94 protein-coding genes (1 of these 94 running past the window's edge) are annotated in these 115,343 nt (G+C 69.6%); 60 read left to right on the top strand and 34 right to left on the bottom strand.

The genetic code is table 11. From position 1 onward, the window contains the following. The 9 genes from PIQ37_RS16050 to PIQ37_RS16010 form a co-directional block, all read left to right on the top strand. Positions 1-1,273 carry the 3' portion of a GGDEF domain-containing protein gene (locus tag PIQ37_RS16050; RefSeq protein ID WP_342074214.1) on the top strand. 674 nt of this gene lie to the left of the window's left edge, so only the last 1,273 of its 1,947 coding nucleotides appear in the window; its start codon lies beyond the left edge, outside the window; it ends in the stop codon at positions 1,271-1,273. A 91-nt stretch (positions 1,274-1,364) separates the two neighbouring features. Further along, positions 1,365-2,075, top strand: coding sequence for a two-component system response regulator CreB (gene creB / locus PIQ37_RS16045; protein WP_342074213.1), 711 nt, complete (start codon positions 1,365-1,367; stop codon positions 2,073-2,075). Position 2,076: 1 nt separating this feature from the next. Further along, on the top strand, positions 2,077-3,525 hold the full coding sequence (gene creC, locus PIQ37_RS16040; protein WP_342074212.1) for a two-component system sensor histidine kinase CreC: 1,449 nt from the start codon (positions 2,077-2,079) through the stop codon (positions 3,523-3,525). 230 nt (positions 3,526-3,755) lie between these two features. After that, the gene (creD, locus tag PIQ37_RS16035; protein ID WP_152246690.1) at positions 3,756-5,075 is read left to right on the top strand and encodes a cell envelope integrity protein CreD; all 1,320 of its coding nucleotides are present in this window, start codon (positions 3,756-3,758) and stop codon (positions 5,073-5,075) included. 22 nt (positions 5,076-5,097) lie between these two features. Beyond that, the gene (locus PIQ37_RS16030; RefSeq protein WP_342074211.1) at positions 5,098-5,529 is read left to right on the top strand and encodes a hypothetical protein; all 432 of its coding nucleotides are present in this window, start codon (positions 5,098-5,100) and stop codon (positions 5,527-5,529) included. Between the two features lie 384 nt (positions 5,530-5,913). Next, positions 5,914-6,519 carry a GNAT family N-acetyltransferase gene (locus PIQ37_RS16025; protein ID WP_342074210.1) on the top strand — a complete coding sequence of 202 codons (606 nt, stop codon included), beginning with the start codon at positions 5,914-5,916 and terminating at the stop codon, positions 6,517-6,519. Beyond that, positions 6,516-7,400: a carbon-nitrogen hydrolase family protein gene (locus tag PIQ37_RS16020; RefSeq protein ID WP_342074209.1), complete on the top strand. Its 885-nt coding sequence runs from the start codon at positions 6,516-6,518 to the stop codon at positions 7,398-7,400. Before PIQ37_RS16025 ends, PIQ37_RS16020 begins: the two co-directional genes overlap by 4 nt. 165 nt (positions 7,401-7,565) lie before the next feature. Then, positions 7,566-8,972, top strand: a complete 1,407-nt coding sequence (gene gltX, locus PIQ37_RS16015) for a glutamate--tRNA ligase (RefSeq protein ID WP_342074208.1) — start codon at positions 7,566-7,568, stop codon at positions 8,970-8,972. A 16-nt stretch (positions 8,973-8,988) separates the two neighbouring features. Continuing rightward, a complete protein-coding gene (locus PIQ37_RS16010) occupies positions 8,989-9,477 on the top strand; it encodes a transcriptional repressor (RefSeq protein ID WP_017907264.1) in 489 nt (162 codons plus the stop codon). Positions 9,478-9,683: 206 nt separating this feature from the next. On the opposite strand, the gene rtcR is transcribed toward PIQ37_RS16010, so the two are convergent. Continuing rightward, the gene (rtcR, locus tag PIQ37_RS16005; protein WP_342074207.1) at positions 9,684-11,294 is read right to left on the bottom strand and encodes an RNA repair transcriptional activator RtcR; all 1,611 of its coding nucleotides are present in this window, start codon (positions 11,292-11,294) and stop codon (positions 9,684-9,686) included. Between the two features lie 184 nt (positions 11,295-11,478). On the opposite strand from rtcR, the gene PIQ37_RS16000 reads away from it, so the two are divergent. From PIQ37_RS16000 to PIQ37_RS15970, 7 genes are all read left to right on the top strand, one after another. Next, positions 11,479-13,026, top strand: a complete 1,548-nt coding sequence (locus PIQ37_RS16000) for a TROVE domain-containing protein (RefSeq protein ID WP_342074206.1) — start codon at positions 11,479-11,481, stop codon at positions 13,024-13,026. An 807-nt stretch (positions 13,027-13,833) separates the two neighbouring features. Then, positions 13,834-15,054, top strand: a complete 1,221-nt coding sequence (locus PIQ37_RS15995) for an RtcB family protein (protein ID WP_342074205.1) — start codon at positions 13,834-13,836, stop codon at positions 15,052-15,054. Between the two features lie 96 nt (positions 15,055-15,150). Next, positions 15,151-16,170 (top strand): RNA 3'-terminal phosphate cyclase, encoded by a 1,020-nt coding sequence (gene rtcA, locus PIQ37_RS15990; RefSeq protein ID WP_342074204.1) that lies wholly within the window; start codon positions 15,151-15,153, stop codon positions 16,168-16,170. Between the two features lie 236 nt (positions 16,171-16,406). After that, entirely contained in the window at positions 16,407-17,531 is a 1,125-nt protein-coding gene (locus PIQ37_RS15985; RefSeq protein WP_342074203.1) for a hypothetical protein, read from the top strand. A 166-nt stretch (positions 17,532-17,697) separates the two neighbouring features. Next, complete coding sequence (locus tag PIQ37_RS15980) at positions 17,698-18,846, top strand: winged helix-turn-helix domain-containing protein (protein WP_342074202.1); 1,149 nt, start codon at positions 17,698-17,700, stop codon at positions 18,844-18,846. 317 nt (positions 18,847-19,163) lie between these two features. Further along, complete coding sequence (locus PIQ37_RS15975; RefSeq protein ID WP_407137075.1) at positions 19,164-20,138, top strand: XdhC family protein; 975 nt, start codon at positions 19,164-19,166, stop codon at positions 20,136-20,138. Further along, positions 20,138-20,743, top strand: a complete 606-nt coding sequence (locus PIQ37_RS15970; protein ID WP_342074200.1) for a nucleotidyltransferase family protein — start codon at positions 20,138-20,140, stop codon at positions 20,741-20,743. Before PIQ37_RS15975 ends, PIQ37_RS15970 begins: the two co-directional genes overlap by 1 nt. Before the next feature lie 158 nt (positions 20,744-20,901). Here PIQ37_RS15970 and PIQ37_RS15965 read toward each other — a convergent pair whose 3' ends face one another. The 4 genes from PIQ37_RS15965 to PIQ37_RS15950 all read right to left on the bottom strand — a co-directional run bounded on the left by PIQ37_RS15965 (position 20,902) and on the right by PIQ37_RS15950 (position 27,665). Then, a complete protein-coding gene (locus PIQ37_RS15965; RefSeq protein WP_342074199.1) occupies positions 20,902-23,097 on the bottom strand; it encodes a xanthine dehydrogenase family protein molybdopterin-binding subunit in 2,196 nt (731 codons plus the stop codon). Positions 23,098-23,119: 22 nt separating this feature from the next. Next, complete coding sequence (locus tag PIQ37_RS15960) at positions 23,120-24,121, bottom strand: FAD binding domain-containing protein (protein WP_342074198.1); 1,002 nt, start codon at positions 24,119-24,121, stop codon at positions 23,120-23,122. After that, positions 24,108-24,941, bottom strand: a complete 834-nt coding sequence (locus PIQ37_RS15955) for a 2Fe-2S iron-sulfur cluster-binding protein (protein WP_342074234.1) — start codon at positions 24,939-24,941, stop codon at positions 24,108-24,110. Before PIQ37_RS15955 ends, PIQ37_RS15960 begins: the two co-directional genes overlap by 14 nt. Before the next feature lie 333 nt (positions 24,942-25,274). Beyond that, positions 25,275-27,665, bottom strand: coding sequence for a TonB-dependent receptor (locus PIQ37_RS15950; RefSeq protein WP_342074197.1), 2,391 nt, complete (start codon positions 27,663-27,665; stop codon positions 25,275-25,277). A 470-nt stretch (positions 27,666-28,135) separates the two neighbouring features. On the opposite strand from PIQ37_RS15950, the gene PIQ37_RS15945 reads away from it, so the two are divergent. Beyond that, a complete protein-coding gene (locus PIQ37_RS15945) occupies positions 28,136-28,468 on the top strand; it encodes a DMT family transporter (RefSeq protein WP_010343489.1) in 333 nt (110 codons plus the stop codon). A gap of 57 nt (positions 28,469-28,525) precedes the next feature. Here the strand turns inward: PIQ37_RS15945 and PIQ37_RS15940 are convergent, their stop codons facing one another. After that, positions 28,526-30,598 (bottom strand): TonB-dependent receptor, encoded by a 2,073-nt coding sequence (locus PIQ37_RS15940; RefSeq protein WP_342074196.1) that lies wholly within the window; start codon positions 30,596-30,598, stop codon positions 28,526-28,528. 155 nt (positions 30,599-30,753) lie between these two features. Between PIQ37_RS15940 and PIQ37_RS15935 the strand changes: the two genes are divergently transcribed. Together PIQ37_RS15935 and PIQ37_RS15930 are read left to right on the top strand one after the other, a co-directional pair. Continuing rightward, positions 30,754-31,167 carry a MerC domain-containing protein gene (locus tag PIQ37_RS15935; protein ID WP_019801916.1) on the top strand — a complete coding sequence of 138 codons (414 nt, stop codon included), beginning with the start codon at positions 30,754-30,756 and terminating at the stop codon, positions 31,165-31,167. 111 nt (positions 31,168-31,278) lie between these two features. Continuing rightward, positions 31,279-31,464 (top strand): 30S ribosomal protein THX, encoded by a 186-nt coding sequence (locus tag PIQ37_RS15930; protein ID WP_017911843.1) that lies wholly within the window; start codon positions 31,279-31,281, stop codon positions 31,462-31,464. 188 nt (positions 31,465-31,652) lie between these two features. Here the strand turns inward: PIQ37_RS15930 and PIQ37_RS15925 are convergent, their stop codons facing one another. The 4 genes from PIQ37_RS15925 to PIQ37_RS15910 all read right to left on the bottom strand — a co-directional run bounded on the left by PIQ37_RS15925 (position 31,653) and on the right by PIQ37_RS15910 (position 36,798). Next, on the bottom strand, positions 31,653-33,074 hold the full coding sequence (locus PIQ37_RS15925) for a chloride channel protein (protein ID WP_342074195.1): 1,422 nt from the start codon (positions 33,072-33,074) through the stop codon (positions 31,653-31,655). Between the two features lie 330 nt (positions 33,075-33,404). After that, positions 33,405-34,679 carry an alkaline phosphatase family protein gene (locus PIQ37_RS15920; RefSeq protein ID WP_342074194.1) on the bottom strand — a complete coding sequence of 425 codons (1,275 nt, stop codon included), beginning with the start codon at positions 34,677-34,679 and terminating at the stop codon, positions 33,405-33,407. A 122-nt stretch (positions 34,680-34,801) separates the two neighbouring features. Continuing rightward, positions 34,802-35,329, bottom strand: coding sequence for a methylated-DNA--[protein]-cysteine S-methyltransferase (locus tag PIQ37_RS15915; protein ID WP_342074193.1), 528 nt, complete (start codon positions 35,327-35,329; stop codon positions 34,802-34,804). Then, entirely contained in the window at positions 35,326-36,798 is a 1,473-nt protein-coding gene (locus PIQ37_RS15910; protein WP_342074192.1) for a DNA-3-methyladenine glycosylase 2 family protein, read from the bottom strand. The genes PIQ37_RS15915 and PIQ37_RS15910 overlap by 4 nt, the downstream gene beginning before the upstream one ends. A gap of 209 nt (positions 36,799-37,007) precedes the next feature. Here PIQ37_RS15910 and PIQ37_RS15905 point away from each other — a divergent pair, with 209 nt between their 5' ends. The 5 genes from PIQ37_RS15905 to ubiM all read left to right on the top strand — a co-directional run bounded on the left by PIQ37_RS15905 (position 37,008) and on the right by ubiM (position 40,799). Then, positions 37,008-38,051 (top strand): COG3904 family protein, encoded by a 1,044-nt coding sequence (locus tag PIQ37_RS15905; protein ID WP_342074233.1) that lies wholly within the window; start codon positions 37,008-37,010, stop codon positions 38,049-38,051. An 86-nt stretch (positions 38,052-38,137) separates the two neighbouring features. Next, entirely contained in the window at positions 38,138-38,425 is a 288-nt protein-coding gene (locus tag PIQ37_RS15900; protein ID WP_342074191.1) for a hypothetical protein, read from the top strand. Positions 38,426-38,494: 69 nt separating this feature from the next. Further along, positions 38,495-39,076: a DUF4019 domain-containing protein gene (locus PIQ37_RS15895; protein WP_342074190.1), complete on the top strand. Its 582-nt coding sequence runs from the start codon at positions 38,495-38,497 to the stop codon at positions 39,074-39,076. Between the two features lie 46 nt (positions 39,077-39,122). Further along, positions 39,123-39,512, top strand: a complete 390-nt coding sequence (locus tag PIQ37_RS15890; RefSeq protein WP_026143987.1) for an MAPEG family protein — start codon at positions 39,123-39,125, stop codon at positions 39,510-39,512. A gap of 99 nt (positions 39,513-39,611) precedes the next feature. Then, positions 39,612-40,799 (top strand): 5-demethoxyubiquinol-8 5-hydroxylase UbiM, encoded by a 1,188-nt coding sequence (ubiM, locus tag PIQ37_RS15885; protein WP_342074189.1) that lies wholly within the window; start codon positions 39,612-39,614, stop codon positions 40,797-40,799. A 407-nt stretch (positions 40,800-41,206) separates the two neighbouring features. On the opposite strand, the gene PIQ37_RS15880 is transcribed toward ubiM, so the two are convergent. Together PIQ37_RS15880 and PIQ37_RS15875 are read right to left on the bottom strand one after the other, a co-directional pair. Continuing rightward, positions 41,207-41,536, bottom strand: a complete 330-nt coding sequence (locus tag PIQ37_RS15880) for a hypothetical protein (RefSeq protein ID WP_342074188.1) — start codon at positions 41,534-41,536, stop codon at positions 41,207-41,209. Between the two features lie 67 nt (positions 41,537-41,603). Further along, on the bottom strand, positions 41,604-41,831 hold the full coding sequence (locus PIQ37_RS15875; RefSeq protein ID WP_342074187.1) for an RNA-binding S4 domain-containing protein: 228 nt from the start codon (positions 41,829-41,831) through the stop codon (positions 41,604-41,606). A gap of 265 nt (positions 41,832-42,096) precedes the next feature. Here PIQ37_RS15875 and PIQ37_RS15870 point away from each other — a divergent pair, with 265 nt between their 5' ends. The 3 genes from PIQ37_RS15870 (at position 42,097) to PIQ37_RS15860 (ending at position 46,203) form a co-directional block, all read left to right on the top strand. Further along, the gene (locus tag PIQ37_RS15870; protein WP_342074186.1) at positions 42,097-44,055 is read left to right on the top strand and encodes a DEAD/DEAH box helicase; all 1,959 of its coding nucleotides are present in this window, start codon (positions 42,097-42,099) and stop codon (positions 44,053-44,055) included. A gap of 227 nt (positions 44,056-44,282) precedes the next feature. After that, entirely contained in the window at positions 44,283-45,002 is a 720-nt protein-coding gene (locus tag PIQ37_RS15865; protein ID WP_010343505.1) for a pseudouridine synthase, read from the top strand. A gap of 133 nt (positions 45,003-45,135) precedes the next feature. Beyond that, entirely contained in the window at positions 45,136-46,203 is a 1,068-nt protein-coding gene (locus tag PIQ37_RS15860; RefSeq protein WP_017909939.1) for a GGDEF domain-containing protein, read from the top strand. A 277-nt stretch (positions 46,204-46,480) separates the two neighbouring features. Here PIQ37_RS15860 and PIQ37_RS15855 read toward each other — a convergent pair whose 3' ends face one another. From PIQ37_RS15855 to PIQ37_RS15845, 3 genes are all read right to left on the bottom strand, one after another. Beyond that, on the bottom strand, positions 46,481-47,428 hold the full coding sequence (locus tag PIQ37_RS15855; RefSeq protein ID WP_342074185.1) for a DMT family transporter: 948 nt from the start codon (positions 47,426-47,428) through the stop codon (positions 46,481-46,483). Between the two features lie 52 nt (positions 47,429-47,480). Next, on the bottom strand, positions 47,481-48,455 hold the full coding sequence (locus tag PIQ37_RS15850; protein ID WP_342074184.1) for a 2-keto-3-deoxygluconate permease: 975 nt from the start codon (positions 48,453-48,455) through the stop codon (positions 47,481-47,483). Positions 48,456-48,656: 201 nt separating this feature from the next. Then, positions 48,657-49,496, bottom strand: a complete 840-nt coding sequence (locus PIQ37_RS15845) for a DUF72 domain-containing protein (RefSeq protein ID WP_342074183.1) — start codon at positions 49,494-49,496, stop codon at positions 48,657-48,659. 372 nt (positions 49,497-49,868) lie between these two features. Here PIQ37_RS15845 and PIQ37_RS15840 point away from each other — a divergent pair, with 372 nt between their 5' ends. From PIQ37_RS15840 to secF, 6 genes are all read left to right on the top strand, one after another. Continuing rightward, a complete protein-coding gene (locus PIQ37_RS15840; protein ID WP_342074182.1) occupies positions 49,869-51,482 on the top strand; it encodes a serine hydrolase in 1,614 nt (537 codons plus the stop codon). 316 nt (positions 51,483-51,798) lie between these two features. Next, positions 51,799-53,628, top strand: a complete 1,830-nt coding sequence (locus PIQ37_RS15835; RefSeq protein ID WP_342074181.1) for an ABC transporter ATP-binding protein — start codon at positions 51,799-51,801, stop codon at positions 53,626-53,628. 237 nt (positions 53,629-53,865) lie between these two features. Beyond that, entirely contained in the window at positions 53,866-55,011 is a 1,146-nt protein-coding gene (gene tgt / locus PIQ37_RS15830) for a tRNA guanosine(34) transglycosylase Tgt (RefSeq protein ID WP_342074180.1), read from the top strand. A gap of 367 nt (positions 55,012-55,378) precedes the next feature. Next, the gene (gene yajC, locus PIQ37_RS15825; RefSeq protein WP_017910689.1) at positions 55,379-55,723 is read left to right on the top strand and encodes a preprotein translocase subunit YajC; all 345 of its coding nucleotides are present in this window, start codon (positions 55,379-55,381) and stop codon (positions 55,721-55,723) included. A 56-nt stretch (positions 55,724-55,779) separates the two neighbouring features. Further along, the gene (gene secD, locus PIQ37_RS15820) at positions 55,780-57,624 is read left to right on the top strand and encodes a protein translocase subunit SecD (protein WP_017910688.1); all 1,845 of its coding nucleotides are present in this window, start codon (positions 55,780-55,782) and stop codon (positions 57,622-57,624) included. A gap of 73 nt (positions 57,625-57,697) precedes the next feature. Beyond that, positions 57,698-58,663 (top strand): protein translocase subunit SecF, encoded by a 966-nt coding sequence (gene secF / locus PIQ37_RS15815; protein ID WP_017910687.1) that lies wholly within the window; start codon positions 57,698-57,700, stop codon positions 58,661-58,663. A gap of 313 nt (positions 58,664-58,976) precedes the next feature. Here the strand turns inward: secF and PIQ37_RS15810 are convergent, their stop codons facing one another. After that, positions 58,977-61,136: a methyl-accepting chemotaxis protein gene (locus PIQ37_RS15810; protein ID WP_342074179.1), complete on the bottom strand. Its 2,160-nt coding sequence runs from the start codon at positions 61,134-61,136 to the stop codon at positions 58,977-58,979. Positions 61,137-61,617: 481 nt separating this feature from the next. Beyond that, positions 61,618-62,445, bottom strand: coding sequence for an inositol monophosphatase family protein (locus PIQ37_RS15805; RefSeq protein ID WP_342074178.1), 828 nt, complete (start codon positions 62,443-62,445; stop codon positions 61,618-61,620). A gap of 118 nt (positions 62,446-62,563) precedes the next feature. Here PIQ37_RS15805 and PIQ37_RS15800 point away from each other — a divergent pair, with 118 nt between their 5' ends. The 3 genes from PIQ37_RS15800 to PIQ37_RS15790 all read left to right on the top strand — a co-directional run bounded on the left by PIQ37_RS15800 (position 62,564) and on the right by PIQ37_RS15790 (position 66,532). Beyond that, on the top strand, positions 62,564-63,322 hold the full coding sequence (locus tag PIQ37_RS15800) for an RNA methyltransferase (RefSeq protein ID WP_342074177.1): 759 nt from the start codon (positions 62,564-62,566) through the stop codon (positions 63,320-63,322). A 151-nt stretch (positions 63,323-63,473) separates the two neighbouring features. After that, positions 63,474-64,391, top strand: coding sequence for a phosphate/phosphite/phosphonate ABC transporter substrate-binding protein (locus PIQ37_RS15795; RefSeq protein ID WP_455570446.1), 918 nt, complete (start codon positions 63,474-63,476; stop codon positions 64,389-64,391). Then, entirely contained in the window at positions 64,388-66,532 is a 2,145-nt protein-coding gene (locus PIQ37_RS15790; RefSeq protein ID WP_342074176.1) for a putative bifunctional diguanylate cyclase/phosphodiesterase, read from the top strand. The genes PIQ37_RS15795 and PIQ37_RS15790 overlap by 4 nt, the downstream gene beginning before the upstream one ends. Positions 66,533-66,591: 59 nt before the next feature. Here the strand turns inward: PIQ37_RS15790 and epmB are convergent, their stop codons facing one another. Continuing rightward, complete coding sequence (epmB, locus tag PIQ37_RS15785; RefSeq protein ID WP_342074175.1) at positions 66,592-67,629, bottom strand: EF-P beta-lysylation protein EpmB; 1,038 nt, start codon at positions 67,627-67,629, stop codon at positions 66,592-66,594. Positions 67,630-67,728: 99 nt separating this feature from the next. On the opposite strand from epmB, the gene efp reads away from it, so the two are divergent. The 6 genes from efp to PIQ37_RS15755 all read left to right on the top strand — a co-directional run bounded on the left by efp (position 67,729) and on the right by PIQ37_RS15755 (position 72,864). Then, entirely contained in the window at positions 67,729-68,295 is a 567-nt protein-coding gene (gene efp / locus PIQ37_RS15780) for an elongation factor P (protein WP_010343528.1), read from the top strand. 126 nt (positions 68,296-68,421) lie between these two features. Further along, positions 68,422-69,093, top strand: a complete 672-nt coding sequence (locus PIQ37_RS15775; protein WP_342074174.1) for a TMEM175 family protein — start codon at positions 68,422-68,424, stop codon at positions 69,091-69,093. Positions 69,094-69,118: 25 nt separating this feature from the next. After that, positions 69,119-70,453, top strand: a complete 1,335-nt coding sequence (locus PIQ37_RS15770) for a TRZ/ATZ family hydrolase (RefSeq protein ID WP_342074173.1) — start codon at positions 69,119-69,121, stop codon at positions 70,451-70,453. Positions 70,454-70,506: 53 nt separating this feature from the next. Continuing rightward, the gene (ubiG, locus tag PIQ37_RS15765; protein WP_342074172.1) at positions 70,507-71,226 is read left to right on the top strand and encodes a bifunctional 2-polyprenyl-6-hydroxyphenol methylase/3-demethylubiquinol 3-O-methyltransferase UbiG; all 720 of its coding nucleotides are present in this window, start codon (positions 70,507-70,509) and stop codon (positions 71,224-71,226) included. A 46-nt stretch (positions 71,227-71,272) separates the two neighbouring features. After that, positions 71,273-71,977 (top strand): phosphoglycolate phosphatase, encoded by a 705-nt coding sequence (locus PIQ37_RS15760; protein ID WP_342074171.1) that lies wholly within the window; start codon positions 71,273-71,275, stop codon positions 71,975-71,977. 182 nt (positions 71,978-72,159) lie between these two features. Further along, positions 72,160-72,864, top strand: a complete 705-nt coding sequence (locus PIQ37_RS15755) for an isoprenoid biosynthesis enzyme family protein (protein ID WP_342074170.1) — start codon at positions 72,160-72,162, stop codon at positions 72,862-72,864. Positions 72,865-73,063: 199 nt separating this feature from the next. Here PIQ37_RS15755 and PIQ37_RS15750 read toward each other — a convergent pair whose 3' ends face one another. Next, on the bottom strand, positions 73,064-74,245 hold the full coding sequence (locus PIQ37_RS15750; RefSeq protein WP_342074169.1) for a putative acyl-CoA thioester hydrolase: 1,182 nt from the start codon (positions 74,243-74,245) through the stop codon (positions 73,064-73,066). A gap of 411 nt (positions 74,246-74,656) precedes the next feature. Between PIQ37_RS15750 and PIQ37_RS15745 the strand changes: the two genes are divergently transcribed. Both PIQ37_RS15745 and PIQ37_RS15740 read left to right on the top strand, forming a co-directional pair. Continuing rightward, positions 74,657-76,342: a sensor domain-containing diguanylate cyclase gene (locus PIQ37_RS15745; RefSeq protein ID WP_342074168.1), complete on the top strand. Its 1,686-nt coding sequence runs from the start codon at positions 74,657-74,659 to the stop codon at positions 76,340-76,342. Continuing rightward, a complete protein-coding gene (locus tag PIQ37_RS15740) occupies positions 76,339-77,295 on the top strand; it encodes a hypothetical protein (RefSeq protein ID WP_342074167.1) in 957 nt (318 codons plus the stop codon). The genes PIQ37_RS15745 and PIQ37_RS15740 overlap by 4 nt, the downstream gene beginning before the upstream one ends. A 365-nt stretch (positions 77,296-77,660) precedes the next feature. On the opposite strand, the gene PIQ37_RS15735 is transcribed toward PIQ37_RS15740, so the two are convergent. Genes PIQ37_RS15735 through yidD form a run of 3 tightly spaced genes read right to left on the bottom strand, consistent with a single transcriptional unit; the run spans position 77,661 to position 80,130 of the window. After that, complete coding sequence (locus PIQ37_RS15735; protein WP_342074166.1) at positions 77,661-78,524, bottom strand: M23 family metallopeptidase; 864 nt, start codon at positions 78,522-78,524, stop codon at positions 77,661-77,663. Next, entirely contained in the window at positions 78,524-79,858 is a 1,335-nt protein-coding gene (locus PIQ37_RS15730; protein ID WP_342074165.1) for a dihydroorotase, read from the bottom strand. Before PIQ37_RS15730 ends, PIQ37_RS15735 begins: the two co-directional genes overlap by 1 nt. Next, on the bottom strand, positions 79,858-80,130 hold the full coding sequence (yidD, locus tag PIQ37_RS15725) for a membrane protein insertion efficiency factor YidD (RefSeq protein ID WP_106407029.1): 273 nt from the start codon (positions 80,128-80,130) through the stop codon (positions 79,858-79,860). Before yidD ends, PIQ37_RS15730 begins: the two co-directional genes overlap by 1 nt. Before the next feature lie 114 nt (positions 80,131-80,244). Between yidD and dksA the strand changes: the two genes are divergently transcribed. Next, positions 80,245-81,366 carry an RNA polymerase-binding protein DksA gene (gene dksA, locus PIQ37_RS15720; protein WP_342074164.1) on the top strand — a complete coding sequence of 374 codons (1,122 nt, stop codon included), beginning with the start codon at positions 80,245-80,247 and terminating at the stop codon, positions 81,364-81,366. A gap of 251 nt (positions 81,367-81,617) precedes the next feature. On the opposite strand, the gene PIQ37_RS15715 is transcribed toward dksA, so the two are convergent. The 9 genes from PIQ37_RS15715 to PIQ37_RS15675 all read right to left on the bottom strand — a co-directional run bounded on the left by PIQ37_RS15715 (position 81,618) and on the right by PIQ37_RS15675 (position 91,559). Next, positions 81,618-82,292 (bottom strand): secreted signal peptide protein, encoded by a 675-nt coding sequence (locus PIQ37_RS15715; protein ID WP_153752628.1) that lies wholly within the window; start codon positions 82,290-82,292, stop codon positions 81,618-81,620. Positions 82,293-82,358: 66 nt separating this feature from the next. Beyond that, positions 82,359-83,201 (bottom strand): hypothetical protein, encoded by an 843-nt coding sequence (locus PIQ37_RS15710; RefSeq protein WP_342074163.1) that lies wholly within the window; start codon positions 83,199-83,201, stop codon positions 82,359-82,361. 328 nt (positions 83,202-83,529) lie between these two features. Beyond that, a complete protein-coding gene (locus tag PIQ37_RS15705) occupies positions 83,530-83,886 on the bottom strand; it encodes a hypothetical protein (RefSeq protein WP_342074162.1) in 357 nt (118 codons plus the stop codon). Positions 83,887-83,985: 99 nt separating this feature from the next. Further along, on the bottom strand, positions 83,986-84,834 hold the full coding sequence (locus PIQ37_RS15700) for a hypothetical protein (RefSeq protein ID WP_342074161.1): 849 nt from the start codon (positions 84,832-84,834) through the stop codon (positions 83,986-83,988). 111 nt (positions 84,835-84,945) lie between these two features. After that, positions 84,946-86,604 (bottom strand): outer membrane protein assembly factor BamB family protein, encoded by a 1,659-nt coding sequence (locus PIQ37_RS15695; protein ID WP_342074160.1) that lies wholly within the window; start codon positions 86,602-86,604, stop codon positions 84,946-84,948. A gap of 48 nt (positions 86,605-86,652) precedes the next feature. After that, positions 86,653-87,555 carry a dienelactone hydrolase family protein gene (locus PIQ37_RS15690; RefSeq protein WP_342074159.1) on the bottom strand — a complete coding sequence of 301 codons (903 nt, stop codon included), beginning with the start codon at positions 87,553-87,555 and terminating at the stop codon, positions 86,653-86,655. Between the two features lie 25 nt (positions 87,556-87,580). After that, the gene (locus PIQ37_RS15685; RefSeq protein ID WP_226977843.1) at positions 87,581-88,201 is read right to left on the bottom strand and encodes a 2OG-Fe(II) oxygenase family protein; all 621 of its coding nucleotides are present in this window, start codon (positions 88,199-88,201) and stop codon (positions 87,581-87,583) included. A gap of 29 nt (positions 88,202-88,230) precedes the next feature. Next, positions 88,231-90,423 carry a peptidase domain-containing ABC transporter gene (locus tag PIQ37_RS15680; RefSeq protein WP_342074158.1) on the bottom strand — a complete coding sequence of 731 codons (2,193 nt, stop codon included), beginning with the start codon at positions 90,421-90,423 and terminating at the stop codon, positions 88,231-88,233. Next, a complete protein-coding gene (locus PIQ37_RS15675) occupies positions 90,420-91,559 on the bottom strand; it encodes an HlyD family secretion protein (protein WP_342074157.1) in 1,140 nt (379 codons plus the stop codon). Before PIQ37_RS15675 ends, PIQ37_RS15680 begins: the two co-directional genes overlap by 4 nt. 523 nt (positions 91,560-92,082) lie before the next feature. On the opposite strand from PIQ37_RS15675, the gene PIQ37_RS15670 reads away from it, so the two are divergent. Beyond that, positions 92,083-93,195: an alpha/beta hydrolase gene (locus PIQ37_RS15670; RefSeq protein ID WP_342074156.1), complete on the top strand. Its 1,113-nt coding sequence runs from the start codon at positions 92,083-92,085 to the stop codon at positions 93,193-93,195. A gap of 134 nt (positions 93,196-93,329) precedes the next feature. Here PIQ37_RS15670 and PIQ37_RS15665 read toward each other — a convergent pair whose 3' ends face one another. From PIQ37_RS15665 to cysS, 3 genes are all read right to left on the bottom strand, one after another. Continuing rightward, positions 93,330-94,580, bottom strand: a complete 1,251-nt coding sequence (locus PIQ37_RS15665; RefSeq protein ID WP_342074155.1) for an MFS transporter — start codon at positions 94,578-94,580, stop codon at positions 93,330-93,332. After that, positions 94,577-95,017, bottom strand: coding sequence for a SufE family protein (locus PIQ37_RS15660; RefSeq protein ID WP_342074154.1), 441 nt, complete (start codon positions 95,015-95,017; stop codon positions 94,577-94,579). The genes PIQ37_RS15665 and PIQ37_RS15660 overlap by 4 nt, the downstream gene beginning before the upstream one ends. 187 nt (positions 95,018-95,204) lie before the next feature. Continuing rightward, positions 95,205-96,620 (bottom strand): cysteine--tRNA ligase, encoded by a 1,416-nt coding sequence (gene cysS / locus PIQ37_RS15655; RefSeq protein WP_342074153.1) that lies wholly within the window; start codon positions 96,618-96,620, stop codon positions 95,205-95,207. A 142-nt stretch (positions 96,621-96,762) separates the two neighbouring features. Here cysS and PIQ37_RS15650 point away from each other — a divergent pair, with 142 nt between their 5' ends. From PIQ37_RS15650 to PIQ37_RS15585, 14 genes are all read left to right on the top strand, one after another. Further along, positions 96,763-97,293 carry a hypothetical protein gene (locus PIQ37_RS15650; protein WP_342074152.1) on the top strand — a complete coding sequence of 177 codons (531 nt, stop codon included), beginning with the start codon at positions 96,763-96,765 and terminating at the stop codon, positions 97,291-97,293. 299 nt (positions 97,294-97,592) lie between these two features. Further along, on the top strand, positions 97,593-98,618 hold the full coding sequence (locus PIQ37_RS15645; RefSeq protein WP_342074151.1) for an N-acetylornithine carbamoyltransferase: 1,026 nt from the start codon (positions 97,593-97,595) through the stop codon (positions 98,616-98,618). 71 nt (positions 98,619-98,689) lie between these two features. Beyond that, a complete protein-coding gene (locus tag PIQ37_RS15640) occupies positions 98,690-99,931 on the top strand; it encodes an argininosuccinate synthase (RefSeq protein ID WP_342074150.1) in 1,242 nt (413 codons plus the stop codon). A gap of 271 nt (positions 99,932-100,202) precedes the next feature. Continuing rightward, positions 100,203-101,300: an acetylornithine deacetylase gene (locus PIQ37_RS15635; RefSeq protein WP_342074149.1), complete on the top strand. Its 1,098-nt coding sequence runs from the start codon at positions 100,203-100,205 to the stop codon at positions 101,298-101,300. A gap of 79 nt (positions 101,301-101,379) precedes the next feature. After that, the gene (locus tag PIQ37_RS15630; protein ID WP_150409055.1) at positions 101,380-102,696 is read left to right on the top strand and encodes an acetylglutamate kinase; all 1,317 of its coding nucleotides are present in this window, start codon (positions 101,380-101,382) and stop codon (positions 102,694-102,696) included. A 14-nt stretch (positions 102,697-102,710) separates the two neighbouring features. Next, positions 102,711-103,340, top strand: a complete 630-nt coding sequence (locus PIQ37_RS15625) for a GNAT family N-acetyltransferase (RefSeq protein WP_152239359.1) — start codon at positions 102,711-102,713, stop codon at positions 103,338-103,340. Then, on the top strand, positions 103,337-104,317 hold the full coding sequence (gene argC, locus PIQ37_RS15620; protein ID WP_342074148.1) for an N-acetyl-gamma-glutamyl-phosphate reductase: 981 nt from the start codon (positions 103,337-103,339) through the stop codon (positions 104,315-104,317). Before PIQ37_RS15625 ends, argC begins: the two co-directional genes overlap by 4 nt. Positions 104,318-104,403: 86 nt before the next feature. Beyond that, positions 104,404-105,699, top strand: coding sequence for an argininosuccinate lyase (argH, locus tag PIQ37_RS15615; protein WP_342074147.1), 1,296 nt, complete (start codon positions 104,404-104,406; stop codon positions 105,697-105,699). Next, the gene (locus PIQ37_RS15610; RefSeq protein ID WP_342074146.1) at positions 105,696-106,538 is read left to right on the top strand and encodes a hypothetical protein; all 843 of its coding nucleotides are present in this window, start codon (positions 105,696-105,698) and stop codon (positions 106,536-106,538) included. The genes argH and PIQ37_RS15610 overlap by 4 nt, the downstream gene beginning before the upstream one ends. A gap of 67 nt (positions 106,539-106,605) precedes the next feature. Then, entirely contained in the window at positions 106,606-106,863 is a 258-nt protein-coding gene (locus PIQ37_RS15605) for a YciI family protein (RefSeq protein WP_342074145.1), read from the top strand. A gap of 16 nt (positions 106,864-106,879) precedes the next feature. Next, positions 106,880-108,070, top strand: coding sequence for a glutamate 5-kinase (gene proB / locus PIQ37_RS15600; RefSeq protein ID WP_342074144.1), 1,191 nt, complete (start codon positions 106,880-106,882; stop codon positions 108,068-108,070). 158 nt (positions 108,071-108,228) lie between these two features. Further along, positions 108,229-109,476 carry a glutamate-5-semialdehyde dehydrogenase gene (locus PIQ37_RS15595; protein WP_342074143.1) on the top strand — a complete coding sequence of 416 codons (1,248 nt, stop codon included), beginning with the start codon at positions 108,229-108,231 and terminating at the stop codon, positions 109,474-109,476. A 233-nt stretch (positions 109,477-109,709) separates the two neighbouring features. Then, a complete protein-coding gene (locus tag PIQ37_RS15590) occupies positions 109,710-111,626 on the top strand; it encodes a CocE/NonD family hydrolase (RefSeq protein WP_342074142.1) in 1,917 nt (638 codons plus the stop codon). Positions 111,627-112,491: 865 nt separating this feature from the next. Then, the coding region (locus PIQ37_RS15585) for an Ig-like domain-containing protein (protein WP_342074141.1) at positions 112,492-115,343 on the top strand (2,852 nt) is incomplete at its 3' end.

Raw genomic sequence — 115,343 nt, 5'->3', positions numbered from 1 at the left:
GCAGCGGGCCAGGCAGGGCGATGGCGGCTACATGCAGGCGCTGGCGGTGGAACGCGAAGGCGCCATCGCCGAGCAACGCGGCGATCTGCCGGCGGCACTGGCCGCCTACCTGCGTGCGGCCGAGTTGCATGGCCGGCATCCGCTGGAGGGGTCGCAGGCGTCGCTGTTGCTGCGCGCGTCACGGGTCAACGCGTTGCTGGGCAACCTGCCGCAGGCACGGGCGCAGCGGCAGCAGGCCGAGGCGCAACTGGTCGCGATGGGCGCCACGCGGCTGATGCGCGCGCGCCGCGATTATGTGGATGCATTGATCGCCGAGCGCAGCGGCGATGCGCGGGCCGCGCTGGCGCTGGCCGAACAGGCCGAGCAGGGCTACCGCGCCAACGGCGACCTGCGCAGCCTCAGCGACGTGCTGGACCTCAAGGCCACGGCCTTGCGCGCGCTGGCCGCCTGGCGCCAGGCACTGGACGCGCGCGAGGCGCAGATGCGCGTGCAGCAGGAACTGGATACGCGCATGCAGCGCGAGCAATCGCAGTTCCTGATCGCCGAATCGGAAAGCCGCCAACGCGACCTGGCGGCGCTGCAACTGGCGCAGAAGGCGGAAACCCAGCGTAACCGGCTGCAGGCGATGGAGCGCGAGGCGACCCTGCGGCGCGCGCTGCTGGGCGCGGCGCTGCTGTTGCTGGCGGTGCTCGGTGGGGTGTTGTTCCTGACCCTCGGGCGCCTGCGCGGCGCCCGCCGCGAAGTGCGGATCGACAGCCTCACCGGCGTCGCCTCGCGGCGCCAGGTCCTGGGCGAACTGGACACCGCGCTGGCGGCGCTGCCGCGCGGCGGGCGCATGCCGCTGTCGGTGCTGGCGCTGGACGTGGACCACTTCAAGCGCATCAACGACGAACACGGCCATGCGGCGGGCGACCAGGTGCTGCGGCTGGTCGCCACCACCCTGCGGCAGAGCCTGCGCAGGAACGACAGCTTCGGCCGGACCGGCGGCGAGGAGTTCCTGGCGCTGCTGCCCGGCGCCACCTGTGCCGAGGCACGGGAGCTGGCCGGGCTGCTGCGCGAGGTGCTGGAGCGGCAGTCGTTCGACGCGGTCGTGCCGGGCCTGCGCCTGACCGTCAGCATCGGCATCGCCGAGGCCGGCGCCGGCGAGAGCAGCCAGGCGCTGCTGGCGCGCGCCGATGCCGCGCTGTACCGGGCCAAGCACGGCGGCCGCAACCGCGTGGAACTGGCAGCGCCGCCGGGCGCGGCCAACACGCGCGGCGGCGGCGACAGCTGACGCGCCGCGGGTGCGCACCGGGTTCCGTGCCGACCCACGACCGGTGCCGCGGAATGGCTGCACGGACTGCCGCGGCGCCCGCGCGACGGCTATGCTGCGCGCCATGTCCACGCCCGCCGCCGCCTGTGTCCTCGTGGTCGAGGACGAATCCGCCATCGCCGATACCGTGCTCTACGCGCTGCGCAGCGAGGGCTACCAGGTGCGCCACTGCCAGCTCGGGCGCGAGGCGCTGGCGCAGTTGCGCGCCGGCGGCATCGACGTGGTGGTGCTGGACGTCGGCCTGCCGGATCTGAGCGGGTTCGAGGTGTGCCGCACGCTGCGCGGTTTCAGCCAGGTGCCGGTGCTGTTCCTGACCGCGCGCAACGAGGAGATCGATCGCGTGCTCGGCCTGGAACTGGGCGCCGACGACTACGTGGCCAAGCCGTTCTCGCCGCGCGAACTGGTCGCGCGGGTGCGGGCGCGGCTGCGGCGCCCGGCGGTGGTCGTCGGCGACGCCGAGGCCGGCTGGCAACAGCACGGCGATTTCGCCATCGATCGCGATGGCCGCCGCATCCGCTGGCGCGGTGCGGTGCTGGACCTGACCCGCTACGAGTACGCGCTGCTGGCGGCGCTGCTGCAGCGGCCAGGCGCCATCCTCAGTCGCGCGCAGTTGATGGACCGCGGCTGGGACAGCAGCGCCGACAGCGCCGACCGCACTGTCGACACCCATATCAAGACCCTGCGCGCCAAGCTGCGCGCGGCCGGCGCCACCGACGATCCGATCCGCACCCACCGCGGCCTCGGCTACGCGCTGGAGGCCTGAGGTGCGGCTGGGGCTGAAGCTGTTCCTGGGCTTCTTCCTGATCGTCGGCGTGGCCGCGTTCTTCGTGATGCGGGTGTTCGTCAACGAGGTCAAGCCGGGCGTGCGCCAGGCGATGGAATCGACCCTGGTGGACGCGGCCAACGTGCTGGCGCAGATGGCTGCGCAGGATCTCAAGGACGGGCGCATCGCCAGCGGCCGTTTCGCCCGCGACCTAGCGGCGGCGCAACGGCGCGATCCACGGGCGATGGTCTGGCGCTTTCCCAAGCACAGCGTCGACTACCGCGTCACCCTCACCGATGCGGCGGGCATCGTGGTGTTCGATTCGCGCGGGCAGGACATCGGTCGCGACAACTCGCGCTGGAACGACGTGTACCGCACCCTGCGCGGCGAGTACGGCGCCCGCTCCAGCCCCGAGGCCGACGGCGACCCCAACCACACGGTGATGCACGTGGCCGCGCCGGTCTACGATCCGGCCGACCCGCGGCGGTTGATCGGCGTGCTGACCCTGTCCCAGCCCAACCGCAGCATCGAGCCGTTCATCGTCGCCAGCCAGCGCAGCATCCTGTTGCGCGGCGCCTGGCTGATCGGCATCTCGGCGCTGATCGGGATCCTGATGACGTGGGGTCTGCTGCGCGGCATCGGCCGGCTCAACCGCTACGCGCAGGCGGTCAGTGCCGGTGCGCCGGTGCCGCCGCCGCCGCCGCGCCGCGACGAGATCGGCGATCTCGGCCGCGCGCTGGAGACGATGCGCCGCAAGCTGGAGGGCAAGCAGTACGTCGAGCAGTACGTGCAGTCGCTGACCCACGAGATGAAGAGCCCGCTGGCCGCGATCCGTGGTGCGGCGGAACTGCTGCAGGAGCCGTTGCCGGAACCGGAGCGGCAACGCTTCGTGCGCAACATCGCCGAGCAGCAGCAGCGCCTCACCGAGACCATCGACAAGCTGCTGGCGCTGGCCGAGGTCGAGCAACACGGCTGGTTGCAGCGGCGCGAACCCGTGGCGCTGGCGCCGCTGTGCGCCGGGCTGGCCGAAGCGCTGGCGCCGCAACTGCAGGCGCGCGGCCTGCAACTGCAGGTCCAGGTGCTGGACCCGGCCCTGGCGGTGTCGGGCGATCCCTACCTGCTGCGCCAGGCGCTGCACAACCTGCTCGACAATGCCATCGCCTTCTCGCCGGAGGGCGCGGTCATCGTGCTGCGTGCCGAACGCGGCGCCGATGCGCGCGTGCTGCTGATGGTGGAGGATGCCGGTCCGGGCATTCCCGATTACGCGCTGGAGCGGGTGTTCGAGCGCTTCTATTCGCTGGCGCGCCCGGTCACCGGCCAGCGCAGCTCCGGCCTCGGCCTGCCGTTCGTGCGCGAGGTGGCGCGCCTGCACGGCGGCGACGCCAGCCTGCGCAACGGCGATGGCGACGGCGGTGGTGCGGTAGCCTGCCTGGCATTGCCGCTGGCCTGAGCCGGAGAGCGCTCGTGTAGGAACGGCTTCAGCCGCGACCGGGCGTTCCCGGTAGAACCCTTCGCGGCTGAAGCCGCTCCTGCAGTAGCGCATGCCGCGCCGACAGGATGCCGGCCACCAATCCCGATTACCCAATCCCCAATCCCGGCTTCACACTCACTTCAAATTCGCCTCAAACCCCGCCCACGCAGCGGCCGCATCCTGGCGCCCTCCCAAGACGCGAGGCCGCCATGAAGTCCCTGAAACTGCTGTTGCGATTCGCCACCATCGGCGGATTGATCCTGTTGTTGCTGATCCCGCTGCTGATGATTCGCGGCACCGTGCAGGACCGCCAGCATTACCGCGACGAAGCGGTGGAGCGGGTGTCGCAGAGCAAGGCCGGCGAACAGCGCCTGCTCGGCCCGCTGCGGGTGATCCCGTGGACCCAGGAGCGTGAGGTCGCCGTCCTCGACGCCGACGGCAAGCGGGTGACCAAGCGCGAGACCGAGACCGGCTACGTGCTGCAGGCGCCGCGGCGGCTGCAGGTCGAAGGCGAACTGAAGCCCGCGCAGCGCCACATCGGCCTGTTCAAGGTGCAGGTGTACAGCTGGCATGCGCGGCTCAAGGCCGAGTTCGACGATCTCGATTATGCCGCTGTCGATCGCCGCCAGTACGGCACGCCGTATCTGGCGATCGGCCTGCAGGACGTGCGCGGCCTGGTCGGCACGCCGAACCTGCGCGCCGACGGCCGCGCGCTGCCGCTGCAGCCTGGCTCGGAAGGGCTGGCCAACATCTCCAAGGGCGTGCACGCGGTGCTGCCGGCATTGCGCGATACGCAGCAGGGGCGGCTGACCGACCTGCACGACGTGCAGATGGAATTCGTGCTCGACGGCACCCAGGCGCTGTCGATCGTGCCGGTCGGCGACGACAACCAGATCGCGCTGAACTCGCCGTGGCCGCATCCGCTGTTCGGCGGCCGCTTCCTGCCCAACGAGCGCCGCATCACCGCGCAGGGGTTCCAGGCGAGCTGGGCGCTGTCGTCGCTGGCGACCGGCGCGCAGGCGCAGCTGGCCTCCGGCGGACAGGATCTCGACGCCTTGCGCGTGGACCTGGTCGACCCGGTGGACGTGTATACCCAGGCCGAGCGCGCCAGCAAGTACGGCCTGCTGTTCGTGGTGCTGACCTTCGTCGCCTTCGGCCTGTTCGAGCTGATCAAGCGCCTGCCGATCCATCCGCTGCAGTACCTGCTGGTGGGCCTGGCGCTGGCGATCTTCTTCCTGCTGCTGCTGAGCCTGTCCGAGCACATCCCGTTCTGGCAGGCGTATCTGGTCTCGGCGGTGGCCTGCATCGGATTGCAGTTCTTCTACCTGTCCGGGGTATTGCGCAGCCGCCTGCGCGCGGCCGGCTTCGCCAGCATGCTCACCGTGCTGTACGGCGCGCTGTACGGCCTGCTGGCCTCGGAGGACAACGCCTTGCTGATGGGCTCGCTGCTGCTGTTCGGCATCCTCGGCGCGATCATGTGGATCACCCGCCGGATCGACTGGTACGAACTCGGCGCGTCGCTGCGCTGAGCCACCGCGAGGAGAGCCGGACATGGTCGCGCATCGTCATCTGCATCGACGTCTGCAGGCGCTGCTGCCGCCCGCCCTGGAGACCCATGGTCTGCATCCCGGCAACCTGCCGGGGGCGCTGGCGCGCAGCGCGCAGGCCGCGCTGGTCACCGCCGCCGACCGCGGCGGGGCCCTGTGGCTGCGCTTGAGCGAACGCAGCCGCGCCGCCCTGGCCAGCGACGCGGTGGCGTTCCTGGCCAGCGCACTGCAGGCGCGTGCGGCCTTGCCCGGCGACGTCGCGCCCTGGCGCTATTGCCCCTGGCGCGCGGTGCGGCGCGATCCGGACTGGGCGATGGACGTGGAGCGGGAAAGGGATACACCTGCGCCGGGGTTCGTGACCTGGGAAGCGGAAGGTCGCGCGCGCTTGCTGGTGCTGCCGGCACAGGCCGCGCTGCTGTGCCGCTGGTGGCGCTGACGCAGGGCACCCACATCGATCGCCGCCACGGTGGCGGGATCGGTCGGATGGTCATCGGCCATTGACGACAGGAACATCGACGGTGGCACGGATGCCGCCATGGGGCACAGGACGTGCGGGACGCCACGCAGAGAGGCACCAAGGGTGCACGCAAGCGCATCGCCGAGGCAGCTAGCGCAAGGAGGCGTTTGTGTGACAGGACGGGCAGGACGCTCACGCAGGGAGGCGGCGAGGACGCACACGCCAAGGCGTCGCAGGCAGGGCAAGGAAGCGCCTGCATCACAGGACGGGCAGGACGCCCATGCAGGGACGCAGCAAGGACGCATGTGCAAGGGCATCGCCAGGCAGGCAGCGCCAGGGAAACGCTTGCGGTAGAGTGCACGGATGCACTCTCCGCTCTCCATTCAGCGCCTGCGCGGCGCCGGGATCGTGCCGTTCCTGGACGCGGTCGCGCAGCTGCGCATCGCGGTGTTCCGCGACTGGCCGTACCTCTACGACGGCGACCTGGGCTACGAACGCGGGTACCTGGCGGCCTATGCCGCCTCGCCCGACAGCGTGTTCGTGCTGGCGCGCGACGGCGAGCAGGTGGTCGGCGCCTCCACCGGGCTGCCGCTGCTCGATGATGCCGAGGCGTTCGCCGCGGCCTTCGCCGGCAGCGGCATCGACCCGGCCGAGGTGTTCTATTTCGGCGAATCGGTGCTGTTGCCGCAGTACCGCGGCCGTGGGATCGGCCATGCCTTCTTCGACGAGCGCGAGGCGCATGCGCGCGCGCTGAGTCGTTTCCGGCTGACCGCGTTCTGTTCGGTGGAGCGGGCGCCCGACGACCCGCGGCGGCCGCCGGAGTACCGCGGCAACGACGCGTTCTGGCGCAAGCGCGGCTATCAGCCGCAGCCGGGGTTGCGCATGCACCTGCCGTGGAACGAGGTCGACCCCGGCGAGACGCCGCATACCCTGGGTTTCTGGACCCGCGCGCTGGAGCCTGCCGCATGAAAGTCGCCGTCGCCAAATATCCGATCGGCGCGCCTGCCGATTTCGCCGCCTTCGCCGACAAGCAGGCCGCGCTGCTCGGCGAGGCCGCCCAGGCCGGCGCGCAGCTGGCGGTGCTGCCGGAGTACCTGTCGCTGGAACTGGCCGCGACCTTCGGTGCCGAGGTGTCGGCGCGGCTGCCGGCCTCGCTCGCTGCGATCCAGGCACTGCATGCGCCGTACCTGGCCTTGTTCGCCGACCTGGCGCGGCGCCATCGCCTGCACGTGGTCGCCGGCAGCTTCCTGCTCGACGTGGGCCAGGGGCGCTACCGCAATCGCGCGTACTGGTTCACCCCCGACGGTGGCCAGGGCTGGCAGGACAAACTGCAACTGACCGGCTTCGAAAAAGCCACCGGCCTGATCGACGGCGGCGAGGCACTGAAGGTATTCGAGGCCGAAGGCGTGCGCGCGGGCGTGGCGGTCTGCTACGACAGCGAGTTCCCGCTGCCGGTGCGCGCCCAGTACGAGGCCGGCGCGCGCCTGCTGCTGGTGCCCAGTTGCACCGACACCGAGGCCGGCGCCACCCGCGTGCGCGTGGGCTGCCTGGCGCGGGCGCTGGAGAACCGCATCTTCGTCGCCCAGTCGGTGACCGCCGGCGTCGCCGAATGGAGCCCGGCGCTGGACGTGAACACCGGCGAAGCCACGCTGTATGCGCCGATGGACGCTGGTTTCCCGGCCGACGGCATCGTCGCGCAGACCCATGGCGAGCAGGTCTGGGCAATCGCCGAGCTGGATTTCGCCGCGTTCGAGGCCAGCCGCGCCAATGCGCAAGTAGCCAACGACCGCGACTGGCGCGGCCAACTGGCACCGGCCTTGGTGCGCGCGGAACTGAGTGGGTTCGCGTAGAGCAGGATTTTGCGCCGCCAGCAGTCCGCCCTGGCGTGGCAGGTCCTGTCCCTGGGCAAAATGCTGCTCGTACCAATCCCGAATCCCCAATCCCGAATCCCGTGCGCCGGCAGGCGCCTGCTTGGCAGGGTAAAATCGCCCGATTCCCGTCGTTTCGAGCGTTCCATGGCCTGCCGCACCCGTTTCGCCCCCAGTCCCACCGGTTACCTGCACATCGGCGGCGCGCGCACCGCGCTGTACTGCTGGCTGGAGGCGCGCCACCGCGGCGGCGAATTCGTGCTGCGGATCGAGGATACCGACCGCGAGCGCAGCACCCAGGCGGCGATCGACGCGATCCTGGAGGCGATGGAGTGGCTGGGCCTGGACTACGACGAAGGCCCGATCTACCAGACCCGGCGCCTGGACCGGTATCGCGAGGTGGCCGAGCAGTTGCTGGCGCAGGGCAAGGCCTACTACGCCTACGAGACCCGCGAGGAACTGGACGCCATGCGCGAAGCGGCGATGGCGCGGCAGGAAAAGCCGCGCTACAACGGCGCCGCGCGCGAACTGAACCTGCCGCACCGCGACGATCCGAACCGGGTGATCCGCTTCAAGAACCCGACCGAGGGCGTGGTGGCGTTCGACGACCTGATCAAGGGCCGCATCGAGATCGCCAACAGCGAACTGGACGACATGGTGATCTTCCGCCCCGACGGCTATCCCACCTACAACTTCGCGGTGGTGGTGGACGACTGGGACATGGGCATCACCGAGGTGATCCGCGGCGACGACCACATCAACAACACCCCGCGGCAGATCAACATCTACCAGGCGCTGGGCGCGCCGGTGCCGAAGTTCGCGCACATGCCGATGATCCTGGACGAGCAGGGCGCCAAGCTGTCCAAGCGCACCGGCGCGGCCGACGTGATGCAGTACAAGGACGCCGGCTACCTGCCGCACGCGCTGATCAACTACCTGGCGCGGCTGGGCTGGTCGCACGGCGACCAGGAACTGTTCGGGCGCCAGGAACTGATCGACCTGTTCGACGTCAAGGACGTCAATTCCAAGGCCGCGCGCCTGGACATGGCCAAGCTCGGCTGGGTCAACCAGCACTATCTCAAGAGCGACGACCCGGCGACGATCGCGCCGCAGCTGGAGTTCCAGTTGCGCAAGCTCGGCATCGACCCGGCCGCCGGCCCGGCCGCGGCCGAGGTGGTGGTGGCGCTGCGCGAGCGCGTGCAGACCCTGAAGGAAATGGCCGAGAAGGCCGAGGTCTGGTACCGCCCGCTGACCAGCTACGACGACGCGGCGGTGGCCAAGCATTTCAAGCCGGGCGCCGAACTGGCGCTGGGCAAGGCCCGCGAGCTGCTGGCCGCACTGCCGCAGTGGAATCTGGATGGTGTCGCCGCCGCGCTGCACGACACCGCCGCCGCCCTGGAGATCGGCATGGGCAAGGTGGCGCAGCCGCTGCGCGTGGCCATCACCGGCACCCAGGTCAGCCCGGACATCTCGCAGACCGTCTACCTGGCCGGTCGCGAGGAGGCCTTGAAACGCATCGACGCCGCGCTCATCAAGATCCCAGCGGGAAGCTGATTCCCGGGAGACCGTCATGTCCAGCAAGAAGACCGCCTGCACCGAGCCGCACCACCACGTCCACGACGCTGCCGACTTCGTCAAGGTGGTGGAGCGGGTGAGCCGCGAGCGCGGTCTGCGCCTGACCCCGATCCGCGCCAACGTGCTGCGGCTGATCGCCGAGGCCGGGCGCCCGGTCAAGGCCTACGACCTGCTGGAATGGGTGCGCGAGGGCAAGGGCGTGGGCGCCGACGCCCCGCCCACCGTGTACCGCGCGCTGGACTTCCTGATGGCCAACGGCTTCGTGCACAAGCTCGAATCGGTCAACGCCTTCGTCGCCTGCCATCACCCGAGCAGCGCCCAGCACTCGGTACCGTTCCTGATCTGCGACCGCTGCCATAGCGCGGTGGAGCTGGAGGACCGCGACGTGGTCAGCCAGCTGGAGCAGCGCGCCAAGGCGCTGGGCTTCCAGCCGCAGGCGCAGACCCTGGAAGTGCACGGGCTGTGCGCGAAGTGCGCGGGCTGAGCCGGCGCGCTTTGCTGGGCGTTGCGTAGCGACCAGGCAGGGCGTTCGATCGATCTGAGCCTGGCTGCCGCACGCGCGGGGGGCCAAGTGTTGCGCCGCGCGGGTAGGGCGGTTCCGTTCCCGCTGTTCTCTTGGCCAGCCCGGTTGCGGCCTTTTCGTGTCTCGCAGCGCCGCACGCGGATCGCGTGAGGTGCTCGGGCGATCGCTCAGTCCTGCGGCGCGGCGCGCCCGCCCTCGCGCACCTGCTCCCAGTCCAGACTGAACCGCGCCAGGTACTTGCGCAGGCGGTCGGCGTCGTTGGTGCTGGCGCGTTGCGTGCGGGAAACGGCGAACAGTTCGCGTCCGGCCTGCGACAGCGACTTGGCGGTGGCGCAGACCCGCACCACGTCTTCCAGTTGCACGCGGTCGAAGCGATCCAGCTGCGCCGCCGCATCGCCGAGCAGGGCATCCAGCGGCGAGGGTGGGGTGCCGTCGCGCCATTGCCGGCGCAGGCGCGCGATTTCCTCCTCCACCAGCTCGAGTTGAATGCGTCCGGCATTGGCCAGCGTCGCCAGGCGCATCACCGAGGCGCTGAGGTCGCGGAAGTTGCCGTGCCAGCGCGCCTCCGCGCTGGTGGCGAAGGTGAGATAGCGGCTGCGCGCCTCGCGATTGAAGGTCACCCGCTGGTGCTGCTCGCGTGACCAGCGCTCCAGTTCGAAGTCCAGGTTCGGCTCGATGTCCTCGCGGCGTTCGGCCAGGCCGGGCAGGTGGTACGTCCACAGGTTCAGGCGTGCCAGCAGGTCCTCGCGAAAACGGCCCTGGGCGACGTGCTGGTGCAGGTCGCGGTTGGTGCCGGCGATCAGCTGGAATTCGCTGTCCACCTCGCGGTCGCTGCCGACTGGCAGGAAGCGTTTCTCCTCCAGTGCCCGCAGCAGCATGGCCTGCTCGTCCAGGCCCAGCTCGCCGATCTCGTCGAGGAACAGCAGGCCCTGGTGGGCCGAGCGCAGCAGTCCCGGGCGGTCGCTGACCGCGCCGGTGTAGGCGCCCTTGGTGTGGCCGAACAGCGCGCTCATCGCGCCATCGCCGCGCAGGGTGGCGCAATTGACCTCGACGAAGCGTCCCGGCAATTGGTGCTTGAGTTTCTTCAGTTCGAACACGCGCTTGGCCAGTTGGCTCTTGCCGGCGCCGGTCGGACCCATCAGCAGCATCGGCGCCTTAGAGCGCGTGGCCACGGTCTCGATCTGTTCGATCATGCGGTTGAACGCCGCATTGCGCGTGGCGATGCCGCTCTTCAGCAGCGCGCGGTCCTGCAGTTGCTGCTGCTGGAAGCGCTGCGCGATGCGGTCGTAGCGCGACAGGTCCAGGTCGATCACAGTGTAGGCGCCGGCCTCGCCGCTGCCCTGTTTGCGCGGCGGCGAGGTCTGCAGCAGGCGCCCCGGGAAGTGCCGGCTCTCGGTCAGCAGGAAGCCGCAGATCTGGCTGACGTGGCTGCCGGTGGTGATGTGCAGGTAGTAGTCCTCTTCGTCCGGGCGGAACGTATAGCCGGCGAAGAAGTCGTGCAGTGTGGCGTAGACCCCTTCGAAATCCCAGGGGTCGGCCAGGTAGGTGTCGTGCAGCCGCACCTGCGTGTCCGGCGAGACCTGGCCCAGGTCCTCGCTCACCAGCTGCGCCAGTTTCTGGTAGCGGCGCAGGTCGGTCAGCAGCTCCAGGCGGCTGAGCAGGAAGTCCTCGTGCATCCCCAGCGCCACCGTCGGGCGCCACTTCTCCCAGCGTCCGGGGCCGCTGCCGGAATCCAGTTGGGTGCCTAGCATGCCGAACACGACCTGTGGCCTGTCCATATCCATCCTTATAAGAACGGCGCTGAAGTTATAGAAATATTTGGTGTGGGGCAAGTGGTCAATTCTTCCTGTTTGGAAATTTTTTCTTTTAAATCAATGTACTAATTGAATCCTGGAAAAGTTGGCACGTCCATTGCGATACCTCTTCATCACCAACGCGGGCCGTTCCCGCCAGGAGCCTCACATGACCAATCTCTCTCTGTTCTCGTCCTCGCGTGGCGCGCTGCTGCCGCCGGCGACCGTGCGCAACGACGCCGGTGGCGCCGCCTATGCGCGTTCGCCGCAGGCGGCGCTGGCGCTGTACGCGGCCACCGGCTGCTTGAATGGCACGTTCTATGCCGGTGCCGAGGTGCAACTGCAGCAGGTGCTCGGGCTGTGCGCGCAGGTCGAGCCGGCCTTCGTCGCGCAGACCGCGATCTACGCCCGCCAAGTCGCGCACATGAAGGACATGCCGGCATTGCTGTTGGCCACGTTGACCACCCGCGATCCGGATCTGTTCGCCCGGGCCTTTCCGCGCGTGATCGACAACGGCCGCCTGCTGCGCAACTTCGTGCAGATCGTGCGCAGCGGGCAGCTCGGGCGCAAGTCGCTGGGGTCGCGGCCCAAGCGCCTGGTGCGGCAGTGGCTGCAGCAGGCCTCGGCGCAGACCATCGTGCAGGCGGCGATCGGCCAGCAGCCGTCGCTGGCCGACGTGATCCGCATGGTCCACCCGAAGCCGGCCGACGCCGAGCGCGAGGCGCTGTACGCGTGGGTGGTCGGCAAGCCGTACCGCGAGGAGGCGTTGCCGGCGATGCTGCAGGCGTACGAGGCGTTCAAGCGCGCGCCGTCGGCGGCGTTGCCGGAGCTGCCGTTCCAGTACTACACCGCCTTGCCGCTGACCGCGGCGCATTGGGCGGCGTTGGCTCGCAATGCCTCGTGGCAGACCCTGCGCATGAACCTCAACACCTTCGCGCGGCACGGCGTGTTCGAGGACGAGGCGATGGTGGCGCAGGTCGCGGCACGCTTGCGCGATCCGGCGCAGATCCAGCGCGCCCGGGTGTTTCCGTACCAGTTGCTGGTGGCCAGCACCGCGGCCAGCCAGTTGCCACCGCAGATCGGCGAGGCGTTGCGCGACGCGATGGAGATCGCGACGCGGCAGGTGCCGCGGTTGGACGGCAAGGTAGTGGTCGCGGTGGACGTCTCCGGGTCGATGGCCGCACCGGTGACCGGCTTCCGCCGTGGCGCCAGCAGCAGCGTGCGCTGCGTGGATGTCGCCGCGCTGATCGCTGCCTGCGTGCAGCGGGTCAATCCGCGCGCCACGGTGTTGCCGTTCGACACCCAGGTGCGGTCGCTGCGGTTGCGCCAGCGCCAGGACGTGATCGCCCAGGCGCAGCAACTGGCCGCCTTGTGCGGTGGAGGTACCAGCGTCAGCGCGCCGCTGCTGCAGTTGAATGCGCAACGCGCGCCGGTCGACCTGCTGGTGCTGGTGTCGGACAACGAGAGCTGGCGCGACACCCGCAACGGGGCGACGGCGACCATGCGGGCCTGGGCGGAGTTGAAGGCGCGGTGTCCGCAGGCACGCATGGTCTGCATCGACCTGCAGCCGGTGGCCACCAGCCAGACGGTTGAGCGCGACGACATCCTGCATGTCGGCGGCTTCAGCGACGCAGTGTTCGACCTGCTGGCCACGTTCGCGGCCGAAGGCGCCGGCGCCAAGCGCTGGGTCGAGCGGATCGGCTCGATCGTGGTGTGAGGCAGCTTGAAAGCTGGTTTGCCCGGCGGGCAATGGGGCCCGCCGGGCTGCAGGAGAAACACGATTCGAGTTGAGGGAGGCGGCGATGGTGGTCTCCTTGTTTCGCCGCCGGCGTCCACGAATGCCGATGGAACTACAGCCTTTTAAGCTCCAGGTCGCGGGTTCGAGTCCCGCCCACTCCAAGGATGGGGTTGGTAGCTCAGTTGGTAGAGCAGGAATGTTCCATCCCTCTTGTCGCGGACGTCGTCGGTCTTGTTGTGTGCGTTGCATGGAAGCACTGGACCCGGCGGGCAATGGGGCCCGCCGGGCCGCAGGAGAAACACGATGTCAGTTGATGGAAGCGGCAGCTGCCGCTTCCCGGTTTCGCCGCCGGCGTCCACGAATGCCGATGGAACTACAGCCTCTTAAGCTCCAGGTCGCGGGTTCGAGTCCCGCCCACCCTGCGATGGGGTGGTAGCTCAGTTGGACAGAGCGGGAACGTTCCATCTCTCTTGTCGTGGCCGTCGTCGGTCCTGTTGTAGGCGTTGCCTGGCGGATGCAGGCGGAACTCCATCGGTCGCGGGTTCGAATCCCGCCCGCCCTACGGCGGTAGCTCAGCGGTAGAGCGATCGTTCCGCGTATGGACTTGCCGCATAAGGCGATGCGTTGGTTTTGCGGTGAATGCAGGTGGAACTCCATCTGGCAGCCCTTCATGGGTCGGGTTCGAGTCCCGGCCGCACGGCGTCAGTGACGCCATGCGGAAGGTTCCACCCTCCCTCGTCACCGCGCTTTTTTTCTTTGACTATGCGTTACACAAGGAGCAACACCATGAACACCGAGCAGTACGACGTCATCGCGCAGCCGGGAGCGGCGCCGATCAAGCTGTGGACCCGCGGCGTGCCGCTGGAGGACGAGGCGCGCCAGCAGCTGCAGAACATCGCCAAGCTGCCCTTCATCCACCGCTGGATCGCGGTGATGCCGGACGTGCACCTGGGCAAGGGCGCGACCGTCGGCTCGGTGGTGCCGACCATCGGCGCGATCGTGCCTGCCGCGGTCGGCGTGGACATCGGTTGCGGGATGATCGCCGCGCGTACCTCGCTGGTCGCCAGCGACCTGCCGGACAACCTGGCGCCGGTCCGCAGCGCGATCGAGCGCGCGGTGCCGCACGGGCGCACGCCCGGCGCGCGCGACAAGGGCGCGTGGCAGACGCCGCCGGGCGCGGCGGTGGACGGCTGGGCGCAGCTGGCCAGCGACTTCGCGCTGATCTGCGAGCGCCATCCGCGCCTGCGCAAGACCAACAACCTGCAGCATCTCGGGACCCTCGGCACCGGCAACCACTTCGTGGAAATGTGCCTGGACGAGACCCAGCGGGTCTGGTTCATGCTGCACTCCGGCTCGCGCGGCGTGGGCAACGCGATCGGCAACCACTTCATCCAGCTTGCCAAGGAAGAAATGCGGCGCTGGATGATCAACCTGCCGGACCAGGACCTGGCCTATCTGCCGGAAGGCAGCCAGTACTACGGCGACTACGTGTTCGCGGTGGACTGGGCGCAGCGCTATGCGCGGATCAACCGCGAGATCATGATGCGCAGCGTGGTCGAGGCGGTCCGCACGGTGATCGCCAAGCCGTTCGAAGCGCAGGCCGAGGCGGTGAACTGTCACCACAACTACGTCAGCCGCGAGCACCACTTCGGCAAGGACGTGTTCGTGACCCGCAAGGGTGCGGTGAGCGCGCGCAAGGGCGAGCTGGGTATCATTCCCGGCAGCATGGGCGCCAAGAGCTTCATCGTGCGCGGGCTCGGCAATGCCGACAGCTTCCACAGCTGCAGCCACGGTGCCGGCCGGGTGATGAGCCGCACGGAGGCGCGTCGCCGCATCAGCGTCGACGAGCACGCCAAGGCCACCGCGCACGTGGAGTGCCGCAAGGACCAGGACGTGGTGGACGAGTCGCCGGCAGCGTACAAGCCGATCGAGGCGGTGATGGCCGCGCAGCGCGATCTGGTGGAGATCGTGCACACGCTGCGGCAGGTGGTGTGCGTCAAGGGGTAGTCACAGGTGCCGGCCGGCTTGCACTGCCGTCGGTCGGCACCGATCGTTCGCGCGGGTTGGCCCGCACGGGCGTTTTCAACGATGGATTGCTTTGCAATGGACATGATCGAACTCGACGGTGCGGCGGGCGGCGGGCAGCTGCTGCGCACCGCGCTGACGCTGAGCCTGTGCACCGGCACCGGCTTCACCTTCAGCAACATCCGTGGTGCACGTCCGCGCCCGGGCCTGATGCGCCAGCACCTGACCGCGGTCGTCGCCGCGGCCACGATCGGCCAGGCGCGCACGCACGGGGCGCAGATCGGCGCGACCACGCTGCGCTTCGAGCCTGGAGCGGTCGTGCCCGGCGATTATCAGTTCGCCACCGGCAGTGCCGGCTCGACCACACTGGTGCTGCAGACGGTGCTGCCGGCGCTGTGGCGCGCCGCTGCGCCGTCGCGACTGACCCTGGAGGGCGGCACCCACAACCCGCTGGCGCCCTGCGCCGACTTCCTCGCCGAGACCTGGCTGCCGGCGCTGCAGCGCCTGGGCGTGAGCGCTGCGCTGACGCTGGACCGGCACGGCTTCTATCCGGCCGGCGGCGGCGCGCTGCGCGCCAGCATCGCGCCTTGTGCGCAGTTGCGGCACGTGGACTTCGCGGCACGCGGCGCGTTGCAGGCGATCGAGGCGCAGGTGCTGATCTCGGGGCTGTCCGGCAAGATCGGCCGGCGCGAACTGGCGGTGCTGGCCGAGCGACTTGGCGTGGACGCCAATCCGCGCCACGTGCACAGCGTGCGTCCGGCGCAGGGACCGGGCAACACCGCACTGGTGCGGGTGCGGCATGCCGCGCACGTGGAGGTGTTCGCCGGCCACGGCGAGCGCGGTGTCTCCGCCGAGCAGGTCGGCGAACGCCTGGCGGCGCAGGTGCGCCGCTACCTGGACAGCGGCGCCTGCGTCGGCGAGCACCTCGCCGACCAGTTGTTGCTGCCGATGGCGTTGGCTGGCGGCGGCGCCTTCACCACCGACACGGTCAGCGCGCACCTGTCCAGCAATGCCCGCCTGATCGAGAAGTTCCTGCCGGTGGAGATCGCCTGGGAGCAGGTGGCCGCACAGCAGTGGCGGGTGGTCGTGTCCAGCTGAGAGCGGCGGTACTGCTGGCAGGGTGTGTCGATGCCAGGGAAGGCACAGCGGGCGCCGTCATGCTTGCGTGGATTTGAAAGATCGACAGCGGCGCCCGACGCGCCGCCGCTTGTCTACGTTTGGCGCCGCCGCTTGCCGGATGCAGGACCATAATGGCGCGGCGCGGGCGCAGTCCCGCGCGGTCCCGGCGGTGTGCCGGGTTCCCGCCGCAGGATCAGGCGCAATGGAGGATGCACATGGACAAGAACGTGCGCGTGCTGTGCTGGTTGGTGTCGTCGACGCTGCTGCCGATCGCGCAGGCGATGGCGGATCCCCCCACCGAACTCATGCAGCCGCTGCCCGCGTCGCTGATCTTCAACGACGACAACGGCAAGATCCTCGGCACGTCCGGGCCGCAACGGCCCACCGCGTATGCCCTGGCGCAATGGGGCGCCAATCCGAACAGTTCGGATACCTTGCAGCCGGTCGTCGGCGGCTCGGCGCAGGGCTGGCAAGCGGAGAGTGTGCGTGCGCGGGTGAAGTACTACCCGCTGTACGCCGGTCATGCCAACGCCTACGAACTGGCGCAGGCCGACAACAAGTGCGCCGGCTCGGATCCGGGCAATCCGAATCCGTACGATGGCGAGAAGGACTTGTTCCTGGTGACCGCCGATTCGAGGTTCTGGGGCAGTAATGCCCTGCTGGGCTTCACGCCCAGTGCGCCGCTGTCCAGCCTTGGCGCGATCCGTATGCGGGTCGGGTTGAGCAGGACCTACGAGGACGATGTCCGCTGCGGCGGTACGGCGCCCAGCGGCACCGGCTATGCCTTCAGTTTCATCCTCGGCAATACGCAGGGACAGACCCTGTTCTATCAGATCGACCTGGGCCATACCGGCGCGACCCCTGCGCAGGATCCGTCCACGCCGTGGTGCCCGCATGGGTACGAAGACACGCAGAGTCTGGACTTCTGCCTGGACGACGACATCCGCAACATGGGCGGGCAGTGGAACCTCGCCGGCACGGCGACGTCCAACGACGTGGATTTCCTGCCCAGGCTGCTGCAGGTCATCGGCAAGGGGCACACCAAGCCGGTGCGCGACAAGCAGGGCAACCCCATCAACCTGGACCGCGATCCGAGCCACTGGACACTGACGTCGGTGTACATGGGCCATATCACCCAGGGCAAGACCATCAGCACCACGATCTGGTACGAGCCCAGCGTCAAGACCTGGCCGGGTGGCACCTTCTGCAGTGCGGCAGGCACGCTGACCCAGTACACCTGCAACATGAGCGCGCAGGATGCGAACCAACTCGGATCGGGATGGGTCGCGGTCGGCAATGCCTGCTATCACCGCAACGCGGGCACGTCCTGCCCGCCGTGACGCGTGGCGGTAGCGTGCTACGCGCTTTCCGGCGCGGCATTGCCGCGTTGGAAATCGGAGCGACGGCGTAGCGGAGCCCCATCACAGCGAGTGCCTGAGAACCGCGTTGCGCGTCCTGGGTTGCTATCCTGATCGGTGCCACCGCATTGCCAGGAATCTCGTTCCGATGCGCACTCCCGTCGCTTCTGTCCCGCTCGCGCCCGCACGGGCGCGCGCACTGTGGCTGCATGCCCAGCGTCTGACCACCCCGGCGCCATTCGGCCGTGGCGCCGAGGCGGTGCGGCAGGCGACCGCGCACCTGGGCTATGTGCAGATCGACACCATCCACGTGATCGCGCGTAGCCACCACCACGTGCTGTACACGCGCATTCCCGAGTACCGCGAACGGGATCTGGAACAGGCGCAGTCGCAGGACAAGTCGCTGTTCGAGTACTGGACCCATGCCTTGGCCTACGTGCCGGTCGCCGACTACCGCATGTACGTGGCGCAGATGGCACGCCGGCGCGCGCAGGCCGATGCCAGGGGCACGGTGAATGCGCAGGATTACGCGCGCTTGCTGCGGCGCATCCGTAGCGAGGGGCCGTTGTCGATCCGCGACATCGACGACGAGGTGCTGGTCGAGAAGACCCATCCGTGGGGCAGCCGCAAGCCATCGCGGGCCGCGTTGCAGTACGGCTTCTTCAGTGGCGACCTGGTGGTCAGCCAGCGCAGCGGCATGCTCAAGACCTATGAACTGGCTGCGCGGCACTTCGGCTGGCGGCAGCGGCCGCGTCCGGTCAGCGAGGCGCACTATGCGCGCTACCTGCTGCAGCGTGCGCTGCGCGCGCAGGGCATCGTCGGCGTTGAATCGATCTGCTACGGCGAGACCGTCGCCAAGCCGGCGGTGCGCGCCTTGATCGCCGCGGAAGTGGCGCGCAAGCGCCTGCGCCCGGTGCATCTGCAGGGCCAGGAGGGCGTCGCCCTGTGGGCCGAGCCGGAGCTGCTGGACAGCACGCCGCCGCCGCCGGATCCGACGCGGGCGCAGTTGCTGTCGCCATTCGATCCGCTGGTGATCCAGCGCAAGCGCTTGCAGCAGTTCTTCGGCTACCTCCATCGCTTCGAGGCCTACGTGCCGGCGCCGCAGCGGGTGCTGGGCTACTTCGCACTGCCGGTGCTGGTCGGCGACCGTATCGTCGCCGCGCTCGACCTGAAGATGGACCGTCGCGCCGGCCGCCTGCTGATCCAGCAATGGACCTGGCTGGAACCGCGGCGCCCGGCGCTGCAGGCGATGATCGACGCGGCGCTGCAGCGGTTCGAACGCTTCCATTTGCTGTAGCCGGGCGCTGCCGCCGCCAGGTATGGCTTGCGGCGGCACAGCTCGCGCCAACGGCATCCACGGCGCAGCGCCGGACTTCTAGATGGTGCCGCGCATCTCCGATCGCATGCGTAGGCCGGTTGCCGCCTCCTTGCGCTGCCGTCGCCGCGAACCCGATGCCTACGCACCGCGGCCAGGGTCACCTCGCGACCACAGGCCGCCGCTTAGGCTCGGGTTTCCCACGTTGCCTGTGCCGCCGCATGTCCGCTGCCCGACACTGTCTCCATGCTGCAATCGACGCCTGCCGGCGCGGTACGCCCGCGGTCCTGGCCGTGGCGATGGCCCGCGAAGGCTCCACCTACGCGCGTGCCGGGGCGATGGCCTTGTTCGGCCCCGATGGTGCGCAGCAGGGTTGGCTCAGCGGCGGTTGCCTGGAGCCGGAGATCGCGCGCTGCGCCGCGGAGGCCGCCGTCGCCGGCATGCCGGTGTGGATGGAGATCGATACGCGCGAGGACGAAGACCTGCTGTCGGGTTCGTCAGCCGGTTGCCGTGGCCGCCTGCACCTGGCCTTGCTGCCGCTGCTCGCCTTGCCGGGCTTCGACGGGCTGGCCCAGGCCTGGTTGCAGGGGCGCGGTGGCTTGACCCTGGCGCTCGAGGCCGACGGTCGCATCGCCGCCAGCGTGGCCGCGCAGGCGTTGCGGTGGTGCCTGCCTTGGCACGCGCTGTCTGCGGCGTCGCCGCGGGTCGGCGAAGTGCAGGTGCCGCCACCGCCGAGGGTCAGCGTCTTCGGTGCCGGCCCGGAAACCCCAGTGTTGCTGCCCCTGCTGCGTCAATTGGGCTGGATGACCACCCTGGTCGAGCAGCGGCCGCGCTGGTCTGCGTTGGCGGCGCTGGCCGACCGCGCCCTGGCATGCACGCCGACCCACGCCCTGGCCGACTGTGACGGCAGCGATGCGGCGCTGGTGATGCACCACAATTTCGAACTGGATCGCGAAGCGCTGGACGCGCTGGCCGGTAGCGCGATTCCGTTCCTCGGCCTGCTGGGACCGGTGCGGCGGCGTGAGGACCTGTTCCGTTTGCTGAGCCCGACGCAACGCGCGCAGTTGTCGCCACGCCTGCATTCGCCGATCGGGCTGCGCCTGGGAGGCAACGGCGCGGAGGCGATCGCGCTGAGCATCGCCGCGCAGTTGCAGGCCAGCCGGGCGGCGCCGCCGCGGCTGAGTGCGGTCGCGCAGGCGAGCGACAGGTTGCGGCGATCGCATCGCGATGCGCTGGCGGCAGCGCCGCGATTGCTGGCCGAGGGCGCTAGGTGATGGCGCAGGCGCACGCGGCGCTGATCCTGGCCGCGGGTGGCAGCCTCCGCCTCGGCCGTCCCAAGCAGACGCTGACCAGCGATGGCGAGCCGCTGCTGCGCAAGGTCGTGCGCCTGGCGCTGTCCACGGCGCCGGCGCGTTGCGTGGTGGTGCTGGGTGCACAAGCCGAGGCGCTGCACCCGCTGCTGGAGGGATTGCCGGTGGAATGCGTGCGCAATCCGGAGTGGTCCACCGGCATGGGCGGCAGCCTGGACTGCCTGCGTGCGGCGGTAGGCGACGATGCCGCGATCACCCACAGCCTGGTGCTCGGTTGCGACCAGCCGGCGCTGGCCGCGGCGCATCTGCAGGATCTGCTGGCGGCGGCCGCACGGGCGGCCTCCGGCTGCGCGGTGAGCGCCTACGCCGGCGTGCGCGGCATGCCGGCGGTGGTGGCGCAGCAGCGCTGGCGCACGCTGCCATTGGGCGGCGACCAGGGCTTGCGCGCGTTGTTCGCAACGCTGGCGCCGGACAGCCTCGGCTGCATCGTCGCGCCGGCCTTGGCGCTGGACCTGGACACGCCGGAGGATGTGCAGGCGGCGGTGGCGAAAGGGTGGCTGGATCCGTAGCGGTTGCATCGGCCGCGGTGTTGCTGCGACCGACGCCCCCCCTTGTAGGAGCGGCTTCAGCCGCGACAGGCATTCCCGGTAACGCCTGTCGCGGCTGAAGCCGCTCCTACGAGAGCAAACTGCGCGCAAAAACGCGGCGCAGCACGCGGCGATCGCACTCAGCCGATCAGCTTGTCCGGGGTGATCGGCAGGTCGCGGATGCGCTTGCCGGTGGCGTGGAACACGGCGTTGGCGATGGCCGCTGGAATGCCGACCATGCCCAGTTCGCCCATGCCCTTGACCCCGAGCGGGTTGACGATGGTGTCGTCCTCTTCGACGAACATGGTGTGGATCTCGTGCACGTCGGCGTTGACCGGCACGTGATAGTCGGCCAGCGAGGCGTTGAGCATGCGCCCGTAGCGATGGTCGATCTCGGTGCCTTCGCTGAGCGCCATGCCGATGCCCATCACCACGCCGCCGATTTCCTGGCTGTGCGAGGTCAGCGGATTCATGATCTTGCCGCAGGCGGTGGCTTCGATGACCCGCGTCACCTGCACCATGCCGGTATCCGGATCGACCTTGACCTCGATGAACTGCGCGCCGTGCGCGGCGGTGGCGTACTGCTTGCGCTCGGCCGAGGGTTTGGACTCGTGCACCACCTCCAGCTCCTGCAGGCCGTGCTGGCGCATCAGCTTGGCCACGTCCAGGCCGGCCTCGGGCTTGCCGGTCGGGCGCAGCTGGCCATCGACCAGTTCCACCGCATCCACGTCCAGCCCACTGAATGCGGCCTGCCCATCCTGCCTGGCCAGTTCCAGCAGCTTGCCGCGGATCTCGCGCGCCGCGCCATGGATCGCGCTGCCGACGCTGGCGGTGGTCCACGAGCCGCCCTGCGCCGGCGCCTTGGGCAGGCGCGTGTCGCCCAGTTCGAACTGCACGCGCTTGGCGTCGATGCCCAGATACTCGGCGGCGATCAGGGTCATCACCGTGTAGGTGCCAGGGCCGATGTCGGAGGTGGCACTGCCGACCCGGGCGCTGCCGTCGGCCTTCAGTACCACCCGTGCCAGCGCCGGCATCTGCATCGACGCCCAGGTGCCGGTGGCCATGCCCCAGCCGACCAGCAGACGGCCATCGCGCATGGAGCGCGGCTCGGGCGTGCGCTTGCTCCAGCCGAAGGTCTCGGCGGCGAGCGCGTAGCATTCGCGCAGCGCCTTGCTCGAGAACGGCTTGCCGCTCTCCGGATCGGTCTCGGCGTAGTTCGCCAGGCGCAGTTCCAGCGGATCCATCTTCAGCGCGTAGGCCAGTTCGTCCATCGCGCACTCGATGCCGAACATCTGGCTGATGGTGCCGGGTGCGCGCATCGCCTGCGGCGTCGGCAGGTCGGTCTCCACCACCTCGAAGCGGTCCTCCACGTTCGGGCAGGCGTACAGCGAGCGCGCGTTGCGGAAGATGGCCTCGTTGAACGCCTCGATGCGCGAGGTGTTGAGCACGTGCCGGTAGCGGATCGCTTGCAGCGTGCCCGCGGCATCGGCGCCCAGGCCCAGCTCCACGCGGTAGTAAGGCCGGTACCCGTGGCCGCTGAACATCTGCCGCCGGGTGTAGACGATCTTCACCGGCAGGCCGACCGCCTTGGAGACCGCGCCGAGCAGGAAGGTGTAGTAGTTGGGGCGCAGGCAGGAGCCGAACGCGCCGCCGACAAACAGCGAGACCACGTTGACCTTGTCCATCGGAATGCCGAAGTAGCCGGCCAGCTGCTCGCGGTCCTGGTAGACGTTCTGGCTCTTGTTGACCACGGTCAGGGTGTCGCCGATCCAGTAGCCGATGCCGCCGTGCGGCTCCATCGGGTTGTGGTGCTCAACCGGCATCGTGTACGCGGCCTCCAGCTTCACCGGCGCGGCGGCGAACGCGGCCGCCGGGTTGCCGCGCGGCTTGGGCGAGTCTTCCGGGGTCGGATCGTGCGCCTGGTCGAGCAGCGCGTCGAAATCGGTGTGCGCGGGCTCGGTGGCGTAGTCCACCTGGATCAGTCGCGACGCGTGCCGCGCCTGCTCGAAAGTGGTGGCCACCACCACCGCGATCGGTTGCGCGTTGAAATGGATGCGATCGTCGACCAGGGCGCGGAACGACAGATCCTCGCCTTTCTTCTTGACCGCGTCGGACACCGGCTTGATCGCATTGAGGTGGGTCAGCACCTTGATCACGCCTGGCGCGGCTTCGGCGGCGCGGGTGTCGATGCGCACGATGCGGCCCTTGGCGATGGTGCTGGTGAGGATGTAGCCGTGGACCAGGTGCGGGATCTGGAACTCCGCCGCATAGCGCGCCTTGCCGGTGACCTTGGCGTAGCCGTCGACGCGGCGCATTTCCTTGCCGATGTAGTTCATTGCCGGTTCTCCGGTTGGCCGCTCACGCGGCGTCGCTGCCGCTGGCGCGGTGCAGGGCGCGGATCATCGCGTGCGTGCCCATCGGGATCTTATAGGCGTTGTGCGCCAGCGGCCGCGCCGCGGCCATCTCGGCCCGCGCGGCGGCGGCGAAGGCAGTCTCGCCGACGTGCTGCCCGACGAGCGCACGTTCTGCCGCGCGCGCGCGCCAGGGCTTGTGCGCCACCCCGCCCATGGCGATGCGCGCTTCGCGGATGCGTCCATCCGGTTCCAGCGCCAGCGCCGCGGCCACCGAGACCAGCGCGAACGCATAACTGGCCCGGTCGCGCACCTTCAGGTAGTGGCTGTGCGCGGCGAAGCTCTGCGCAGGCAGGGTGATCGACTCGATCAGTTCGCCGTGCGCCAACTGATTGTCCAGGTCGGCGCGTGCGTCCGGCAGCAGATGGAACTCGGCGAACGGGATTTCGCGGTGTGCGCCGGCTGGCTTGCGTACGTTGACTGTCGCGTCCAGCGCGGCGAGCGCCACGCACATGTCCGACGGATGCACCGCCACGCACTGCGCGCTGTGGCCGAAGATGGCGTGGGTGCGGTTGAGCCCCTCGCGCGCGCCGCAGCCGCTGCCTGGTTCGCGCTTGTTGCACGGCAGGGCGGTGTCGTAGAAGTAGCCGCAGCGCGTGCGCTGCAGCAGGTTGCCGCCGTTGCTGGCCATGTTGCGCAGCTGCATCGTGGCCCCGGCCAGGATCGCCTGGCTCAGCAACGGATAGCGTTGACGCACAAGAGGATGATTGGCGGTCTGCGTGTTATTGGCGAGCGCGCCCAAGCGCAGGCCGCCGTCGGCGGTTTCGGCGATCTCGGCCAGGCCCTTGAGCCGGGTCAGGTCGACGATCTCGTCGGCACCGGTCACCCCTTCCTTCATCAGGTCGAGCAGATTGGTGCCGCCGCCGAGGAAGCGCGCGTTCGGGTTGGCGGCGACACGGCGCACCGCGTCTTCCGGCGAGGTCGCACGCTGATACTTAAACGGCGTCATCGGCCACCTCCTTCGCCATCTTCAGGGCAGTCAGCTCGGATTGGTCGACATAGCGCCAGGTCAGCGGCCGCGGCGCGCCGCCGCTGTGCACGTCCTGGATGGCGGCGACGATCTTCGGGTAGGCGCCGCAGCGGCAGATGTTGCCGCTCATGCGCTCGCGCACCTCGGCGTCGCTGAGCTCGGTCACCGGCCGGCTGACGTCGGCGCTGACGTGGCTGGCGTCGCCGCGCTTGATCTCGTTGAGCAGCGCCACGGCCGAGCAGATCTGTCCCGGGGTGCAGTAGCCGCACTGGAACCCGTCGTGCTGCACAAAGGCGGCCTGCATAGGATGCAGCCGCTCGCCGTCGGCCAAGCCTTCGATGGTGGTGATCTGCGTGTCCTCGGCCTGCGCGGCCAGGGTCAGGCAGGAGAGGCGGCGCTCGCCGTCGACGATCACCGTGCAGGCGCCGCACTGGCCGTGATCGCAGCCCTTCTTAGTGCCGGTCAGTGCCAGGTGTTCGCGCAGCGCGTCCAGCAGCGTGGTCCGTGGATCCAACTGCAGTGCGTGGCGCTGACCGTTGACCTCAAGGACCACGGGCAAGGCGTTCTGCGGTGGCGCGGCCTTGGCGGCCGGCGCGGCAAACGCGGCCTCGCTGAAGAGGATCTGCCCGCCCGCGCTGCTCAGACCGGCGGCCGAGAGCAAGGCAATGAATTCGCGGCGCGAGAGGCCGTTGATGCCGAGTCGACGCGCGAGCGCGGCTTCGTCCTCGCTCAGCGGGGTGTCGCGCGCGCTGTCGGCGGCGCCGGACGCGTCATCGGAACGGTGGGGCTCATGCTGCATCGGTCTCTCCTGCCTGGGGACCGCCACCGCGCGCGCCATGGTGCCGCAGGAAGCGAGTCGACCTGGGTAGCAGCGCCATCGCGGCGCCGGCGTACGGGCACGCATCGGAACCCGGCCGCCAGCATCGCGGCGATACCGCGAAGGGATTGCGAAGAGGGCGCGAAGGCAGGGTGTCGAGGCAGTGAGGCGATTGGGCCGTTGCCTGGGGGCGGCAATGGCACGTGTGCGGTGCGCATTGACGCTTGCCGGGACGGCCGCCGCCGCGACAGGCGCCGAAGCGCGCCTGTCGCGGCAGTAGCGGTTGCATCACCTGCGTCTGCGATGCCGGCGGCGCTACCAGCGATACGCCACCGACAGCTGATACTGGCGGCCGGCGATCGGGCGGCCCATGAACACGCCGCCGGTGGCCGCGCCGGGCACGCGCACATTGCCCTCGGTCAGGCCCAGCGTATCGGTCACGTTACTGCCGCTGACGGTGAACTCCCAGTGCTCGCCGCTGTGCAGGCTGGCGCCTACGTCCAGCATGTCGTAGGACGGCAGGCGCTGGCTGTTGGCCAGGTCGGCGTAGCGTTCGCCGATGTAGGAATAGGTGGCGAACACGCGCAGGTCGCCGAACGGCAGCATCCAGTAGTAGCTCGGGGTCAGCCGGAACTGCCGCTTGGGCTGGCGCATGACCTGGTTGCCGGTGTACTCGCGGTAATTGCGGTACTTGGCGTCGAGCCATACCCCGGTGCCGGCCAGTTCGAAGCCGCCGAACGGGCGGATCGCGCCTTCCACCTCCAGGCCATAGGCGCGCGAATCGCCGACCGTGGTGAAGTTGCTGCCATTGGCCAGGAACGCCTGGAACGGCGAATTCTTGAAGGTGTTGTAGAACGCGGTGAGGTACAGGTCGTAGTTGGCCGCGCCCGACTTCAATCCCAGTTCGTACTGCCGGATGTCCTGCACCTTGGTCTGCCCATCGCGCAGGTTGTCGAAGCCGGGAAACTTGACCCCGGAATTGACCCGCGCGAACACGCTGTTGTGCGTGTCGAGCTTGACGTTCAATCCGGCCGTCCACGACAGCGCATTGTCGTCCTGGTCGATGCGCCGCGCGCTCGGCAGCGAGATCGAGGTGGCATTGTCGTAGAGCGTGGCCGGATTGCCGTCCAGGTCCACGGTGGCGGTGTCGTGCACCGTGCCGGTGACACGCTGGCGCTCGTAGCGCACACCCAGGTCCAGGCGCAGGCGCTCGTCCAGTTCCCATTCGTCGGCGACGAACACCGCGGCGTTCTCGCCCCGGTAGTGCGCGCGCAGCGCCAGGAAGGCGGTGCTGGTGAAGCCATCGCGGGTGGGCTGGCGGCCGTCGTCCAGGGTCACGTCGATGCGCCGCGCATGGTTCTGCGCGGTCAGCAGCATGGTGTTGCCGAGGTACCAGGTGTCGTTGGAGGTGTACCTGGCGTAGTAGCTGCCCACGGTGAGGGTGTTGCCGGCGAACAGCGCACGGCTCAGGCGCAGGTCGTTGGTGAAGGAGTTCAGGCGCTTGTCCACCGACCACCAGCCGGCTTCCAGCACCTGCTGGTTCGGATCGACCGCGCCGCCGCCGTTGGTATAGCGCGCGCTGCCGGTGCTGCCGTAGCCGGCGATGAAGTCGCCCAACCGCTGCGGCGCGTCGCCGGTGAACAGCGCGTAGGTCGGCGCGGTGCCGCCCATCACGTTGAAGCGGTCGGCGACGGTCCAGTCGCCCACTTCCCAGTTCAGTTCGCCGCCGAACACGTCGATGTTGACGCCGCGGCCGTCGCCCAGATCGCGCTGGATGGTCTGGCCGTTCGGGCCGACCGGCAGGGTGACGTTGCGGAAGTCGTCGCTCAGCAGCGTGCCACGCTGCGCGTCGAGGCCGGGGAAGCTGGACAGGTCGTTGCCGTTGTTGCGCGACAGCAACGGGATCGCGGTGTAGAAGGCGTTGTTGTCGTCGGTGTGGCGCGCATAGAACGACAGTTCGCCGCTGTCCCAGCGCTTGCTCAGGGTGGCGCTGAACTGGCCGCCCTTGTCGGCGGGGAACTGCGGGTCGCGCACGCCGTCGGTCTCGCGGAAGAAGCCACCGACGCTGTAGTACCAACCGTTGCCCATCGGCCCGCTGTCGAACAGATCGATGCGGCGCAGGGCGTCGCTGCCGCCGGTGACGCGTACGCTGCCTTCCGGCTCGTCCTGGCCTTTCTTCTGGATGAAATTCACCGTGATGCCGGCTTGCCCATTGGAGAAGATCGGGCTGGGGCCGCCGCGCAGCACTTCCATGCGCTCGATGGTGTCGTCGGTGCGGAACAGCGTGGAGTTTTCCAGGAACGACAGGGTCGGCGGCGGGAACAGCGGCGCGCCGTCGAGCTGGAAGGTGACGAATGGCGCATCGCCTTCGGACGGCATGCCGCGCACGAAGATGTTGGCGCCGGTGCCGCCGCCGCTGGGCTCGGCCCACACGCCCGGCACGATCTTCAGCAGGTCGGCGCTGCTCTGAGGCACCGCCTGCTGGATCTGCTCGGGTGTGGCGGTGGTGATCGAGAAGCTGGCGTCGCGCTTGCGCAGGCCCTTGAAGCGCGCGGTGCCGCTGACGACGACGGCATCCAGGGTGGTGGCGTCGGGTTGCGTTGCAGGCGCGGCGGGTGCGTCGGCGCTCTGGGCCAGCGCGGGGGGCGCGAGCAGGGCGGCGGCGACGGACAGGGCAAGCAAATGGCGAAGCGGCGCAAGATGCATGAAGAATCTCTCCTTTCTTCATTCGGAACGATTGGCCGGGATGCGGCACGCGCGTGCGGCGCGCGGCCGCGTCGCATCGGCCGGGACGGCGCGAAGCAGGGGGCGACGCGCGGCGCCCTTTGTAACGCCGTCGGGCGATCGGAGCGTTGTGCAGCGCGGTACGGGCCGCGTTTGCGTGACAGGTTGCCCAGGCAGGTCGCCATCGCACCGCAACCTGCGGCGTGTGCTGCGCAGTGCGGCGTCGCTTCGGTTGGTCATGCGTGTGGTCATGCATGGCGTCGCAGGAGGGACGCAGCCGTGACAGAGACGCAGCCGTGACAGAGATGATCCGGAATGCCGATCGCGGTCGATTTCCAGAAGGACGCAACGCGCCGCTCCTGCGCAGCGTGCATCCGGGACAAGGGCCGTCGCCATCGTCGCCACGCGCCGCTTGCTATCGTGGCGCGCTGCGCGTCCAGGAGTGTCCTGCAATGAAGAACTGGCTGTTCCTGCTGGTGGCCATCCTTGCCGAGGTGGTCGCGACCTCGGCGCTGAAGGCCAGCGAGGGCTTCACCCGGCTGTGGCCGACGCTGCTGGCGCTGTGCGGCTATGGCATCGCCTTCTACCTGCTGTCGCTGACCCTGCGCAGCGTGCCGGTGGGCGTGGCCTATGCGCTCTGGTCGGGCATCGGCATCGTGTTGATCTCGCTGCTGGCGTGGTGGCGGTTCGGCCAGGCGCTGGACCCGCCGGCGATCGTCGGCATGGCGCTGATCGTGGCCGGCGTAGTGGTGATCAACGTGTTCTCGCGCAGCGCGCCGCATTAGCGGAAAAAAAGAGGCCGCCTGAAGGCGGCCTCGTCACGCTGCAGCGAACCCGCCCGATCAGAAGAACAGGCGCACGCCGAAGGAAGCGCTGCGGCCGGGCAGCATGACGTCGTCCTTGAGGAACGAGGTATGCACGCGCGCATCCTGGTTGGTCAGGTTGTTGCCGTCCAGGAACACTTCCCATGCGGTGCTGCCCGCATCCACGTGATAGGCCAGATGCGCATCGACCAGGGTGTAGCCGGCGGTGGGCGTCTCGTTGACCGCCACCTTGTCCTGCTTCTGGTAGCGGGTGGCGCCCAGCGCAGCGCGCCAGTTGCTGGCGTCCCAGCGCAGCTGCGCGCCGTAGCGCGCCGGCGCGATGCGCGGCAGGTTGCCGCCGTCCTTCAGGCGTGCGCGCACGGTGTCGCCGAACACGCGCAGGTCCCAGGCGCCGCTGTCGTTGTCGGCCAGGTGGAAGGTGGCCTCGCCCTCGAAACCATGGAACACCGCATCGGCCTGGGTCCACTGGCGGATCGGCAGGAAATCGTTGTCCTCCTCGTGGAACCACTGGCCGCCCGTGTCGACGATGTAGATGAAGTCGTCGTAGCGGTTGTAGTAGCCGGCCACCTTGGCGTCGACCCAGTCGTTCTTGAAGATCAGGCCCAGCTCGGCCTGATTGGCCTTCTCGGTCTTCAGGTCGGGGTTGCCGATCTCGTAGGCGAGGGTGGCGATGTGCGGACCGTTGGCGAACAGTTCTTCCTCGGCCGGGGCGCGCTCGGCGTGGTCGAGGTTGGCGGTCAGGCGCCACTGCTCGTTGAAGCGGAAGCCGCCGCTCAGCGACAGGCTCTTCGGAGTGAAATCGCGGTCCACGCCGGTGTCGGTCTCGTACTTGGTCTTGTCCACGCGCGCGCCGATCTCGGCCTGCACGCGGTCCCAGGTGTTGCGCGCCAGCGCGAACACGCCGATGGCGCGGGTGTCGGTCTTCGGCACGAAGGCTTCTTCGCCGGTGGCCTGGAAGGTCGAGTCGCTGCCCTGCACGCCGACCGCGGTCTGCCAGCCGCCGCCCAGGCCGAAGGAGGCCTCGACGCGGCCTTCGTTGGCGCGCTTGTCGAACTTGGTGCCCACTTCCGCGCCTTCGAACTCGGTGTGGGTGTAGGCGGTGTGGCCGAAGCTGTAGCGCAGCGCGCTGCCGTCGCCCCACGGATCGTTCAACGCGCCCTTGAGCTCGAAGCGGTCCTGGTGCAGCTGCAGCGACACGCCGCGCTCGCCGGCGGCCGGATCGCCCGGCTCGCCCGGGTTGCCGTAGTTGTCGCGGAAGCGCGAGATCGACACGCCGACGAAGCCCCAGTCGCCGGCCAGCGAACTGCCGATCGAGCCGACCTTGGACTTGACGAACGAGTTGAGCTGCGGGCCCTGCGGCGTGTCGTAGTCCTTGAGGTTGCGGTACACGCCGTCGGCATGGATCGACAGGCCGCTGCCGTTGCCGGCATCGACGCGGAACATGTCGGTGTTGCCGCTCTTGTCGCCGCCTTCCCAGCGCGCTTCGGCACGGCCGTGCACGCCGTCGACCGGGGTCTCGGCGATGCGCCCGTCGACCACGTTGACCACGCCGCCGATCGCACCGGAGCCGTACAGCAGGGTGGACGGACCCTTCAGCACTTCGATCTGGTCGGCCAGGAACGGCTCAACGGCAGGCGAATGATCCTGGCTGACGGTGGACACGTCCTGCGAGGACAGGCCGTCGTTGAGCACCGCCACGCGCGGGCCGTCGAGGCCGCGGATGATCGGCCGGCCCACGCCGGGGCCGAAGTTGGAGCTCTGCACGCCCGGCAGGCTGGCCACGGTCTCGCCGATGCTGGCGCCGCGGTTCTCGTCCAGGCGCTCGCCGGCCAGCACGTCCACCGGCTGGCTCAGCGCACCGGCGGCATCGCGCAGCGGGCTGGCGGTGACCACCACCTGGTCCATGTCCTTCACGTGCCGGTCCTGCTTGTGGCCTGCGCCGTGGCGGCTGTCGCTGGCCGGCGGCGTGGCGTCGGTTGCGGTCGTCGCGGTGGTCGGGTCGGCGGCCAGGGCCAGCGACGGGCTCAGCAGGCCAAGCAGGGCCAGGGACAGGGCGGAACGGCGGAGCAGGACGGGATGGGGAGAGGGCATGGGCATTCCATTAGGAGGGACAGTCGGGGGCGACGTGCGCGCTGCCGGCACCGCACAGCGGCGGTGGACGGTCGGGGAAGGGGCACGGGACGCGCTGGTCGCCGGCGGCCGAATGTTATATTATTCCGTAACACTTTCAACCCGTGCCGACCGTCATGTCCTCACCGTTCGATCTGCGCGCCGCGCTCGACCGCCTCGGCGCCACCGGTTCGCTGCTGTGCGCGGTGCATTGCGCGGTGTTGCCGCTGGCGCTGGCGGTGCTGCCGTCGCTGGGCCTGGCGATGTGGCTGGGCGAGGGCGTGGAGCGCACCCTGGTACTGTTCGTGACCTGCCTGGGCTTGTTCAGCCTGGTGCTTGGCTATCGCCGGCACCGCGTGTGGCAGGCGCTGGGATTGCTCATCCTCGGCTTGCTGGCACTGTGGGCCGGGCTGCTGGTGCCGGCGCTGCACCACGCGGTGGCGCCGCACGCGGCGATCATGACCTTCGGCGGCACCCTGGTCGGACTGGCCCACCTGCTCAACCTGCGCCTGAACCACGGCCACGTGCACGACGCAAGCTGCGCCCATTGAGCGCACGTGGTAGGCTTGCCGCCCTTGCGCGAGGGCGCTGACCGCGTTGGCCTCGCCAAACCCCGTGCATCTCGCGGGGGTTTTCGCAAACACATTCAGGAGTCGATGAGCATGGGTAAGGGTGACCGCAAGACCGCCAAGGGCAAGCGCTACAACGCCAGCTACGGCAATTCGCGCTCGCACAGCGTGAGCAAGGTAGCCGTGGGCGCTGCATCGCCGGCCGCGAAGAAGTCGGTGGTCAAGGCGCCGGCGGTGAAGAAGGCCGTGGCCAAGAAGACGGTCGCCAAGGCCGGCTGAGCCAGCCACCGGTTGCGACGAAGAACGCGGCGCTTGCGCCGCGTTTTTTTATGCCTGGCGTCCATGCCTGGCGGTCGCCGTGAGGCAGAGACAGAAGGTCCTGCAGCGAGGAGGATGGAGCGGGAGGCGAACTCCCCGATCGTTCGTTCGCCGCTCAGGACACGCGGCCGCTCGTGGCGAGCCGCCGCTCAGTGCGGACGCGGCGCGCTGGGGCCGTCGTCGCGGTCGTCGTGGTCGCTGCCGGCCAGATCGGCGACCAGCGAGGTCGGCGCGTCCTCTTCGGCGGGCGGCGCGGGTGCCAGTGGCGGCGCCACCAGCAACAGCTCGGCCAGGCCGCGATAGATCGGCGTGCGGCAGACCAGCGCCGAGGCGCCGCGGGCGATCAGCACCGTCGCCAGGATCGGCAGCAGCATGTCGCTGCTGTCGGTGAGTTCCAGCGAGATCACCGCCGAGGTCAGCGGCGCCTGGGTCACCCCGGTCAGATAGGCGCACATGCCCAGCAGCACGAAGACGCGCGGGTCCACGCCCGGCATCAGCACGGCCAGGTTGTGGCCGAGCCCGGCGCCGACCGCCAGGGCCGGCGAGAACAGGCCGCCGGGGATGCCGGCCACGTAGGACACCAGGTTCGCGAGCAGCTTCATCAGGCCGAATTCGTGGCCGACGCTGGCGTGCCCCTGCACCAGGCTGCGCGCCTGCTCGTAGCCGGTGCCGAATGCGCCGGCGCCGAAGATCAGGCCCAGCAGCACCAGCGCCAGGCCGCACAGCGCGGCCAGCAGCACCGGCTGCCGGCGGCGCAGGTCGCCCAGCCAGCGTGGCCTGCCGGCGGCGCTGGCCAGCACCATGCGCGAGAAGGCGCCGCCGAGCAGGCCGGCGACCACACCGCACAGCAGGATCGCCAGCCAGGCCTTGCCCAGCGGCAGGCCGGCGGTGGCGACCCGGCCGAAGTAGGTGTAGTCGCCGAGCAAACCTAGCGAGATCACGCCGCCGACGATCACCGCGGTCAGCAGGGTGCCGGAAAAATGGTGCTCGAAGCGTCCGCTCAGTTCCTCGATGGCGAACACCACGCCGGCCAGCGGCGTGTTGAACGCGGCGGCGATGCCGGCGGCGCCGCCGGCCAGCAGGAAGTGGCTGGCCTGGCGCGCGTCGCGGAAGCCGAACCAGCGCCCGAACACGTACATCAGGCTGGCACCGACGTGCACGGTGGGGCCTTCGCGGCCGATCGAGGCGCCGCCGAACAGGGCCATGGTGGTCAGCAGCAGCTTGCCGGCGGACACGCGCAGCGACAGGTTGGACTGGCGGAAGCCGTCGTCGGGGCGTTCCAGCGCGGCGATCACCTGCGGAATGCCGCTGCCGCGGGTGGGGCGCAGCGCGCCGTTGGTCAGCCAGGCGAGCAGGGCGAACACGCCCGGGGTCAGCAGCAGCGCCCACCACGGCGAATGCGCGGTGATGCGCTGGAACACGTGGAAGGCGGCGTCGCTGGCCTTGGCGAAGACGATGGAGACCAGGGCCACCGCCACTGCGCCGCCCCACAGCACGGCGCGCTGCTTCCAGCTCTCCTGCGAGATCAGTTGGCGCAGGCGCGGTGGTTGCGCGGAGTCGGGCGAATGCATGCGGCCATTGTCGCACGCGTCGCCATGGGCGGGCGTCGCTGCGCCGCGACCGTTGTCGTGGCACTCAGGGCGGGTCACCTATCCCCGAGCATGCCGCGTTGGGTCTGGCAGGCGCGCGGCCGGCGTTGCGTGGCGCAGCGCCTGACTGGCCGTCAGGTCAAGCTGCGCGGCGCCGGCCGCGCGTTTGCCAGACCCAAGCCGAAGGGCCGCGATTGCGCGCGCCCGTGGCCGCGTCATCGCTCGGGCGTGGACGGGCGTCCACTTCCTCGCTCTTCCTTGCCACACGCACGCGCAATCGCGGCGCGGCATGCTCGGGATGGGGGACCCGTCCTAGCGCAGCGCCGGCAGCAGCGCCTGCGGATCGCCGTCGTTGGGGGCGGCGGGAATGCCGAGCAGGCGGGTCAGCAGCGGGTAGACGTCGACGTTGTCGATCGGCGCCAGGGTGACGCCCTGGCGGAACGCCGGGCCGCGGGCGACGAACACCGCGCGCATCGACGGCAGTGCCGGGTCGTAGCCGTGGGAGCCGCGCAGGCTGCGCGGCTTCTCGGCGATGCGCGCACGCGGCAGCGCATCCCAGCCCTCGTGCATCTGGCACACGATCGGCGGGATGCGCGGATTGCTGCCGTAGTGCCAGCGCGCCGGCAGTTCGCCCTTGCGCCAGCAGTCGTACTGCGGATGCGCGCCGAGCAGGCGCGCCTCGACCGCGGCCTCCTGGCCCGCGCGCGGCGCGATGCCCACCGACTGCCCGTAGCTGATCACCGTGACCTGTTGCGGCGGGACCATCTCCTCGACCGCCAGCACCTGCTTGGGCGGCACCGCGGCCATGCCGTGGTCGGAGACCAGCATCAGGTTGATCCGGTCCAGTTCGCCGCGCTGCGCCAGGCCGTCGAGCAGATGTCCGATCGCCGCATCGATGCTGGCGACGGCCTGCGCGTATTCGCGCGACTCCGGGCCGTGGTCGTGGCCGGCTTCGTCCACCTGTTCGAAGTACAGCGTCAGCAGTTGCGGACGCGGCGCGTTGGGATCGTCGAGCCAGCCCAGCACCTGGTCGACCCGCGCGTTCGGCGACATGTCGGCGTCGAAGGCCTGGCGACGGCTGGGGCGCACGCCCTGGATGGCCGCCTCGCTGCCCGGCCAGGCCCACGTCGCCGCGTGCAGGCCGGCCTTCTCGACGCCGACCCAGATCGGCTCGCCGCCCCACCAGCGGCCATCGCTGACCGCGGCGCGATCGCTGAGCTGGAACGTGCCCAGCAGCGGGTCCTGCATGCTGTTGTGGACGATGCCGTGATGGTCCGGGCGCAGGCCGGTGGCGATGGTGTAGTGGTTGGGGAAGGTCAGCGACGGATAGGAGGGCGTCATCCACTGCGCGCGCACGCCGTCGTGGACCATGCGACTCAGGTTCGGGGTGATGCCGCGATCGAGCATGTCCGCGCGCAGGCCGTCGATCGAGATCAGCAGCACCGGCGTGGGCAGTCTCGCCGGTGCGGCGGCGCCGGGTGCGGCGGCCGCGGTGGTCGCGTGCGGCGATGTGGAGGGGGCGGAGGCGCAGGCACCGAGCAGCAGGGTGGCGCAGACGAGCGTGGAGCGCAGGGCGGAGGACATCATCGCGCCATCATAGAGCGCGCACGGTGACGTGGCGAAGACAGCGCCTGCCGCGCGCGTGCATCGGTACTCGGGGCGCGCGATGCCGCAGCGCTCGCGGCGTCGCCGCCGCATGGCTGCGACGCTCAGTCGAACAGCGGGGCCATGGTGCCGGCGGCCGCGTCGCCGCCATCGCGTCGCTCCAGCGCCAGCAGCGCGGCCTTGGTCGGCAGGCCGCCACCGAAGCCGGTCAGCGCGCCGTTGGCGCCGATCACCCGATGGCAGGGCAGCACGATCGGCAGCGGGTTGCGGCCATTGGCGGCACCGACCGCGCGCACCGCACGCGGCTGGCCCACATGCTGCGCCAGTTGCGCGTAGCTCCAGGTCGCGCCGAACGGGATCTCGGCCAGCGCCAGCCACACCCGTCGCTGGAAGTCGGTGCCGTGCGGCGCCAGCGGCAGGTCAAAGTGGTCGCGCTCGCCGGCGAAGTAGGCCAGCAACTGCTCGCGCGCGGCACGCACGGGCGCCGGATCGTGGATCCAGTCGGCGCGGCCGCGGGCGTCGTAGCGGTTCTCGGGGAACAGGATGTGACGCACGCCATCGCTGCCGGCGGCGACGGTGAGAACGCCGATCGGCGTGGCGAAACGGTCGTAGTAAAGCGGGGACGCGGTCATGCGCGGGTCTCCTCGGGAGGATCGTTGGCCAGGTGCCACAGGTGCAGCACCGCGTAGGCGCGCCAGGGCCGCCAGGCCTGCGCGCGCGCCTCGCTGGCGCGTTCGCTCAGGCGTGCGCCGTCTGCGCCGAGCATGCGCTGCAGGACCAGGTCGCCGGCGGGGAAGGCGTCGGGCTGGCCGAGCGCGCGCAGGGCGATGTACTGCGCGGTCCAGGCGCCGATGCCGGGCAAGGTGATGGCGTGGGCGACGAAGTCGTCCAGGCGCTGGCCGGCACGGAACGACAGGCGGCCGTCCAACACCGCCTGCGCCAGCGCACGGATCGTCGCCGCACGCGAACGCGGCAGGCCGATGGCTTCCAGCGGCGCGTCGCGCAGCGCCTGCGGGGTCGGGAAGGCGCGGTCCAGTCCCGGCGGCTGGCCGGGCCGCACGGCGCCGTGCCGATCGACCAGGCGCGCGGCCAGGGTCGCCGCGCCCGCCACGCTGACCTGCTGGCCGAGCACCGCGCGCACCGCCACTTCGAAGCCGTCCCAGCCGCCCGGCACGCGCAGCCCGGGGCGCCACGCGATCGCGCGCGCCAGCAGCGGATCGTCGCCGAGCGTGGCATGCACCGCGCGCAGGTCGGCATCCAGGTCGAACACGCGGCGCACCCGGCGCACGATGTCGGGAATGGCGCGCGGATCGGCCGCGGCGATGTGCAGGCGCAGTTCGTGGCGCTGCGGATCGGCCTCGACACGGATGCGCGTGGAGGCCTCGCAAGGGCCGAGCACGCGCTCGTAGCTGGCCTCGCCGATGCGCTCGATGCCGGGGATCGCGCGCTTGCGCAGGAACGCCAGCATCGCCGGGAAGTCCAGTGGCGGCCGGTAGCCCAGGCGCAGCACCAGATCGCCACCGGGACTCTCGGTGCGCTGCTTGCGGATCGCCGAGGGTGGCATGCCGCAGCCGTCCAGGAACGCGGCGTTGAAGCGGCGCAGGCTGTTGAAGCCGGCCGCCAGCGCCACCTGGGTGATCGGCAAGGCGGTCTCGGTGAGCAGTTGCTTGGCCAGCAACAGGCGCCGGGTGGCGTGCACCGCCGCCGGGCTGGCGCCGAGCTGGGCCACGAACAGGCGCTGCAACTGGCGCGCGCTGATGCCCAGTTCGGCCGCCAGCGCGGCGACGCTGGCGTCCTGCAGCGCGCCCTCGGCGATCAGTGCCAGCGCCCGCCGCACGACCTCTTCGCCCAGGTGCTGCTGCGCCTCCGGCGAGAGTTCGGGGCGGCAACGCAGGCACGGCCGATAGCCGGCCGCCGCGGCCGCCGCGGCGCTGGGGTAGTAGCGCACGTTGCTGCGCTTGGGCGGCGGCGCCGGGCACACCGGCCGGCAGTAGATGCCGGTGCTGCGCACGGCGGTGAAGAACACGCCGTCGAAGCGCGCGTCGCGGGACTGGCGGGCGCGGTCGTAGAGGGCGTGGTCGGTGGCGGCGAGGGCAGGCATGGCGCCAGTCTAGTCGGCCCCGGCGCGGCGCACTGGCCGTTTTCGGACAGCAATGCCGCGGCTGTCGCGTGGCCGCGGTGCCCGCGGTTTAGGCGCAGTTGGGGAGGTTTCGTGCGGCGGCACTAGACTAGGTCCACGGGCGCCTGGCGCCTGTCTTTTTCGTATCGTGCATGGATCTCCGTTTGGCCGCTCCGTTCAGACTCTGCTGGTTGTCGCTGTGTTGCCTGGGCCTGTTGGCCTGCGGGCAGCAGCCGGCGTCGGCACCGCGGACCGTCGCCGACAGCCCGTCCGCCGATGGCGAGCACATGGTCTCGATCGGTACGCCGCCGGCACCGCCGCCGCATGCGGTCACGCCCAAGCGCGATCCGCAGGCCTGGGACGAGGCCACCCTGGAGAACGGCGAGGCCTTCATCAGCTGCGACACCGACTACGCCGCCGAGGCCGGCGACGGCCAGCCGCTGGCCGGGCTGGATCGGCCCGCCGTGGAAGCGGCGCTGGCGCCGTGCCGCGAGCGTGGACTGATGCGGGTGCGCTATGTCGGCAAGATCAACGCCGGCTTCGCCGAAATGGTGCGGCGCCTGGCCGAAGTGGCCAGGCAGACCGGCATCGGCAAGCGCGTGCTCGACCTGGATTCCAGCGGCGGCCAGGTTGAGGCGGCGATCCGCGCCGGCGATGCGATCGGCGAATCCGGCTGGACCGTGTGGGTGCGCGAAGGCTCGGTCTGCCACAGCGCCTGCGTGTTCGTGCTGGCCGCCGGCGACAACCGGCTGATCTCCGGCAAGGTCGGCATCCACCGGATGATGCGGATCAGTTCCACCGCGACCTCGCGCGCCGAGCTCAATCGCGAGCTGCAGGAGGTCTATGGCAACGTCAAGGACTACCTGGAGCGCAACGGCGTGGCGGTGGCGGTGGCCGACCTGATGATGACCGTACCCAACCGCAGCCTGCGCCTGCTCAGCAGCGACGAGCTCAAACAGTTCGGGCTCGACGGCACCAACGCGGTGCAGGACGACCTGGAGCGGATCAAGCAATTGCGCAAGTGCGGCGACGATTTCGTGCGGCGCAAGGATGCGTTCCTGGTCGCCTTCGACCAGGAGTGCAAGACCAAAAAGGACGTGGACCTGGAGAGCCTGACCGCCTGCGGCCAGGCGCTGAAGCAGCGCTTCGGGTTCCCGGACCAGGCCTGTCCGGCGGAAAGCCCGCTCTCGGAGATCGACGTGGCGACCCTGCCGCTGGCCTCGCCCGGCGCCTGAACGGGCGCTGCGGCGCATGCCGCCCATTCACGTGGCGGGCATGGACGCGGGGCTAGCGTCGCCGCATCCCATCCCGGAGCGCGCGCATGGCCGCCGGAACCCGCTTGATGCTGCGGCTGTACCTGCCCCCGGCGTTGCTGGCGTTGGGCGGTTTTGTGATCGCCGAAGTGCTGCTGCACCTCGCCAACGGCCTGCATGCGCCGTGGCTGGCGCGGACCGGTTCGCTGCTGAGCCTGTTCGGCCTGCTCGCGGCGACCGCGTGGGCGCTGTGGGCGAGTTGGCATGCCTGGCACCGCCAGCGTTACGCCGCGCCGGCCGCCGCCGCGGCAGTGGCGAGCGAGAATACGGTAGTGGCGAGCGAGGAGACGCCGTAGGGCCGCTGCGCTGGCCCGCGCAGGCCGCGTAGACTGCTGCCTTGCCACCGCCGCTGCCGAGCGATGTCCTTGTCCATTTCCGTCCCGTTCCGCCTCACGCTCGTCCTGCTGGCCCTCGTCGCTGGCGCAGCCTCCGCGCAGACCGCGCCCCCGGCATCGTCCGCGCCCGCGCTGACCACCGCCCCGCCAGCGGCACCTGCCGCACCTGCTGCCGCGCCTGCGGCGGCAACGAAACCGGCGCCGCGCCATGCCGCCGCCGCAGCACCCGCACCCGGACCGCTGGCCAAGCAGGATGCGCAGATGGCGCAGGCCGGCCTGCGCGCCGCCCAACTGGTCGACGCCGGGCGCACCGGCGAGCTGTGGGACGGCGCCTCGGCGGTGGCGAAGAAAGCGGTGACGCGCGCCGTGTTCGTGCGCGAGATCGACGCCGCGCGTGCGCGGCTGGGCGCGCTGCTCGGCCGCGGCGTCGCCAGTGTGGCGCGGGTGCAGTACGCCGCCGGCTCGCAGGTGCCACCGGGCACCTACGTCAACATCAGCTTCCCCAGCCGCTTCGCCAATGCGCCGCAGCCGGTGCGCGAGCTGGTGTCGTTGCGGCTGGACGAGGACAAGACCTGGCGCCTGGTCGGCTATCACGTGGCCATGCCCGATTGAGCGGCATGCTGCGCGCCGTCTTCCTTTCCTCTCCTCCGAGGCTCCGATGCCCATCGAAATCCGCATGCTGGCCTGGGCGATCCTGCTCGGGATCGCGCAACTGCTGCTCGCCTCCGCCTTCGTCACCGCGCAGCGCGGACTGAAGTGGAACGCCGGCGCGCGCGATGCGCCGCAACCGCCGCCGGCCGGCGTGGCCGGGCGCCTGGACCGCGCGCTGCGCAACTTCCTGGAGACCTTCCCGTTCTTCGCCGCCGCGGCGGTGGCGGTGGCGGCGCTGGGCAAGGGCGATGCGCACACCGCGCTGTCGGCGCAGATTTACCTGTGGGCGCGGGTGGCCTACGTGCCGCTGTACGCGGCGGGCGTGCCGTACGTGCGCAGCCTGGTGTGGGTGGTGTCGCTGTGGGCGATTCTGCAACTGGTGTGGGCGCTGTTCTGAGCGCCGCGGGCTGCGACCGATCGTCGCAGCGCTGATCCAGATCAAGGACGCGGTGCGCGGCGGTCGTATCCTGGCCGGGTTCGATCACGGAGTCGCCGCATGCAAGTGGATATCGCCATCGTCGGGGCCGGCCCTGCCGGCCTGTGCTTCGCCCGCTCGCTGGCCGGCAGCGGCCTGTCGCTGGCGCTGATCGAGCCGCAGCCGCGCGCGGCGCTGGCCGGGGCCGCCTTCGACGGCCGCGAAATCGCCCTGACCCATGCCTCGCGGGCGTTGCTGGACCAGTTGGACCTGTGGGCGCGGATCGACCCGCAGGCGATCGCGCCGCTGCGCGATGCGCGGGTGATGAACGGCTCCTCGCCGTTCGCGCTGACCTTCGCGGCGGGCGAGGGTGGCCGTGGCGATCTCGGCTGGCTGGTGCCCAATCACCTGATCCGCCGCGCTGCGTTCGCCGCGGTGCAGGACCAGCCCGGTCTGAGCCTGCTCGACGGTGTCTCGGTGCAGGCGCTGCGTCGCGACGCGCGCCAGGCGCAGTTGCAGCTCTCCGACGGGCGCAGCGTGGCGGCGCGTCTGGTGGTCGCCGCCGACAGCCGCTTCTCCAGTACCCGGCGCATGAGCGGGATCGGCGCGCAGCTGCGCGATTTCGGCCGTACCATGCTGGTGTGCCGGGTGCGCCACGAGCGCCCCCACCATCAGACCGCCTGGGAGTGGTTCGGCTACGGCCGGACCATGGCGTTGTTGCCGCTGCACGGCAACGAGGCCTCGGCGGTGCTGACCCTGCCGCCGGAACGCGCGCAGGCGCTGCTGCAGATGGACGAGGCGGCGTTGGGGGCGGAGATCAGTACCTGCTTCGAGCACCGCCTGGGCGCGATGACGCCGCTGGTGCGGCCGCAGGCGTACCCGTTGGTGGCCGTCTATGCGCAACGCTTCGTCGCCGAGCGCTATGCCTTGATCGGCGACGCCGCGGTAGGCATGCATCCGGTGACCGCGCATGGGTTCAACTTCGGCCTGCAGAGCCAGGCGCGACTGGCGCGTGCGCTGCACGACGCGGTGGCGCGCGGCGGCGACATCGCTGCGCCTGCGCTGCTGGCCGGCTACCAGCGCGGGCACCGCCTGGCCACGCGGCCGCTGTACGAAGCGACCAACGCGATTGCCGCGCTGTACACCGACGACCGCCTGCCGGCGCGCGCCCTGCGCAGCGCCGCGCTGCGCGTGGCCGACCGGGTCGCGCCGTTCAAGCGCGCGATCGCGGCGCACCTGACCCAGCGCGTGGCGGCCGTGGCGCGCTGAAGTGTGTGCGCGGCGGCGATTCCGTTGATGCGACCTCGGCCTGGCCTTTGCCGAGAAGGGTATGAACCGCTTGCTTGTCGCTTGTCGTAGGAGCGGCTTCAGCCGCGATGGGGCTTTCGCCTTTGCAATCCGGTCGCGGTTGAAGCCGCTCCTACACGGGGGCGATACGCCGCAGGCGACGCTTTGGCGAATCCCCCATCCCCAATCCCGATTCCCTGCATCACCTCGTCGCGGCTGAAACCGCTCCTACAAGGTGTGCGGGCAGAGGGCGCGGCGATGGCGAGGAGGGCGCAGGGCTGTCATCCCAGTGCGGGACGCATGGCGAAGCGACCACAAAGAGCGCATGGCATCAGTCAGATGGAAGGGGCGCCCGGGACGGAAGGAAAGCACCCGGTGCAGCAGAGATCCTAATTGGCGTCGATGCGCCGCTGTTCCGCCCCGGCGACAAGCGTGGCGAGGGCGCTCTGCAGGTCGCCGCTGCGCAGCGCCGCTTCGATCGGGGCGATGGCCCAGGCGCAGCCGGCGTGGCGCAGGTGCTGGCGCCAGTCGCCGGTCCAGGCCTCCAGTTCGTCCAGCGCCAGGGAGATGGAACCGCCGCGCTCCGCATGGCCGCCGCGGATGGACTGGCCCAGGCGGAACGGCTGCGCTGCGTCGGGGTCGAGCTGCGCGATGTACACGTCGTGGTGCGGATCTTGCGCAGACGGCGCGATGTTGCGGATGCCGAGCGTGATCAGCATCGTGCGGGGATCCGCGCTGTCCGGCGCCACCGGCCGGCGAGTGGCAGGCCAGGGGCGCCGATGGCGGTCATGCCTTGCCGAGCACCTGCACCTGCACCTGCACGTCGCCCAGCTCCACCACCTGGCCCGCGCGCACCTTGCAGGCCTTGCGCAGTTCGACCTCGCCATCCACGCGCACCTGGCCTTCGCTGATCACGGCCTTGGCCGCGCCGCCGCTGTCGCACAGGCCGGTCAGTTTCAACAGGTGCTTGAGTTCCACGTAGTCGCTTTCTAGCTGGAGATCGATGGTCTGCATTGGGGGCTTGCTCGGAAATCGGCGCCCATTGTCGGTCATTCGCGGGCAAAACGCCCGCCATGTCGGCGGCTGGGGGCTGTCGCCGTCGCCGCGGCCTGCGGCGGCGCGCCTGCCAGAGGCGGCCGCGGTGGCCGGCATCCGGCAGTGCGGAGAGGGTCACGCCTGAACGGTGTCGTTCACCTGGTTTCGACATGCGGCCCGGCAGGGCGCACAATAGGGGCTTCTTTGCGCCTGCCGGTTCTCTGCGGCGCCCCCGGAGTCTCCCATGTCCCAAGATACCCCCGCGCCGCTGCTGTTCGCAGATCTCGGCCTCTCCCCTGCTGTGATGAAAGCCGTCGCCGACGTCGGCTACGAGTCGCCGTCGCCGATCCAGGCCGCCACCATCCCGGCGCTGCTGACCGGCCGCGACCTGCTCGGCCAGGCGCAGACCGGCACCGGCAAGACCGCCGCGTTCGCGCTGCCGATCCTCTCGCGGCTGGATTTCGCCCAGCGCAAGCCGCAGGCGCTGGTGCTGGCGCCCACGCGCGAACTGGCGATCCAGGTGGCCGAGGCGTTTCACCGCTACGCCGCGGCGATCCCCGGCTTCCAGGTGCTGCCGGTGTACGGCGGCCAGCCCTACGTGCAGCAGCTGTCGGCGCTCAAGCGCGGCGTGCACGTGGTGGTGGGCACCCCGGGGCGGGTGATCGACCACCTGGACCGCGGCACCCTGGACCTGTCCGAGCTGAAGACGCTGGTGCTCGACGAAGCCGACGAGATGCTGCGCATGGGCTTCATCGACGACGTCGAGGCGGTGCTGAAGAAGCTGCCGGAATCGCGCCAGGTGGCGCTGTTCTCGGCGACCATGCCGCCGGCGATCAAGCGCATCGCGCAGACCTATCTGAACGACCCGGCCGAGGTGATCATCGCCTCCAAGACCACCACCTCGGCCAACATCCGCCAGCGTTACTGGGCGGTGAGCGGGCTGCACAAGCTCGACGCGCTGACCCGGATCCTGGAGGTCGAGCCGTTCGACGCGATGATCATCTTCGCCCGCACCAAGGCCGGCACCGATGAGCTGGCGCAGAAGCTGCAGGCGCGCGGCCTGGCCGCGGCGGCGATCAACGGCGACATCCAGCAGGCGCAGCGCGAGCGGGTGATCCAGCAGCTCAAGGACGGCAAGCTCGACGTCCTGGTCGCCACCGACGTGGCCGCGCGCGGCCTGGACGTGGAGCGGATCAGCCACGTGTTGAACTACGACATCCCCTACGACACCGAAAGCTATGTGCACCGCATCGGCCGCACCGGCCGGGCCGGGCGCAGCGGCGAGGCGATCCTGTTCGTCAGCCCGCGCGAGCGCGGCATGCTGCGCGCGATCGAGCGCGCCACTCGCCAGCCGATCGAGGAAATGCAGCTGCCCAGCGTCGACGCGGTCAACGACCAGCGCGTGAGCCGCTTCATGGAGAAGATCAGCGAGACCATCGCCAGCGGCGGCATCGACATGTACCGCGATCTGCTGCAGAAGTTCGAGGCCGAGAAGAACGTGCCGATGGTGGAAGTGGCCGCGGCGTTGGCGCGCCTGCTGCAGGGCGAGACGCCGCTGCTGCTGGCCCCGGACCGTCCGCGTCCGCCGCAGGGCGAGCGTTTCGAGCGCCGCGAGCGGCCCGAGCGTGGCGAGCGTCCGGACCGTCCCCGGTTCGAGCCGAAGTTCGAGCGCGAGCCGCGTGCGCCGCGTCGCGACGACGGCGAGCGTCCGGCGCGTCCGGCCCCGGCCGCGCGTGGCGAGGATTTCGACTACCACCGCGACGTCGGCAGCTTCGAGGCGCCGCGCCGCGACAAGGCGCCGAAAGCGCCGCGCGGCGCGCCGGAAGTGGGCATGGAGACCTACCGCATCGAGGTCGGCCACCAGCATGGGGTCAAGCCGGCCAACATCGTCGGCGCGATCGCCAACGAAGCCGGGCTGGAGAGCAAGTACATCGGCCGCATCGACATCCACGACGACCATTCGGTGCTGGACCTGCCGGCGGACATGCCGCGCGAATTGCTGACGCACCTGAAGAAGGTCTGGGTGTCCGGCCAGCAACTGCAGATGCGCAAGCTCGAGGGCGACGATGCCGACAGCGCGCCGTTCAAGCCGAAGTTCGCCCGTACCGGCAAGCCCGGCGGCAAGCCCAACGCCGCCGGCCCGCGCCCGGCCGGCCGCTTCGCCGCCGACCGGCCGCCGCGCAAGGGGCCGCCGAAGCGCTGAGAGGCTGGGATTGGGGAGTCGGGATTGGGGATTGGTGGCAGCGTCCCCGGTTCTGATGTCTCCAGTGCCGTTGGGCACGCGGTCGCTTCTGTGTCGTAACGCAGCAGCGAGCCGTGGACGGATGGGGAGTGTCCCCCTGTCCTGCATTGCCTGGCTCCCCGTAGCGTCGCCGCACACGATCGCCCGCTTTAGCGAATCCCCAATTCCCAATCCCGAATCCCCGCCCCATGTCCGTCCGCCTCAACAAGCACATCGCCGAGACCGGTTTTTGCTCGCGCCGGGAGGCCGATCGGCTGATCGCCGCGCGCCGGGTCACCGTCAACGGCCAGCCGGGCGGGGTCGGTTCGGTGGTGGGCGAGGGCGACGAGGTCAAGGTCGACGGGCAGCCGCTGCGCGCGCGCGCCAAGGCCAAGAGCGGGCGCCGCCACGTCTACATCGCGCTGAACAAGCCGGTCGGGGTGACCTGCACCACCGAGAGCGCGGTCAAGGGCAACATCGTCGACTTCGTCGGCCACGAGCAGCGCATCTTCCCGATCGGGCGCCTGGACAAGGAGTCCGAGGGGCTGATCCTGATGACCAGCAACGGCGACATCGTCAACGAGATCCTGCGTGCAGAGAACCGCCATCAGAAGGAATACCTGGTGGCGGTGAACAAGCCGGTCACCGACGAATTCCTGCGCGGCATGGCGCGCGGCGTGCGCGTGCACGACCAGATGACGCTGCCGTGCCGCACCGCGCGGATCGCCAAGTTCGGCTTCCGCATCGTGCTGGAGCAGGGGCTCAACCGGCAGATCCGGCTGATGGCCGCGGCCTTCGACTACCGGGTCACCCAGTTGCGCCGTGTGCGCATCGACAACATCAAGCTCGGCGCGCTGAAGCCGGGCCAGTGGCGCAATCTCACCGAACAGGAACTGCGCGGCCTGCTGCCGCAGCGCCAGGAGTGGTAACCACGTCGCAGTGTCGGCGGTCGGCCGCCGCCGCGCGGCCCAACCGTACAGGCGGCGCGCCCGCCAGGGCTGGCGTCCGCCGCGGATTTGGCCATACTGCGCAACGCGAACCATCGCCGCCGCCGGGTATTCCGTGATCAAGCCCCGCAAGCCCGACAACGAAGCCGCACGCCTGCAGGCGTTGCACGCATTGCAGATCCTCGACACCGAACCGGAAGCGTCTTACGACGATCTGGTCGGCATCGCCGCCAAGTTGTGCGACACGCCCTCGGCGCTGATCTCGCTGGTGGACGACGAGCGCCAGTGGCTGAAGGCGCAGCGCAATGTCTGCCTGCTGAGCACCGCACGCGACGAGTCGTTCTGCGGCCACACCATCCTGACCCCCGAGCAGGTGATGGTGGTCGCCGATGCCACCGCCGATGCGCGCTTCCAGCACAACCCGCTGGTCACCGAGGGCGGGGTGCGCTTCTACGCCGGCGCGCCGCTGCTGACCCGCGATGGCTTGCCGGTGGGCACCGTCTGCGTCCTCGACAACCGCCCGCGCACCCTGCAGCCGGAACAACTGGCGGCGCTGCAGGCGCTGTCGCGGCAGGTGATGCAACTGATCGAACTGCGCCGCAGCAGCCATGCGCTGGCGCTGCAGTTGCGCGAACGTGCCTGGTACGAGCAACAGCTGCTGCAGTACCAGGAATCGCTGGAATCGCTCAACGCCGAACTGCTGGAACAGGCGCGCACCGATCCGCTGACCGGCCTGCTCAACCGCCGCGCCTTCGCCACCGCGTTGATGATCCACGCCGAGGCGGCGCAGCCGGGTTCGGCGCCGCTCAGCGTGGCGATCCTGGATCTGGACTACTTCAAGAGCGTCAACGACCTGCATGGTCACGACAAGGGCGATGAGGCGCTGCTGGCGCTGGCCGACATGCTGCGCGCGCGCCTGCCGCCCGAGAGCGTCGTGGCGCGCTACGGCGGCGGCGAGTTCGCGCTGTTGCTGCCGGGGATGGACGCGGCGCAGGCCATGCGCGCCTGCGAGCGCCTGCGCCAGGACACCAGCCTGCTGCAGCTCGGCGTGTCGCTCACCGCCAGCATCGGCGTGGCCACGTTGCAGGGCCGCGAGAGCGCCGAGGACCTGCTCAAGCGCGCCGACCAGGGCCTGTATCAGGCCAAGCGTGCCGGCCGCGACTGCGTGTCGCTGGCGGCGTAGGCACGCCACTTCATCCCGGGACGATCCTCGGGCTCCTCCTTGTTCCGCGGGAAAAAGTCGCCCGCAGGGGGTAGGCGCGTCGCCTCGCGAACGCAGACGATGCAGACGCTTTCGCGCCGTACCCTCACCCCAACCCCTCTCCCGGGGGAGAGGGGCTAGTTCCCGAGCATGCTGCGCCTTTCGCGTTGGGCCTGCGGTCATGCCGCAAATGCGCAGGACCGGGCCAATCCCGACTCCCGAATCCCCAATCCCAATCCCGAAGTGAGCGCCCCAGCGCTCACTCCACCACGTTCTTCGCCTCGCAGGTCGCCAGCAGCTCCGGGTGCTGCACCAGACGCGTGCGGGTCAGCAGCGGATGCAGGAACACCGCGCCCAGGATCACCGCCACGCCGAGGTAGAACAGCCCGGTGAGCTGGCGCTGCTCGTCCAGCAGCACGATCGCGAACACGATCGCGTAGACCGGTTCCAGGTTGGTGACCAGTTGCACCGCGTAGGCGCTGAGCCGGCGCAATGCGACCAGGGCCAGGGCGAACGGCAGCAGCGTGCACAGCAGCGCCAGCGCCAGCAGCAGCGCGGTGTCGTGCAGGCTGGGCAGCACCAGCAAGGGGCCGCTCAACGCTGGCAACACGAAGGGCAGCAACGGCGCCAGCGCGGTCAGGGTGAGGGTGCCGGCGCCCAGTTCCAGCGCGGTCACGGTCAGCGGATCGGCATGGTCGACCAGGCGCTTGTTGAGCGAGCCGAAGGCCGCCACCAGCAGCGCCGACACCGCGCCGACGGCCACGCCGGCGCGCATCCCGTGCGGTACCCCGCCGACCACCAGGGCCACGCCCGGCAGCACCGCCAGGCCGAAGGCCAGTTCGCTGGGGCGGAACGGCCGTTTCGCCACCCAGGGTTCGATCACCGCGGTGAACACCGGCGCCAGCGCGATGCAGGTCGCCGCGACCGAGGCGTTGGCCAGCTTGATCGCGCCGTAGAAGGTCAGCCAGTGCAGGCCGACCAGGGCGCCGACCACCGCGTAGCCGAGCGCCAGTTTCGGCGTCAGTGCCGCCAGGCCGCGCCACACCCGCGGCAGCAGCGCCAGCGCGGCCACCACCATCAGCATCCGCCACCACACCAGCGGCAGCGCGGGCAGGGTGATCAGCTTGCCGAGAATCGCGGTGATTCCCCACAGCAGGACGCAGAAATGGATTTGCAGCTGGGCTTTGGTGGTGGGGTGCATCGGCATCCGCGTATTGTCGCGCAAAGCGCGCCGCCACGGTCGCGGATCGCCACACGGATCAGGCGTCTGGCGCCGGCGGCGACGCGGTCCGCGCCATCCTGCGCGCATAGGCGGCGGTGAGCGGCGGCACCAGCAGCGCCGTCACCACCACCGAAGTCGCCACCAGCGCGGTCGCGGCCGGCGCGGTGGCGCGGAACTGCGGCGCCACCGCCGCCACCAGCGCCGGCGTGGCGACCGCCGCGCCGGCGGTGCTGGAGGCGGCGAGGCCGGCGCTGCCGTTGCCGCCGGCCAGCCAGCGATCGGCCAGCAGCAGCGGGATCCCGGTCGCCACGATCACCAGCAGGCCCAGCGCGACGCCGGCCACGCCGGCATGGGCGACCATGCGCAGGTCCAGGGTATTGCCCAGGGCGAAGGCGAAGAACGGGATCAGCGCCGGCACCGCCCGCGCGAACAGGGCGCGCAGCGCCGGGTCCAGATTGCCGAGCGCGAAACCGGCCAGCAGCGGCAGCACCGCGCCGAGCAGCAGCCGCGGCTCGAAGCGGGCGACGCCGGCGGTGCCGAGGATCAGCATGGTCACCAGCGGGCCGGATTCCAGCGACATCAGCGCCATCGCGCCGGCCTCGCCGCGACGGCCGTACTGCTGCATGAGCGCGGCGAACAGGCCGGCATTGGTCATGTCCATCGCCGCGACCAGCGCCAGCACCGACATCCCGCTCCAGATGCCGGAGACGATGCCGCCCGGCGGCAACAGTCGCGCGGCGATCACCGCGGTCAGCCACGCCACCGCGATCTTGGTCAGCACCAGCACACCGGAGGCACGCAACACGCGGCCGCCGCTGCGCAGCCGGATCGAGGCGCCCAGGCAGAAGCACCACACCGCCAGGATCGGCACCAGCCCGCCGATCAGGCCCTGGGTGAAGGAGCCGAACCAGGCGCCGGCCTGCGGCCACAGCGTGTGGCAGAGCGCGCCGAGCAGTAGCGGCGCCAGCATCATGCCGCCGGGAAGACGTTCGAGCGTGTGCTTGATCCGCATCGAGGGACTCCGCGTGTGCAGGCGCGGCCCGCGGCCGCGGCCCGGCGACGGCGCCGGACGGGCGCTGTTGTACCCCAGCGCGGCGACTGCCAGGTGTCGCCGGGTGTGCGCGGTCGAGGCCCGGTTCAGCCGTCTTGCGACTGCGGCGTCGGCGGTCGCGCTTGCGCCGTGCCGGGCGTCGCGTGCGCGTGGCCGAGCGCGTCACGCCTGTGCGGCGGACCCGAGGATCTTCAGCAAGGCCATCGCCGCCGCGGGATTGCGTTCCTTGGCGGCGCTGATGAAGTAGACGAAGACCTCGCGCGGCGTGGTCTTGGCCACGCTCGTGTCGGCGTGCGGCAGCGCCTGCGGATCCTCGCCGCGGCGCCAGGCCTGCGCGTACGCGGCCCAGGTTTTCAGTTCCTTGGGCGGGTAGCCATGGGCGATGTCGGCGCGGCTGCGCATCAGCCGCGCATAGACGAAGTCGGCGCCCAGGTCGGCGAAGGAGGGGAACTCGGGCGAATCGGTGAACACCGTGGCCACGCCGTGCCGGCGGGTCAACTGCAGCAGTTCCGGGCCGATGCAATCGGGATCGCGCACTTCCAGCACGTGGCGCAGCCGGTGTCCGCCCGCCTTGCGCGGCAGCAGGTCCAGGAACGCGGCCAGGTCCTCCAGGTCCAGGCGATGGCCGTGCTCGAACTGCCACAGCAGCGGGCCGAGGCGGTCGCCGAGGCTGGCGATGCCGCCGACGAAATCCTCGATCTGCGTGCCGGCGCCGGCCAGCCGCCGCAATGCGGTGATGCGCTTGGGCGCCTTGGCCGAGAACAGGAAGCCCGGCGGCGTCTCGTCGCGCCAGCGCGCATAGGTCTCCGGCTTCTGCGCACCGTAGTAGGTGCCGTTGATCTCGATGCTGGTGACGTGGCGGCTGGCGTATTCCAGCTCGCTGCGCTGCACCAGGCCCTGCGGATAGAACATGCCGCCGCGCCATGGTGCGTAGGTCCAGCCGCCGATGCCGACACGGATGCCGTCCGGCGCGGCCGGGGCGGAGTCGAAGAGGTCGTTCATGCGGGCGTGTCCGGCGGCGGGCGGGGGGCGATTGTGCCGCAGCGCGGCGTTGCGGGGCGTGGTCGTGGGCGTCAGCGGCCTGGTGGCGTGGCTGGGTGGTGCGCGGCGTGTGCCTGTGCCGCGAGTGTTCGTCGCCTGCGCGATGGCGTGCGCCATGCGTGCGTGCAGGGCGGGGATGGCCGCCAAGCTCCGCTGGCCGCTGCGAGCGGGGTGGATGTTGGCGGTGTCGTCACCCGTCTGGAGCGCGCCTGCACTTAGGGTGTAGCAGCGGCGCGCCTTGGTCCGCCGCAAATGGCCCGGCAGGCTCTACACTCGCCCGGGACGCGCGCGCCAGCGTGCGGCCTTGGTTTCCCTTCTTCAGGAGCGACGCAGTTGAAGAGCATCTCGATGGGCTGCGGCCTGTTGCTGGCGATGAGCGCCACCGTGCAGGCGCAGGCGCCTGTCCCCGCCGCGGCTCCCGCACCGGCGCCGGCCGTACTGCCGCCGGGGCTGCAGGACCTGGACGCGCAGGTGGAGCGCGTGCGCAAGCAGTTCGACGTGCCCGGCATCGCCATCGCCATCGTCAAGGACGGGCAGGTGGTGCTGGAGCGCGGCTACGGCGTACGCGAACTCGGCAAGCCGGAGCCGGTGGATGCGCAGACCCTGTTCGCCATCGCCTCCAATACCAAGGCCTTCACCTCCGCCGCGCTGTCGATCCTGGCCGACGAAGGCAAGCTCAAGCTCGAGGACCGGGTGGTGGACCACCTGCCGTGGTTCCAGATGTCCGACGCCTACGTCACCCGCGAGATGCGCGTGCGCGACCTGCTCAGCCATCGCAGCGGCCTGAGCCTCGGCGCCGGCGACCTGCTGTTCTGGCCGGCCACCAGTTACAGCAACGAGGAGGTGGTGCGGCGCCTGGCGCACGTGCCGCTGAAGGGCGGCTTCCGCGACCGCTACGCCTACGACAACATCCTGTACGCGGTGGCGCAGAAGCTGATCGAGCAGGTCTCCGGACAGAGCTACGCCGAGTTCGTGCGCCAGCGCATCTTCGTGCCGGTGGGCATGACCGGCGCGCGCATCAACAGCGACCACCTGCAGCCCGGCGATGAAGCCGCGGTCGGCCATGCCAAGTTCGACTTCCGCGAGCTGCGCACGGTGGCACCGCTGACCTGGTCCAACAATTCCGGCGCCGGCGGCATCTACGCCAATGTGCACGACATGGCCAAGTGGATGCAGGTGCAGCTCGACGGCGGGCGCCTGCCGTCGGCCGACGGCCAGGCGCGGCAGCTGTTCAGCGCCCAGCGCCAGCAGGAGATGTGGCAGATGATCACGCCGATCGCGGTCTCCGAGCCGAGCGTGCCGGAACTGCTGCCGGCCAAGCCCAACTTCGCCGGCTACGGCGAGGGCTGGAGCCTGAGCGATTACCGCGGCGCCAAGCTGGTCTGGCACACCGGCGGCTGGCCGGGCATGGTCTCGCGGCTGACCCTGGTGCCGGAGCGCAAGCTGGGCGTGATCGTGCTGACCAACCAGGAAGTCGGCGCCGCCTTCAACGCGATCACCCTGCGCGTGCTGGACGCCTACCTGGGCGCGCCGGCGACCGACTGGACCGCCGCCTACGCCAAGGCCGTGGCCAAGGCCGACGCCAGCGCCGACGAGGACTGGGCCAAGCACGTGGCCGCGCGCGACGCCAAGTCCACCCCGTCGCTGCCGCTGTCCGGCTATGCCGGCACCTACCGCGACCCGTGGTACGGCGACGTGGTGGTACGCCAGCAGGGCAAGCGCCTGGAACTGCAGTTCAGCAAGACCGCGCAGCTGGTCGGCACCCTGGAGCACTGGCAGCACGACACCTTCATCGTGCGCTGGCGCGACCGCTCGCTCAACGCCGACGCCTTCCTGAGCTTCGCCCTGACCGCCGACGGCAAGGTGCGCGAGGCGCGCATGCAGGCGATCTCGCCGCTGACCGATTTCAGCTTCGATTTCCAGGACCTGGTGCTGACGCCGGAGTGAGGCCGGGATTCGGGAGTGGGGATTCGGGATTCGTAGGAGCGGCTTCAGCCGCGACCGGGCTTTGCCGAGAAGGCACGGTCGCAGCTGAAGCCGCTCCTACACAGGGGATGCGCAGTGGAGTTGCTTTTCCGAATCCCAAATTCTCAATCTCCAGTTCCGGCTAGACCGCGTCGCGGCTGAAGCCGCTCCTACGGGTGGACGAAGCGCGCACGGAGCCGCTTTTGCGAATCCCAAATCCCAAATCCCAAATCCAAGCGTCACGGCCCGTGACGCCCAATACGCTACCCTGATGCCCCTTTTTTAGCGTGGCGTGGCGATGTTCCGCTGGTTCGAGTCCCTGATCGAGGTCTTCCCGAAGATCGAGACGCAGATGCCGCCGCGCGGGGTGGTGCGCTTCTATCTGCATTACCTGCGTCCGCTGTGGCCGGTCTTGCTGGCCACGCTGCTGGCCGGTCTGGCGCTGGCGCTGGTGGAAGTGGCGATGTTCGACTTCCTCGGCCGCATCGTCGACATGGTCGCCGAGCAGCCGGGGCCGGACTTCTTCCAGCGCCATGCCGGCGAGCTGCTGTGGATGGCGTTCGTCGTGCTGCTGGCGCGGCCGCTGTTCGTGGCCCTGCACAACCTACTGGTGAACCAGGCCATCGTGCCGGGCCTGAGCAACCGCGCGCGCTGGCTGATGCACAACTACGTGGTGCGGCAGAGCCTGGGCTTCTTCCAGAACGACTTCGCCGGGCGCATCGCCAACCGGGTCATGCAGACCGGCACCTCGCTGCGCGAGTCGGCGGTGCAGATGGTCGATGCGCTCTGGTACATCGTGGTCTACACCGGCAGCGCGCTGTACCTGTTCGCCCAGGCCGATCCCTGGCTGATGGCGCCGCTGCTGGTGTGGGTGCTGGCCTACGTGGCGCTGATGGTCTACTTCGTGCCGCGGATGAAGCACCGCGCCTGGATCGCCTCGGACGCGCGCTCCAAGGCGATGGGCCGCATCGTCGACGGCTACACCAACATCGCCACGCTCAAGCTGTTCTCGCATGCCGGGCGCGAGCAGGCCTACGTGCGCGAGGCGATCGACGAGCTGGCGGTCAAGCACCGCGGGCAGACCCGCATGACCACCGCGATGGACAGCGCCATCGCCATCATCAACGGCTTCCTGATCGCGGTGACCTGCGGGCTGGCGCTGTGGCTGTGGAGCCGCGGCCAGATCAGCGTGGGCGCGATCACCCTGGCCACCGGCCTGGTGATCCGCATCCACAACATGTCCGGCTGGATCATGTGGACGGTCAACGGCATCTTCGAGGACATCGGCGCGGTGCAGGACGGCATGGAGACCATCGCGCAGCCGGCGCAGGTGCAGGATCGCGCCGACGCGGTGCCGCTGCGCGTGGAGCGCGGCGAGGTCCGCTTCGAGCACATCCACTTCCACTACGGCAAGCGCGGCGGGGTCATCGCCGGGCTCGACCTGCAGGTGCGCGCGGGCGAGAAGATCGGCCTGGTCGGACCGTCCGGCGCCGGCAAGTCGACCCTGGTCAACGTGCTGCTGCGGCTGTACGACCTGGAGCAGGGCCGCATCCTGATCGACGGCCAGGACATCGCCGGCGTCACCCAGGAGAGCCTGCGCCAGCAGATCGGCCTGGTCACCCAGGACACCTCGCTGCTGCACCGCTCGATCCGCGACAACCTGCTGTACGGCCGCCCCGACGCCAGCGAGGCGCAGCTGCGCGCGGCGGTGGCCAAGGCGCGCGCCGACGAGTTCATCGAGCAATTGCAGGACGGCGAGGGCCAGCGCGGCTACGACGCCCAGGTCGGCGAGCGCGGCGTGAAGCTGTCCGGCGGTCAGCGCCAGCGCATCGCCATCGCCCGCGTGCTGCTCAAGGATGCCCCGATCCTGATCCTGGACGAGGCCACCTCGGCCCTGGATTCGGAAGTGGAAGCGGCGATCCAGGACAGCCTGGACGAACTGATGGCCGGCAAGACGGTGATCGCGATCGCCCACCGACTCTCCACCATCGCGCGGATGGACCGGCTGGTGGTGATGGACCGCGGCGCCATCGTCGAGACCGGCACCCATGCCGAACTGGTCGCCCGCGGCGGGCTGTACGCGCGGCTGTGGGCGCGCCAGACCGGTGGCTTCGTCGCGGCGGACTGAAGCGGCGCGCCATCCAGGATGGCCGGCGACGGCGCGACATCGGTGTCGCGCCGTCAGGGCAGGGCGGCGCCGGGTACGCGCCACGGCATGGTCCGGGGCGGCTCCTGCGCTGTGCGTGTCCGACGCGCATGGCGCCAGCCGACCGTGGTGCTTCCCCTGGACGGCGCACCGCCAGGCGGTGCGGCGCCAACGGCCCGGCAATGCGACAATGCCCGGCTTACCGAGATTCGCCAGACCATGTCCCGATTGCAGTTCGAGCTCCACACCACCGACGGCGCCGCGCGCCGCGGCCGCCTGACCTTCCCGCGCGGGACGGTCGAGACTCCCGCGTTCATGCCGGTGGGTACCTACGGCTCGGTCAAGGGCGTGCTGCCCGAGCAGATTAAGGCGCTGGGCGCGCAGATCATCCTCGGCAACACCTTCCACCTGTACCTGCGTCCGGGCCTGGACGTGATCGGCGACCACGGCGGCCTGCACGGCTTCGCCCGCTGGGATGGGCCGATCCTGACCGATTCCGGCGGCTTCCAGGTGTTCTCGCTGGCGCACCGGCGCAAGATCAGCGAGCAGGGCGTCACCTTCGCCTCGCCGACCGACGGCGCCAAGGTGTTCCTGGGGCCCGAAGAGAGCATGCAGATCCAGCGGGTGCTCGATTCGGACATCGTGATGATCTTCGACGAGTGCACCCCGTATCCGGCCACCGAGGACGTGGCGCGGCGCTCGATGGAGCTGAGCCTGCGCTGGGCGCAGCGCTCGCGCGACGCGCACGACGCGCTGGGCAACGACGCCGCGCTGTTCGGTATCGTCCAGGGCGGCGTGCATGCGGACCTGCGCAGCCGCTCGATCGAGGGCCTGCAGGCGATCGGCTTCGACGGCTACGCGATCGGCGGCCTGGCCGTGGGCGAACCGGAGCACGAGCGCAATGCCATGCTCGAGCACCTGCATCCACGCCTGCCGGGCGACCGCCCGCGCTACCTGATGGGCGTGGGGCGCCCGGAGGACCTGGTCGAGGGCGTGGCCCGCGGCGTGGACATGTTCGACTGCGTGATGCCGACCCGCAACGCGCGCAACGGCCACTATTTCACCTCCTTCGGCACGGTGCGCATCCGCAACGCCAAGTACGAGCGCGACCTCGATCCGATCGAGCCGGGCTGCGGCTGCCATGCCTGCAGCAGCGGCTACACCCGCGCCTACCTGCGCCACCTGGACCGCTGCAACGAGATGCTGGCGCCGATGCTGGGCACCCTGCACAACCTCTGGTACTACCAGAAGCTGATGGCCGACATGCGCGCGGCGATCGCCGCGGGAACCTTTGCCCAGTTCCGGCGGTCCTTCTATGCGGCGCGCGGGGTCGAAGCGACGCCACTCCCGACGGAGCAAGGATAAAGCCCCTCTCCCGTCGGGAGAGGGGTTGGGGTGAGGGTCCGGGCGCAGCCTCGTGTTGTTCGGGAGGGGTTGGGGGTGAGGGTCCGGGCGAAGCCTCGTGCCGTTTGGGAGGGGTCCGGCCACCGCCGAACCCTGGTCCTCTCCCGGACGCAGTCGCCAGGACCCTGTACGCCAGATCGCCATCGCTCGTCGGTGCCGGCCTGCCTTCCCACTGCGCATGGCGCCGTTCCTGCGCCGCAAGGGCAGGGCAGCGGTTCCGGAGGGTGAAGGAAGATCGTGGCATAATCGGCGGCTGCTTGCTGCCGCAAGGCAAACCAGCGGTCCGTGCCCCAGGGCGTCGGGCTGCCCAAACCATAGGACGTACCCGATGAATCCGCTCGATTTCCTGATTCCCGTCGCCCAGGCGCAGACTGCTGGCGGCGCCGCCCCGGCCGGTGGTGGCCTGCAGATGTTCCTGCTGCCCATCATCCTGATCGCGGTGATGTATTTCGTGATGATCCGGCCGCAGATGAAGCGCCAGAAGGAACACAAGTCGATGCTGGACAAGCTCGGCCGCGGCGACGAGGTCATCACCTCCGGCGGCGTGGCCGGTGTGGTCACCGACATCGGCGACAATTTCATCACCATCGAAGTGGCCGACAACGTGCGCATCCGCGTGCAGAAGGGCGCCGTCGGCAATGTCCTGCCGAAGGGCACGCTGAAGTCCGCCTGATCCATTTCTCCTACTGCTAGGCGCGACGCCGGCGTGGCGTCGTGCGGGGTCCCGCAATGCTCGAGTTTCCGCGCTGGAAGTATGTCCTCATCCTGATCGTGCTGGCGTTGAGCGCGTTGTACGCGCTGCCCAACGTGTACCAGAAGGATCCGTCGGTCCAGATCACCGCCAGCCGCGGCGGCAAGATCGACGACGCCCTGCGCGAGCGGGTCCTCGCCGACCTGAAGACGGCCGGGATCACCCCGAAGCTGGTCGACAAGGAAGGCGACAGCCTGATGGTGCGCCTGCCGAACCTGCAGGCGCAGACCCGTGCCAACGACGTGCTGCGCCAGCAGGTGGGCGAGAACTACACGGTGGCGCTGAACCTGGCCTCGACCGTGCCGGACTGGCTGTCGCGCCTCGGCGGCAAGCCGATGGTGCTGGGTCTTGACCTGGTCGGCGGCGTGCACTTCGCCCTGCAGGTCGACCAGAAGGCGGCGCTGGAAAAGCGCCTGGACGCCTTTGCCGAAGACATCCGCACCACGTTGCGCGACAGCCGTCTGGCCTACCGCTCGGTCGAGCGCCGTCCCGACAACAGCATCCAGGTCAGCCTGGGCGAGGGCGTCGATGCCAGCGCCGCGCGCGCGGCCATCGCCAAGGCGCAGCCGACCCTGAGCTACGCCGTGTCCGGGCAGACCATCGCCGTGACCGTGCCCGAGGCCGAGCTGAAGCAGATCGCCGCCGGCGCCATCGAGCAGAACCTGACCACCCTGCGCAACCGCGTCAACCAGCTGGGCGTGGCCGAGCCGATCATCCAGCGCCAGGGCGACGACCGCATCGTGGTCGAGTTGCCGGGCGTGCAGGACACCGCCGAGGCCAAGCGCATGATCGGCGCCACCGCCACGCTGGAGTTCCGCGGCGTGGTCGACGGCAACGCCGAGGACGCGGTGCGCAGCGGCAACATCCCGCCCGACGCCAAGGTCTACCGCCTGCGCGACAGCGGCGCCCCGGTGCTGCTGAGCAAGCGCGTGCTGGTGTCCGGCGACCAGATGGTCAACGCCACCGTCAGCACCGACCAGAACGGCATGCCGGCCGTGGCGGTCACGCTCAACAACGCCGCCGGCCAGCGCATGTTCGACTACACCAGCGCCAATACCGGCAAGCTGATGTCGGTGGTCTACATCGAGCGCATCCCCACCGTGACCATGGTCGACGGCAAGGAAGTGCGCAGCGTGCGCGTCAACGAGGAGGCGCTGGCGCCGACCCGTATCGCCGGCGTGTTCGGCAAGAACTTCCAGACCACCGGCCTGGAGAAGACCGAGGCCGAGAACCTGGCCAAGCTGCTGCGTGCCGGTTCGCTGGCGGCGCCGATGGACTTCGTCGAGGAGTACGTGATCGGCCCGAGCCTGGGTGCGGAGAACGTCGAGCGGGGCATCACCGCCGTGGTCTACGCGTTCCTGTTCACCCTGGTGTTCTTCAGCGTGTACTACCGCATGTTCGGCCTGATCACCTCGGTCGCGCTGCTGATGAACCTGCTGATCGTGGTCTCGGTGATGTCGCTGTTCGGCGCCACCATGACCTTGCCCGGCTTCGCCGGCCTGGCGCTGTCGGTAGGCCTGTCGGTGGACGCCAACGTGCTGATCAACGAGCGTATCCGCGAAGAGCTGCGCCTGGGCGTGCCGCCCAAGTCGGCGATCGCGGCCGGTTACGAGAAGGCCGGCGGCACCATCCTCGACGCCAACCTCACCGGCCTGATCGTCGGCGTGGCGCTGTACGCGTTCGGTACCGGCCCGCTGAAGGGCTTCGCGCTGACCATGATCATCGGCATCTTCGCCTCGATGTTCACCGCGATCACCGTGTCGCGCGCGCTGGCGGTGCTGATCTACGGCCGTCGCAAGAAGATCAAGTCCGTGGCCATCTGAGCCACGCACGCCACCTTCCGCACGTCCCCGCGCCGACAGGCGCGGGGTCCAAAAAAACGCAGAGCGGTCTCCAATGAAAATCTTCCCGCTTCACCTGATCCCCAACGACACCAAGATCGACTTCATGCGCTGGCGGCACCCGACCCTGGTGCTGATGCTGGTGCTGGCGCTGGCCTCGTTCGCGGTGATCTTCGCCAAGGGCTTCAACTACGCGCTGGAGTTCACCGGCGGCGCGCTGGTGCAGACCAGCTTCCAGAAGCCGGTCGACGTGGACCAGGTGCGCGAGCAGCTGGCCAAGGCCGGCTTCGAGAATGCGCAGGTGCAGAACGTCGGCAGCGGCAACGAGGTGGTGATCCGCCTGCAGCCGCAGGGCGAGCACAACAACGAGGACATCACCAAGAACCTGGCCGAGCAGGTGCGCAAGGCGGTGAGCACGCCGCAGAACCCGGCCACGGTCAAGCCGGGCGAGTTCGTCGGCCCGCAGGTCGGCAAGGACCTGGCCTTGAACGGCGTCTACGCCACGGTGTTCATGCTGGTCGGCTTCCTGATCTACATCGCCTTCCGCTTCGAGTGGAAGTTCGCGGTGGTGGCCAGCCTGACCGCGCTGTTCGACCTGTTGGTGACGGTGGCCTACGTGTCGGTCACCGGCCGCGAGTTCGACCTGACCGTGCTGGCCGGCCTGCTGTCGGTGATGGGCTTTGCGATCAACGACATCATCGTGGTGTTCGACCGCGTGCGCGAGAACTTCCGCAGCCTGCGCGTGGAGCCGATCGAGGTGCTGAACCGGTCGATCAACCAGACCCTGTCGCGTACGGTGATCACTGCGGTGATGTTCTTCCTGTCGGCGCTGGCGCTGTACCTGTACGGCGGCGAGTCGATGGAAGGCCTGGCGCTGACCCACATGATTGGCGCGGTGGTGGTGGTGGTGTCCTCGGTGATCGTGGCGGTGCCGCTGCTGTCGATCGGGCCGTTCCAGGTCACCAAGCAGGATCTGCTGCCGAAGTCGAAGGACGTCGAGGCGCTGGCGCGTAGGCCCTGATGGGGCTGGGAGTGGGGATTGGGGAGTGGGGGTTCGCAAAGGCGTGATTTCCTGGGCCTGAAACAGTTCCTCCTGCGAACAAAAAAGCCGCGCGGATGCGCGGCTTTTTCTTTGTGCGGACGCTGGGTGCGTCGGGTGGGTGCAGCGCGCGTCCGTTTGCGGTAGGAGCGGCTTTAGCCGCGATGCTTTGCCGGTAACGCGTCGCGGCTGAAGCCGCTCCTACGGCGACGTCGGCCGGGTTGCCGTGTGTGGGACGGGGCCGTCAATGACGGCCCCTCCCTCCGTGGCGTGCGTGCCGTACGGCGCGTCCGTGCTACGCCGCGTTGGCGTTGGCGTTGGCGGTGGCGCGGGCCACCAGTTGCGCCACCATCGGATAGGTCTCGCTGCGCACCTGGAACTGGCCGACGATGTCCACCAGGTCGCCGGCCTGCTGTTCCATTGCGCGCGCGGCGGCGGTGGCTTCCTCGACCAGGGCGGCGTTCTGTTGGGTGGTCTCGTCCATCTGGGTGACGGTGTGGTTGACCTGCTCGATGCCGGCCGACTGCTCCTGCGAGGCGGCGGCGATTTCGCCCATGATGTCGGTCACGCGCTGCACCGAGGCCACGATGTCCTGCATCGTCGTGCCGGCCTGGGCCACCAGCACCGAACCCGCGCTCACGCGCTCGACCGAGTCGTCGATCAGCGTCTTGATCTCCTTGGCCGCGCTGGCCGAGCGCTGGGCGAGGGTGCGGACCTCGCTGGCGACCACGGCGAAACCGCGGCCCTGTTCGCCGGCGCGCGCCGCTTCCACGGCCGCGTTCAAGGCGAGGATATTGGTCTGGAAGGCGATGCCGTCGATGACGCCGATGATGTCGGCGATCTTCTTCGAGGCCGCCTCGATGCCGTCCATGGTGGTGACGACCTGTCCGACCACCGTGCCGCCCTGCGAGGCCACGGAGGCCGCGCCGGCGGCGAGCTGGTTGGCCTGGCGCGCATGCTCGGCGTTCTGCTTCACCGTGGCGGTCAGCTCTTCCATCGACGCGGCGGTTTCTTCCAGGCTGGCGGCCTGCTGCTCGGTGCGGCGCGACAGGTCGTCGTTGCCGCTGGCGATCTCGCCCGCGGCGGTGTCGATGCTGGCCGCGGCCTGCTGGATGCGGCCGACCATGTCGGTCAGCTGCGCGACGGTGGCGTTGGCGTCGTCGCGCATCCGCGCGAACACGCCGTGGAAATCGCCCTGCATGGTCTGGGTCAGGTCGCCAGCGGCGATCGCGCGCAACAGCTGCGACAGCGCCGCCAGGTTGCTCTCGGTGCCGGTCATCATCGTGTTGAGGTTGGCGACCATGCCGCGGAAGGCGTGTTGGAAGCGCTGCTCCTCGCCGCGGCGGGAGAAATCGCCCTGCGCGGCGGCGCGCACCAGCAGGTCGATCTCGTGGTTGATCGCGCCGAGGTTGCGCTTCACCTTGGCCATGGTTTCGGTGAGGATCGCCATCTCGCCCGGGAACTGTTCCAGGTCGCGGCTCAGATCTCCTTCGGCGTATTCGCCCATCAGCGTGATCAGCCGCTGCTTGACCGAAATGTGGCTGTTCACCAACGCATTGGTGTCGCGCACCATGCGCCCGTAGTCACCGGGGAAGCGCGCCTCGTCCATGCGGAAGCTGATCTGGCCGGCGGCATGCTGCCTGGCCATCTCGGTCTGCGCCTGGATCACCGTGCGCAGTTCCTCCTGCATCTGCCGCATGTCGTTGAGCAGCGACGGCGCCTGCGAGCGCAGCCGCACTTCCTGCGACAGGTCGCCGCTGGCGATGCGGCGCACCACGTCGGCCGCGTAGGTGGGCTCGCCGCCGAGCTGGCGCATCAGACTGTTGCGGACCAGCAGGCCGAGCAGGATGGCGGCGACGATACCGATCAGCATGCCGCCAAGGCTGGTCCACTCGCCGGACTGCGCGCGTGCCTCGCTCTCGGCCTTGCGCACCTGCAGCAGGGCGCGTTCGGCGTTCTCGTACTGGCCGATCGTGTCGCGCAACCCGTCCATCTGCTGCTTGCCGACGCTGCGGAACGCGTCCAACTGGGCGTCGTCGCTGTCGGCGGCGGTGGCGCGCATGTGCTCCACCGCCTTGCGCTTGGTCGCCATGAACTGCGTGTAGTCCTGCATCAGGGTCTGCAGGCGCGCCTGCTGCGCCGCGTTGTCCGCAGTCAGCTGCTTGGACTCCTGCCACTGTGCGCTGAACTCGCGTTCGCCGAGTTCGAGTGGCGCCAGGTAGGACGGATCGCGGGTCAGGGCGAAGCCGCGCGCACCGCTCTCGATGTTGAGCAGGCTCACCAGCATGCGGTCGCCGAGGGTGATGACCTTGTAGGTGTGCGCGTCCAGCGCTGCCGCGCTGGTGAACTTGCGGAAGCCGATCAGGCTGGTGATGCCGACCAGCAATAACATGGCGATCACGCCGCAGAAGCCGATTGCCAGGCGCTTGGTGACGGTGAGATGATGGAAGGACACGCGAGATCTCCGGAAGATGCGAGAGAGCGGCGCTACCGGCTCCATTGCCGCAGGGACGGCAATGCAGGCGCGGATCAGCGGGGGAAGTTCGGGCAAAGGCCCGCATCGATATCGGCCGCGTTTCTTGGATCTTTAGGGCTGCGTTCGCCGATTGCGTCGGGCGCATCGCACATGCCGTTTTGCCTGCACGTAGCGCGTCGTGTGCCGTTTTCTACGCAAGCGCCGATCAAGCAGAAGTGAAGCGCGCAGCGTCCAATGCGTGAGTGCGGCGTGACGGCAAAACGGCCCATGCGCGCTGCGTTCGACGGGATTTCCTGGATGGCGGCTCCTCTGCGCGAGGCCAGGAGGATGCTGCGAAAGGACCTGTGCGGAGGTCGTGCGCCGGCCCGATCGGCGGATGACGGACATAAAAAAGCCGCGCAAGTGCGCGGCTTTTCCGTTGTTGCGATGTCGCTGCGCCGGCGTGCGCCGGTCGCCTCGCTCAGAACTTCGCGTCGAACTCCCCGGCGAAGCCGGTATTGACGATCAGCTTCTGCAGCGCATCGCCGACCTTGAGGTTGCCGGCGACCACCTGGAACTGCTGCGGGCCGCGGTCGTCGATGCGGCCGAGGGTGCCACCCTTGAAGTCGGTGACGCGGCCACCGGCCTCGCGCACCAGCAGCACGCCGGCGGCGATGTCCCAGGCCTTCACCCCGGCTTCGAAGTAGGCGTCGCTGCGGCCGCAGGCGACATAGGCCAGATCCAGTGCCGCCGAACCGGTGCGACGGATGTCCTCGGCCTGCACCAGCAGCGCATCCACGCACTTGAGCTGGGGGCTGGTGCGCTTGCGCTCGCGCGGCGCGAAGCCGGTGTGGACCATGGCGCCGTTGAGTTCCTTGCGCTCGCTGACGCGGATGCGGCGGTCGTTGAGCACCGCGCCGTTGCCGCGGCTGGCGGTGAACAGTTCGTTGCGCAGCGGGTCGAAGATCACCGCGTCGACCGGCTCGCCGTTCTCGACCAGGGCAATCGACACGCAGTAGTGCGGGAAGCCGCGCAGGTAGTTGCTGGTGCCGTCGAGGGGGTCGATCACCCACATGTAGCGGCCGCCGCCCTGCACGCCGCCTTCCTCGCCCATCACGCCGTAGTCGGGGTAGGCGCGGCGCAGCTCCTTGACGATCACCTTTTCCGCATCGGCATCGACTTCGCTGGCGTAGTCCATGCGGTCCTTCTGCACCACGTTCAGTGCTTCCAGGCGGTTGATGTGGCGCAACAGCACGTTGCCGGCGAGGCGGGCGGCCTTGACCATGACGGTGACGGCGGGTTTTTGCATGGCAAGCGCTCCCGAGAAGGCGGAGGTGGGTCTGGAGGAGGAAAAGAGCAGTCCGGCGCCAAGGCCGGCCGCACAGTTTACCATCTACGCCCCCGTTCGCTTCGCCTGCCGTGCCGCCATGACCGATTCCCTCCGTATCCGCTTCGTCCTGGTCGGGACCCAGCACCCCGGCAACATCGGCGCGGCAGCGCGCGCGATGAAGACCATGGGGCTGTCGCGGCTGGTGCTGGTGGCGCCGGAATGCGAGCTGGATACCGAGGCCTACCGGCGTTCTGCCGGGGCTGAGGACCTGTTGCAGCAGGCGCCGGTGCTGCCGGCGCTGGCCGACGCGGTGGCCGATTGCCGGCTGGTGCTGGGCTGCACCGCGCGCAGCCGCCGCGTGTCGCTGGAGGAGTTGCTGCCGGCGGATGCCGCGCAGCGCCTGACCGCGACCAGCGCCGAACCGGCGGAAGTGGCGCTGGTGTTCGGGCGCGAACGCACCGGCCTGACCAACGAGGAACTGCAGCTGTGCCATGCGGCCGTGCATATTCCCTCCGATCCGGCGTTCAGTTCGCTCAATCTGGCCGCGGCGGTGCAGGTGCTGGCCTACGAACTGCGCCTGGCGCAGTTGCGCGGCGCCGAGCCTGCGCCTGCGCCGGCACCGGGGTTCCGCGAGGCGCCGGCCAGCCACGCACAGGTGGAAGGGCTGTTCGGGCAGTTGGCCGAGACCCTGGACGAGATCGACTTCCACAAGGGCCGCGCCCCGGATTCGGCGATGCGCAAGTTGCGCCGGCTGTTCCTGCGCACCGAGCTGACCGAGCAGGAAGTGCGCCTGTTGCGCGGCGTGCTGTCCGATGCGCAGCGCATGGCGCGACTCGCCGGACAGGCCGGAAACTGAGGCCAGGCAAGGCGCGAAGGCGCCCGTTGCGGCGCGCGTGCCGACGCGTGCGCCCCGGGCGGACTGCATCGGTGGCAGGCGCCATTCTGTGACGCTGTCACCGGCATGCGCTTTCGGCTAGGCTTTGCAAGGTCTACTTGGGGATCGTGGTTTGTCCAGTTCGCGTTGGCGGGTGGTCGTGGTGTGGCTGGCGCTGGCGATCTGCTGGCCCGCGTCCGTGCACGCGCGGCCCTCGGTCCTGGTGCTGGGGCGCATCAGCGACAATCCCAAGGCCCATTACGAGCAACTCAAGCCGCTGCTGGACTACGTGGTGCCGCGCATGCGCGAGGTCGGCATCACCTCCGGGCAGATCCTGATGGCCCGCGACAGCCAGCAGATGAGCAGTTACTTGCGTCGTGGCCGGGTCGACTGGGTCACCGAGACCGCTGCCACCGCGATGGCGCTGGAACAGCGCGGTGGCGCCAAGCCGCTGCTGCTGACCGAGCGCAACGGCGTGCGCCAGTACCACACCGTATTCTTCGTGCGCAATGACGCGCCGGTGCACGACCTGTCGGATCTGCGGGGGCGTACGCTGGCGCTGCAGAGCACGCTGTCCACCAGCGCCTACCTGGTGCCGATGATGACGCTGTTCGAGCGCGGCCTGCATCCGGAGATCCTGCTTTCGACCAAGGACCAGCCCTCGGCGGAGACGGTCGGTTACGTGTTCGCGCGCTCGGAACTCAACATCGCCGCCTTCGTGCACAAGCACCTGGTGGATGCCGGGGCGTTCAGCAGTCTCGACTGGGATGACGATCGCCGCATTCCGCCGGCGTTCCGTCGCGACTTCCGGGTGATCTACCGCAGCGAACCGTATCCGCGCGCGGTGGAGATGGTGCGCAGCGATCTGCCCACGGACGTGGAGACGCGCCTGCGCGAGGTGCTGCTGCACGCCGCCGACGATCCGCAGGGGCGCGCGGCGCTGCGCCAGTTCTTCGGGACCTCCGGTTTCTACCCGATCGATCCGGCGTCGCAGAAACGCCTGGATACCCTGCGCGCCGGCGTGGCGCGGGTGAGGCTGGAAGTGGAATGAAGACCATGCGTTTCGGGTTGCAGGCCAGGTTCCTGCTGGCCATGGGCGTGGCTGCACTGTTGGTGATGGCGATCCTGGGCCTGCTGCTGGAGCGCCAGGCGGCGATGCAGCGCGAGGTGCGCACGCTCAGCGGCAATGCCATCCACAGCCTGTTCGACAGCAGCATGCGCACCCGCGGCGAATCGCTGGCGCGGCAACTGGCCGATTCGCTGGCCAACCCGGTGTACTACTCCGACCTGGATGCGATCGGCACGCAGGTGCGTGGGGCGCTGGGCTATGTGGCGGTGGCCTACGTGCTGGTCTACGACGCCGACGGGCGGCTGATCCACGACGGCAGCAAGGACCTGGTGGGCTACGGACAGCGCATGCGCGGGCCGATGGCCGACGCCGCGATCCGCGCCAAAGGCCTGCTGGCGCAGGAGTCGCCGGAGTTCCTCGACGTGTCGATGCCGATCATGATCGGCGACCAGCGCGTGGGCGGGGTGCGGGTGGGCATGTCCTGGGCACGCGCGCAGGAGTACGAGCGCAAGGCCGGGCAGAACCTGGACCAGCGCCTGGGCGCACTGGGCAAGCGCCATCTCGGCTGGCTGCTGCTGTTGCTGGCCGCCCTCGGCCTGACCGCGGCGATGGTGACGGTCTACGTGCAGCGCACGCTGGTGGCGCCGCTGCGTTGGATGGCGGCGGCCGCACGCCAGATCGAGGCCGGCAACTATGCGGTGGAGCGCCGCGACAGCGGCCGCCACGACGAGGTCAGCGAACTGCTGCGCGCGTTCGGGCGGATGAGCGAAGCGATCGCCCGGCACGACCGCGACGTGCGCCACATGGCCTACACCGATGCGTTGACCGGGCTGACCAACCGGCTCGCGTTCCGCGAGGCGCTGGACCATCGCATGCTGTCGGCGCGCGCCTCGCAGCGCAGGCTGGCGCTGCTGTTCGCCGACATCGACGATTTCAAGCGGATCAACGACACCCTGGGCCACGAGGCCGGCGACGAGGCGCTGCTGCAGTTCGCGCGGCGCATCCAGCTGGCGGTGGAGCAACTGGGCGGCGACGATGCGCTGCTGGCACGTTTCGGCGGCGACGAGTTCGTGATCCTGGTGGAGGACGCGCAGGCGGCCAAGGTCGCCACCGCGCTGGCGCAGCGGCTGGTGCAGGAACTGCGCGAACCGCTGCGGATCCAGGGCCGCGAGGTGTTCATGGGCACCTCGATCGGCATCACCGTCTACCCGGGCGATGCCGAGGACGCCTCGGCGCTGCTGAAGAACGGCGACATCGCCATGTACCAGGCCAAGCTGGCCGGCAAGAACTGCCACCGCTTCTACAGCCGCGCGATGGACTATGCGGTGGAGCGGCGCGTGCACATGGAGCACGAACTGCGCGGCGCCTGGGAACGCGACGAACTGAAGCTGGCCTACCAGCCGATCTTCCGCACCCAGGACCGGCGCATGGTCGGCGTCGAGGTGCTGCTGCGCTGGCAGCATCCGGCGATGGGCACGATCTCGCCGACGGTGTTCATCGACGTGGCCGAGCAGAGCGGGCTGATCGAAAGCATCGGCCCCAAGGTGCTGCGCGCGGCCTGCAGCGAGGCCACCCAGTGGCGGCGCGCCGACGGCAGCCGCGACCTGTTCGTTTCGGTGAATGTCTCGCCGCGGCAGTTGCGCAGTGGCGATCTGCCCGAAGTGGTGGCCGAATGCCTGCGCGAGTCCGGGCTGCCGGCGGCGCAATTGCATCTGGAACTGACCGAAACCGCGGTGATCGGCGACGAGCTGCAGGCGGCGAGCATGCTGGCGCGGCTGCATCGCACCGGGGTCAAGGTCTGGCTGGACGACTTCGGTACCGGCTTCTCCGGCCTGAGCCATCTGCGCCAGGTGCCGGTGGACGGGGTCAAGATCGACAAGAGTTTCGTCGCCGACCTGCAGCGCGACCCGGACGATCTGGCGCTGACCACGGCGATCATCGCCATGGCGCATTCGCTGGACATCACCGTGGTCGCCGAAGGCATCGAGCAGGAGACCCAGTTCGAGCTGCTGCGCGAGCGCGGCTGCGAACTGGGGCAGGGCTTCTGGCTCAGCCGCCCGCTCAGCGCGGAGGAATTCCGCCAGTTGCTCGCCAACGAGGACGCACCGCCCGCCAGCGTGTGATCGCCGCTGCGGCGCGTGGCCGGCGTGCGCCGTGCCTGCGGCGGTCCCGGCCAGGCGGGTCAGGGCAGCAGCGGGCGCTTGCCGCTGTCGCCGGGAATCTCGCGCACCAGTTTCGGTACCAGGTAACCGGACAGGCGTGCGGCCAGCGCCTGGTGCAGGGCCAGCGCGGTGGCATCGTCCACTTCGAAATGGGCCACGCCCTGCACCCGATCCAGTTGATGCAGGTAGTAGGGCAGCACGCCGGCGGCAAAGCTGCGCTCGCTCAGCGCGGCCAGCGCTTCGACGCTGTCGTTGACCCCGCGCAGCAGCACCGCCTGGTTGAGCAGGTGCGCGCCGGCCTCGCGCAGGCGCGCCAGTGCGGCATCCACGCCGGCATCGAATTCGTTGGCGTGGTTGGCGTGGATCACGAATGCCAGCGGCCACGGCAGCGTGCGCAGCCAGGCCAGCAACGGCGCATCGACGCGCTCGGGCAGCACCACCGGCAGGCGGCTGTGGATGCGCAGGCGCTTGAGCTGCGGCAGCGACGCCAGCGCATCGGTGAGTTCGGCCAGCTTCGGTGTGGCCAGCGACAGCGGATCGCCGCCGGACAGGATCACTTCCTCGATGCTGGGGTCGGCGGCGATCGCCGCCACCGCCGTGCGCCAGCCATCGCGCGCGGCGGTCTCGTCGGCATAGGGAAAGTGCCGGCGGAAGCAGTAGCGGCAGTGCACCGCGCAACTGCCGGTGGCCACCAGCAGCGCGCGGCCGCGGTACTTGTGGATCACGCCGTCGGCCTTCTTGGCCGCGGTGTCGCCGACCGCATCCAGGGCGAAGCCGGCGACCAGGCGCTGCTCGTCGTCGATCGGCAGCACCTGGCGCAGCAGCGGATCGTGCGGATCGCCCCCGCGCATGCGCGCGACGAAGCTGCGCGGCACGCGCAGCGCGAATTGCGTCGCAGCCTGTTCGGAGACGCCCAGCGCCTGCGGATCCAGGTCCAGCAGGGCCAGCAGCTCGCGCGGATCGCGCACGGCGTCGCGCCAGGCCTGCTGCCAGCGCGGCGGCGCGGCGGCGGGCAGGGGCGGGGACGGCTGCATCGGGCGGGGGGCTGCGGTTATCATAGGCGGTCATCACACGAGCGCCCGCCGTTGCGGCGGAGCTTCCATTCTATCCGGCCGGCCGCCGAACGCGGCGGGTTTGCCTTACCCGAGGAGTTTCAGATGGCCAGCTACGGCATGAACGACGTCAAGAACGGGATGAAGATCCTGGTCAACAGCGAGCCTGCGATCATCACCGATACCGAATACGTCAAGCCCGGCAAGGGCCAGGCGTTCACCCGCGTCAAGTACCGCTTCATCAAGTCCGGGCGCGTGGTCGAAATGACCATGAAGGCGACCGACAGCGTGGAAGCGGCCGACGTGGTCGACACCGACATGCAGTACCTGTACAGCGACGGCGAGTACTGGCACTTCATGCAGCAGGAAACCTTCGAGCAGGTGCAGGCCGACAAGGCCGGCGTCGGCGACGCCGCCAAGTGGATCAAAGGCGAGGAGGATTGCGTGGTGACGCTGTGGAACGGCACGCCGATCCAGGTCACCCCGCCGAACTTCGTCGAACTGAAGATCGTCGAGACCGACCCGGGCGTGCGCGGCGATACCTCCGGCGGCGGCGGCAAGCCGGCGACCCTGGAGACCGGCGCGGTGGTGCGCGTGCCGCTGTTCGTCGGCCAGGAAGAAGTGATCCGCGTCGATACGCGTTCGGGCGAATACGTTTCGCGCGTCAAGTAAGTCGGCATGCCCGCGGCCGCAGCCGGCCGCGGGCATGCGCACGCGCTGGCGTGCGGCGGCCAGGCAGCGCCATGCGCCGGATCGCCGTGCGGCGGTGATGGACCACCTCGCTCCCAGGAAACGCCCGTGACGACCAGCCACGCCGACAGCGCCGACAGCAAGTACCCGCACGACCGCGTCGTGTTCTTCAGCGATGCGGTCTTCGCCATCGCCATCACCCTGCTGGCGGTGGAAATCAAGGTGCCCGGACACGCCGAGGTCGCGGCGGCCGGCGGCATCCTCGCCGCCCTGCACCGGATGCTGCCGCTGTTCATCGGCTTCGCGGTCAGCTTCCTGGTCACCGCGCTGTTCTGGAAGTCGCACCTGCAGCTGTGCCGGCACATCCGCCAGTTCGACGACCGGCTGATCTGGCTCAACGTGCTGCAGCTGCTGCTGATCGGCCTGCTGCCGTTCTCCACCGCGCTGTACTCGGACTATTTCGGCAACCACGAAGCGTTCGCGGTGTACTGCGCGCACCTGGCCGCGATCGGCCTGGCCGGGTACTGGCTGCATGCCTATGCGGTGCGCAAGGAAGGCCTGGCGCAGCGGCTGGGTCCGTTGCAGGCGCAGGCGATGAAGCTGCGCGCGGCGGTCTCGCCGGTGGTGTTCGCGTTATGCATCCCCGTGGGCATGGTCGCGCCGTGGCTGGGCCGCTTCGGCTTCCTGGCAGTCTTTTTGCTGCAGTGGGTAGTGATGCGCGTATACCAGCGGCGCATCCTCCAGGCACAGGCGGCGCCGGCACCCGCATCCGCACCGTGATCCTTCCCTTTTCAGAGCATCTGCGATGACCTCCATACCCGAATCCTGCGACCTGCTGATCGAAGCCGGCTACGTGGTCCCGATCGAGCCGCATGCGGTGGTGCTGGAAGACCACGCGGTGGCGGTGCGCGGCAGCGAGATCGTGGCGGTGCTGCCGACCGCCGAGGCGCGTACGCGCTTCGCCCCCGCGCGCACCGTCTCGCGCCCGGACGCGGCGCTGCTGCCGGGCCTGGTCAACGCGCATACGCACAACCCGATGACGCTGCTGCGCGGCATCGCCGACGACCTGCCGCTGATGGTGTGGCTGCAGCAGCACATCTGGCCGGTGGAAACCGCGGTGATCGGCCCGGAGTTCGTCGCCGACGGCACCGCGCTGGCGATCGCCGAGATGCTGCGCGGCGGCACCACCTGCGCCAACGAGAACTACTTCTTCGCCGACGTGCAGGCCGCCGTGTACAAGCAGCACGGTTTCCGCGCCCGCGTCGGCACGGTGATCATCGATTTCCCGACCGCCTGGGCCAAGACCTCCGACGAATACTTCGCCCGCGCCTGCGAGGTGCACGACCAGTGGCGCGACGATCCGCTGGTCGGCATCGCCTTCGCCCCGCATGCGCCGTACACGGTCAACGACGCCAACTTCGAGCGGGTGCGGATGCTGTCCGACCAGCTCGAGGTGCCGGTGCACCTGCACACCCACGAGACCGCGCAGGAAATCGCCGATTCGCTCAAGCAGTACGGGCAGCGTCCGCTGGCGCGGCTGGACCGTTTGGGCCTGGTCAACGACCGCCTGATCGCGGTGCACATGACCCAGCTCACCGACGCCGAGATCCACCTGTGCGCCGAGCGCGGGGTCAGCGTGGTGCATTGCCCCGAATCCAACCTCAAGCTCGCCTCCGGGTTCTGCCCGGCCTGCGCGCTGCAGCGTGCGGGCGTGAACCTGGCGATCGGCACCGACGGCTGCGCCAGCAACAACGACCTGGACATGTTCAGCGAGAACCGCACCGCGGCGATCCTGGCCAAGGCGGTGGCCAGCGACGCCACCGCGCTGGACGCGGCCAGCACGCTGCGCGCGGCCACCCTGGGCGGCGCGCGCGCGCTGGGCTTCGGCGAGACGATCGGCTCGATCGAGCCGGGCAAGCAGGCCGACCTGATCTGCGTGGACCTGTCGGCGCTGGAGACCCAGCCGCTGCACAACGTGCTGTCGCAACTGGTGTACGCCACCGGCCGGCAGCAGGTCAGCGACGTGTGGATCGCCGGCCAGCCCAAGCTGAGCCAGCGCGTGCTGGTGGACATGGATGTCGATGCGCTGGTCGCCAATGCGCGGCAGTGGCGCGAACGTATCCGCAGCGTCCACGCCTGATCCGCTATGTTCGCCGTGCCGCCCCGCGCGCGCGGCCCCAACGAGAGTTCGCCATGACCGCTTCCACCGCCAACGCCTCCGCCAACTTCGATCAGGCCGAACTGGACAAGTTCGGCGCCCTGGCCACCCGCTGGTGGGATGCCGACGGCCCGCAGAAGCCGCTGCATGCGCTCAATCCGGTGCGCCTGCGCTACGTCGCCGAGCGCCTGCCACTGCGCGGCGCGACGGTGCTGGACGTGGGCTGCGGCGGCGGCCTGCTCAGCGAGGCGCTGGCCAAGGAGGGCGCGCAGGTCACCGCGATCGACCTGTCGCCGGAGCTGATCAAGGTCGCGCGGCTGCACCAGTTCGAATCCGGGGTCGAGGTCGACTACCGCGTGCAGTCGGTCGAGGACTTGGCAGCGGCGCAGCCGGGCAGCTTCGACGCGATCACCTGCATGGAGATGCTTGAGCACGTGCCCGATCCGGCGGCGATCGTGCGCGCCTGCGCGACCCTGCTCAAGCCGGGCGGACAGCTGTTCCTGTCCACGCTCAACCGCACCCCGGCCGCGTTCGCGCTGGCCATCGTCGGTGCCGAGTACGTGGCGCGGTTGCTGCCCACCGGCACCCATCGCTACCAGGATTTCATCAAGCCGGCGGAGCTGGCCGCGTGGTTGCGCCAGGCCGAGCTGCAGCTGCGCGACGTCAGCGGCCTGGCGTATGAGCCGTGGCGCAATCGCGCACGGCTGTCCTCGCGCACCGAGGTCAATTACCTGGCGTGTGCGGGGAAGCCGTGATTCGGGAGTCGGGATTGGGGATTGGCAACGGCGGGTGCCTGCGCCTGTGACGCACGCCGCGGACGATACCCAGGCATGCTTTCCGCGTGTGGTGCTGTTCGATCTGGATGGCACGTTGCTGGACAGTGCGCCGGATCTGCTGGCTGCCGCCAATGCGGTGCTGATGGAGCATGGCCGTGCTGCGCTCGACCTGGCGCAGTTGCGGCCGGTGGTGTCCAAGGGCTCGCGGGCGATGCTCGGCGTCGCCTTGCCTGATCTGCCCGCCGCGCAGCGCGATGCGCTGATTCCGGCATTCCTGCGCCACTACGAGGCGCTGATCGGCCGCCATTCGCAGCTGTTCGATGGCATCGCCGCGTTGCTGCAGCGGCTGGAGGCCGCGGGCAGCGTGTGGGGCATCGTCACCAACAAGCCCGAGGCGCTGGCACGGTTGATCCTGCCGCAATTGCAGTGGGAGCAGCGCTGCGCGGTGCTGATCGGCGGCGACACGCTCTCTGAGCGCAAGCCGCATCCGCTGCCGCTGCAGGTCGCCGCACAGCGCCTGGGCGTGGCCCCGCACGAAGTGGTCTACGTCGGCGACGACGAACGCGACATCCTCGCCGCACGTGCCGCCGGCATGGCCTCGGTGGCGGTGCTGTGGGGTTACCGGCTGGACGAGGACGATCCGCTGGCCTGGCGCGCCGACGCGATGGTCGCCGCGCCGGCCGAGCTGTACGACGCCGCGGCCTGGCCGGTCAGCGCCGCCGCGTCCTGAAACCGGTGCTGTCGCCGCGTTCGCGGCGATGCTGCGACCGCGGTGTCGCCGCCTGCACGCCGACGCCGCTCGGCATCCACCGGTCGCGCACGTAAACTGCGTGTTCTGCGCGACAGCCGCGCTCACTTCCCCGTTGCGCGAGGCCTTCGTCGCGCGCGCCTGAACCCGGATTCACCGATCGCATGAGCAGTTCGTCCGCCCTGGATGCCTTCCTCGACAAATGGCGTCGCCGCTGGCCGGAATGGGCCGTGGCCGAGGCCTTCGTGCCGGCGCCGCAGCGTGCCCGCACCGTGGCCTGGTTCGCCCTGCTGCAGGAGTTCGACGACATCCTCAACATCGCCGGCGACCCGCTGCCGGCCGACGCCAAGCTGGCGTGGTGGGGCGAGGAACTGCGCAGTTGGGCCGGGCAGCGTTCGCGGCATCCGCTGGGCCGGGTGCTGGAGCCGGTGGCTGCGCCATGGACACAACTGGCCGAGGCCTTGCCGAGCCTGCCGCAGTCGCGCGCGGCCGCGGCCGACACCGCGCATGCGCTGGAGCGGCTGGAGCCGTTCGCGCAGGCGGTGGTTGCGGTCGAGCGCGCGTTGTTCGAGGCCCCGGCCGAGGGCGCCGCGGTGCCGGTCGCGCTGCAGGTGCTGGCGCAGCGCCTGCTCGAGGGCGGCGCCGCCACCGCGCCGCTGGCGCTGCGCGGCGGCGATGAGGCGCAGCAGCGCCAACGCTGGGCGCAGGCGTTGCTGAAGCCGTGGCCGCGCCGCGTGCGCGGGCCGCGTCCGCGGCGCATCCTGTCGGCGCTGGCGCGTGCGCGGATGGTGCAGCAGGCGGCCGCCACGCCCAGGCCGCCGGGACAGATGTCGACGCTGTGGCGCGCCTGGTGGGCCGGGCTGGGCTAGGGCCTACCAACACTCTTCGACTACGTCGGGTTGGCCTGCCAGGCCCAACCCGAAGGGCCGCGGTTGCGCGCGCGCCGCGGTGTCATCACTCAGGTCTGGACGGACGTCCACGTCCTCGCGCGTCCTTGCAACAGGTACGCGCAACCGCGACGCGGCATGCGCGGGCAGGACGACACGTGCCAGCCCGCGCCGCCTAGCTTCAGGGCGCGCTGCCGGCGCCGCTGTTGCCGTACTCGTAGAAACGGTTGGCCGAGGTGCTGCAGTTGCTGCTGCAGTACGGACGGCCGATGGTCGAGGCGTTCCACGGCGCGCTCTTGCGGATGTGCCCGCCCAGCGTCGAGTCGCGGATCACCACCTTGCCGTTGGGCGAGGTGCCGTCGACGTAGTTGGACAGGCTGCCCACGCTCTCGTCCCAGGCCCGGCCCAGCCACACCGTGCCGCTGCCCGGGTTGCCGACCGCATCGAAGGTGCTGCCGATCGCCAGGAAGCCGTAGCTGCTGCCCGGGCGGGTGCTGGGCGCGAAGATCACGCCGCCGTCGTTGGTGCCGCGGCGCGCGGCGGTGTAGCGGATGGTGCTGCCGGCGAACACCGCCACGCCCGAGCCGAAGATGAAGTCGGTGTCGCCCTCGATGATGCCGCCCTTGACGTAGGCGCGGATCACCGTGTTGGCGCTGCCGGCGCTGATCAGCAGGGTGTCCTGGTTGCCGGTCAGCACTACGTTCTCCAGCACCGCCTTGTCGCCGCGCAGCGCCAGCGCCACCGCCGACTGGTTGCTGCCGCTGTAGGTGCCCTCGACGTAGCTGTTGACGATCGCCAGGTTGCGCGCCTGGAACTGCGCCGCGCGCACGGTGACGGTGCCGCTGTCGGAGGTGCCGACGGTGCTGCTGGCGGCGTTGCTGGCGCAGGGATGGGTGGCGCTGCCGGTGGGCTTCGGGGTGGGGTTGGCGTTGCCGAAACGGATCGTGGTGCTGGCCGGGCTGCCGCCAAGGCCGAACAGCGTGAGCGGCGGCGCCGCGGCGGGCACGCAGACCACTTCGGTGTAGGTGCCGGGCGCCACGCTGATGTAGCGGCGCATGCTGCCACCGGCGGCGACTGCGGCGTCCACCGCGGCCTGCACCGTGCGGTAGCGGGTGCTGCCGTCGGCCGCCACCGCGTAGTCGGCCTGCAGCAGCGCGACGCCGGCGCTCGGATCCCAGTTGTCGGTGACCAGTGCGCCGATCGGTCCGGCCTGGGCCAGGTGGCGGGCGACGGTCTGGTTGGCCGCCTCGCTGCTGGTCAGTTGCGGGCGCGACGCGGTTCCGGTCAGCGCCGGGGCATCGGTGACGACCCCGGCCGCCAGGGCGAGGGTGGAGGAAAGCAGCAACCAGCGCGATACGGTCATGGGAAGCCTCCGCTCAAGGATAAGGGCCCGCGGCGACGCCTGGAATGATACCGGTGTCATCCGGTCGCCTGATCCGGCGTCGTCAGCGGACCGGCGATGGTAGGGGCGTTCGCGCGTCGACGCCGGCCGATGTCGCAGCCAGAGCTCGGTTGTGTCGCTTCCATCACGATCGCGGATCCGCCGCACGTGCGGCGCGCCGGTTGGTGGGGGCGTGGAGGGCGATTCCCACGCCAAAACGCGACGGCTGCAGGCGCTCTAGACCCCGCGGCGGCGGACAGTCGCCGCACTGCCGCATGGATCTGCGCGCCGTGTGCCGCCCTACTTTCCGGCGTGACGGGGCTGTGAATTTGGATACGAGCGCCGTCGCGGCTTGCGCTACCCTCGACGCCGATCCCACTTGGAAGTCGTCGATTGAAGCGCCTGTGCCGTTGGTGCTGCCTGTTGCTGTGCCTGGGGCTGGTCGGGTCGGCGCTGGGGCAGGAACTGTTGTTGCAACGGCTGGCCGCCGACCCTCCGCCGCCGGAGGTGGTGGCGGGGCGCCACGATGCCGCGTTCGTCGACGCCGGCCATGGCGCGACCCTGTACGAGCGCAGCAAGCAGCCCACTTGGTGGCGGATCCGCGCCGACCATGCGATCGGCCGCGACGGCCAGCCGCAGTTGGTGCTGCAGTCGCCCTACCTGACCCGGGTCGAGGCCTGGGTGCCGGGGCGCAGCGCGCCGACCCGTCACGCGATCTACGGCGCCGACGCCGACCTGCGCTACTCCACCCGGGCCCTGGTGATCGCCTTGCCGCAGGGGCTGCCGGCCGGCGCCTCGATCTGGCTGCGGGTGCATGCGCCGGCGGCGATGCCGATGCCGGTGGGCATCGCGCCGCTGGCCCAGGTGCAGCGTGAGGATCTGCACTACGTCGGCTGGCGCGCCTTCATCCTCGGCTCGACCGCGGTGCTGGCGATCCTGGCGATCGCGTTGTGGGCGCGTCTGCGCGAGTCGATCTACGGCTACTTCACTGCCAACGTGATGTGCGTGCTGCTGTACCTGCTCGGCCTTGGTGGCGAGGCGCGCGCGGTGCCCGGCCTGGCCAGCGTGTTCGCGTCCTCGCCGACGCCGATGCGCATCGTCGCCGCGCTCGGCGGCTTCTTCATCATCACCTTCCAGCGCCGGCAACTGGAGATGCGCCGGCAACTGCCGCGACTGGACCGGGTGCTGCGGCTGTGCGCGCTGTTCCTGCTCGGCATCGCCGTGGCCTGCCTGTTCTCGGACTCGGGGATGCTGAGCCTGCTCGGCAATCTCGGGCTGATCGTCGGTGCGGCGCTGCTGCTGCCGTGTTGCCTGCTGCTGGCCTTGCGCGGGCAGCGCTACGCCTGGCCGCTGCTGGCTTCGTGGACGCCGCTGTGGATGCTGTGCGTGCTGCGCTGCCTGGAACTGACGGGGTGGTTGCGCCTGGACGTGGCCGCGCCGGTGCTGGCGCATGGCATCAGCCTGGCGTTGGCGATCTCCTGCCTGCTGGTGACCTTCGGTCTGGCCGAGCAGATCCTGGAGCTGCGTCGCGACCGCGACCGCGCCAGCCGCATGGCGACCGTGGACGAACTCACCGGCATCCTCACCCGCGCCGCCCTGCAGCAGCGTCTGGCCGAGGCGCTGCAGGACGCCGCGCGCGGCGACCGGCCGCTGGCATTGGCCTATATCGATATCGACCATTTCAAGCGCATCAACGACATCCACGGCCACGCCGGCGGCGACGCCTGCCTGCGCTGGGTCGCCGCCTGCGCGCGGGCACGCCTGCGCAGCACCGACACGCTCGGCCGCCAGGGTGGCGACGAGATGCTGCTGCTGATGCCCGGCGCCACCCTGGAGGCCGCGCGGCGCGTGGCCGAGGACATCCGCCAGCACGTCGCCGCGCAGCCGCTGCCGCGCGAAGGCCAGGCGCTGTCATGCACGCTGAGCGTCGGCGTGGCGCAATGGCAGCGCGGCGAGAGCGTGGCGGCGCTGTTGCAGCGGGCCGATGCCGCGCTCTACGCCAGCAAGGCCGCCGGCCGCAACCGCGTCAGCGTGTCCACCCCCAGCCACCACGTCACCCACCAGGAGCCTCAACCATGACTGCGCAGACCGATTTGCCCGCGTTCGCTCCCGATCAGTTGCAGGTCGGCGACATCCTGTTGCAACTGGGCTGCGGCCCGGTATCCGAACTGATCGCCTGGTGCGGCGACAGCATCTACAGCCATGCCGCCATCGTCGCCGATCAGGGCGATCTGATCGAGGCGGCGGCCAGCGGCGTGCGCCGCTATCCGCTGTCGCAGCGGCTCACCGACACCACCAACTACCTCATCATCGACGCCTACCGGCCGCTCAGCTACGCCTGCGTGGCGCTGGACGATGCCGACCGCGCCAGCGTGCTGGCCAAGGCGCAGTCGCTGCTGGGCGTCCCGTACCCGCTGGACAGCCTGGCCACGCTCGGCCTGCTGGTCGCCATCCGCGGCAAGTGGCCGCAGCACTGGCTGGCGCGGGTCGTGGTGCGCGAGGCGCTGGACCATCTGGTCCGCGACAACCCCTCGCACATGGTGTGCAGCGAGGTGGTGTACCGCGCGCTGGCCGAATGCGACGCGACGCCGCCGGGCCGGCTGGCGCCGCAGATCGTGCTCAGCGGGCCGACCCACATGCCGTTCCCGGATCTGGACTGGAAGGCGCTGTGGGAAGAAGTCTGGCAACTGCTGCATCCGCACCGGCAGCAGGCGCTGGGCGACATCGCGCAGCGCCTGGCGGCGGTGGAGGGCGCACCGGCCAGCCTGGCCGCCTCGGCACTGACCACGGTCGCCGACGACGACCTGCTGAGCCGCGCCAACGCGGTCCGCACGGGGCTGGGCCTGCCGCCATTGCCGCCGGTCACCGACCAGGTGGACGACAACGGCAGTCTGCTGCGGGAAGCCGGCGAAGAAGCGCCGGGAACGCCCTTGCCGCATCCCAATCCCAAGCTGGTGATGCCGCTGGACTTGGCCAACAGCCCGTCGCATGTGGTGCTGGGGCGACTGCTGGAGGTGGTCACACCGGCCTAGCGGAAGGCTGCGGGCAGCAAGCCCCTCTCCCCTCGGGAGAGGGGTTGGGGTGAGGGTACGGCCTCGCGCCACACCGCCCGTGCCGCGCGCAGCCATTCGAGCAAGCGCCGGCGAGCCTGGCCTCCGCCGCTTGCGTTCCTGCGCCGAGATCCGACGCCCCAGCCGCTGCGCGACGTGGATGCCGCTCAGCGTTGCAATGTCGAAGCGACTTCAGGACATCTGTAGGAGCGGCTTCAGCCGCGACAGGCGTTACCGGGAATGCCCGTCGCGGCTGAAGCCGCTCCTACAAAATGCATGCGCTGCTGTACGTCACTGCCCCTGATGAACGCGCCGCCGCGCGCCAGCGCACCTGACGCACCAACGCTCTACGGCTGCTTCGTGCGCTCCAGCACCAATAACGGGTCGATGCGCACATCGAACCAATTCATCCCCCAATGCAGATGCGGCCCGGTCGCACGACCCGTGGCACCCACCGCGCCGATCACCTGGCCCTGGGCGATGCGGTCGCCGACTTTGACGTCGATCCGCGACAGGTGCAGGAAGTTGGAACTCACGCCATAGCCATGATCCAGCAGCACGGTGCCGCCGGTCAGGTACAGGTCGGGGGCGGCGAAGGTGATCACGCCGGCGGCCGGGGCCTTGACCGGGGTGCCGGTGGGCACGGCGATGTCCATGCCCGAATGCCCGGCGCCGGGCTGGCCGTTGTAGACCCGGGCATTGCCGAAGCGGCCGCTGATGCGGCCCTGCACCGGCCAGATGAAGGGTGCGGCGAAATCTGTGCGCGGGTCGTCGCGGTCGCGCGCGGCGGTGACCTGCGCCTGTTCGCGCTTGATCCGCTCGGCGATCGCCGGCGGCGGGTTCACCGTCTTCGGCGGCACGCCGTTGACCTGCTCCAGTGGCCAGTCGCGCGGCGTCACCGCGATCTCGACCGTCTCGGTCCCGCCGTCCGGGCGCTGCACGGCGATGCGCAGCGGACCGCGCTCGTCGCGGCCGATGCCGAACACCACGCTGCCGTAATCGCTGACCCGCAGGGTGCGTCCGGCGTATTGCACGCGGCTGCCCGGCGCGACCTTGCCGATCACCAGCGCGCCCTGCGAGGCGCTGCGCGGGAACACGCTGCGCGCTTCGGCACCGGCCGCGGCCGGCGTCTGCGCGTGCAGCGCCGGGGCGAGCGGTGCGGTCAGCAGGACCAGCGCCAGTGCGGCGCCGGCCACCAGGGCGCCGCGCATCAGCGGTCGAACGCCAGGCGCTGCCCGTTGGGGCTGCCGACCAGGCGGGTCCCGTCCCAGGCCAGCACGCCGTTGACCCAGGTCGCGGCGATCTTGGAGCGGAAGCTGCGGCCTTCGAACGGCGACCAGCCGCACTTGGACAGCACGTCCTCGCGGCGCACGGTGAACGCGGTGTCGTCGATCAGCACCAGGTCGGCGTGGTAGCCCTCGCGTAGGAAGCCGCGTTCGCGCACGTCGAACAGCAGCGCCGGCGCGTGCGCGAACTTGTGCACCACCTGGGCCACGCTGAGCCGGCCCTCGTGGACCAGCTCCAGCGCCGCGACCAGCGCGTACTGCACCAGCGGCAGGCCCGACGGCGCCTGCGCATACGGCTTGCTCTTCTCTTCCCAGGTGTGCGGGGCGTGGTCGGTGGCGAGCACGTCGATCACGTCCTCGGCGATCGCGCGGATCAGCGCCTCGCGGTCGCTGGCGTCCTTGATCGCCGGGTTGCACTTGATCAGGTTGCCGAGCGTGGCGTAGTCGGCGCGGTCGAAGCGCAGGAAATGGATGCAGGTCTCGGCGGTGATGCGCTTGCCCTGGATCGGGCCAGGCGTGAACAGCGCCAGCTCGTCGGCGGTGGAGATGTGCAGCACGTGCAGGCGGGTGCCGTGCTTCTTCGCCAGCGACACCGCCAGCTGCGAGGACTTCAGGCAGGCCTCGCGCGAGCGGATGTCCGGGTGCATGTCCGGGGTCAGCGCCTCGCCATACTTTTCCTTGAACGCGGCCAGGGTCGCGTCGATGGTCGGGGTGTCTTCGCAGTGGGTGATGATCGGCGTTGGCGCGTCGCGGAAGATCGCGTCCAAGGTCTGCGGATTGTCGACCAGCATGTTGCCGGTGGAGGCGCCCATGAACACCTTGATGCCGGGCGCGGTCTTCGGGTCCAGGGTCTGGATCGCGGCCAGGTTGTCGTTGCTGGCGCCCAGATAGAAGCCGTAGTTGCCCCAGGCGCGGCCGTGCGCGGCGTCGTACTTGGCCTGCAGCGCGGCGGCGTCGAGCGTGGGTGGGTTGGTGTTGGGCATGTCCATGAAGCTGGTCAGGCCACCGGCCACCGCCGCCGCCGATTCGGTGGCGATGTCGCCCTTGTGGGTCAGGCCGGGTTCGCGGAAGTGCACCTGGTCGTCGATCATGCCGGGCAGCAGCCAGCGCCCGGCGGCGTCGATTACGGTCTCGCCCTCGCGCGCGGCCAGCTGCGGGGCGATCGCGGCGATGCGGCCGTCGGCGATGCGCAGGTCGCCCTGGGTTTCGCGGCCTTCGTTGACTAGGCGCGCGTTGACGATCAGTGTGGAAGCGGACATCAGTGTTTTCCTTGGCAGCGGCAGGGTGGCGGCGCCGTGGGGTCGGGCACCGGGTCGAACCCGCCAGGATGGAAGGGATGGCAGCGGCCGACGCGACGGGCGGCCATCCAGCCACCGCGCAATGCGCCGAAACGGGCGATGGCGGTCACCGCGTACGCCGAGCAACTGGGCACGAAACGGCAGCGCGGCCCCAGCAGCGGGCTGATGAAGCGCTGGTACAGGCGCAGCAAGGCGATAAGAGCGCGGGCGATCACGCCACCATGATATGCCACTGTGCTCGACTAGGCGGGTCGCTCGGCGTATACGCCGCGTTGTTGCCGCGGGGGGTAGGGTAGGCTATAAAGGCCCGCTTTCCCGGGCCCCGGGAAGACCAAGGAAGAGCGTTCGTGGCTGCTAAAAAACCTGCAAAGAAGGCCGTCCAGGCCGCCAAGAAGCCCGCCAAGCCCGTCGCCAAGAAAGCGCCGGTGTCCGCCGCCAGCAAACCGCTGAAGAAAGCCGCGCCCGCTAAGTCGGCGGCCAAGGCTGCGCCGGCCAAGCCGGCCAGCAAGGCCGTGGCCAAGAAGCCGGTGGCCAAGCCGGTCGCTGCGTCGCCGGCCAAGTCCGCTCCTGCCAAGAAGGCTCCGGCCAAAAAGGCGCCTGCCAAGCCGGTCGCACCGGCCAAGGCCGCCGCCAAGCCGGCAGCGAAGGCGCCGGCGGCCAAGCCTGGCGCCAAGGTCGCCAAGCCCGCGGCCGCTCCCGCCAAATCCAAACCGGCCACCGCCTCTGCCGCACCTGCGGTGACCACCTCCGTACCGAAGTCGGCGCCCAAGCCGGCTGCGGCCAAGCCTGTCCCGGTCAAGCCCGCCGCGCCTGCCGCAGCACCGGCCTCCAAGCCCGTTGCCGCCAAGTCCGCCGCGCCGTCGACCCCGCCACAAAAGAATCCCGTGTCCGTTTCGAAATCCTCCGCGAAAACCCCCACCAAGTCCGAATCCACCCCGAAGGCGCCGGTCGCCAAGCCCACCGGCAAGGTTGCCGTCGCCGTGACCGCCAAGTCCAACACCCCGGCCAAGCCGGCCAAGTACAAGGTGGTCGAGTACAAGACCGACGAGGCCACCGGCCGCCCGATCCTGCCCAAGGGCTACAAGCCGGCGGCGGACGAGGAGTACATGAGCGCGCTGCAGCAGGAGTACTTCCGCCAGCGCCTGCTCACCTGGCGCGCCGACCTGGTCGAGGAATCCAAGCAGACCATCGAGAACCTGCGTGACGAGGTCCGCGACATCGGCGACGAAGCCGAGCGCGCCACCCGCGAAACCGAGAACTCGCTGGAACTGCGTACCCGCGACCGCTACCGCAAGCTGATCGGCAAGATCGACAGCACCCTCAAGCGTCTGGACGCCGGCGACTACGGCTACTGCGTGGACACGGGCGAAGAAATCGGCCTGGAGCGCCTGGAAGCGCGTCTGACCGCCGAGCGCACCATCGACGCGCAGGAGCGTTGGGAACATCTGCAGAAGCAGCAGGGCGACTGAGTCCGCGCCGCTCCGACGTGTCAAGGCAAGGCCCCGCTCGCGCGGGGCTTTGCGTTTTCAACCCCCCCGTCAGGGCGGAGCGTCTGCTGTTTGCTGCCGCGTGTAGCGGTAGTGCCACTCCTCCTGCACGACCGCCCATCGATGCGCGATGCGCAGCCGTGCGCCCGTCCTGCCGCCGCAGCCGTTCGCGGCCGCGTGGGCAGGCTTCCGTTGGCAGGCGCGGCCTATCCCGGCATGGACGACGGCGCCCTTCAGCGCACGCCGTTGATCAGGCCGCTTTGCGCGTCCTTGCGCAGTTGCACGCCGGGCAGGGCGAAGCTGTCCAGGTCCTGCTTGGTGGCTGCGAGGTCCAGCCCGACGATCGCCGACGTATCCGGATCGACCTCCAGGCCCAGTGGCATCGCGGCGAACTGCACGTAGTCGCGGCTGGCGTTCCATTGCGGCTGCCCGCCGATGGCCTGCAATACCCGATCGACGTGCGTACCGGCCGGCTGGCCGAGCAACTCGAACGGCAACGGCGCATCTGGAGTGGCGAAGGCGATCAGGTTGGTGACCCGGTCGTTGCGAAAGCGCACTGCCAACTGGCTGTAGCGGAGAGCGGTCGCCGGCCGCGGTTGCTGCGCCAGCAGCACATTGAGCCCGCGCGGGTACAGATACACCACACTGAGCGTGTCCGGATGTGCCGCATCGCTGCGGGTGATGTCCGGCTGGCCCAGTGCGGCCAGCACCTGTTGTTTGCGCATGCCGAGCGCGACTGGTCCGAGACGCGCGCACGGCGTGGGCAGGGTGGCCGCGCTGCTGGAGCCTGCAAAGGCCTGATGCAGCGCGTGCGTGCAGGCAGCCGCATCGCTGCCGGCGGCATGGGCCTGCGAGTAGGCCATGCAGAGAGCGAGCAGGCCGAACAGCGGGAAGAACCGGGATGCCATGAGAAATCTCCGTGACGGATGGTGCGTGGCGAGGACGGGAGCGCTCCCGTCCTCGCCACGGGGGAGTTAGTTGCCGTGCCAGCCTTCGCGGTGCCCGTAGGCGGTGATGAACGCGTTGCGCTGGTCGCTGCTCAACGATGACCACTGATCGGACGGATTCAGGCCCGAGTTGGTGGTGATGGTGGTGATCATCTCCGAGGTCGGATTCTCGCTCGGCGGCGACCAACTGGTGATGAGGTCACTCAGCGTGGCGGTGCCGCCGGCGTTGTTGTTGAGGCGGTCCATATTGGCTGCCGCGGCGTCCAATCCGGCTTGCGGGCTGGAGAAGATCGCAAAGCCACGGTCGTCGCCGAGCGTGCCGTGATTGTCCGCGAACGTGCCGGACCGGATGTCCAGCGGGTTGTTGTCGCGATTGGGGTGGGTGCCGGTGATTTCCTGCGTGGTGCCATCGGCCGCGGTATAGGTCACCGTGGTGCCGCTGGCCGACGCGGACGTCGCGGGCTTGTCGTTGCTGCCGGCACCGTCGCCGTCGCTGCCATCACCGTCGCCACCGTCGCCGTCTCCGTCTCCGTCTCCGTCGCCACCATCACCGTCGCCACCGTCGCCTTCACCGCCTTCACCGCCTTCGCCTCCCTCGCCACCTTCTCCTCCCTCACCGCCTTCGCCTCCTTCACCGCCCTCGCCACCGCCCTCCGACTCCACCGGTGCGATTTCGTCGCTGGTGGCCATCTGTGCGGCCGCGGTCTTGTGCATCGCCATGTGGTGATGGTGATGGGTCTTGGCTTTGGCGTGGTGGGTTTTCTTGTGCGCCTTGGCGTGGTGAATCGAACTGGACAACGGATGCGCGCCGATGGATGTGCGCGTGCCGCCTGCAACCATATCGATTTCGATGATATCGAGCGTTCTCATGTTGATCCTTGAACAGAGGTGCAGGAAAAGCGCCGTTCCCGCTTCGGCTGATCCGTTGCGCGCGGCGTGGCCGACGATCGGATCGGTTCATGCTGCGTGCGGCACGTCCCAGGCGCGGGCAGGGCGTAGGCCCGGTCCTGCGCTTGGCGACGCGTTCGAACGCAAGAAACGTGGGGCATGCGGCTGCGCCAGGCGACAAGGACGGCGCCGCCATGTCGCACGCTGCGCCGCGCGTGGGCTGCGAACACCAGGGCGAACCGCGGGAGCGGGCACCGTGCGGTTCCCCGCACTGCGTCCTGCAGCAATGGCGTCAGCGCCTATCCGGCGGCTACATCCGCTGGGTGGTCGTCGCCCCCTCGCTGGAGCACACCAAGGCCAGGTCCAGGCGGCGGACCGTCCAATGCGACGGCGTGTCCATCGTTCCGGTCGCATGGAGGTGATAGGACGGGCAGTCGGCATCCTCCTCCGGGTTGTTCTTGATATCGCAGTTGCCTTCGATCAGGAAGGCGTTGCTCCCTTCGGCGCCGGTGCGAGCAAATTTCAGCGCAGGACAGTCCGCGAACAGCCTCGACAGGACGATGTCGTTCTTCAGCACATAGGCGATCGCCTGTTCTCCGCCTGCGTGAGAGGAGGCTTGTTTCGCCTGCGACGATCCTTGCACGGCGACGACGAGCGCCAGGGTCATGCAGATGCGCGGTAACCAGAAAGACGTCATACGCAGAGCTCCGATGGGCGATTGTCTCCCGGGCTGGCGTGCGCCGGCCCGGGAGAGGGTGGGGGCGTGTTACTTGAAGACGCTGATGTGGACGTGGGTGGTGTCGCCGGTCTCGCGGCTCGCGGCGGTCCAGTCCGCGGTGGGACTGGAGCGGATGAAATTGCCCGCAGGGCCTTCCACGTAGCTCACGTTGGGATTGGCCATTGCCGCATTCTCCAGCGCCTGGGCGTTCTGGAGACCTTCGCCGCTCGTCCCGACATGGACGTCGTTGATGATGTTGATGTCGACGGCGTTGCCCGTGTAGTGGGCGGAATTGGGGTTGTGGCTGCCGTTGGTCGTAGCCGAGATATCGATGCTGTTGACGCTCTGGTCGCCGTCGAGCACCGAGCCCAGGGTCGAGGCCATTTTGGAGGTGACCGGGTTGTTGCTGCTCGAGCCGTCCTGGGTGTTCTGGTAAGTGATCGAGACCGTCCTGCCATCGGACGTCGTATGGCTGCTGCCTATGCTGGTATCGGCCGGGCCGTTGCCGTCGGCATCGTCGCCGTCGTCGTAACCGCCGCTGCCATCGCCTTCGCCGCCTTCGCCTCCCTCACCACCTTCACCACCTTCACCACCTTCACCGCCTTCACCGCCTTCACCTCCCTCGCCACCTTCACCGCCTTCCCCTCCCTCTCCGCCTTCGCCGCCCTCCCCACCTTCGCCGCCTTCACCGATCGGTTCGACCTCTTCCATCCGTGCCATCTGCATGGTCGCGGACTTGTGCATCGCGGCGTGGTGGTGATGGATCCTGGCCTTGGCGTGGTGGGTCTTGTTGTGCGCCTTGGCATGGTGGATCGAACTGGACAGCGGGTGTGCGCCGATCGATGTGCGCGTCCCGCCTGCGACCAGATCGATTTCGATGATATCGAGCGTTCTCATGGTGATCCTCGAACAGGTGTGCGGGGAAGGTGCCGTCCTCGCTTCGGCTGATCCGCGCATGCGACGAAGGCGCCGCATGCGTGGACCGATCCCGGTCATGCGTGCCGCACGTCAGTATGCGACGAGGGCGGGGCGCGCGGGTTGCGCGTGCGCATCGCCCAGGCGCTCGAACGCATAGAGATGGTTCATGTAGGTCGACACGTAGATGCGCCGTTCGTCCGGCGAAACCGCGACGCCGTTGGTCACGGCGTCCGGCAATTGCAGTACGCCGACGGTTTCGAGCGTGTCGATGTCGATCTCGACGACGCGGCCGCCGTTGCTGCCGACGATCACCCGGTTGCCGATCCGCTTGGGCGAGGCGTACACCCGCGAGCGCAGGTTGATCTTCTTGATCAACTGCATCGTGTCGATGTCGATCACGTACAGATGGCGATCGCCCGATCCGCAGAACAGCTTGTTGCCGGCGAACAGTGGCGTGGTGTAGCAGATTTCGTCTGTCTGCCATTCGCCGCGCTTCTCGCCCGTGGCCACGTCCAGGACATAGATGGACTTGTCGAACGAGGCAAACGCGGTCAGCCCACGACGTTCGTCTACCGCGGGCGCGTACTTCACCGAGCGCCGCGTCTTGAAGCGCCAGGCGATGCGTCCTGTCCTGGCGTCGAGCGCAAGCGTCTCATGGTCCGCGCTGCCCCAGATGACCAGATCGCCGCCTTCCCAGTAGCCGGGCGATCCATGCTGCAGCTTCTGCACCTGGTGCTCCCAGATCTTTTCGCCGGTGTCCATCGCATAGGCGGCGAGACTGCCCTGCGCCCATGGGCGGACGTATTCGATGCCGACGTACATCAGCTTGTGGCGTGGCACCAGCAGCGGCGAAGCGCCGACCCAGTCGCCGTCCGGATGCGTCCAGATTTCCTCGCCGCTGGCCGCATCCAGGCAATAGACGGTGCCGTTGTAGGCGCCAAAGTACAGGCGCCCGTCATGGTAGGCCGGGCAAGACCAGATGCCCTTCTTGGTGTACGCCGCGCCGGTCACCGGGTATTCCCAGACCAGTCCGCCGGTCTCGGCGGAGAATGCCTGCATCTTGGCGGCGTCGCAGCCGCGGTAGATCATGTCGCCGACCAGCAGCGGCGCGGACTTGGGGACCACGTGGAAGGCGAAGCCCCCCGGCGTCGCCGTCCGCCAGAGCTCGCGGTACGCCTGGGTGGGATGCGGCGCGCTTTGTTCCGGCGGCAGGTCGAAGTCCTTGAGGGTGAACAGCGTTTGCACCGAGATCGCATGCGTCTTGCGCCACTGCATGCCGGCGTTGGACAGGAAATCGACCACCACGAACACCTCGTGGAGCGCGTGTCCGGCCGCCGCAATCACCGCGCGCGCCTTCTCGGCGCTGTTGCCGGAATTGAGCGAGTCGTCGACCAGCACGATGGGCAGATCGAGCACGTCGCCTTCGATGGCGTTGCCCATGCCGGTGGTCTTGCGGTCCTTGCGAATGATGAAGCCGTTGACCGGGCCGCGTTCTTTCGGGGCGGTCAACAGCAGCGCGGTGAGCAGCGGGATTGCCGCGGTTTCCAAGCCGCCGAGCTGGAAGGGTGGGCGCGCGGCGTTGCGCTCCCAGAACGCTTCGGCGATCTGCTCGAGCGCAGCGCGTCGCATGAACACCCGGCGCAGATCGAACAGCCAGAGGTAGGAGCCACCCTTCTTGGTGATGAGGGGGATGTTCTCGGCGCTGGTGTGCAGGCCGACGGTCTGGATCAGGTCCCGAAGCGATTGCATGGTCATCGTTCAGCCCTGCTGGGATGGGAGGATGTGGGTGATGGCGGATCAGGGAGACGCCGGAGCGTCGACCGAGCCGAGATAGCGGTCCACGGCCGGTCCCCAGATCGCGGAACCTCCGTGGCCGAAGAACAGATGGTGACCGTCATCGCCGAAGGCGGCCGGCGTCACCAGGACGGCATGGCCGCCTGCCTCGGTGAAGGCGCGATGCAGCGACGCGGCGAGTTCAGGCCCGAAGAAGCTGTCGTTGGCCGTATAGATCCACAGCATCGGCGTGGTGGCCTGTTGGCCGAACGTGGTGGCTGCCGCGATCAGCCTGTCAGGGTGGCAGTTGCTGTTGGGCCGGTCGTGGAAGTGGCCGCCGCGACCGCCGGCCATGTTGACGAATGCGCCGACGTTGGGATGCGGCAGGGTCTCGTACGCCAACGTGCCCCAGCCGCCCGCCGACTGTCCGACCACGACGGCGCCGGTCGGGCTGTAGTCGGGTAGCGCGGTCAGGACGTCCACGATGCGTTTGAGCTGGCGTGCGGTTTCCAATCCGGCCTTGACGTAGTCGGCGCGGTCGCAGCCGTCATAGCCCTCGCTCCAGGGACCGCCGGTGGCGCCGTAGCCGAGGCGCAGGACCAATGCCACGGCGTAGTGGCGTCGCAGGAACCAGCGTGCCGATTCGCCATCGCAGGTTTCCAGGGTCATGCCGGGTCGATCGGATGCCTTGGCCGGTGAGCCGTGTGCGATGACCACGACGCGCGGGCGGCGGACACCGGCAGGGCGGCACAGCCGTCCCTGCAAGGTCCAGGGATGTCCGTCCGGATCGGCGATGGGGATCTGCAACGGTTCGCCAAGATCGGCACGCGTGCCGCCGAAACCGCTCGCCGAGGCGATGCAGGGCGCCATGGCGCATGACAGCAGTGCGGTCGTGGTCAACATGCAGCGCAGGCAGGCAGACGACATGGTGGATGTTCCCGGTGGGTCGGTATCAGCGCCGGACGCGCCGCATATGGAAGGTAATGGTCGAGCACAGCGTCGGGCACTCCCGTGCCGGGGCACGCGAGGCACGGGTGACGGCGCCATCGAACAACACCAGCCGACCAGGACGCGGGCGGATCGAGATGCACTCGCGCGCAGTGTCGTAGAACACGGTTTCACCCGCCCAGTCGTCTTTCCATTCGGCGCTGGCGTAGAGCAAGGCGACACGCTCCTGATCCGACGGCTTGGCGTAGTGGTGCGCCACGCCGTCCTGTCCATGCGTGTGGCCGGTCACGTAGGCGCGGACCAGGCCGTAGTCCTGCGCGAGGTTGTCCTTGATCTGCGTCCAGACCTCGTGGAGCGCTTCCATGCCCGGGGTCGCCGCGAGGACGTCGTCGTGGATGGCGCGCTCGTGCGCTTTGCGGCTGCCGCACAGATGGATATGCCAGGACGGCGCGGCGTCGCCGAGCAATCCTGGATAGATGCCGTAGGACCAGCCGCCGCGACCGCGCAGCAGTTCCGGCAGATGCTGGACTTCGACGAAGTTGTTGACGACTTGCAGGGACGACGCTTCCGGCGCTGACACGATGGCGACCTCACGTTGGCGATACGGGATGGGACGATGTGGCACGGCGAACTGGCCGTCGTGCCGGCGGCAAGCTAGGAGGTGACGGGCGCGCGTGGCGCATGCGCAGCAGGCTGACGCGTGCGGACTGCTCCTTCGTGCAATTCGATGACGCGATCGGCGTGCGCGATCGTTTCGGGGCGGTGCGCGATGACGATGCGGGTGATGTTCAGGGCCTTGATCGCCTGGTTGAGCTGGCGTTCCAGCGCCAGATCCAGATGGCTGGTCGCCTCGTCCAGCACCAGGATGTGCGGGCGCCGGTACAGCGCGCGCGCCAGGAACAGGCGTTGTTGCTGGCCGCCGGAGAGCGAGGATCCCATGTCGCCGACCAGGCTGTGGTAGCCCATCGGCATGGCCATGATGTCCTCGTGTATGCCGGCCAGGCAGGCGGCCTCCTCGATGTCCTGCGGCGTGGCGAGTACGTCGAACATGCTGATGTTCTCGGCGATCGAACCGGTGAACAGATGGTCGTCCTGCATCACGCTGCCGGTGATCGCGCGGTAGCGGGACTTGCCGAGCCGGCGCAGATCGAGGCCGCCGATCTCGATCGCGCCCTGTTGCGGATCGAGCAGGCCGAGCAGCACTCTCACCAGGGTGCTCTTGCCGCACCCGGATGGGCCGACGATGGCGACCGATTCGCCTGCCTGCACCGCAAAACTGCACTCGCGCAGGATCCAGGGCTCGCCTTCGGCATAGCGGAAGCTGACCTTGTTGAAGGCGATGCTGGGCTGCGGCAGCGGACCCGAATGCTCGCTGGTGGCATGCGCCTCGGGCGGCGTCAGTACTATGTCGGCCAGTCTCTCGGCCTGCAGACGCAGCATGCGCAGTTCGATCGCATAGTCGACCAGGCTGGCGACGCGGCTGCTGAACTGGTCTCCGTAGGCCACGAAGGCGGTCAACATGCCCACGGTGAACTGGCCTTTCAGTCCCAGCCACGCACCCAGCCAGAGAACGCCCAGGCGCTGCGCGCCTGCCGCCAGGTTCTGCAATGCGGTGAACAGCATGTCCAGGCGCTGCACGGCGATGGAGGTGTTCAGCGTGTCGGTCGCGGCGTTGAGGTAGCGCGCGGTCTGCTCGGCTTCCTGGTTGTTCAGGCGGATCGTCTGCACGCCGCGGACCGCCTCCAGGAATCGGCTGTGCTGCTTGGCGGTGACGGTGATCTGGCTGAGGTTGGCCTCGCGGTAGACGCGGAAGTACAGCAGCCGAAGTGCCGCATACACGGCGACCGCGCCGAGGACGATGGCCGACAGCAAGGGGCTGTAGACGAACAGCACGACCAGGGTGACGCTGGCGAGCAGTCCGTCGAGCAGGATCTCGACGAAGCGGGTGGTGAGCGTCTGCTGGATCGTATCGATCGCACCGAAGCGGGACACGATGTCGCCGAGATGGCGCGTGCCGAAGTAGGACTGCGGCAGGCGCATCAGATGCTGGAACACGTTACCGGTCCAGCCGAGGTTGAAGTGCGTGCTGAGCCACATCACGGTCCAGCTGCGTAATGCCGATACCAGGGTTTCGAGCACGATCAGCAAGGCGAAGCTCAGACCGAGGAACGTGAGCAGGTCGTGGTCGCCGTCGGCGATCACCTGATCCACGACAAGTTGCATGAACAAGGGCACCAGGAGCGCGAAGACTTCCAGGACCAGGGCCAGCCCGAAGATCTGCGCCAGTCCGCGGCCCAGCCCCTGCACCGAGCCGGCGAGCGCGCGCAGCGACACCGGCGGCGTCTCGCGCTGGCGCTGGAAGGTCGGCCCTCTGGAAAACTCGATCGCCACGCCGGTGAAGTGCCTGCCGACGTCGCTCATGCTCAAGGTGCGCACGCCCACCGCGGGGTCGTGCACGACGATCCCGTGCTTGCCGACGCTGCGCAGCACCACGAAGTGATCCATGTCCCAGTGCAGCACGCAGGGCGTCTGTAACTGACCGAGCTCTTCCAGGTCCAGCCGAAGTGGCCGGCATTGCAGCCCAAGCGCATGCGCGATCTCGATCAGGCGTCGCGCGGTCATGCCCTTCAGCGACAGACTGAAGCGGCGCCGCAGCGCGGGCAGATCGGTATGGTGTCCGTGATACCCGGCGATCATCGCGATGCAGGCCAGGCCGCACTCTGCGGCTTCGGCCTGCAGCACGTTCGGCAGGGCGCGCGTACGCCAGAAGCGCAGTTTCGCGGCGCGCGCGTCCTGCGCGCTCGCGGTCTGTGCTGTCGTGCCGTGATGCGTGGGGGCTGCGTTCATGCGCCACTGCTCCAGCGATGGCCCATGCCGTACAGCGGCTCGAAGATCCATTCGACGATCCGGCGCCGGTCCAGCAACATGTCCGCATCCAGCGCCATGCCCGGGCGCAGCGGTTCCTTGCGTCCGTACGCCTCGACGTTCTGGTCCGCCAGGTCCACGCGGGCCAGGTACAGCGGATCGGAGGAGGGCGGATTGCCGCCGCCGAGCAGCAACGTGACTTCGCCAGGCGTCAGTGCGCTGCGCGAAACGCTGCTCACCACGCCGTGGTGCAGGCCGAACTTCTGGTAAGGGAACGCCTGGTAGTGCAGGGTGACCTGGATGCCCGGATGGACGAAGCCGACGGCCTGGCTGGGAACCAGGATCTGCGCCTGCAGGGCCGAGCCGTCCGGGACGATGGCCAGCAGCGGTTGGCCCAGCGCGACCGAGGCGCCGGGTTTGACCAGCAGGGTGGAGACCGTGCCGCTGGCCGGTGCGCGCAGCTCGCTGGCGCGCGCCGCTTCGTTCTGCGCCAGCGTCTGCTCGACTTGGGCCAGCTGCCGGCGCAAGTCGTTGAGCTTGGCAGACACCGCCAGCGGCAGTTGATTGAGTTGGTCGTTGAGCACGCTCAGTTGCTGCTGCGTACTGGCGCGCTGCTGCTGCAGCGAACGCAACTGCGACTCGTCGGCGAGCAGCGCCGATTGCTCCTGCTCGACCTGCAACGCCGGGATGTAGCCGCCGGCGACCAGGCCCGACCATTTGTTCACCAACTCCTGCACCAGCTGCATCTGCTTCTTCTCGATCGCGATCTGCGCATCGATCTGAGTCAGTTGCTCCTTCAGTGCGGATTGCTGCGTGCGGTTGTCCTCTGCCTGCTTGTCCTCGAGCCGCTGGGTGTCGCCGATGTCCTGGCGCAGGCTGCCGGCCTGGCGTTGCAACTGCGCGCTGACGCTGGCCGCCGTGTTGCCGAGCGCCTTGCTGGTGTGCTCGCCGGACAGCGAGACCAGCACCTGCCCACTCGCGACCCGGTCGCCTTCGGCGACGCCGACGTGGTCGATCACGCCGAGCGTATTGGCGGTCAGGCTGATCAGGCCGGCGCGCGGGACCAGAAGCCCGGTGACATGAACGCGCTGGGTGTAATGGCCAAAGAACAGCCACATCACAATGGCGGCAGCGATGCCGAGCGCGACGACGGTCCAGGCCCGACTCGAAAGTGGCGTCGCCAGTCGCACCGTCCCCAGCCATGCCTGGCTCCGGGCGTCCACTGCCTCGTCACGGAAAAGCGAATGTTCCATTCGGCTGATTCCATCCGTGTTTCATATGGGAGCCGCGCGTTTCGAGGCGCGTCCATTTTCCAGAAGCGGGTTGAAACTTAATTCGGAGGAGATAATTTCGGGGCCTTCTTTCGTCTTCCTTTCTGTGTTTGCGGGCTTTCCATCTTGTCTACAAAATGCGTTTTACCGGTGCCGGGTGGTGGAAAAATACGCCATGAAATTCAGTCGCTTGTCATCGGAATTTCAGTGCCGTGCGTGGCTTTGGAAAGGCTTTAAATGAGCCTGTCATGACGGTGTCGCATAATGGCGACTGTGGTATATCGCCATGTCGCCGCCGACAATCAATGTCACTGCTTGAAAACTATTTCCATTATGTATCCTCGCTCGGTTCGATAACGGAGCGTCGCGCTTGAACGGTCATGCCGACGTGGCCGGAACAGGGGGGCGCAAACGCCGCCGTCGTTGGCGCTGGCCGATCCTGATCGCCCTGTCATTGCTGGCGGTCGTTGCGCTGGGGCCGCGGGTCAGCGTGGCCTTGCCGCAGGTGGCGGCGCCGGCGGTGCCGCAGGATCCGCTGGCGCTGCAGGCCTGGATCGATGCGCGCGAGCGCGCCACGCCGGGGCTGCGCCCGGACAACCAGGCGCGGATCGTCTGGGCCGATCCGGCGCATCCCGGGCGACGCGCGTGCGCCATGGTCTATCTGCATGGCTTCACCGCCAGCCAGGGCGAGGGCGCGCCCACCCACGTGCGGCTGGCGCGCAGCTTCGGCTGCAATCTGTATCTGCCGCGCCTGCCCGGGCACGGCCTGGTCGCGGCCGATGCGCTGCGCGGCGTCGATGCCGGGCGCCTGCTCGCGGGTGCGGCCGAGGCGCTGGCGGTGACCCGGGTGCTGGGCGACCGGGTGGTGGTGATCGGCAATTCGATGGGCGGTGCGCTGGCGACGCAGGCGGTGGCGGCGAATCCGCGCCAGGTGCAGGCGCTGGTGCTGTGGTCGCCGCTGGTGCGCGAATACGGCGATCAACTGCAGCCGATGTTGTGGCCGTGGGGCGCGCAACTGTTGGCGTGGACGCACAACGGCGGCGATCCGATCCTGCGCTATCCGGTCGACAGTGCCTACTGGGCGGACGCCACGCACCTGGACGGCTACCGCGCGCTGGCAGCGCTGACCCGCGGCGGCATGCAGTCGGCGACCTATGCGCGCATCCATGTGCCGGTGTTCCTGGGCTACTACTATCGCGACCCGCAGCACCAGGACCGCACGGTGTCGGTGGCGGCGCTGCAGGCGATGTTCAAGCAGCTGGGAACGCCACCGGCCTTGCGCCAGGCAGTGGACTTTCCTGGGGCGGACAATCACGTGCTGGCCTCGCCGATCCGCTCGCATGCCGTGCCGGCGGTGTTCGCCGCCACCTGCCGGTTTCTGGAGGGGCAGGGCGGCCTGGTGCAGCCGGCCGGCGTGCCGGATTGCGCGCATGCCTGGGCCGATGACGAGGCGCAGGCGCGCGCGGTGGCGGCCGCGCGCTGAGCGTGGTCGTTGTGGCGAATCGAGGGAGCAGCGCGGTGCGGATCATGCATCGGCGCCAGGGCGCGTGATGCATGAAGGGTCGAGTCGTTTCGCGCCCGAGAAGCGACGACGCGCAGGCGCGCCGTCAGTCACTTCTACTGCAGGTCGCGCAGATCCAGATTGCGCAGTTTGGGTGCCTTCCAACTGGTGACGCCGACCACGCCAAGCGTGACGCAGCCGCCCAGCACCACCGCCGGTACCAGGCCGATCAATCGCGCCATCACGCCGTCGTAGAACGCGCCCAGTTCGTTCGACGAGCCGATGAAGATGCCGTTGATCGAGGACACGCGGCCGCGCATGGCGTCGGGCGTGGCCAACTGCAGGATGGTCTGGCGCACGATCACCGAGACGCCGTCGCACATGCCGTAGGCCAGCAGGATCGCCGCCGACAGCCAGAAGTGCCGCGACAGGCCGAAGGCGATGGTGCACAGGCCGAAACCGGCCACCGCCAGCAACAGTACGCGCCCGGCATTGCGCTGCAGCGGGTGCCGCGCGAGCCACACGCCGACCAGGATCGAACCCAGTGCAGGCGCGCCGCGCAGGATGCCCAGGCCCTCGGGGCCGTAATGCAGGATGTCGTGGATGAAGGCCGGCAGCATGGACACCGCGCCGCCCAGCAGCACCGAGAACATGTCCAGGGCCATCGCGCCGAGCATGATCTGGTTGGAGAACACGAACTGCGCACCTTCGGCGATGCTGCGGAAGATCGGTGCGCGCGGGCCTTCGTGCACCGGCTCGGACACGCGCAGCAGCCACAGCGCCAGCAGCGCCGCGCTCGAGGCGCCGATGGCGGTGCCGTAGGCCAGGCTCTTGCCGCCCCAGCCGACCAGCAGGCCGCCCAGCGCCGGGCCGATCACCATGCCGGCCTGGAACGCGACGCTGCCGACGCTGGCGCCGCGCGCATAGGCCTCGCGGGGCAGGACGCGGGCGAACAGCGCGTTGTACACCGGCGACAGGAAGGCGCGCGCGGCGCCGGTCAGCGCGATCGCCGCGTAGATCGGCCACACGCCCTGCGCCGACAGCCAGCCGCGGCTCACCGCCAGCAGTACCGCCGCGGTGGCGACCAGGCCGACGCTGGCGAGCATGCCCAGGTAGCGCCGCGGCAGGTGGTCGACCAGGTAGCCGGCGAACGGGGCGATGCAGAAGAACGGCAGGATCTCGGCCAGCCCGATCAGGCCCAGCGAGAACGGATCGCGGGTGATCTCGTAGATGTGCCAGCCGACCGTGACCGCGACGATCTGGTAGGACAGCATCGCCAGGATGCGGTAGGCCAGCACCAGGGCGAAGCCGGGGTGCGCCAGCAGCGTGCGCAAGGTCTGCGGTGGGGTGGGCAGCGGCACGCTCATGCCTGCTGGGCGCGCGCGGTGTCCTGGATGAAGGCCAGCAGCGCGGCCAGGCCGTTGCTGCGGGTCGGCGACAGGTGCTTGCCCAGGCCGATGGCGGCGACGAAGTCCGGCGCGGTGGCGAGAATGTCCGCGGCGCTGCGCCCGGAATAGACCCGCAGCGCCAGGTAGATCAGGCCGGAGACGATCGCCGAGTCGCTGATCGCATGGAACACCAGGCGCTCGGCATTGCCCTCGGGCACGATCCACACCATCGACTGGCAGCCGTGCAGGCGGTGCTCCTCGGTCTTCCAGTGCTCGGGAAAGGCGGGCAGCTTGCGGCCCAGGTCGATCAGGTACTGGTAGCGCTCGGACCAGTCGCCGAAGAAGCCGAATTCCTCGGCGATGGCGGCCTGGGCGTCGGTGGACGTGGGTTCGAGCGGAAAGTCGGTGTCGGTCATAGCAATCCAAGATCAAGCGATGTAAGCCCCTCGCCCCCCGGGAGAGGGGTTGGGGTGAGGGTCCGAGCGCAGCCTCGCGAACTGTCGATGCGAGTCGCTTCGCCCGTACCCTCATCCGCCCCTTCGGGGCACCTTCTCCTGGTGGGAGAAGGGAACAGCCGTGCGCCTTCTTTCTACGAGGGACCGGTCACCCACGCTTCCAGCGTACGCCCTGCGGCGTGTCCTCCAGGACAATGCCGGCGTCGGCCAGTTCCTGGCGGATGGCGTCGGCGCGGGCGAAGTCGCGGGCCTTCTTGGCATCGCTGCGGGCGTCGATCAGTGCCTGGATGCGGGCGTCGTCGTCGCTGCCGGCACCCTGGAACCAGACCTGGGGATCCTGCTGCAGCAGGCCCAGGGCCAGGCCGGCGCCGAGCAGGCGGCCCTTGGCCTGGCGCAGCGTGTCCGCACGTTGCATGGCATCGGCGGGGTCGGGGCCGCCGGCCGGCGCCGCCTCGCGCAGCGCCTGTCGCGCCTGGGTCGCCAGGCTCGACAGCACCGACAGCGCCAGTGGCGTGTTGAGGTCGTCGTCCAGTGCTTCTTCGATCTCGGCCGGAATGACGGCCTCGGCGTCGATGGCCTGCAGATCGCGCAGCGTGCCGTACAGGCCGTCGAGCCGGGCCACCTGGGCCTGGATCAGGGCGTCGGACCAGTCCAGCGGTTGCCGATAGTGGGCGCTGAGCAGTGCGCAGCGCAGCGCCTCGGGCGGGTGGCGCTCGATCAGGTCGTGCACGGTCTCGATGTTGCCCAGCGACTTGCTCATCTTGGCGCCGCTGAAGGTCAGCATGCCGTTGTGCAGCCAGACGCGGGCGAAGGTGGCGCCGCCGTGGGCGCATTCGCTCTGCGCGATCTCGTTCTCGTGGTGCGGGAACTGCAGGTCGACGCCGCCGGCATGGATGTCGATGGTCTCGCCCAGGTGCGCGGCGGCCATCGCCGAGCACTCGATGTGCCAACCGGGCCGGCCGCGGCCCCACGGCGAGTCCCAGCCCGGCAGGTCGTCGCTGGAGGGCTTCCACAGCACGAAGTCGCCCGGGTCGCGCTTGTACGGGGCGACCTCGACGCGGGCGCCGGCCAGCATCTCTTCCGGGTCGCGCCGCGACAGCTTGCCGTAATCGGCGAAGCTGGCCACCGCGAACAGCACGTGGCCTTCGGCGGCGTAGGCATGGCCGCCGGCGATCAGCCGCTCGATCATCGCCACGATGTGCGGGATGTGCGCGGTGGCCGCCGGCTCGATGTCCGGCGGGGTCACGCCCAGCGCGGCCATGTCCTGGCGGTAGATGGCCGCGAAGCGGTCGGTGATGGCCGAGATCGGCACGCCCTGCGCCTGCGCGGCGGCGTTGATCTTGTCGTCCACGTCGGTGATGTTGCGGGCGTAGCGCAGCTTGCCGTAGCGGCGTCGCAGCAGTGCCGCCAGCACGTCGAACACCACCGGTCCGCGGGCGTTGCCGATGTGCGCGTAGTTGTAGACGGTGGGGCCGCAGACGTAGAGCGTCGGGCCGGCCACCGGATCGAGCGGTTCGAAGGCGTCGACCCGGCGGGTCAGGTTGTTGTGCAGGCGCAGGCTCATCGGCATCGGCGGTGGGGAAACCGTCCGATTCTACCGGCAGCCGTCGCCAGGCGGGCGCGCCGCGCGCCTGTCGGCTCGCGTTCAGCCCGACGCAAGCCGCCATGCCTACACTCATTGGTCTGCCCTTGCGAAGCTGCTGCCGATGCGCCCGAACCCGTTGTTGCCGCTGGTCGGCATCCTTGCCTGCGCCGCCGCGCCGGCCTGGGCGCAGGACTCCGAGGCGCGCAACCGGGTGGTGGTGATCGAGAACGTCAAGCTGGACTACGCCCAGGTCCTGAACGTGGAGCCGGTCTACCAGACCCTGCGCGCCACCCGCACCGAGCAGCAATGCGATCCGGCCCCCGCGCCGGCCCCGGCGGCGCCGGCGCCCAAGCCAGCCGAGGACGACAGCCGTTTGAACCGGCTGATGGATTCGGTGAAGGACATCTTCAGCCGCCGCCACGAGGAGCCAGCCCCGGCGGCTGCGCCGGCCGCGGCGCCGCAGGGCGGACGCAACTGCCGGATGGTCGAGGTCGGCCGCGAGTTCCGCCGGCCCATCGCCTTCGACGTGGACTATGTCTACAAGGGCACCAAGTACCGCTCGCGGCTGCCCGAGGATCCGGGCAACCGCCTGCGTATCCGCGTCTCGGTGGCGCCCTACGTGCCCGACGCGGTGGTGGTGCCGCCGCGCTGAGCGCCGCGCGCGCTTGCGCCTGTGGCGTGCGCGTGCGAGGATGCGCGCCGATGAAAGCGAACCTGCCCCAGCACGATCTCAGCGCCGCACGCATGGCCTCGGGCATGACGTCGCGCGCGCGTCGACCGGAATCCCACATTCTCGCTGGGTAACCGGAGCGTCGTGCCGTTCGTTCTGAAAACCCAGCCCGAGGCTGGGTTTTTTCGTTTTCATCGGCCGGAAAAGTTTCACCCGTAAAGAACAACGCCATAGCACCTCCCGCGCGTCCCCGCGTCCCCACCGCTGCAAAGGATCGATCGATGTCTCTGAAGCATTTCTTGAACACCCAGGACTGGAGCCGCGCCGAACTGGACGCGGTGCTGACCCAGGCGGCGCTGTTCAAGCGCAACCGCCTCGGCAGCGAGCTGAAGGGCAAGTCGATCGCGCTGGTGTTCTTCAACCCGTCCATGCGCACCCGCACCAGCTTCGAGCTGGGCGCGTTCCAGTTGGGCGGCCACGCGGTGGTGCTGCAGCCGGGCAAGGACGCGTGGCCGATCGAGTTCGACCTGGGCACGGTGATGGACGGCGACACCGAGGAGCACATCGCCGAGGTGGCGCGGGTGCTGGGCCGCTACGTGGACATGATCGGCGTGCGCGCGTTCCCGAAGTTCGTCGACTGGGCCAAGGACCGCGAGGACCTGGTGCTGAAGAGCTTCGCCAAGTACTCGCCGGTGCCGGTGATCAACATGGAGACCATCACCCATCCCTGCCAGGAGCTGGCGCATGCGCTGGCGCTGCAGGAGCACTTCGGCACCCGCGACCTGCGCGGCAAGAAGTACGTGCTGACCTGGACCTACCATCCCAAGCCGCTGAACACCGCGGTGGCCAATTCCGCACTGACCATCGCCACCCGCCTGGGCATGGACGTGACCCTGCTATGCCCGACCCCGGACTACGTGCTCGACGAGCGCTACATGGGCTGGGCCGCGCAGAACGTGGCCGAGAGCGGCGGCTCGCTGAGCGTCAGCCACGACATCGACAGCGCCTACGCCGGGGCCGACGTGGTCTACGCCAAGAGCTGGGGCGCGCTGCCGTTCTTCGGCAACTGGGGCCCGGAGAAGCCGATCCGCGACCAGTACCAGCACTTCATCGTCGACGAACGCAAGATGGCGCTGACCAACAACGGCGTGTTCTCGCACTGCCTGCCACTGCGCCGCAACGTCAAGGCCACCGACGCGGTGATGGATTCGCCCAACTGCATCGCCATCGACGAAGCCGAGAACCGCCTGCATGTGCAGAAGGCGATCATGGCGGCGCTTGCCGGCCAGGGCCGTCGGGATTCGTGATTCGGGATTGGGGAGTCGCAGCAGCGCCCCCTTTCCGTTCCTAACTTAGTCAACCGCAGAGAGACGCCCCCATGTCGCAGCAAGCCGCTTCCACCAATCCCGACTCCCCACTCCCGAATCCCGGCACCAAGGACATCGTCCTCGCCTTCTCCGGCGGCCTCGATACCAGCTTCTGCATTCCCTACCTGCAGGCCAAGGGCTATGCGGTGCACACCGTGTTCGCCGATACCGGCGGCGTGGACGCCGAGGAGCGTGACTTCATCGAGAAGCGCGCCGCGGAACTGGGTGCGGCCAGCCACGTCACCGTCGACGGCGGCCCGGCGATCTGGGCCGGCTTCGTCAAGCCGTTCGTGTGGGCGGGCGAGGGCTACCAGGGCCAGTACCCGCTGCTGGTATCGGACCGCTACCTGATCGTCGATGCCGCGCTCAAGCGCGCCGAGGAGCTGGGTACCAAGGTCATCGCCCACGGCTGCACCGGCATGGGCAACGACCAGGTGCGCTTCGACCTGGCGGTCAAGGCGCTGGGCGACTACGAGATCGTCGCGCCGATCCGCGAAATCCAGAAGGAACACACCCAGACCCGCGCCTACGAGCAGAAGTACCTGGAGGAGCGCGGCTTCGGCGTGCGCGCCAAGCAGCAGGCCTACACCATCAACGAGAACCTGCTCGGCCTGACCATGTCCGGCGGCGAGATCGACCGCTGGGAAGCGCCGGGCGAGGGCGCCCGCGGCTGGTGCGCGCCGCGCAGCGCGTGGCCCACCGAGCCGCTGACGGTGAAGCTGAAGTTCGTGCACGGCGAGGCGGTCGAACTCGACGGCAAGGCGCTGCCGGGCGAACAGATCCTGGCCAAGCTCAACAAGCTGTTCGCGCCCTACGGCGTGGGCCGCGGCGTGTACACCGGCGACACCGTGATCGGCCTGAAGGGCCGCATCGTGTTCGAGGCGCCGGGCCTGGTGGCGCTGCTGGCCGCGCACCGCGCGCTGGAGGACGCGGTGCTGACCAAGCAGCAGAACCGCTTCAAGCCGGACGTGGCGCGCAAGTGGGTGGAGCTGGTCTACGAAGGCTTCTACCACGACCCGCTGAAGACCGACCTGGAAGCCTTCCTGAAGTCGTCGCAGGCGATGGTCAACGGCGAGGTGACGCTGGAGACCCGCGGCGGCCGCGTCGACGCGGTGGCGGTGAAGTCGCCGCACCTGCTCAACGCCAAGGGCGCGACCTACGCGCAGTCGGCGGACTGGGGCGTGGCCGAGGCCGAGGGCTTCATCAAGCTGTTCGGGATGAGCTCGACGCTGTACGCGCAAGTCAACCGCTGACGCTCCGAAAAGCCCCTCTCCCTCCGGGAGAGGGGTTGGGGGCGCCGCAGGAAGCCTTCGGAACCGACATGACGAACGCGTCGCCACGCGCCAGCCATGGGGAACTGCTGCAGCATTTGCTCCCATTGTTCGCCATCCGGGCGCGTGGCGACGCGTTCGGCCTGGGCGCTTCCCGAAGTGTCGCGAAGCGCCCCTCATCCGCCCCCCTCCGGGGGCACCTTCTCCCGGTGGGAGAAGGGTTCATCCGACCAGCACCACTGCGGCCTGACCCATGACCGATCTGCTCACCTCCACGCTCGATCACCTGCAGGCGCTGGTGTCCTTCGACACCCGCAATCCGCCGCGGGCGATCGGCACCGATGGCATCTTCGACTACCTCCGCGCGCAGCTGCCCGGCTTCGCGGTGGAGGTGATCGACCACGGCGCCGGCGCGGTCAGCCTGTACGCGGTACGCGGCACGCCCAAGTACCTGTTCAACGTGCATCTGGACACGGTGCCGGATTCGCCGCACTGGAGCGCCGATCCGCACGTGATGCGGCGCCTGGACGATCGTGTGGTCGGCCTGGGCGTGTGCGACATCAAGGGTGCGGCGGCGGCGCTGCTGGCCGCGGCCAATGCCGGCGACGGCGATGCCGCGTTCCTGTTCTCCAGCGACGAGGAAGCCAACGACCCGCGCTGCATCGCTGCGTTCCTGGCCCGCGGCATCGCCTACGAGGCGGTGCTGGTGGCCGAGCCGACCATGAGCGAGGCGGTGCTGGCGCACCGTGGCATCAGTTCGGTGCTGATGCGCTTCGCCGGCCGCGCCGGGCATGCGTCCGGCAAGCAGGACGCCGCGGCCAGCGCCCTGCATCAGGCGATGCGCTGGGGCGGCCGCGCGCTGGACCACGTGGAGTCGCTGGCGCACGCGCGCTTCGGCGGGCTGACCGGGCTGCGCTTCAACATCGGCCGGGTCGAGGGCGGGATCAAGGCCAACATGATCGCGCCGGCGGCGGAGCTGCGCTTCGGTTTTCGGCCGCTGCCGTCGATGGACGTGGATGCGTTGCTGGCGACTTTCGCCGGCTTCGCCGAGCCGGCCGCGGCGCACTTCGAGGAAACCTTCCGCGGGCCGAGCCTGCCCTCCGGTGACATCGCCCGCGCCGAGGACAAGCGCCTGGCCGCGCGCGATGTCGCCGATGCGCTGGAGCTGCCGATCGGCAATGCGGTGGACTTCTGGACCGAGGCCTCGCTGTTCTCCGCCGGCGGCTACACCGCGCTGGTCTACGGCCCGGGCGACATCGCCCAGGCGCATACCGCCGACGAGTTCGTGACGCTGGAGCAACTGCAGCGCTACGCCGACTCGGTCCACCACATCATCAACGGCGCGCGCTGAGCCGCGCGCCTTCCCACGTCGCCCGGACCGGTCCTGCGATCGGCTCCACCCTGGATTCCTTCGGACATCGCCCCACGCCATGCACGCCAACCGCCAAACCCGCCAGACCATCGTGCGCCTGCTCTCGAGCATGGCCAGCGCCAAGGAGATCAGCCAGTACCTCAAGCGCTTCTCGCAGCTGGACGCCAAGCGCTTCGCCGTGGTCAAGGTCGGCGGCGCGGTGCTGCGCGACGACCTGGAGGCGCTGACCTCCTCGCTGTCGTTCCTGCAGGAAGTGGGCTTGACCCCGATCGTGCTGCACGGCGCCGGCCCGCAACTGGACGCGGAACTGTCCGCTGCCGGCATCGACAAGCAGACCGTCAACGGCCTGCGGGTGACCTCGCCGGAAGCGCTGGCGATCGTGCGCCGGGTGTTCCAGGCTTCCAATCTGAAGCTGGTCGAGGCGCTGCAGCAGAACGGCGCGCGCGCCACCTCGATCACCGGCGGCGTGTTCGAGGCGCAGTACCTGGACCGCGACACCTACGGGCTGGTCGGCGAGGTCACCGCGGTGAACCTGGCGCCGATCGAGGCCAGCCTGCAGGCCGGCTCGATCCCGGTCATCACCAGCCTGGGCGAGACCCCCAGCGGGCAGATCCTCAACATCAACGCCGATTTCGCCGCCAACGAACTGGTGCAGGAGCTGCAGCCGTACAAGATCATCTTCCTCACCGGCACCGGCGGCCTGCTCGACGAGAAGGGGACGGTGATCGATTCGATCAACCTGTCCACCGAGTACGACCACCTGATCGCGCAGCCGTGGATCCATGGCGGCATGAAGGTGAAGATCGAGCAGATCAAGGACCTGCTGGACCGGCTGCCGCTGGAGTCGTCGGTGTCGATCACGCGCCCGGCCGACCTGGCCAAGGAACTGTTCACCCACAAGGGCTCGGGCACCCTGGTGCGGCGCGGCGAGAAGGTGCTGCGCGCCACGACATGGGGCGAGCTGGACCTGCCGCGGCTGAAGACCCTGATCGAATCCAGTTTCGGCCGCACCCTGGTGCCGGACTATTTCGACACCACCAAGCTGCTGCGCGCCTACGTCAGCGAGAACTACCGCACCGCGGTGATCCTGACCGACGAGGGCGGCTATACCTACCTGGATAAGTTCGCGGTGCTCGACGACGCGCAGGGCGAGGGCCTGGGCCGCGCGGTGTGGAACGTGATGCGCGAAGAGACGCCGCAGCTGTTCTGGCGTTCGCGCCACAACAACCAGGTCAACATCTTCTACTACGCCGAGTCCGACGGCTGCTTCAAGCAGGAGAAGTGGAAGGTGTTCTGGTACGGCCTGGAGACCTTCGAGCAGATCCAGCACTGCGTGGCGCATTGCGCCACGCGCACGCCGACCCTGCAGGGTTGAGCGGCGCCGTCGTCATGACCGTTCCCATCTCCAGCATCGATCCCGTGCTGCCCGAGGCCTGGCGCCACGTGCCCACACTGCGCGGGCGCCACGTCAGCCTGGAGCCACTGCAGGCGGCGCATGCCGAGGGCCTGCGCGCCGCGCTGCGCGGCAGCGGCCTGGACGCGCTGTGGTACACCAATGTGCCCGCGCCGGAGCGGGTGGACGCCTACGTCGCTGCCGCGCTGGAGGTGCAGGCGCTGGGCCGGGTGCTGCCGTTCGTGGTGCGCGATGCGCAGGGCGAGATCGTCGGCAGCACGCGTTTCTACGGCCTGGATCCGCAGGTGCCGACGCTGTCGATCGGCTACACCTGGTACGCGCCGCGGGTGCAGCGCAGCGGCCTGAACACCGAGGCCAAGCTGTTGCTGCTCGGCCACGCTTTCGAATCGCTCGGCTGCCTCAGCGTGGTGTTCGAGACCAGCTGGTTCAATCACGCCTCGCGCACCGCGATCGCGCGGCTGGGGGCCAAGCAGGACGGCGTGCTGCGCAATCACAAGCGCCATGCCGACGGCACGCCGCGCGACACCGTCATCTTCTCCATCATCGATACGGAATGGGCCGGGGTGAAACGCCACCTGCAGTTCCGCCTGGATTCGCACGCATGAGCACTCCCGTTTATTCCATCGGCATCGTCGGCGCCCGCGGCCACACCGGCGCCGAGCTGATCCGCCTGATCGCCGCGCATCCGCAGTTGCGCCTGGCGTTCCTGTCCTCGCGCGAGCTGGACGGGCAGCGCGTGGATGCGCACCACGACACCTACCAGGGCGAGTTGCGCTACGAGAACCTCGATCCCGAGGCGGTGGCGGCCAAGCGCGCCGACGTGGTGGTGCTGGCGCTGCCCAACGGCAAGGCCGCGCCCTATGTGGCGGCGCTGGATGCGGCGGTTGCCGCCGGCGCGGCCGATCCGATCGTGGTCGATCTGTCCGCCGACTACCGCTTCGACCCGGCCTGGTACTACGGTCTGCCGGAACTGACCCGTGCGCGTTATGCCGGGCAACGCCGCATCAGCAACCCGGGCTGCTACGCCACCGCGATGCAGCTGGCGATCGCGCCGTTGCGCGAGCAGCTCGCCGGGCCGCCGCAGTGCTTCGGCGTGTCCGGCTATTCCGGCGCCGGCACCACGCCGTCGGACAAGAACAACCCGGCGCTGTTGCATGACAACCTGATGCCGTATGCGCTGACCGACCACATGCATGAGCGCGAGGTGTCCGCGCAGCTCGGCGTGCCGGTGGAATTCATGCCGCATGTGGCGCCGCATTTCCGCGGCATCACCATGACCGTGAACCTGTGGCTGCAGCAACCGCTCAAGCTGGATGCGGTGCAACAGCTGTATCGCACGCGCTATGCCGGCGAGCCGCTGATCGAGGTGATCGACGAGGCACCCTGGGTCAGCCGCATCGCCGGCCGCCACGGCGTGCAGCTCGGCGGCTTCACCCTGGCCCCGGGCAACAAGCGCCTGGTGCTGGTGGCGACGCTGGACAACCTGCTCAAGGGCGCCGCGACGCAGGCAATGCAGAACCTCAACCTGGCGCTGGGCGTGGACGAACTGACCTCGATCCCCCGGATGCACACGCCGGAGTAGGGCGCCACGTCAGCACGGCATCCATCACCGCTGCAGCGCGCCGCTTCCCGAATCCCCATTCCCCAATCCCCAATCCCGGCTCTCCAATGACCAATCTGCTCTGGCAAAAACCCGGTGTCGCCGTCGACACGCAGATCCAGGCGTTCCTGGCCGGCGACGACGTGCTCCTGGACCGCGAGTTCTTCCTGCACGACATCGCCGCCAGCGGCGCGCACGCCGAAGGCCTGCAACGCATCGGCATCCTGTCCGCCGACGAACTGGCCGGGCTGCAGCGCGAGCTGGCGGTGCTGGCCGAGGATTTCCGCAGTGGCGCGTTCGTGCTGGATGCGCGCTTCGAGGACGGCCACTCGGCGATCGAGGCGCGGCTGACCGAGCGCCTGGGCGATGCCGGGCGCAAGATCCACACCGGGCGCAGCCGCAACGACCAGATCCTGGTGGCCACCCGGCTGTGGCTGAAGGACAAGCTGGCGCGGCTGGCGCAACTGAGCGCAGAGATCGCCAAGGTGGCGCTGGACCGCGCGCAGGCCGAGCGCGACCTGCCGGTGCCCGGCTACACCCACATCCAGCGCGCCGTGGTGTCCTCGGCGGGCATGTGGTGGGCGGGCTGGGCCGAGGCCTTCATCGACAACGCGCTGCGCGCCCGCGACACCTTGCGCCTGGTCGACTGCAATCCGCTCGGCACCGCCGCCGGCTACGGCGTCAATCTGCCGCTGGACCGTGCGCACACCACCGCCGCGCTGGGCTTCGCGCGCCTGCAGGTCAGCCCGATCTACGCGCAGCTCTCGCGCGGCAAGTTCGAGATGGCCGCGCTGGAAGCGCTGGGCAGCGCCACCCTGGATCTGCGCCGCCTGGCCTGGGACCTGTCGTTGTTCACCAGCGGCGAATTCGGTTTCGTCGCGCTGCCGGCGCAGTACACCACCGGCAGCTCGATCATGCCCAACAAGCGCAACCCGGACGTGATCGAGCTGATGCGCGCCACCCACGCCAGCGTGGCCGCCGCGCGCACCGAAATCGAACAGTTGCTGTCGCTGCCGTCGGGCTATCACCGCGACCTGCAGAGCAGCAAGGGCGCGATCTTCCACGGCTTCGGCCGCGGCCTGGCCGCGCTGGAGCTGCTGCCGGCGCTGCTGGCCAATCTCGAGTGGCGCGAGGACAGGTTGCGCGCGGCGATCGATTCGGGCATGTACGCCACCGACGTGGCGGTGGAAGCCGCGGTGGCCGGCGTGCCGTTCCGCGAGGCCTACCAGGCCGCTGCCGCGTCGGCCGACAGCGCCGGGCAGGGGCGCACGCCGGAAGGCAGCCTGGCGGCGCGGGTCTCGCCCGGCGCCGCCGCCGATCTGCAGTTGCAGGCGCTGCGCGCGCGCTGGGAGACCCTGGGATGAGCCTGCGCGGCCGTCCCGCAGGCTGGCGCACGGCGGCGATCGCATCGCCCGCCTGGCAAGCCATCGCGGGCGGCCTGCGGACCATTGCCCTGGCGCTGCTCGCCGCGGGGCTGCTGTCGCTGCCCGCGGCCCCGGCCGGCGCAGCGACCAATGCGGCGCAGAAGGTGGCGGTCTACCGCGGTGCGGCCGGCTGCCGCGGCTGCTCGGAGATGGTGGTGGATGCGTTGCGCGCCACCGGCCTGCCGCTGACCATCGTCTATGTCGGCGAGCGCGAACCGCTGCACGTGACCCCCGCCACGCTGCGCGATGTCGATCTGTACATCCAGCCCGGCGGCGGCCAGGACATCGCGGCCGCGTACGCCGCCCTCGGCGACGAGGGCGCCGCGGCCTTGCGCGACTTCGTCAGCGGCGGCAGGGGCTTCCTGGGCCTGTGCATGGGCGCGTACCTGGCCGACCGCGACGGCATTGGCCTGGTCGATGTGGCGCTGCAGTCGGAAGTCGGGCGTCCGCGCTCGGGCATCGGCGACGAAGGCGACCACACCATCGCCATCCGCTGGGACGGCACCTGGCAGCGCGTCTACTATCAGGACGGCCCGTTCCTCACCGGCAGCGCGGCGGACGGCTTCGTGCCGATCGCCCGGTACGGCAATGGCGACGTGGCGATCGCACGCTATCGCCATGGCCGCGGCACGGTGGTGCTGGCCGGGCCGCATCCGGAGGCGGACGAACGCTGGATGGACGCGGCCGCCGACGTCGCCCCGCAGGACAACCTGCGGCGGCTGCTGCGGCTGTTTCCCGGCCTCGGCGCCCGCGCGGAGGCAAGGCCGGCGCTGCGTTGACGCAGCACGGTCGTCGAACGTTTACCGGGCGCGTGCCATGCCGCGCCCTCGCACGCAGGAGAAGGCAATGACGTTGTACCTGGTGATGGCGATGCGCAAGCCGGCGTTTCCGGAGTCGGTGATCCAGCCGCATCGCGACTTCCTGGCCGCGCTGCGCGAGCGCGGGCTGCTGGAGCGCGCCGGCGGCTTCGGCGATGGCAGCGGCGGTGCCTACGTGCTCAAGAACGTGGACAGCCTGGCACAGGCGCAGGCCATCGTCGCCGAGGATCCGCTGGCGCTCCAGGCCGCGTCCGAGCTGAGCGTGTACGCCTGGAACGCGCACTGAGCCGAGCGAGCGCCCGATGACCGCACCGACCGCCACCGCCGCCACGTCCTTCGTCGAGCAAGCGCTGCCGCCCTGGCGGCGCGCGGTGCTCAAGGTCGGCAGCAGCCTGCTGGCCGCCGACGGCGGCGGGCTGACCCCGCGTTTTGCGCTAGGCCTGGCGCAGTTCGTGTCGGCCAACCTGGCGACCGGGCGCGAACTGGTGATCGTGTCCTCCGGCGCGGTCGCCGCCGGCCGCGCCATCGTGCCCAAGGCCGCCGAAGCCGGCGCGGCCTTGGCCGCGCGGCAGGCGCTGGCCGCGCTCGGCCAGGCGCAGTTGATCGCGCTGTGGCAGCGCTTCTTCGAGCGGCCGGTGGCGCAGGTGCTGCTGACCCACGACGACCTGCGCAACCGCCGCCGTTACCTTAACGCGCGCGCCACCCTGGGCGAACTCTTGAGGTTGGGCGCGCTGCCGGTGGTCAACGAGAACGACACGGTCTCGGTGGATGAACTCAAGCTCGGCGACAACGACAATCTCGCCGCGATCGTCGCCGCTCTGGTCGACGCCGATGCGTTGTTCATCGCCACCGACATCGACGGCCTGTACACCGCCGACCCGCGCCGCGATCCGCAGGCGCAGCCGCTGCACGAGGTGCAGGAGCTGAGCGCGGCGGTGCTGGCGATGGCCGGCGGCAGCGGCAGCGGCGTCGGCACCGGCGGCATGCGCACCAAGCTGGAGGCCGCGGCCAAGGCCGGTGCCGCCGGCATCGAAACCTATCTGTTCAACGGCCGCAGCGCCGAGGTGGTGCGCGGCCTGGCCCAGGACCGCCTGCGCGGCACCCGCATCCATGCCGCGCGCACCCGCATCGCCGCGCGCAAGTACTGGCTACGCCACGTGCCGGTGGAGCCGGGGGCGATCCTGGTCGACGCCGGTGCCGCGACTGCGCTGCTCGACAAGGGCGCCTCGCTGCTGCCGGGCGGGGTGGCCGGCGCCGTGGGCGAGTTCCGCCGCGGCGACATGGTCGAGGTACGGCTGCGCGATGCGGCCGGCGAGCGCTGCCTGGCGCGCGGGGTCAGCCAGTACGCGGCGGTGGACATCCGCCGCATCGCCGGCCGCCACTCGCGCGACATCGAGGCGATCCTGGGCTACAACTACGGCGAGAATGTGATTCATCGCGACGACCTGGTGGTGGTGCGGGAATCGGGAGTCGGGCATGGGGAATCGGCGTAAGCGCGCCCGCCCCGCGCTGGTCGCGACCGTGCCGCGGGTCGCGCCGCAACGCCGGCACCTGCGTCGCGCCTCGCGTTCGCTGCCTCGCATCGTCCGGTATGGCGCGTAGCCTTTCCCGAATCCCGAATCCCGAATCCCGAATCCACCGGAGCCGCCCAATGACCTCCATCCGCACCCAGGCCCTGCACTGTCGCGATGCCGCGCAAGCGCTGGCGCAGTTGTCGTCGTCGGCCAAACAGGCGCTGCTGGAGGCGATGGCGGCGGCGCTGGAAGCGGATGCCGACGCGATCCTCGCCGCCAACGCGCGCGACCTCGACGCGGCGCGGGCCAAGGAGGTCGGTAGCGCGATGCTCGATCGGCTGGCGTTGGACCGCAAGCGCCTGGACGGCATCGCCGCGGCGCTGCGCGAGGTGGCGGGCTTGCCCGATCCGGTGGGGCAGGTCACCCGCGACGACGTGCGCCCCAACGGCATCCGCGTGCAGAAGATCCGCGTGCCGCTGGGCGTGGTGGCGATGATCTACGAGGCGCGCCCCAACGTCACCGCCGACGCCGCGGCGCTGTGCATCAAGGCCGGCAACGGGGTGATCCTGCGCGGCGGTTCCGAGGCGATCCACTCCAATACCGCCATCGCCGCATCACTGCGCCGGGCGCTGCGCGCCGCCGGCATCGGCGAGGCCGCGCTGACCCTGGTCGAGGATCTGCGCCGCGAGACCATGCTGGAACTGCTGCAGCTGAACGACATCGTCGACCTGGCGATCCCGCGCGGCGGCGAGGGCCTGATCCGCTTCGTCGCCGAACATGCGCGGGTGCCGGTGATCAAGCACTACAAGGGCGTGTGCCATCTGTTCGTCGATGCCTCGGCCGACCTGGAGCTGGCGGTGAAGCTGCTGGTCGACGGCAAGACCACGCGGCCGGCCGCCTGCAATTCCCTGGAGACGCTGCTGGTGCACGCCGACGTGGCCGCGCGCTTTCTGCCGCTGGCGGCGCAGGCGTTGCGCCAGCGCGGCGTTACCCTGCGCGGCGATGCCGCCACCCGCGCGCTGCTGCCGGACATCGACCCTGCCAGCGACGAGGACTACGCCGCCGAATACCTGGACCTGATCCTGGCGGTGGCGGTGGTGCCGGATCTGGATGCGGCGATCGCGCATATCCGCCGCTACGGCTCGGACCACACCGAGGTCATCGCCACCGCGGACGCGACCAACGCCGAGGCCTTCGTGCAGGCGCTGCGCGCGGCGGTGGTGATGGTCAACGCCTCCTCGCGCTTCTCCGACGGCGGCGAACTTGGCCTGGGCGCAGAGATCGGCATTTCCACCACGCGCCTGCACGCCTATGGCCCGATGGGCCTGGAAGCGCTGACCGTGGAGCGCTTCGTGGTGCGCGGCGAAGGGCAGGTGCGGCACTGAGGCGCCGCGCCCCTGGTCGGCCGGGCGCCTGAGCTGCCTGGCAAGGGACTGGTCGGTGGCGTGTCGGTGGAGTTGGGCCAGGGCAGCCACTGGCGCTGATCGGAAGGGCGTGCCCACACGCTCGCGCACCGCGGCGCCGGCGGCGAAGAGCGGCGACCCAGCCTTTGTCACTTGCCGAGCGCGGCGTCGTCGCCTAGCGTCGCGGATTCGCCTCCTTTCGGGATCCAATGCCCATGCGCCGCCTCGCTCCTTGCCTGCTCGCCGCTGCCGTCGCCCTCGCCACCGCCGGCACCGCGTTCGCCCAGACCGCGCCGATGACGCCGGACATCACCGGCAAGCCGTTCGTCGCGCCGACCGCGGCCAACGACTACGTCAAGCGCGAGGTGATGATCCCGATGCGCGACGGGGTCAAGCTGCACACGGTGATCGTGCTGCCGAAGGGCGCGCACGGCGCGCCGATGCTGCTGACGCGCACGCCGTACGACGCCAGCGGCCGTGCCAGCCGGCTGGCCTCGCCGCACATGCGCGACCTGCTGCCGCAGGGCGACGAGGTGTTCGTGGACGGCGGCTACATCCGCGTGTTCCAGGATATCCGTGGCAAATACGGCTCGGAGGGCGACTACGTGGTGACCCGGCCGCTGCGCGGGCCGCTCAACCCGACCAAGGTCGATCACGCCACCGACGCCTGGGACACCATCGACTGGCTGGTCAAGCACGTGCCCGAATCCAACGGCAAGGTCGGCATGATCGGTTCGTCCTACGAGGGCTTCACCGTGGTGATGGCGCTGGCCGATCCGCATCCGGCGCTGAAGGTGGCCGCGCCGGAAAGCCCGATGATCGACGGCTGGATGGGCGACGATTGGCTCAACTACGGCGCCTTCCGCCAGGTCAACCTGGACTACTTCACCGGCCAGATGACCCGGCGCGGCAAGGGCGAGGGCATTCCGCGCCAGGGCTACGACGACTACAGCAACTTCCTGCGCGCCGGCTCGGCCGGCGACTACGCCAAGGCCGCCGGGCTGGAGCAGTTGCCGTGGTGGCGCAAGCTCACCGAGCACCCGGCCTACGATGCGTTCTGGCAGGAGCAGGCGCTGGACAAAGTGATGGCACGCACCCCGCTGAAGGTGCCGACGATGTGGCTGCAGGGGCTGTGGGACCAGGAAGACATGTGGGGCGCGATCCACAGCTACGAGGCGATGGAGCCGCGCGACACCGGCAACGACAGGAATTACCTGGTGATGGGGCCGTGGCGGCACAGCCAGGTCAACTACGAGGGCGCCTCGCTGGGCGCGCTGCAGTTCGACGGCGACACCGCGCTGCAGTTCCGCCGCGACGTGCTCAAGCCGTTCTTCGATCAGTACCTGGTCGATGGCGCGCCCAAGGCCGACACGCCGCCGGTGCTGATCTACGACACCGGCGCCAACCACTGGGATCGCCTGCAGCGCTGGCCGCTGAGCTGCGCGCAGGGCTGCCCGGCGCAGAGCAAGCCGCTGTACCTGGAGGCCGGCGGCCGCGTCTCGTTCGAGGCGCCCAAGGCCGGGCAGGGCGAGTACACCGAGTACGTGTCCGACCCGGCCAAGCCGGTGCCGTTCGTGCCGCGCCCGGTGGTGTTCGGCGATCGCGACATGTGGACCACCTGGCTGGTGCACGACCAGCGCTTCGTCGATGGCCGCCCGGACGTGCTGACCTTCGTCAGCGAACCGCTGCAGGCGCCGCTGCGCATCGCCGGCGCGCCGCAGGTGAACCTGCAGGCCTCCACCAGCGGCAGCGACAGCGACTGGGTGGTGAAGCTGATCGACGTGTACCCGGACCAGATGGCGTCCGATCCGAAACTGGGCGGCTACGAATTGCCGGTGTCGCTGGCGATCTTCCGCGGCCGCTACCGCGAAAGCTTCGAGCATCCGGCGCCGCTGACCCCGAACCAGCCGCTTGCCTACCGCTTCGGCCTGCCCACCGCCAACCACACCTTCGAGCGCGGCCACCGGGTGATGGTGCAGGTGCAGTCGAGCCTGTTCCCGCTGTACGACCGCAATCCGCAGACCTACGTGCCCAACATCTACTTCGCCAAGCCCGGCGATTACCAGAAGGCGACGCAGCGGATCTGGCACACGCCGCAGCAGGCCAGTTTCATCAGTTTGCCGGTGTACTGAGCCAGGGCGTGCCGCACCGGCGGCGCGCGACGCCACGCGTCGCGCTGCCGACCGTCCAGGTTCGGTGGGCCGATCGCCATGACAGGGCCGGGCGCTGCGCAGGCGCGCCGGCCGCACGGTGTCGCCTGCGCCTGTCGATGCAATCGTTTACCGGCGCGGTTCGGCGAACGCAGCCGATGGAGGGAGCGTACGCGGCCGCGCAGGACCGGGCCACGCCGGTCGCGTCATTTTTTTATTGCTTTGCGCAATAACCTCGAAAAACCCGCAGCGGGCTTTGTGAAAAAAGCGTCGCTGGAGTGTGGTGCTAAACACAGTTGTGTCACGGATTTGTGCCGGTTTATTGCCTATCTGTGTCGTCGTTGGCAAAGATCGGTGCGTGCAAACGGAAGGGGGGACCGCGTAACGCCAGTTCTTTGGCGGATATGCGGCACGATCGATCCGGACCTGAGGGTGGGCACCTCGCGATACAGGCGAGGCATGTCGGCGCAGTGTCATTGCACATGGTGTTGCCGTCCTGCCGTTCGAACTGTTTTGCTTTCACAAGGAGTGCCCGTGATGTCATTGGACACCGCCCGTTTGTCTCGTTCGCCCTGTCACGTGGCCCAGCGCCGCCGCCGGCCTCATCCCTGGGTTTCCCCCTTGCAACGACCCCGACGCTAGCTGCGTCCACCCCGACGTGGCGCGCGGTAGTGCGTGCGCTGCGTTGCTTGATCACCGATCCAAAGCTTGTCGTGGACCGATAGGGCCGCGTAGGTGAGGTGTTGCCTGCGCATCGGCCGGCTCGGCGCCCAGTCGCGTCGATTGCCCCAGGCCATCGGCTCACGCTCGCCCGCTTCCGCCCATCCTCGCGAAAGGAGTGTTCGTCATGAGTATCCAGGTCAAGGTTGTTCCGCACGACGCCGCCTCCGGGCGCGCCCAGGCCGTGCCGCTGCCCGCCGATGGCGTGGTGAACCTCACCCGGGCCAGCCAGGTGGTGCTGGACGTGGCGCCGGACAGCGTCGCCGCCTATACGCGTGAGGGCGGCGACCTGGTCGTACGGCTGAAGAACGGCGAGATGGTCCGCATCGCCCATTTCTTCGACGCCTCGGCCGAACCGAGTCAGTTGTTCCTGACCCGGGATGAGCGTCCGGTGGCAGTGCAGTTCGCGACCAGCAGCGAGGAAGGTGCGCTGCTGGCCAGCTACGCGCCGGTGACGGGCGAGGCCGGATTCGAATCCTTGACCGCGGCTGGCGCGGGCGGCATGGCCGGTGGGCTGGCTGCGCCCTGGCTGATGGCGGGTGGCGTCGCGCTCGGCGCTGGCGCGCTGGCCAGCATGAGCAGCGAGGACGATCGCAATGAAATCGTGCAGCCGCAGCCGCAGCCGCAGCCGCAGCCGTCGGCACCGGCCGTGGCGAGCAATCTGCAGATCTCCCCGGACGGCACCCAGATCACCGGCAACGCGCCGCCTGGCCACTGGGTCGGCATCGATATCGATGGTGATGGACAGGTGGACACGGTGGTCTTGGTCGGCACCGACGGCAGCTTCACCGTGACGCTGCCGGCGCCGGTGGTCGATGGCCAGATGGTGGGCGTGGTGGTCACCAGCCCTGGTGGGGCCTCCAGTCCGCCGGCGATGGTGCAGGCGCCGGACGTCACCCCGCCCGGTGCGGCCAGCAACCTGCAAGTGGCGCCCGATGGCAGCAGCCTCACCGGCACGGCGGAGGCAGGCGCGACGGTGGGTGTGGATACCAATGGCGATGGCGTGCCGGACGTGACCGCCGTGGTCGGCAGCGACGGCACCTTCACCGTACCGCTGCAGCCGCCACTCACCAATGGCGAACCGCTGACGGTGGTGGTGACCGACACGGCCGGTAACACCGGCCCCGGCGCCAGCGTCAACGCGCCTGACACCACGCCGCCGGCGGCGGCCGGCAATCTGCAGGTCTCGGCCGATGGCGGCAGCCTCACCGGCACCGCGGAGGCGGGTGCCACAGTAGGCGTGGATACCAATGGTGACGGCGTGCCGGACGTCACGGCCGTGGTGGGCAGCGATGGCACCTTCACCGTGCCCTTGCAGCCGCCGCTGACCGATGGCGAAACGCTGACCGTGGTGGTGACCGATCCGGGCGGCAACACCAGTCCGCCGGCCAGCGTGCAGGCGCCGGATCTGCTGGCGGCACCGGTCATCGACGCCAGCAACGGCAGCGTCATCGCCGGCACCTCGGAAGCGGGCGCGACCATCACCCTGACCGACGGCAACGGCGCACCGATCGGCCAGACCATCGTCGATGCGTCCGGCAACTGGAGCTTCACCCCGGCCACGCCGCTGGCGGACGGCACGGTGATCACGGCGGTCGCCAGCAATGCCGCCGGCACGGTCAGTCCGCCGGCGACCACCACGGTGGACGCGGTGGCGCCCGCGGCGCCGGTGCTGCAGCCGAGCAACGGCAGCGAAATCAACGGCACGGCGGAGGCCGGTGCTACAGTGACGGTGACCGACGGCAACGGCGCGGTGATCGGGCAGGCCGCGGTCGATGCGTCCGGCAACTGGAGCCTCGTTCCCGCCAGTCCGCTGCCGGACGGCGCAGTCATCACCGCCGTCGCCACCGATGCCGCAGGCAACGCCAGCCCGCCGGCGACGACCACCGTCGATGCGCTGGCGCCGGCCGCGCCAGTGCTGCAGCCGAGCGATGGCAGCGCGATCGTCGGCACGGCGGAGGCCGGCGCGACGGTCACCGTCACCGACGGCAACGGCACGGTGATCGGGCAGACCACCGCCGATGGCGCCGGCAACTGGAGCGTCACACCGGGCACGGCCTTGCCGGACGGCACCGTGGTCAACGTCGTCGCCACGGACGCGGCCGGCAACGTCAGCCCGCCCGCATCGCTCACCGTGGATGCGCTGGCACCGGCGGCGCCGGTGCTGCAGCCGAGCAACGGCACGGTGATCGTCGGTACCGCCGAGGCGGGGGCGACGGTGACGGTGACCGACGGCAACGGCACGCTGATCGGGCAGACCACCGCCGATGGCGCGGGCAACTGGAGCGTGACCCCGGGCGCCGCGTTGCCGGACGGCACCGTGGTCAACGCCGTGGCCACCGATGCGACCGGCAACGTCAGTCCGCCGGCGACGACCACGGTGGATGCGCTGGCGCCGGCGGCGCCGGTGCTGCAGCCGAGCAACGGCACGGCCATCGTCGGGACCGCCGAAGCAGGTGCGACAGTGACCGTCACCGACGGCAACGGCGCCCTGATTGGCCAAGCCACGGCCGATGCGTCCGGCAACTGGAGCGTCATCCCGGCGACACCGTTGGCGGATGGCGCGGTGGTCAACGCCATTGCCACCGACGCGGCCGGCAATGCCAGCCCGCCGGCGTCCACCACGGTCGATGCGCTGGCACCGGCGGCGCCGGTGCTGCAGCCGAGCAATGGCACGGCGATTGTCGGTACTGCGGAGGCGGGTGCGACCGTCACCGTCACCGACGGCAATGGCAACCTGATCGGGCAGACGACGGCCGATGGCGCCGGCAACTGGAGCGTGACCCCGGGCGCCGCGTTGCCTGACGGTACCGTGATCAACGCTGTCGCCACCGATGCGGCCGGCAATGCCAGCCCGCCGGCGTCCAGCACGGTCGATGCGCTGGCGCCAGCGGCGCCGGTACTGCAGCCGAGCAATGGCACGGCGATTGTCGGTACTGCGGAGGCGGGTGCGACCGTCACCGTCACCGACGGCAATGG

Origin of the sequence: Xanthomonas protegens (assembly GCF_038442435.1) — a bacterium.
GTDB lineage: Bacteria > Pseudomonadota > Gammaproteobacteria > Xanthomonadales > Xanthomonadaceae > Xanthomonas_A > Xanthomonas_A sontii.
The sequence above is the reverse complement of the archived record's forward strand: the minus strand, read 5'-3'. Positions and strand labels throughout refer to the sequence as shown.

Coding starts and splice junctions, on each gene's coding strand:
- PIQ37_RS15865 (WP_010343505.1), top strand. CDS start 44,283: ATGTCCGTCCGCCTCAACAAGCACATCGCCGAGACCGGTTTTTGCTCG.
- PIQ37_RS16030 (WP_342074211.1), top strand. CDS start 5,098: ATGGTCGCGCATCGTCATCTGCATCGACGTCTGCAGGCGCTGCTGCCG.
- PIQ37_RS15625 (WP_152239359.1), top strand. CDS start 102,711: ATGACCGTTCCCATCTCCAGCATCGATCCCGTGCTGCCCGAGGCCTGG.
- PIQ37_RS15965 (WP_342074199.1), bottom strand. CDS start 23,097: ATGAACTACATCGGCAAGGAAATGCGCCGCGTCGACGGCTACGCCAAG.
- PIQ37_RS15770 (WP_342074173.1), top strand. CDS start 69,119: ATGACCTCCATACCCGAATCCTGCGACCTGCTGATCGAAGCCGGCTAC.
- PIQ37_RS15675 (WP_342074157.1), bottom strand. CDS start 91,559: ATGTGGCTGTTCTTTGGCCATTACACCCAGCGCGTTCATGTCACCGGG.
- PIQ37_RS15590 (WP_342074142.1), top strand. CDS start 109,710: ATGCGCCGCCTCGCTCCTTGCCTGCTCGCCGCTGCCGTCGCCCTCGCC.
- ubiG (WP_342074172.1), top strand. CDS start 70,507: ATGACCGCTTCCACCGCCAACGCCTCCGCCAACTTCGATCAGGCCGAA.
- PIQ37_RS15695 (WP_342074160.1), bottom strand. CDS start 86,604: ATGCAATCGCTTCGGGACCTGATCCAGACCGTCGGCCTGCACACCAGC.
- rtcR (WP_342074207.1), bottom strand. CDS start 11,294: ATGGACAGGCCACAGGTCGTGTTCGGCATGCTAGGCACCCAACTGGAT.
- epmB (WP_342074175.1), bottom strand. CDS start 67,629: ATGATAACCGCAGCCCCCCGCCCGATGCAGCCGTCCCCGCCCCTGCCC.
- PIQ37_RS15875 (WP_342074187.1), bottom strand. CDS start 41,831: ATGCAGACCATCGATCTCCAGCTAGAAAGCGACTACGTGGAACTCAAG.
- PIQ37_RS15700 (WP_342074161.1), bottom strand. CDS start 84,834: ATGAGAACGCTCGATATCATCGAAATCGATCTGGTCGCAGGCGGGACG.
- PIQ37_RS15790 (WP_342074176.1), top strand. CDS start 64,388: ATGAAGACCATGCGTTTCGGGTTGCAGGCCAGGTTCCTGCTGGCCATG.
- PIQ37_RS15930 (WP_017911843.1), top strand. CDS start 31,279: ATGGGTAAGGGTGACCGCAAGACCGCCAAGGGCAAGCGCTACAACGCC.
- ubiM (WP_342074189.1), top strand. CDS start 39,612: ATGCAAGTGGATATCGCCATCGTCGGGGCCGGCCCTGCCGGCCTGTGC.
- PIQ37_RS15640 (WP_342074150.1), top strand. CDS start 98,690: ATGTCGCAGCAAGCCGCTTCCACCAATCCCGACTCCCCACTCCCGAAT.
- PIQ37_RS15940 (WP_342074196.1), bottom strand. CDS start 30,598: ATGCCCTCTCCCCATCCCGTCCTGCTCCGCCGTTCCGCCCTGTCCCTG.
- yajC (WP_017910689.1), top strand. CDS start 55,379: ATGAATCCGCTCGATTTCCTGATTCCCGTCGCCCAGGCGCAGACTGCT.
- PIQ37_RS15605 (WP_342074145.1), top strand. CDS start 106,606: ATGACGTTGTACCTGGTGATGGCGATGCGCAAGCCGGCGTTTCCGGAG.
- PIQ37_RS15650 (WP_342074152.1), top strand. CDS start 96,763: ATGCGCCCGAACCCGTTGTTGCCGCTGGTCGGCATCCTTGCCTGCGCC.
- PIQ37_RS15880 (WP_342074188.1), bottom strand. CDS start 41,536: ATGCTGATCACGCTCGGCATCCGCAACATCGCGCCGTCTGCGCAAGAT.
- PIQ37_RS15975 (WP_407137075.1), top strand. CDS start 19,164: ATGGCCCGCGAAGGCTCCACCTACGCGCGTGCCGGGGCGATGGCCTTG.
- secF (WP_017910687.1), top strand. CDS start 57,698: ATGAAAATCTTCCCGCTTCACCTGATCCCCAACGACACCAAGATCGAC.
- PIQ37_RS15955 (WP_342074234.1), bottom strand. CDS start 24,941: ATGCAGCATGAGCCCCACCGTTCCGATGACGCGTCCGGCGCCGCCGAC.
- PIQ37_RS15960 (WP_342074198.1), bottom strand. CDS start 24,121: ATGACGCCGTTTAAGTATCAGCGTGCGACCTCGCCGGAAGACGCGGTG.
- PIQ37_RS16000 (WP_342074206.1), top strand. CDS start 11,479: ATGACCAATCTCTCTCTGTTCTCGTCCTCGCGTGGCGCGCTGCTGCCG.
- PIQ37_RS15645 (WP_342074151.1), top strand. CDS start 97,593: ATGTCTCTGAAGCATTTCTTGAACACCCAGGACTGGAGCCGCGCCGAA.
- creB (WP_342074213.1), top strand. CDS start 1,365: ATGCTGCGCGCCATGTCCACGCCCGCCGCCGCCTGTGTCCTCGTGGTC.
- argH (WP_342074147.1), top strand. CDS start 104,404: ATGACCAATCTGCTCTGGCAAAAACCCGGTGTCGCCGTCGACACGCAG.
- PIQ37_RS15845 (WP_342074183.1), bottom strand. CDS start 49,496: ATGAACGACCTCTTCGACTCCGCCCCGGCCGCGCCGGACGGCATCCGT.
- PIQ37_RS15910 (WP_342074192.1), bottom strand. CDS start 36,798: ATGCCTGCCCTCGCCGCCACCGACCACGCCCTCTACGACCGCGCCCGC.
- PIQ37_RS15740 (WP_342074167.1), top strand. CDS start 76,339: ATGACTGCGCAGACCGATTTGCCCGCGTTCGCTCCCGATCAGTTGCAG.
- PIQ37_RS15665 (WP_342074155.1), bottom strand. CDS start 94,580: ATGAGCGTGCCGCTGCCCACCCCACCGCAGACCTTGCGCACGCTGCTG.
- PIQ37_RS15855 (WP_342074185.1), bottom strand. CDS start 47,428: ATGCCGATGCACCCCACCACCAAAGCCCAGCTGCAAATCCATTTCTGC.
- PIQ37_RS15690 (WP_342074159.1), bottom strand. CDS start 87,555: ATGTCGTCTGCCTGCCTGCGCTGCATGTTGACCACGACCGCACTGCTG.
- creD (WP_152246690.1), top strand. CDS start 3,756: ATGAAGTCCCTGAAACTGCTGTTGCGATTCGCCACCATCGGCGGATTG.
- PIQ37_RS15715 (WP_153752628.1), bottom strand. CDS start 82,292: ATGGCATCCCGGTTCTTCCCGCTGTTCGGCCTGCTCGCTCTCTGCATG.
- PIQ37_RS15980 (WP_342074202.1), top strand. CDS start 17,698: ATGCGCACTCCCGTCGCTTCTGTCCCGCTCGCGCCCGCACGGGCGCGC.
- rtcA (WP_342074204.1), top strand. CDS start 15,151: ATGGACATGATCGAACTCGACGGTGCGGCGGGCGGCGGGCAGCTGCTG.
- PIQ37_RS15970 (WP_342074200.1), top strand. CDS start 20,138: ATGGCGCAGGCGCACGCGGCGCTGATCCTGGCCGCGGGTGGCAGCCTC.
- PIQ37_RS15800 (WP_342074177.1), top strand. CDS start 62,564: ATGACCGATTCCCTCCGTATCCGCTTCGTCCTGGTCGGGACCCAGCAC.
- PIQ37_RS15595 (WP_342074143.1), top strand. CDS start 108,229: ATGACCTCCATCCGCACCCAGGCCCTGCACTGTCGCGATGCCGCGCAA.
- PIQ37_RS15610 (WP_342074146.1), top strand. CDS start 105,696: ATGAGCCTGCGCGGCCGTCCCGCAGGCTGGCGCACGGCGGCGATCGCA.
- secD (WP_017910688.1), top strand. CDS start 55,780: ATGCTCGAGTTTCCGCGCTGGAAGTATGTCCTCATCCTGATCGTGCTG.
- PIQ37_RS15915 (WP_342074193.1), bottom strand. CDS start 35,329: ATGACCGCGTCCCCGCTTTACTACGACCGTTTCGCCACGCCGATCGGC.
- PIQ37_RS15635 (WP_342074149.1), top strand. CDS start 100,203: ATGACCGATCTGCTCACCTCCACGCTCGATCACCTGCAGGCGCTGGTG.
- PIQ37_RS15755 (WP_342074170.1), top strand. CDS start 72,160: ATGAGCAGTTCGTCCGCCCTGGATGCCTTCCTCGACAAATGGCGTCGC.
- PIQ37_RS15705 (WP_342074162.1), bottom strand. CDS start 83,886: ATGACCCTGGCGCTCGTCGTCGCCGTGCAAGGATCGTCGCAGGCGAAA.
- PIQ37_RS15805 (WP_342074178.1), bottom strand. CDS start 62,445: ATGCAAAAACCCGCCGTCACCGTCATGGTCAAGGCCGCCCGCCTCGCC.
- PIQ37_RS15850 (WP_342074184.1), bottom strand. CDS start 48,455: ATGCGGATCAAGCACACGCTCGAACGTCTTCCCGGCGGCATGATGCTG.
- PIQ37_RS15750 (WP_342074169.1), bottom strand. CDS start 74,245: ATGACCGTATCGCGCTGGTTGCTGCTTTCCTCCACCCTCGCCCTGGCG.
- PIQ37_RS15935 (WP_019801916.1), top strand. CDS start 30,754: ATGTCCTCACCGTTCGATCTGCGCGCCGCGCTCGACCGCCTCGGCGCC.
- PIQ37_RS15870 (WP_342074186.1), top strand. CDS start 42,097: ATGTCCCAAGATACCCCCGCGCCGCTGCTGTTCGCAGATCTCGGCCTC.
- PIQ37_RS15900 (WP_342074191.1), top strand. CDS start 38,138: ATGGCCGCCGGAACCCGCTTGATGCTGCGGCTGTACCTGCCCCCGGCG.
- PIQ37_RS15890 (WP_026143987.1), top strand. CDS start 39,123: ATGCCCATCGAAATCCGCATGCTGGCCTGGGCGATCCTGCTCGGGATC.
- tgt (WP_342074180.1), top strand. CDS start 53,866: ATGTCCCGATTGCAGTTCGAGCTCCACACCACCGACGGCGCCGCGCGC.
- PIQ37_RS15945 (WP_010343489.1), top strand. CDS start 28,136: ATGAAGAACTGGCTGTTCCTGCTGGTGGCCATCCTTGCCGAGGTGGTC.
- PIQ37_RS15730 (WP_342074165.1), bottom strand. CDS start 79,858: ATGTCCGCTTCCACACTGATCGTCAACGCGCGCCTAGTCAACGAAGGC.
- PIQ37_RS16025 (WP_342074210.1), top strand. CDS start 5,914: ATGCACTCTCCGCTCTCCATTCAGCGCCTGCGCGGCGCCGGGATCGTG.
- cysS (WP_342074153.1), bottom strand. CDS start 96,620: ATGAGCCTGCGCCTGCACAACAACCTGACCCGCCGGGTCGACGCCTTC.
- PIQ37_RS15630 (WP_150409055.1), top strand. CDS start 101,380: ATGCACGCCAACCGCCAAACCCGCCAGACCATCGTGCGCCTGCTCTCG.
- PIQ37_RS15660 (WP_342074154.1), bottom strand. CDS start 95,017: ATGACCGACACCGACTTTCCGCTCGAACCCACGTCCACCGACGCCCAG.
- PIQ37_RS15995 (WP_342074205.1), top strand. CDS start 13,834: ATGAACACCGAGCAGTACGACGTCATCGCGCAGCCGGGAGCGGCGCCG.
- PIQ37_RS16020 (WP_342074209.1), top strand. CDS start 6,516: ATGAAAGTCGCCGTCGCCAAATATCCGATCGGCGCGCCTGCCGATTTC.
- PIQ37_RS15920 (WP_342074194.1), bottom strand. CDS start 34,679: ATGATGTCCTCCGCCCTGCGCTCCACGCTCGTCTGCGCCACCCTGCTG.
- PIQ37_RS15680 (WP_342074158.1), bottom strand. CDS start 90,423: ATGAACGCAGCCCCCACGCATCACGGCACGACAGCACAGACCGCGAGC.
- PIQ37_RS15950 (WP_342074197.1), bottom strand. CDS start 27,665: ATGCATCTTGCGCCGCTTCGCCATTTGCTTGCCCTGTCCGTCGCCGCC.
- efp (WP_010343528.1), top strand. CDS start 67,729: ATGGCCAGCTACGGCATGAACGACGTCAAGAACGGGATGAAGATCCTG.
- PIQ37_RS15985 (WP_342074203.1), top strand. CDS start 16,407: ATGGACAAGAACGTGCGCGTGCTGTGCTGGTTGGTGTCGTCGACGCTG.
- PIQ37_RS15735 (WP_342074166.1), bottom strand. CDS start 78,524: ATGCGCGGCGCCCTGGTGGCCGGCGCCGCACTGGCGCTGGTCCTGCTG.
- PIQ37_RS15835 (WP_342074181.1), top strand. CDS start 51,799: ATGTTCCGCTGGTTCGAGTCCCTGATCGAGGTCTTCCCGAAGATCGAG.
- PIQ37_RS15925 (WP_342074195.1), bottom strand. CDS start 33,074: ATGCATTCGCCCGACTCCGCGCAACCACCGCGCCTGCGCCAACTGATC.
- gltX (WP_342074208.1), top strand. CDS start 7,566: ATGGCCTGCCGCACCCGTTTCGCCCCCAGTCCCACCGGTTACCTGCAC.
- argC (WP_342074148.1), top strand. CDS start 103,337: ATGAGCACTCCCGTTTATTCCATCGGCATCGTCGGCGCCCGCGGCCAC.
- PIQ37_RS15710 (WP_342074163.1), bottom strand. CDS start 83,201: ATGAGAACGCTCGATATCATCGAAATCGATATGGTTGCAGGCGGCACG.
- PIQ37_RS16010 (WP_017907264.1), top strand. CDS start 8,989: ATGTCCAGCAAGAAGACCGCCTGCACCGAGCCGCACCACCACGTCCAC.
- proB (WP_342074144.1), top strand. CDS start 106,880: ATGACCGCACCGACCGCCACCGCCGCCACGTCCTTCGTCGAGCAAGCG.